The organism is Neobacillus citreus (genome assembly GCF_018343545.2).
Lineage (GTDB): Bacteria > Bacillota > Bacilli > Bacillales > Cytobacillaceae > Neobacillus > Neobacillus citreus.
This window is the reverse complement of the sequence record NZ_JAGYPE020000006.1, coordinates 759-116,101: the sequence shown is the minus strand read 5'-3', so window position 1 is coordinate 116,101 and position 115,343 is coordinate 759. Positions and strand designations below refer to the sequence as shown.

Below are 115,343 nucleotides of genomic sequence, written 5' to 3'. Positions count from 1 at the left end.
GTACAGGTGGCTATACAGCCAAGTCTACCTGGAAATATGACGGCAACCTATTCTACGGTAACAATGTCCCAACCATAGCCACCATCCCTGATGCCAATATGCTCATAGCTAATCCTGAGTTTATCGATCCAGGTAAAGCAACAAGCATAAAGGACCTAGATGGCTACCAATTGAAAAATTATTCGCCGGCAATCAATAGCGGCTCAGTAATCACGAATATTGGCGGTACAGATTTCTGGGGCAATCCGCTTTATTACCAACAGCCGGATCGCGGTGCTTACGAGCAGCAAAGCGATAAAGAAACACCGCCGCCAACAGAGCCGGAAGATCCGCCCGTTTCCAACGATGACCTGAATAATATTGCCTTAGGGAAAATCGCCACGACATCAGGAGGCTTCCTTCAGAACCCGGCGTTTGCAACCGATGGCTTGGCGAACGATACGAACCAATATGCTGGACTTGACAAGGGCGTGCAGTGGCTGCAGCTGGACCTCGGCGGTGAGTACAAAGTCAACCGGGTGAAGCTGTGGCATTATTTCGGCGGTGGACGAACCTATAATGATGTTATTGTCCAGTTTTCCAATACGCCTGATTTCTCAAGCGGAGTCACGACGGTCTTTAATAATGATACCGACAATAGTGCAGGCCAAGGTGCCGGCACGGATCAAGAATATAAGGAAACAGCAGATGGAAAGGAAATCACCTTTGCCCCTGTTGAGGCAAGATATGTTCGTTTCTGGTCGAACGGCAGCAAGACCAATGCATGGAACCATATGGTTGAGGCAAAGGTATATGGAACCAGTTTGACACCCGTGAATGTCGCTCTTGGCAAAGCGCCAACATCAGGCAGCTTTGTGAATAATCCCGAGCGGATTACGGATGGCCGGACAAACGATTCCAATCAGTATACGGGGCTCGCGAAGGGTCTGCAGTGGCTGCAGCTTGACCTAGGGGCAGTTTACAATCTAAGCAGTGTGAAGCTGTGGCATTATTTTGCGGATGGCCGAACCTATAAGGATGTCATTGTTCAGCTGTCCAATACGCCAGATTTTTCAAGTCATGTGACAACTGTGTTTAATAATGATGCCGACAATAGTGCCAGCCAAGGTGTTGGTGCGGATAAAGAGTATAAGGAATCGGCAGACGGAAAGGAGATCACCTTCACACCTGTGAATGCAAGATACGTTCGCTTTTGGTCGAACGGCAGCATCGGAAATGTTTGGAATCATTATGTCGAAGCGGAAGTTTATGGTATCGCAGCTGACCTTGACGTAACACCACCCGTTACAACGGATGATGCCACGGAAGGATGGCATCGTGATGAACAAATAGTAAACCTATCAGCTGCCGATGAAGGCAGTGGGGTAGCGAAAACCTTCTACAGCTTAGATGGCAGCCCATTTGTCGAGGGCACTTCCATCACAATCCATGATGACGGTGTCCACACACTGAAATACTACAGTATCGACCAAGAAGGAAATAAGGAAGACGTCAAAACAACTTTTGTAAAAATTGATCGGACAGCTCCCGAAATTTCCCCAAAAGGATCATTAGATGTATATCAGTTCGAAACAGCAACGATTGATTTCGGAATTGTAGATGAAATAAGCGGAGTCGCCACTTATGAGGTTACGTTAGATGGTATACCTGTACAAAATCCATCCGAGTTTGAACCGTTAACCCTGCAGGCAGGCAAGCACACCATCAAGATCACCGCAGCGGATTACGCTGGAAATGAAGCGTCGAAGGAATTCGCATTGAATATTTTAATCGATGTGGCCCATCTGCCAGATGTTTTGGAAGCCGGCAAATCCCAGATTCATAATCAGGGTATTTATACTAGTTTGCTTGCAAAGGCGAAGCAGGCTGCTAAGAAGCAGGATCAACAAAACGTCTTGGTTTCACTGGAAAATGAGCTGCGAGCGCAATCTGGCAAACACATCGATTCATCGTTTGCTCAATTGCTATTGGATGATATTACTTTTTTAAAAGACTAAAAAAAAAGGAGGCTGCTTATTTTCACGATGTGAGGGGCAGCCTTCTTTCTCAGCTTTAGGAGGGTACTAGTATGGAAATACAATTAATAGGGCTGGAGGAGCAACATGACCTCGCTGCAAAGGAAATTCTATATCTGTTAAACATCCAACAATCCCACTGCGGAATCCCGATTCAAGTGGAAAAGATAGAATCCGGTATTTATGTACAATTTGATGGTCATGAAGGGAAGGTCGCCTATCAAGAGGCACACCAATTCTTCCGTGCACTTGGACTATTAATAGAAGGAATCAAAAAAGGCGAGCCATTCGAAATAACGGAAAAGCCAGTCTATAACAGCCTCGGTGTCATGATAGATTGCTCAAGAAATGCTGTTTTAAAGGTCGAAACCTTTCAAACCGTCATCAAGCATCTTGCCTTAATGGGCTATTCCACAGTGCAATTATATACAGAGGATACCTATGAAATAAAGGACTATCCGTATTTTGGTTACATGCGCGGACGGTATACCGGGGAACAATTGAAGACCATGGATCGGTATGCAAAGATGTTTGGTATTGAGCTTGTTCCTTGTATTCAAACACTGGCTCATCTCGGAACAGCTCTTAAGTGGAATGCTTTTTCCGATATCGTCGATTGCCATGATATTTTACTAATTGATGAAGAAAAAACGTATCAACTGATTGAAGCGATGTTTCGGACCATGTCTGAGAATATCTCCAGCAGAAACATCAATATCGGAATGGATGAAGCCCATATGATGGGGCTTGGTAAATATCTTGATCAGCATGGTTATCAAGACCGCTCAACACTGATGCTGAAGCATTTTAATCGCGTCATGGAAATCGCCCGAAAATACGACTACAAGCCGATGATGTGGAGCGATATGTTTTTCCGGCTGGCAAGTGCAGGTGAGTATTATGACATAGCCAGCCCCATTCGGCAGGATGTGATTGAGATGATTCCCGATGATATATCCCTCGTTTATTGGGATTACTATTCTGTTGACCCGGAGAAATATGATGGTATGTTGAAAAAGCATAAACAGCTTTGTGACAAGATTGTTTTTGCAGGCGGTGCCTGGAAATGGATGGGCTTTTCACCGAATAACCAATTTAGCCGGCATGCCGGGGAGATGGCGCATCAAAGCTGTGTGCGTAACGGAATTAAAGATGTGTTAATCACGGCGTGGGGGGATAACGGTGCTGAAGCTTCCATTTATTCGATCCTTCCGACGTTGCAGCTTTGGGCAGAGCTATGTTATAGGGATCATGTGGAGACAAGCCGCCTTGAGGAACGCTTTGCCACATGTGTTGATGGCCACTATGCTGATTTCATGAATTTAGATAAGACGATGCTCGTGCCTGATAACACTTCACTTGATATTCACTCGATTAATCCGCCGAAATATTTATTATACCAGGATATCTTGTGCGGGTTATTTGATCGACACGTGTGGCCTAATGAGTACGAAGCCCATTTTCACAACTGTACGAAAACCTTTGAGCAATGTATGGGCAGAAACCCAAATTGGGAGGCCGTTTTCCGCACACAATTTACCTTAAGCAGATTACTAGAATTAAAGTGTGAGGCGGGAATTAACCTTCGTAAGGCCTATCACAGCAAAAATCGCGATATTCTAGGCGCCTATTGCTATTCCCTTTTACCTGAGATGAAGAATCGGGCGAAGAATTTCATAGACGCATACCGTACCCAGTGGCTGGCGGAAAATAAAATATTTGGGCTCGATGTATTTGACATTCGAATGGGCGGCCTGCTGCAGCGGATCCAAACCGCTATCGACCGGCTGAATGATTACCTGACGGGTAGAGTAGACCAGTTGGAAGAATTCGAGCAAGAAATTCTCTACTTTGACGGTCGCCATCAGGATGGAGAAACGAAGGCTATCAGCGCAAATTTATGGCACACGATTGCCACACCGTCTGTCATCGCCGGGATTTAAGCGATTCTTCCCCACCACTTATCCTTTAACTCACCAAAAATTGGTGAGTTTTTTTGAATTTAAAAAAGTACAAACATGGAACAAAAAAAGTATCAAAAATACAAAAACAAGAATCATCGCTACATTGTCGAATTGTCTGAAATTAAATATTATTAGGATAGATCATAAATTGTTGGTTTTGGAAACGCATTCAGACTCAATGGTTATGGGAATTTAAAGGTTTTTACAACTAAAAAAATGACAACTTAAAAGGGGGCTATTATGTGAAAAGGAAATTTAAAGCAGTTGGAATTTTACTCATGTTAGTACTGATTTTACAAGTATTTACTGGATGTGCAAAATCTACCGCCGATAATGGCAGTAAGGAAAAGTCAGAGGGAAAGAAAACTGATAAGCAGATTACTTTACGAGTTATGGACTGGGCGGACAGTGAGAAACCCTATCGCGATCAATTTATCAAAGATTTCGAAGCAAGACACCCAGATATTAAGATTGAATACACGCTGCTAACAAGCGATCAATTCCAAAACACGATTACAACTGCCATTAAATCTGGTGATGCTCCGGACTTGTTCCCAATTCCACCGGGCATGAAGCTTAGCACAGCGGTTGCCGGCGACTGGTTTCAGCCGTTAGATAAATATTTAGACGATGAATTTAAGAGCCGTTTCATGGATGGCGTCTTCGTTGAAGGCATCACCATGCAAGATGGGAAAATTTATACGATCCCAGCGAAATTGGATTTATCAAACACCCTTATTTTTTACAATAAGAAGTTATTTAAAGATGCAGGGTTAGATCCAGAGAATCCGCCAAAGACATATAGCGAATTCCGTGCCGCAGCCAAAGCGATTACAAAGGCGGGAGATGGTAAAGCATATGGCATTATCGAAGGAGGCAAAACCATTGTCCGCTGGAAAAATCCAGTGATTGACTGGTCTGCACAAGGTGGTAGTGGATTGAATCCACATTCTCCGCTTTCTTTAGTAACCAACGATGCAAACTATGACTCTAAAGCTGTTTTAGACGTTATGAATCTATTTAAAGGGATGAATGATGACGGAAGCTATCATCCAAAAACAATGAGCATTGCTGCACCTGAAGCACGCGCATTATTCGGTCAAGGACAAGCAGGATTCATTGTCCAAGGTGAATGGTGCATCGGTGTTTGGAAAAAGGACAATCCAGATTTAGACTTTGGAGTGATGGCGCCTCCTGTTCCAGATGACGGTCAAAAAGGCTACTTGCCAAGACCCAACTTGCAGCCATGGCTTGGAATTGCGAAAACAAGCAAACATCCTGAAGCTGCTGCCCAATATTTAAAAGAATATTACAGCAAAGATTATCAGTCTGTATTAGTAAAAGCAGGAGACCGTTTCTCGATCTTAAAAGATGTCAACGAAAGTGCTGCTGAAATTGAACAATTTAAACAATATTACAGTATCGCAATGGAAAGCTCTCGTTTAGCACCAAGCGTTGAAATTAGAAATCCTGAAACAGCTAAGATTTTCGGAAAATATAAAGACCCGCAGCCAGGATTAGGTGATATTCTTCAAGGCGTGATTGCCGGTGCTTTAAAGGATCCGAAAGAGCAGCTTAAGATGTTATCGAAAAATGTAAACACTTCACTTGATCAAGCAATTGATGCTGCAAAAGCTGAAGGTGCAAAAGTAAGTAAAGATGATTTCAATTTCTCTAATTGGAGCCCTAATAAAGATTATACGGCCCAAGACTATGAGGCAATTAGGAAATAGGGAGCTACTATTATGAAGGAGAACATTCGTACATTAAGCACAGACGGTTTGACAGTAAAGCAAAAGACCAAGACGAAAACAAAATCGAGTAATGTAGCTTGGTACTGGGTGTTTTTATTCCCTACGTTAGCATTATTTGCAATGTTCCAAGGCTGGCCAATTTTGGCCAGCTGGTACTATGCTACTCTTGATTGGTCAGGGCTGACACCGGATGCTAAATTTGTCGGTCTGCGGAATTTCATGAATGTCGCCCAGGATCCATATTTCTGGAATGCATTTAAGAATAGCTTTAAATTCATGTTGGGCACAGTACCGTTTCATTTATTGGTCGCTTTGGTGCTCGCCGTTATTTTACATCGCCCTGGACTTAAGGCGGCTAATCTATTCCGTACCTTCATTTTCCTCCCAGTCGTCACGACTACTTCCATTGTCGGGATTATCATGGTATTTATTTGGGGAAGTGATGGGGCAGTCAATGATACATTATTGAAGCTCGGCTTGTTAGAGCGGCCAATCAACTGGTTAGGCGATGCTGATTGGTCAATGTTTACGGTCATTTTAATTTCGGTCTGGAAAAACCTTGGGGTGAACTTAATCTACTGGCTTGCAGGGTTACAGTCGATTTCCAAGGATCTATACGAAGCGGCTGAAGTAGATGGTGCATCAGGGGTAAAGAAATTCTTCTATATTACTGTTCCCCTTTTGATACCAATCGGAACGATCATTCTCTTATTGAATGTCGTTAATTCACTGAAAGCATTCGATTTAATTAAGACGATGACGAACGGTGGGCCGTTCTTCGCCACCGATGTAGTATCAACCTATATTTATCGCTATGCATTTACCAGCGAAATGGGGCTTCCACAATTAGGATATGCATCCGCGGCGGGTCTTTTCTTTGCCGTCACGATTTGTTTACTCGCCATCATCCAATCCATCGTGCAAAAGCGTATCAAAGGTGGTAAGAATTTATGAGAAGTGTAAGAAGATCAACATTTTACATCGGGATGACCGCTTTTTGCTTGATCTGGATCTATCCATTCTTATGGATGGTCTCTGCGTCGTTTAAGACGCAGGGTGAATTTTTTAAGAATGGCCTTTCGCTGATTCCAGAACACTTTACTTTTGAAAATATCATCCGGGCATGGAATGAAGCGAACTTCGAACAGTACTTTTTAAACAGTGTCCTTATTACGGTTGGTACGATTATCATCGTGCTACTCTCAACTGCCACTTGCGGGTATGTACTCGGGCGCTATTCGTTTAGGGGTAAGAAAATTGTTTATGCGCTATTAATTGCTAGTATGTTCGTTCCAACGGAGTTTGCGATTATTCCAATCTACGATTTAATCAAATCATTGGGTCTGATGAATACAAGATTTGGCGTCATCCTCGCAGAGTCTGGCGGCAATCATATTATTTTTATATTGTTATTTGCAACCTTTTTTGCAAAAATTCCAAAGGAACTTGAAGAAGCGGCCCTTATGGACGGAAGCGGCTTTTTCCGAACCTTTTTTACCGTCATGCTCCCACTTGCGAAGCCGGTCATCGGCAGTGTTGTGATTATGCAATTTATCTGGTCCTGGAATTCGTTTTTAATGCCGCTGATTTTGACCCTCAACACTCCGGACGCTCGGCCGCTTTCAGTTGGGTTATATGCCCTTCGCGGTGAGAACATCGTCGACTGGACAGGGATTGCAGCAGGAGGAACGATTGCGATCGTGCCAATTGTGGTCATTTTCCTCTGTTTGCAGCGCTATTTTGTCGATGGTATTGCAGGGTCGGTGAAGGGGTGATTTTTAAACTCCTCGGCTTAAATGAATGGACAGCTCCGGTGCCCAAGCAACGTTATTGTACGCTTGGGCCTTTTTTACAACAACACCGAAGGTAGGTTGAAGACTCTATGAGAATACTTTATTTAGATTTAGACTCGCTCCGCCCCGATCATATTGGTGCGTATGGATATCATCGGGATACAACACCAAATATTGACAAGATCGCAGAAGATGGCGTCATATTCACGAATTATTATTGTACAGATGCCCCTTGCCTGCCGTCACGTTCTGCCTTAATGTCAGGCAGATTCGGAATCCATAATGGCATTGTCGGCCATGGTGGAACATCGGCCGATATGAGACGTGAAGGACCAAGCCGTGACTTCAATGATAAGCTCGTTTATGAGAGTCTGCCGGGGTCACTAAGGCAGATTGGTTATAAAACAACAACGATCAGTACTTTTGCGGAAAGACATTCCGCCTGGACGTTCAATGCCGGATTTAATGAAGTGTTTAATGTTGGGGCGAACGGCCACGAATCGGCGGAGCAGGTGCTCCCGGTAGCACTAAAGTGGCTGGAGGACAACGGCAGTTCAGATAACTGGTTTTTGCATTTGAATTTCTGGGATCCGCATACTCCTTATCGTACACCTGAGGAATTCGGTGAACCGTTTGCGAATGATCCTCTGCCTGAGTGGTTGACGGAAGAGGTATTTCATCAGCACAAGCAAAAGGTGTGTCAGCACAGCATCGATCATATGAATGAACTTGCTAAGACCCATTACTTCAAATGGCCGCGCCATGGGAAGCAAATTGAAAAATACGATGATTTACGATTAATCCTTGATAATTACGATTGTGCGATTCGCTATATGGATGACCATATTGGTCAAGTGCTACGGAAATTAGAGGAGCTCGGTGTGATGGAAGACACAGCGATTCTGGTTACTGCCGATCATGGTGAAAATATGGGTGAATTAGGGATTTACTCTGAGCATGGTACGGCCGATCAAGGGACATGCAGGATTCCAATGATTATTCGCTGGCCTAATGGATTAAAAGGGAAGGTTGATGAGGGCTTGCATTATCATATCGATCTTGCTCCAACCTTTGCTAGTTTGCTAGGAGCGCCGAATCCGCCGTCATGGGATGGACGAAGCTACGCTGAAAGTATTATTAAAGGGGAAGACACAGGGCGGGAATACTTGGTTATGTCTCAATGTGCCCATGTTTGCCAGCGAAGTGTCAGGTTCGAGGATTGGCTCTATATCCGTACTTATCATGATGGACATAACGGGTTCCCAAAGGAAATGCTGTTTAACTTAAAGGATGACCCTTATGAACAGCATAACTTGGCTGAAGAACGCCGTGATATCTGTAAAACGGCCGTTTATTTCCTTAACGAGTGGCATGATGAAATGATGTCGACGATGGACTTTGACGTTGATCCGTTATGGACAGTTATGAAAGAAGGCGGGCCATTGCACGCGAAAGAATTCAAAAGATAATATATTCTGCCCTGATGCTTGGACATCAGGGCTTTCAAAGTTCGTAAGCATCTTAGGGGGGATAGGCTATGAGTACTGGCTGCATGACAACAGCGAACCGCAATATTAGTGTGATGTGGAAGACGGTTTCAGAGGCTTGTAATTTAGCATGTGAGTATTGTTATTACAGTACTTGCGGTGGAAAGCCAGGGAAAAAAATTAATCGCATTGACTCTATTGTGTTGGAAAAATTTATTAAGGAATATATGGAGCGCTCGAACGGGGCTGCCACCTTTGCCTGGCAGGGAGGAGAACCGCTTTTAGCAGGCCTTGATTTTTTCGAGGAAGTCGTCATGCTTCAGGCAAAATATGCGCCAAAAAACACAATGATCAGCAATACGCTGCAGACCAATGGGACCCTTATTAATGATAAATGGGCGGGCTTTTTTAAGAAATATAACTTCCTAATTGGGGTAAGCCTTGATGGGCCAAGTGAGATTCATGATGCTAAAAGGGTCGACTCCGGCGGGCAAGGCAGCTTTGACAGGGTGATGCGGGGGATTGATTATCTTCGCAAGCATCAGGTTGATTTTAACATTCTAACGGTTGTTCATAAGGGGAATGTGATTAAAGCCACTGAGATGATGCGCTTTTTCGAAGCTGAGGAGTTCCACTTTGTCCAGTTTATCCCTTGTATGGACTTTCGTTCTCAGGAAATTAATAAGCCAGGTGTGTATGATATCACCCCGAAGGAATACGGGGATTTTCTGTGTGAGGCGTTTGACTATTGGTACAATAATGGAGAGCCACGGTCATCTATCCGCTTTTTCGATGAAATGCTGAATGTGTATGTGAACCGGGAGCCTGGATTATGTATCCATCGTGCGGCCTGTCCGCAGACGATTATATTAGAGCAAAATGGCGATGCTTTCCCTTGTGACTTTTTCATTCATCCAGATTGGAAGATCGGGAATGTCGGTATTCATTCGATTGATGAGATTTTGGCGCACCCTTTATACGATAAATTTTTGAGAATGAAGCCTAACCTGCCTGAGCCTTGTACAACCTGCGAATGGAAAAAGCTTTGCCATGGAGGCTGCCCGCGGAACCGGAAGTGGGGTCCTGAACCTTCAATATCAGAAGTTGATTATTTCTGCTCCAGCTACAAACAAATATACAGCTACGCCGACGAACGTATGAAACAGCTGGGCGACCGTGTTAGAGCCGCATTGTATGAACAGAATCTGGCACGCTTTTACAACGGAAAGACACCAAGCCGGAACGCTCCATGCCCTTGCGGCAGTGGAAAAAAATTAAAACAATGCTGTGGATGAAGCTGGATTTCTTGTTGCTGCCTAGTAAATGAACAGGGACACGGTTCCTGTCCCAGCGATCCGGTTTACGAATACAGGGTTACGCCAGCGATTCCGGAGAGGATGATGACGAAGATCGGGTGCATTCGTAACTTCACTAAGGCGAATAAGGATAGCCCGAAAATGGCAGCCAGGCTGATTGATCGAAAGGTGATGGACCTTGTGAGCAAATGGTTCGATTGAGCGAAGCGGATGGCTGCAAAAATGATGAGACTGGTAACGATTGGCTTCAATCCGTAGAAGATGGATTTGACAATGGGATGGTCATGTAGTTTGATCAACAAGGCTGCAACGGTGACGACTAGGATCATGGGCGGAAGCATCGTGGCAATAGCTGAGATGATGGCGCCGCTGATTCCCGCAGCCGCATAACCAACAAGGATGGCGCTGTTAGTGGCGATGGGTCCTGGTGACATTCCGGCAACGGCAATCATGTTCGTTAACCGTTCTGCAGACATCCAACCATATTCCGAGACCGCGGCTTCTATGAACGGAATCATCGCATAGCCTCCCCCAAAGGAGATAAAGCCCATAATAAAGAAGGTATGAAATAGTTCCCATAGTACCATGTTGATGTCTCCCTTTCCTTAAACCCCCGTTTGTCGATAGGAACCGGGAGTGCTGGTTGAATCTTTCTGCTGTTGATGTTGTCTTCTTGAGCTAGTGGTGTGGCCCTTGTTCTTCTTGACTGCGTTTGCAGTTACTCCTGCGATTGCTCCCAGCAGGATGGCAAGAACCGGATGGATGAAGAAAAGAGCAAGAACACCGACCAGCATGATGACGATGGTGGTTTTATCGATAAGCGCTGTTTTGGCGACTTTGATGGCAGCGTAGACGATGATTGCGATAATGGTCATTCGAATGGACATAAAGGCCGCCTCTAATTTTGGGTTTTGATGAACCGAATAATAGGAAATTCCTAAAGCAAGCACAATGAAAAACGTCGGAATGGAGACACCGATCATTGCGGCGATGGCGCCTTTTACTCCGGCAAGTCTGTGGCCAATAAAGGTAGCGGAATTAATCGCCACAGCCCCTGGGACGGTTTGGGCTAAGGCAAACACATCAGTAACGTCTTCATTTCCCAACCATTTTCGCTTTTTGACGATTTCTCTTTCGATTAAAGGGATCATGGCAAAGCCTCCGCCAAAGGTTACAGGACTTATTTTGAAAAAAGTCCAAAAGATTTGAAGTAATAACTGTGTCTGACTTTTCATGAATATCCCATCCTTCGTGATTGGATTTGTCAATAATCTAGTACACTTCCATTCTTCAACGTTACCAAATTAAGCCTGGAGGGTAAATTGCAATATTTGAATGGGGTATAACAAAACCGTATAGGCTTATTTAAGTACAGTCTTGTATATAACGCTATTAATTAAAGACGTTCGTTTTGGAGGTTTTATTTGTTGAATATTGAGAGTCTGCAGATGTTTTGTTTGGTCTTGGATGAGGGGAGTATCAGTCAAGCCGCCCGGTTAAGTTATGTGTCGCAGCCCGCGGTGACGAGACAGATTCATCAATTGGAGAATGATTATGGTGCTTTGCTATTTGACCGGACGGATGGAGCGATGAAGGTGACGGAAGCGGGAAAAGCGTTATATCCCTTTGCGAAGGCAATTGTACGTGATTACCGTAATTCCAAAGAAGCAGTGAAGCAGGCAGTGGGTGATTACAATAAAAATCTTGTGGTCGGTGCTTCATTTACTATTGGCGAGTATTTATTGCCAAGCTTGCTTGGGCGGTTTAAGAAGAAATGGCCTGAACTAAATGTAACGTTGATGATTAAAAACACACCTGGTATTTTGGAGGATCTGACTAATGATGTAATCGATATGGCATTGGTTGAAGGGCTTGTTGATAAGCAGGCGTTTTTAGTTGAAAAGTTTGCGGATGATGATCTGATTTTGGTCTGTGCTCCTAATCATGAATGGGGAGACGAGGTGCAAATTGAGGATATCGTCGATGAACAGATGATTTGGCGGGAAGCAGATTCGGGCACGCGGCAGATTGTGAAGAACTCGTTGGAGCAGTTTCATATTTTAGAAAAGATAGAGAGTTATATGGAATTAGGCAGTACACAAGCGATTAAGAGTGCTGTGAGTGCCGGGCTGGGAATAGCGATTTTGCCCAGAATTGCGGTTGCTGCTGAACTGAGGGTTGGGCTACTTCGGGAAGTTACGATTACCGATATGAAAATCATTCGAAACCTCTGGCTCGTCCGGAAAAATCAACGCTTTCACAAAAATAGTGTCACTCAATTTCTTGATTTTATCCGGATTTGAGTGCCTGGTATTTTTACATATGAACATGGGTGGAACATGGGGACGGTTCTTCTGCCTCACAAAGTGAGGCAAAAGAACCGTCCCCGTGCATCACGCAATAAAATACGAAACAACGGAAAGGATTACAGATGTAATCAGCATGGCGATCAGAGGCCGAGCTGCTTTGGTCCGGAGGTCTCGGAGGCTGACGTTTAAACCGAGACCAACCATAGCGGATGTCAAAATAAAGGTGGTTGCTGTTGAAACCCCATCCATAGCTGCCTTTGAAACAGGGATGGATTTGCCAAGGATATAGCTTCCGAACAAGCTCATCAAGATAAAGCCAATCAGAAACCATGGGAACTCAATTTTGGTATCCCCTGCATTTCCGGAACTGCGTTTTTTCATCCAATACATAAGAATAAAGCACAATGGAACGAGCAGGAGTACCCGGCCTAGTTTGGCGAGCAGGGCAATGGCCAGGCCATCTGGACCTGCAGGTGCCCCGGCTAAGGCAACATGGGCAATTTCGTGAAGGCTGATACCGCTCCAGATGCCATAATCAATGGCCGATAACGGGAGAATTGGTCTTAAGATCGTATAGGTTATTGAAAAAATCGTCCCAACCAACGCAATAATTCCTACCCCGATGGCCGTATCTTCGTCCTTTGCCTTGAGAATGGGCGAAACAGCGGCAATCGCGGCAGCCCCGCATACACCGGTACCCACACCAAGCAGAAGTACGAGTGAGGATTCTGCTTTTAGCAATTTTCCTAGCCATACGGTTAACAATATCGCAAAAGCAATGACACCGATATCACGGGCAATTAACCCCAGCCCTTGATGAATGACTACATCTATGTTTAACTTGAGCCCGTATAAAATAATCGCAAAACGTAAAAAGCGTTTGGCAGAAAATTGAATCCCCGCGCGTAGCACTTCCGGATAACCGAAAAATTGCCGGTAGATTACCGCAATCACAATTGCACAGGCAAGCGGTCCGACACGATCAAACCCTGGGACTTTTGCTAACGCAAAACCGAACGCTGCAATGACAATGGTAAAAGCAATTCCTCCCAGCCATAAATAAGCGGAAGGTTTTGTTTCCGGCTTTTTAAGAGGTTGTTCGTTCTGTTCGTCTTGAGGTAAAATTCTTGCACTTTGACTTCCCATTCCAATCACCTCAAATGATTTGATTTTGTAACTTAAGCATACTCGCGATTGGTGTATAAGAAAAATAATGATATATAATAGGGATGATAAGTAAATTTATATACATTGGTTATTTTTGAAAAAGGGGGCAGAGGATGGACCAGCATTTAGAGGTGTTTATGAAAGTGGTGGAGAAGGAGAATTTTTCAAAAGCGGCGGAGGAGCTGCATATGACCCAGCCGGCGGTTAGCCAGTATATTAGAACGCTAGAACAATCGATCGGCACAAGGCTTTTGGAAAGAAGTAATAAGTATGTCCGCCTCAATCAGGCGGGTGATATTGTTTATCACCATGCGAAAGAAATCATCGCCCTTTATACTAAAATGCAGTCCTTGGTCGATGATCTGACCAATAAGGCAAGCGGCCCAATTTCGATTGGGGCGAGCTATACGTTTGGCGAGTACATCCTGCCGCATATTATTGCGAAAATGAAGGAGCAATACCCCGACATTCACCCGTCGATTCGGATTCAAAATACAAAGGAAATCATTGAGCTGGTAAAAAAACATCAATTGGACATTGGCATCATTGAAGGATTTTATGAGGAAAATATCCTAAATTCAAAAGTGGTTTCTAAAGATCGAATGGTCATTGTTGCTTCACCTCGGCATCCTCTTTTAGGCGAAAAAGGGGAAATAAGTCTGGCCAACTTGGAGGAAGAAACATGGATTCTCAGGGAAGAGGGCTCTGGGACCAGAGAGGCTGCGGAAAACCTGTTTCGGAGGTACAAGTTCACCCCGAAAAAAGTCATGGAATTTGGCAGCACCCAACTCATCAAGGAATCGGTTGAAGCAGGACTTGGCATCAGTTTGTTATCCAGCTGGGCGATTAAGAAGGAGCTCACAAACGGCTACATCGGCACCCTTCGAGTAAAGGGACTCCCGTTTAAACGCAACTTCTCCATCCTAACCCACGCCACCTACCAAACAAAAGCATTGCAAACATTCATCGAAACACTAAAAACATACCTAGGCGACCCGAAAAAGAGTAGATTTTAGTGAAGCATGGGGACGGTTCTTCTGCCTCATTTTCGACTTTTTACGATATTAAACAAATGTATAGCATCTTATATATTTCAACTGTCTATGGAATGGGTTTGTTCTAAAGGACGAAAGGGGGAGTGGTTTTTTGTTGAAAATTCTACGTTATGTTTTATCTGGTGTAACTTTGCTTTTTGCTGTTTATGGACTAATCACAAATAATTTTGAGTTAAGTCATATAATGATGTTACTCTTAGGTCTAACCATGTTAGTGATGGGGTTGGAAGAATTTCAAAAAGAGCGAAAAGCAAAAGGATGGTTATTTGTTGTTGTTTTTTTATTTGCAATATATGTATCCATTCAGGGGTTTTTATTAAGCTAAAAGGGGATTGTCTCCAATAATCTTAAATTCGGTTTTGCTAATCTTTTTTCAGAAATTCTTGCTTTTGATAAAATACATTCCCTTTTTGAACAGTTTTAAAATACGACTGGAAAAGTATTCGGTCTTCTACAGCGGAGATCTGTCCCTGTGCTTCCCCCCCAAAAGTGATGCACGAGAACCGTCCCCATGCTTCACTTGACAGAATCTTTAACAAATAGTAATATTTAGTACGTGATTATAGTGATTAGGTGATTTCTTTCAATATAGAACTTTAGCATATGGTTAATAATGATCTATTGGCTTTTATGAAAAAGGAATTCTATAGAAGTAGAAATCAAAAATACTTAATGAATAATATACGATTAAGGTAGACTATTTAAAAGCCCGATTGGGAAGTTAAAGGTAAACCGGCAATCTTCAAAGTTTAATGGTTGTAGTATGACCATTAAGCTTAAAGTTTGCCGGTTTTTTTGTTTTTAAAAAACTAGAAGATTCATATTATCAAAATCTAAGAGGGAGAGAGCGAGGATGTCCAATTATCTGGAGCTAATTTCATTACCAACTGCATTTTTTATCATTCTAGCAGTTGCCATGGTAAGCGCCATTTTCCTGCTATGGGAAAAGGTCCCCGTACATTTTGTTCGATATCATATAGGCATCATTTCGTTGCCGCCAATCGTCGCCATGTGGGGGCTGTTTTCTAGCAAACACGATGGAAGTGTGCTGTATGGACCTTGGCGGTTCGATTCACTATCCTTGCTCCTTGCCCTTTTTGTCCTGACCATTGGTGTGATTGTGCAGCGCTACTCACTACGGTACTTATTCGGTGATCGTGCTTACCGAAAATATTTTACGCTGCTGACACTCACTACGTTTGCTGATACCCTTGTCTGGCTCAGCAATGATCTCCGTATTCTGTTGGTCTGCTGGGGTGTGACCCTTTTAGGCTTGACCCTGCTGATCAGATTAAATAAAGAGTGGCAGGTGGCCAGAAAAGCAGCTGCCTCCTCCGGCCGGATATTTTTACTCAGCTGGTTTATTCTGCTGCTAGCCGTTATCTGGATTTCACAAACGACAGGACACTGGCAGCTATCGGCTATTCTTGAAAAAAATAACCTTGCTCAACTTGCATCGTGGGAGAAGACCTGTATCAGCCTCCTATTGATTGTGGCAATGATCATTCCATCAGCGCAGTTTCCTTTCCAGCGCTGGCTGCTGGACTCAGTCGTGGCGCCGACGCCTGTTTCGGCTGTCATGCATGCCGGCATCGTCAATGCCGGCGGACTGATGTTTACCCGGTTTGCACCGCTCTTTAACGGCGGTGATACAGCCCAGCTAGTTCTGCTTGTTCTGTCCGGCATTTCCGTCCTGCTTGGGACCGGAATCATGCTAGTCCATGTCGACTATAAACGACAGTTGGTCGGCTCGACCATAGCCCAAATGGGATTCATGCTTGTTCAGTGTGCATTAGGCGCGTATTTGGCAGCGATTATTCATGCTGTCTTACATGGATTATTCAAAGCGAGCCTTTTCCTTCAGGCGGGTTCCGCTATCCAGCATCTGGAGACTCATTCCTTCAAAGGCCGTCCGTTTCCCGTTTTGTGGACGATCACCGGAGTGGTTTTAGGTCTCATTTTTTCAATTGGCTATTGGCTGAATTCCGGTGGAGAGGGTTATCACATCATCAGCACCCTCATTTTAGGCTGGTCCGTGATGTTTGCTTGGACCGGACTCGTTGCCTTTGGGTCAGGCCGGATTGGCAAAGTGGCAGGGCTGGTGTTCCTTGCCGGAGCGGTCATCATGTTCAAATTCATCCATACGCTCTTGGACAGTTTGTTACATGAAACGGTTCTGTCTGGTATGCAGCCACCCACACCAACGGTCATCTTGGCCCTGATTATCTTGCTGGGCGGCAGTGCTTATGGATTATGGCTCGTGCGCCATCGTTCCTCAACAGCATTTACGGTTATTTATCTGTGGCTTGTCCATTTGGGTGAGCCTCATAAAGATTTAGTAGAAAGTCATCCAAAATACTTGTCTTATAGGAGGTCATTCAGATGACACCGACATTAGCCAGAACATTAAGTTGGGAAAAGGAACAAGAAAATCTCAGTCTTGATATTCATGATTTAGTAAAATCAGCTAGCGAAGTCATCGCACCGCTAGGCCCAATCAGCAAGTTCGCGGCACGCAGCCCCTGGGCCGGCTTAGAACGGCTATCCTTTGAACAGACAGCACGCCGGTTTAAAGATGTTTCTGATATCGAGATCTTTCCCAATGCTTCTGTATTGAAATCGGCACGGGAACAAGGCGAAATTGATGTGAAATTTTTAAAAGAAGGGCTGCAGCAATGGCTTAAGCAGCACTCTTCTGGACTCCCGCTTAAAGTAGCAGAGGAGTTTTGCCGCTCAGCACTAACAAAGGATCTGCCGTCTTCTGATTTAACGGTCCAACCAGAAGTAAAAAGATTGGCAAAGAAACTTAGTGGCTTTAAGTATCAACTAAAAACAAGACAATCGGTAAAAACCCTTAGTCAGCGTTTCGAACAGATTGGCGGCGAGTCCGTGTTAAGGGATCTCAACCGCCATCTGATTAAGTGGTGTAAATTATTTTTGGATGAGTCCCAGGCTGTCTGGTCGATGCCAAATCGTGAGGAAGGTTTCTACCAGGCATGGCGACGAATGGCTTCCTTAGACCCGGCCTTAACGCTAGAGGAACGTAAGCAAATCAAAAATTTGCCGAAAGAAGCGGGCAATGCTTTAAATGAAGCCTTGTCCCATTTAGGAATCCACCCTTCAGAGTCGCAAGAATACTTGGAAGCTCATTTGCTGGCGCTACCAGGCTGGGCGGGAATGATGCTTTGGCGCTCGCAGCAACATCGTAACGAAAGTTCCTTGCTGATGGACTATTTGGCAGTAAGAATTTCCATGGAGCTAATCTTGATGAAGCCCCATCTTCCTTTGCCCACCCAAGGAACGGAAGAGGGCGTACTCCTGGAATCTCTAATTGCTGCCTGGCTTTATTGGGGGAACTTCTCCATCAAGGCATGGTCACAATTGCCTGCCGCAGAGCAAAAAGCCCGTTTGAACCTTGCTTGGCAATTTGATAACATTGTCCGCAACAGACTTTGGATGGAAGCTTGGGAAAAAACATATGAACAGCATTTGATGGAAAAAATCGCTGTGAAACAGCAGCCGGCCTCCATGCAAAAATCGCCTTCAGTGGCGCAATTTGTTTTTTGCATCGATGTAAGGTCAGAGCCTTTCCGCCGCCAACTCGAACGGACAGAAGGCTTTGAAACCTTTGGGGCAGCTGGATTTTTCGGCTTGCCGATTGAAACCTGCAAACTTGATAGCCATCATAGCCATCCTTCCTTGCCGGTATTGAATAAACCGCAATTCAAGGTAAAAGAATACTTGCCTGAATCGCAATACCAACCATTTCACGAGCGGCAGCAGGCAGTTAATTCACTGCAAGGTACCTTTAAAACCATGAAGCACAACCTGCTTGCTAGCATGTTACTGCCGGAGGTAAGCGGCCCGTGGCTTAGTATGCAGACGCTGACCCGTACTTTTTTACCAAGAAGGGCTGGACGCACGTTCAAGAAACTGCTTGACACCTGGTTCAGGAAACCGGATGTGAAGCTGACGCTTGACCGGATGGAGGACCCTGCTGAAACGGAGATTCCGGTTGGTTTTTCAGAAGAAGAGAAAGTGCAGTATGTGGAGCAGGCGTTGAAAACGATCGGGCTTACCGATCATTTCGCACCACTCGTGGTGATTTGCGGCCACGGAAGCCACAGCACCAATAATCCCTATGCTGCTTCGCTCGATTGCGGGGCGTGCGGCGGGACATCGAGCGCCTTTAATGCGCGGGTGCTGGCAGCGTTGTGCAACCTTCCGAATGTACGGCAGGCCCTCAAGGCAAGGGGGATTTCTATTCCGGAAGAGACCGTTTTCGCGGCGGCCGAGCATGTTACCACACTTGATGAGTTGCATTGGGTTTATCTTCCTCACCTTTCGGGCAAGGCTGAAGATGCGTATACCGGCATCGAAGCGGTCCTGCCAAAGGTGAGTGAGGAGGCTAACGCCGAGCGAATCCGGGAGTTGCCGAGTTTCAAAGACCGCTTGAAAAATCCGAAAGCGGAAGCGGAGCGGTTGGCAGAGGACTGGAGTGAGATCCGTCCGGAATGGGGGCTGGCAGGCAATGCCGCGTTTGTCATCGGAGAACGAAGCTTGACCGAGGCGTGCAATCTTGAGGGAAGAGTGTTTCTCCATAATTATAACTGGAAAAAGGATAAAAACGGTTCGCTGCTGAGCGGTATCATTGCTGGACCGGGAACGGTTTGTCAAATGATTAACCTGCAATATTACGCATCGGCCGTTGCGCCTCATTATTATGGCAGTGGAAATAAAGCGACCCAGACCGTGACGTCCGGAATCGGCGTGATGCAGGGGAACGCCAGCGATTTATTATCCGGACTCCCATGGCAGTCCGTGATGCAATCGGATGACACAGTCTATCATGCGCCTCTAAGGCTGCTGGTGGTAATCCAGGCACCAAAGGAATATGTGGAACGATTGTTGAATCAAGACTGGTCATTTTTTCAAAAAGTCCAAAACGGCTGGCTGCGGCTGGCGTCGATTGATCCGGAAGGAAACTGGAAAAGCTGGTCGTAACGCTGCTTCGGTGTAAAATATTTTTAGACAGCTTTGGTTATAAAGTAATATAGCTATTTATGGTAGAGAAGGGATAAAAGTCGATATGGAGAAATCAAAAGGCGCTATTGAAGCTGAAATTAGTAAAGCATTAACGCAATGGGAGAAAAGCTATCTTGGACGGGGTTCCCTTTCTGTTAAGACTGACATTTTACGGGATATGGTGATTGTTGTATTGAATGGCATCCTAACCCCTGCTGAATATGCCTTATGCAGAGATAAAGAGGGATTGTTATCTATAAAGACGACCCGAAATGGCTTGGTGGAATCAGGTCAAGAGGAGCTAAAGCAAATTATTTTCTCGATAACAGGTCAGGAACTCATCAGTTTCCATACCGACATCAGCACCCAAACCGGCGAACGGGTCATGGTTTTTAAACTATCAGGGAATTTGGAGAAAGAACCATCGTAACAAAGGATTTTGGCTGAATTCAATTCAAAAACGGGGTGAACGTAATGAATATGAACGAAAAGAAAAAAGTGCTGTTTGTGATTGGTATGGAGCAAAGTCCGGAAATTATCATAGAAAAGATGAGCAGTCTTGAGCCGAATAATATCTTAGTCTTGCAATCTTATGGACCCGCCATTGCACCCTTCAGTGATCTCATGCGGGACATCATCCTTGCTGTCTATCGGGAAAATGTTGAAGAAATCTTCGTTACCGTTCCAACAGCTAATCGAAAGAATGCTAGAGAAACACTTAAGAAAATATACGATAATAAAGAATTACAAGAGAAAATTAAAACATTAGATTACCTATTTAAAAATAGCATGCCTGAACACCCAAAGGGCAGCATAAGAGAATGGCTTGAGGGCAACGAATCCTCATCGTCAGCCAACAGTATCCAAAATAATGCTGATGTCATTCGAAACCATCCTCTAATGCCTTCAAATGTAAAAGTTACAGAATTAATTATCGAAACTAAAAACCTAGCAAAAGTGATGCATAGGGACGGTTCTCTTGCCTCAAATTATTGATGCATGGGGACGGTTCTCATGCATCATTTGGAGACTCTATTAACCCCCAAAAAAGGGCTGACTTCTTTTTGTAGTCAGCCCTTTCTTTCCAAGTTCATAATTCCATCCCATTTAATAAATCCCTTAATGCCCGCAGCTCCTCTTTTGAAAGTGTGACGCCTTTTCCCATTTTCATGGTCGGGAGTCTAATCCCGCAAATCGTACTTTGGTTCTTTTCCGTTCGAGTTGATGATATAGATCCTTGCTCCAGCGCTTGGGTAATTCAATAGTTTACTATGTGTATCTTCATGGGCAACAATAAACGGTTGATTTCTAAAAGAGGACTCGGGACAAATAACCAATATCCGTCCAAGAACCGTCCCCATGTTTCACTCTAGGTGGAATTTTTAGATATAATTTATCTAGGGCCCTTTTCCTATAGGGCAAGGACCCATTACATAAGTAGGTTGTACTTAATTGTATTGTAAAGGACTAAAAAGGAAAATGGCGGTGGTGTATAGTATGCTCAGTGAACTTAGCAAAAAAAAGGTTTTTATCGGAAGAAAAAACTATATCGATGAATTTATCGATTTCATAGAAATCAATAATGAGAATAATCCTGACATCAGCTCCACGAACTTGCATTTCTTTGGGGTAGGCGGAATTGGAAAGAGCTCATTAAGAAATCAGTTCTTGAAAATTCTTCAGGAAAGGGAAGAATTTATATGGTCGTTTATCGATTTTGAGATTCTCAAAATGAGGGATATGATTCCGTTCTTAAACAGTTTAACTGCAAATTTGCTAAAGCAATGTGATGGACTAAAATTCCCGTTATTTAATCTGGCTTATGAAGATTATTGCAATAAGACATCTCAACTTTCTAATTTAGGCAAACAGGTAGGTGTAACTTTTTCTGACCTTGCGGATTATGGGTTGGGGCAATTTAACCAAGCGCTCCCAGATATTAATCCTGTTAATGCTCTCCCTAAAGGGCTGCAGTTTCTGACTCAGGGAGGGAAGGTGGTCTCGGAATTCTTTTATAGAAGGAAAGATAAGCTTCATCTATCAGACTTGCTGAAAGAAATGAGCTACGAGGAAATCGAGGAAAGCCTACCATTATTGTGGGCAGATGATTTAAAAGCGTATCTAGAAAAATATGAATTTCGGACACCTGTTATTATACTTGATACCTTGGAGGTACACTCAGAAAACCAAGATTGGCTGATAAAATTAATCAGCTCCCTGCCACAAGTCAACTGGGTTACCTTTAGCCGAAAACCGTTTCCTTTTAATGAGGCGGGGATGGGAAAAATCATAGTTGTTCCATTCGAACTCGAAAATTTAAGTGAAGATGATTGTAATAAATTTTTTCAACAAAATCATATCATGCAGCCTGAAATTAGAAGCATGATTTTTCAAACGACGAAAGGTCATCCGTTTTATCTGGAATTAGCCACGGAAACATTCCACAATATAGGAAACCAGAGGACCCCTGCAGTGGAAGATTTTGAAGGGGACCTTCAAACGACGGTAGACCGATTTATAAATTATTTGAGTGAAGAAAGCAAAGAGCTCGTAGAAATTTTATCCGTTCCGCGATCTTGGACAGAAGATACTTTTCAATTCTTACTAAATAAATATCTAAAAAAGAGAAGGATTAGGAAACAGGCAAGTGACATTTTGAGGTATTCATTCATTACTTATAATCAGAATGAAGGACTTTACACTATGCATGATTTGATGCGGCGAGCATTGAGGTTACGTTTAGAAAAAGAGGATCCTGCATTACTAACAGATGTTCACGAAAGCTTGCTCATATATTTTCATCAAACGCTGGAAGATAGGATGAACAAGATAAACCCTGTAACCGATCTGGATTCTTTTTTAATAAAAGAAATATGTTACCATGGCATCTATTTAAACAAACTTTCCGAGCTTGTTGCGATAGCACAATCCCTGATCTTTTGGTCCATCGAACTTAAACTTGACCCTGGTGAAATGAAGCCTATTTCCTATTTAGGTAATGAATTGTTGAATAAACTGGATGAAAACACGAGGGAACAAATTCTTATAAAAATCGAATTAATAACGGCAATAAATTATGAATTGGCCTTCAGGGGTGAATTTTCTAAATTAGATATTTTTCTTCAAGAACATGAACGACTTAGAGAGAAACTGCAATTAGCGGAATCCTCAGAAGATGAAACAGGTTTATTTCATTACTACATGGTGAAGGCATACTTAAATGCTACGAGGGAAAAATTTGATGAAGCAGATGAATTTCATCGTAAAACCTTTGAGGCAAGTCTACCTTTTTATGGAATTGTTTTGTCGGTTAGAGTGTTGGTCATGCTGGGATTAAGCGACTTAGCTAGAGATGTTTTGGACAGGGTTCGGCCAAACTTTGAAAATGAATATGAAGAATATCCTCTCCGAAAGCAGTTAAGGACTGCACAGCTTTTGGGTGAATACAGTGATACTTTCGTAGAAAATGAGATTAATTATGACGAGGCCATTTATTATAAAACCCAAGCCTTGCAAATTTACGAAAACATCATTGGTCCGAAAAGAACTCCTACTATTTTGGAGTTACGCGATTTAGGGGATCTGTATTTTAAATCAGGCCAACTGGATGCGGCCATTCCTATCTATGAAAGGGTTCTGAAACTGCACCTGGAAAGTGAAGATAAAAGCACCTATCAAATTGCCAGGACACTCTTTGATCTAGGTAATGCCCATTGGAAGAAAAATACCGCTGCCGATGTAAGAAAAGCGAGGGAATATTTTGAACAAGGAATAAAGTTATTAGAGGAATTTGAAGGGGAATTAAGCATTAATGGCTTGCAGCTGTTAGCACTTCTCCATCAAGGGTTGGGTATTTATTATATGGAAATTCATGAGGATAAGCCGGCAAGAGCTTTAAGGCATTTAAAAAAATCTCTGAATGTATATGAGTTTGGCGATAATATCAAACTAATTAATAGCTATTATCATATCGGGAAGATCTATACAAACAACGGCGAATTTGAAAAGGGAGAGGAATGGTTATTAAAAGGAATCCATTCCGTTGTTGAAATTAAAGTGGACGGGGACCAAACGATGGTCTATTACACTCAGAGCGAAGAGGTTATAAGTTTTTTAATTTTCTCCCTTTTATTTTTAAATAATACTCTAACCAATCGTGAAAAGTTTGAAGAAGCTGAACCGATATTATCTTTACTTTTGGAAATTTCCAAGAATGCATCAAAAGACTATGAATATATCACCCCGCTTGTACATCGTCAATTGGCAACCATTAAAAATATGATGCACCAATTTGGTCAATCAGCTTTATATGCCAAAAAAACACTGGCTATCATAGCAGAAATGGATTCACAGGATAACGAGAAATATAGAGATTATATAATAGACTCTTTCATAAATCTGGCCATTGCAAACGAAAACCTTGGAGAATACACCGAAGCCAAAAAAGCATACGAGGAATTAATTCAATTCTTACAATCTTGTTATGGACCTTACCATGTCGAGACTATCATGTATATAGCACTGGCAATAGAATTTTTTAAAGCGGTAAAGTTCAAAAAAGATTACAACAAATATTATCAACAGTTCAGAAAAATAAAACGCAGCGCCCCCTTCTTAGTGAATTACGACATGCTCGAAAAAGGAGGCTGGCATTGGGCTGCGGAATTAAGAAACCGGTAGGGCATGGGTGAGGCATAGGGACGGTTCTCATGCATCATTTGGAGACTCTATTAATCCCTAAAAAAGGGCTGACTCCTTTTTGTAGTCAGCCCTTTCTTTTCAAGTTCATAATCCCATCCCATTTAATAAATCCCTAAATGCCCGTAGCTCCTCTTTTGAAAGTGTGACGCCTTTTCCCATTTTTTCATGACTGGGTGCCCAATCCCGCAAATCATACTTGGGTTCTTTTCCGTTTCAGCTAACCAGATTCAGCTCCTTACTCCATCCCTTAGGTGATTCGGATAATCTTTCAGAAAAAAACCGGTCCGATTGTGAACAGTCCTAGATGAAGGGGATCATTTGTTTTATAAGAACAGTCTCCATTTCTATTTATAGGTACCAATTTAGGCTTAGCTATTAAATCATAGCGGCATTCCTCTGGTGTGTATTTCATTTAAGCTTTTTGAAAAAGATGCACGAGAACCGTCCCCATGCATCTTCCTTAACCAACGTTTAGATCATTTGAACCGTCCCTTAGCATCAAAAAATGATATACTGATCTAATAAATGAATGAGCCTGACTAATTGGAAGATAATCCCTATTTCCAACTTACACAACACGAACAATACATCACTGGAGGAATTCAACATGGATGATGAATGGTACGATGGATATGACGGCGGTGCGTATACCGGCAGCGGTACTAAGGGGTCCAAGAGGAAAACTAGGACTAGGATCCCCAGCCTTAAAAGTTTTATCCCTAAAGGATCTCGCAGGAAGCGGTCCCGAAGAGGCAAGGTAAGTGATCCTGAAACCACAATCGGAATATGGGTAGTTATGACCGCCTTGGGGGCCGCACTATTTCATGCAGAATGGATATTCGGCTTACTATATACACTGTTTGTTATATACACGCTCTTATCGAAGGACCTCTGGCCGATCAAATATGTGTCAGTAATTCTTACAGGAATGGGCATTCTGTTTTTTGTGGCACTCGGTTTAGCTGTATTATTAAATTTAGCGCTTGGCAGTAATATATTAACGGACCCAGCTACACAGGTGGCGTACGGATACATCATTAAAGCGCCGCTATTAAGCTGGTCGATTGTATGGGTAATAGAGAATGGGATGGATTGGATTAAGAAAAGGAAAATGACAAAAGGAAACTTTGTAGAAAAACAGAAGCTCCTTCTATACAGACTGCCTGCACTGTGCCTAGCTTCAACAGTATTGCTAGCATGGTATGTCGTTCATTCACTTTACACACTATACCAATGGGGAATCTGGGGCTTTAACCTCGTTAGCATCATACATTATTGGACAGCCCCATTCATAATTGGAATCACCATACTAGGAAGACTTTCACAGCGTTTCGCAAAGTGAGGCATGGGGACGGTTCTAATGCCTCACTTTTATTTGACTTTAGTAGGATGATGCATAAGGACCGTCCCCATGCATCAAGACATATTCCCGCTATTTCCTTAATATAAATTTAAGTGGTACAGAAATCCGTATAGAAGGGATTTGTCCATTTGAAACGGAAATGGAATATTTGGGTGCGCTATAAAAAGTCGACCTATCGGATTAATTTGCGGGATGGTTTCTATATTTGGGGGCAAATGTTATGGTTGTTGAGCAGGCGAATTTTTCGGGGCTTAAAAAGGGTGCTGCTTAGGTCGAGGAACCTGATTATTGTCTTCGTATGTGCCGTGATCTTTAGCCTTGTCATCATTCCAATAGGTATTATGATGGAAAAATATCATACCTGGTACGATGCCCTATGGGATTTGCGGACGTTTTTCTTTACCTCGATTTTTATCGTTTTCGTGACAACGAATGTGAATGAGGAAAAAAGAAGGAGAGAAGGGCTGAGGAAGCAATTTGAGATTTATAGTGGCTATAGTTTTTATGCAGAATGGTATCTCAACCGTCTTGTTCAGCTTGTGGGAATTCCTTATTCTGAAAAGATTTTTTTGACTGACAGTGACCGGGAGAATTTTCAGAAGGCAGTATCAGAAATTCATCAGGCAGCGGAGTTTGCTTTTGATGGTTTAGATAACAAAAGATATAAAAATCTCTATGTATATTTGATTTCTCTCCATAAAAAACAACTTTCTTACTTGAGAGATGTTTTATATTTTATTAATTCAGCTGATTCGGATTCACTCGAAACGCATAGGGACCAGGCACGACGGTGGATTTTAAGCGGCATCGATATGATTGAAGAGGAAATTCTGCTAATCGAAAATCTCCATGACAACTACACCCCCCAGGACCTCATCCACTTTGTCCAAAACTCACTAACTTACAATCTATATATCATCGCCGAACTAAGAAGACCCTGGAGATGGGACCACCAACGAAACATGGAAATCCGAAAAAAACTCACCACAAACGGCCAACACATCAAAGGAATGTTCGACTCCAATCGATATTGGATGTGACGTGGGACGGTTCTCATGCCTCACCCTATGAAAAAATGAAGCATGAGAACCGTCCCCGTGCCTCACCCCATGAAAAAAATGAAGCACGAGAACCGTCCCCATGCCTCACCCCATGAAGAAAATGAAGCACGAGAACCGTCCCCATGCCTCACCCGTGCCTTATGCCAGGTGGCGTGTCATGAGATCATTGACTTTGGTTTCTACCTGTTGAACGACCTTTTTTTCGAGTTTGGATTGTGGGGTTGGATGGAACCATTGGATTTTTCCGTTTCGGAAAATCCCTTGGTAGGTATGTCCTTTCATTTTTAATGAAAATTGATGGCGTTGGTGGTATTGGTTTTCAAACATTGGTTTAACCTCGAAATTTTGAAACATATGGAACCCTCCTAGAATTTTTCTTCAATTGCTGGATGATTTAATCACTAAATTCCGTGCTTAAAACTTTCCCGCTTACTGCATCTACTTTAACCTCTGCTTCACGATGATCAGCTGTCAATATGTCCACTTCGTAGACGAGCTGCTTGTCCTCATCATCCAATTCTGCTTCCGTAATGGAGCCTTTGATTGTATCCAAGGCTGCTTTCTTGGCGTTTTCTAATGAAATAGTCGGTGTAACACCTTGAAGAGGAGCCTCATTCATATGTTCAGCCTTATTCTCATCCCCAGCCTTATCTTGCAATTCCTGTTCCAATTTCAAGACCTTTCCGGTTTCTGCATTTACTTCCACTTCAAATTCTTCATTTTGCTTTATGATCGTAATTTCATATTTTGTCATGCCGTTATCCTGATCCAGCTCGCACTTTGTTACGAGCCCGCCTTTTGATGCGCCTAAGGCGATTTCTTTTGCTTTTATTTCACTAATTGTCTTTACTGTTTCATTTGTTTGTGCTGCCGTTTGCTGATGATTTGTCAACGCATAAGCACTTGCGCCTAAACCGCCTGTGAGTAAACTACCTGTTAATAGAATGGAAAAGAAGTTCATTCTTGATAACCTCCTTGTTTGTTAGTAACTACATCATAACCAATCAATTTTAAAGAAATTGAAGGAGAAGTTTAAAATTCTCTTAGAAATATCGAAGAATACCTCATGACAGCATTAAACCCCTCCATTTTTTGAAAAAAAAACGTGCAGCATTACGCCGCACGTTTAATCTTCATCCTCTGTTTCAAAAGTAATTGATTCAATTTTTCCCGAATAGGCATTAATGATCACTTCTGCCTTCTTAGATTTCGATTGTTTGATTTCAATCTCGTATACCAGTTCACCATCTTCTTCATCTAATTTCGCCGAAGTGATTGTGCCGCTTACTTTTTCTAATGCTAATGCTTTTGCTTTTTCGATGGCGATGGGGGTTTCTGGAGCAACCCCATTATTGCTAGGTGGGGGTTCCTTCGTTTCTGGCTGCCTGCGATCCGTTGTGTCAGGTGCGCCTTGTTTAGTCATAGAGAGCACTTCCCCCGTTCGGCCATTTACAATGATGTCATATTTAATCTGATCTTTAACAAGAGTCAATTTATAGTTTTCTTGAATCATGCTTATGTTCTGAATCATTCCGCCGTATTTGTTCAAAATCATTTGGCTGACCTTGTCTTCCGAAAGGGAGGGATGGGAACGATTGAACGCCATTGTTGCACCATACCAGCCCAGAGCGCCTATGATAAGGATTAGCAAAATGCCTGTCGCTATTTTTTTCATCCATTCACCTCTTCTGTTGTTGAGACAGTGTATCATAGGTTGTTTAATCCTCTATTAAAGATACCTTAGAATCGTTGGAGAAGTGGAGCGGGAATTTTAACGTAACCGTTGTTCCTTTTCCTTCCTCACTGTCAATGTGAATTTCGCCGTTATGGGCAGCAACAATTTTCTTGGCGATGGGCAAACCTAACCCTGAACCGCCAGTATCACGGCTTCTGGCTTTATCTACTCGGAAAAATCGCTCGTATACACGTGCTAATTCATCTTTTGGAATGCCGATTCCATAATCGGTAATCGCAAGAAGCAAAGAATGGTTGCTTCGAGAAATCGAGATGTCTATCGGTTTTTCGCTGTATTTGATAGCATTGTCGACTAAAATATAGAGCAACTGTTTTATTTTCTTTCCATCAGCCATCATTAATGGATGGTCTGTGTTGAGATGAATTGAAATCTTGCGTTCAAACGCCTGCTGAAGATACTTCGCGGTTTCGCGGCAAATGTCTGCCACATCTATTTTCTCAATTTTTAGTTCCCACTGCGTATCACCCTTTGCTAGTAAAAGCATCTGCCCCGTAAGCTGTTTCATCCGGATTGACTCGGAATGAATGGCATCGATTGCCTCTTCCAAAATATCAGGCCGTTCCATTCCCCAGCGTTTTAACATACTAGCGTAGCTTTCAATCACGGTAAGGGGAGTTTTTAATTCATGAGATGCATCTGAAACGAATTGTTCCTGCTTCTTATAACTTCTCTCTAATAACTCCATCATGTTGTTAAACGTGTTGGCCATTTGGTCGAGCTCATCTTTTGAGGGGCGGTCTCTGCTAATTTTTTTAAACGTTCTTGATTCCTGTATCTCTTCCATTGTCTGAATAAGTGCTTTGATGGGACCAAGGATAATTTGGCTTAGTATGCGGCCGCCAATAATCGTTGGAATTAAAATGACGAGAGACGCGACTACTAAAATTACCTGTAGGATGCTTAGTGAATGTTCGACATCTGTTAAGGGTTCTATTACTTCTAGTGAAACGATATCGCCATGGGTCCAAATCATCGGTGTTTTTCCTACCGCATATAAATGTTGATCCACCCTTTCAACGGCCATATGTTCACCTGCTTTATAGGAATACGGAAGGTCTTGCAGCTTGAAGTTATTTTTCATCACTACCAGAATGGGTTTGCCCTTTGGAGGTAGAATCCGGATCATTCCATTTGGCGGCAAATAAGCGCGTAATAAATTTGCAAAATTAACGGAAGAAGGGTTTGCTTGTTTTACTCCTTCTATTATATTGCTGCTCTCTGTTTGAATTCGTTCAATTGCGTGATCCGTCATTGTTTTTTTAAAAATAAAAAAAATGGAACTATTAGCTAATACCAGAAGAATTAATAGCCAGATGGTAGATGTAAAGATGATTTTCGTTTGAATCTTCATACCTTATTCCTTTAACATATATCCAACACCGCGAATGGTGTGAATATAAGGTTTTGAAAATGGGGCGTCAATCTTTTTGCGTAAATAACGTATGTATACATAGACGACATTGCTGTCACCGTAATAATCAAACCCCCATACATTTGATAACAGTTGATCAAATGTTAGGACTTGGTTTTGATGCTGTACTAAGTATAGAAGTAAATCATATTCAGTCGGTGTTAATTCGATGGACTGGCTGGCACGGACTACTTCCCGTGTTTTTTGATTGATGGTTAAATCTCCTATGCTTAGAGAGGAATCAGCTGGTTCTTCTTGGAGGACTGATTGCCTGAGCCATACACGAATCCGAGCAAGTAATTCTTCAATTCGAAATGGCTTGGTAATATAGTCGTTGGCCCCTAAATCTAATCCGCTCACTTTATCAGGCAAGGCATCGCGGGCAGTTAGTAAAATCACGGGGGTTTGGTCATTGGCAGTGCGGATTCTCCTTAACACTTCAAGGCCGCTTAATTCAGGCAGCATCACATCCAATAACAGCAGGTCCCAATTTTCTTGTTTAAATAATGAATAACCCTCCAACCCCGTGTAGGCAGTACCTGTCTCATACCCTTCATGCTCAAGCTCTAATTGAATCAAGCGTGCAATTTTCCTTTCATCCTCAACAATCAATATCTTCCCTTTACTCATATGGACCTCCTTGGTTTACCTGCCCTATGCAAAATGGAATTTACCACAACTGTAAATAAATATCCAGTAGAGCGTAAAAGTGGTGCATGGGGACGGTTCTCATGCATCAAGTGGGACACGGGGATAGTTCTCATGCATCAAAACACGTTTGCTCCTGAGGACCATCCCCGTGTTTCCTTTGAATCAACCATTTTGAAGCAGAAGAACCGTCCCTTTGCCTCAGAAAGAATGAGGCAGAATAACCGTCCCCATGCATCATCATGCCTTACAAATTCGGCATGGTTTTTCTGGCTCCGAGGATGAGCCAGGTGGAGAGGACGAATGGCATGGTTAGGGCGGGGAGGCCGTAGGGGAGGAGCCATGTGCTGAGTCCTGCTGTAATGGGTACGGTTAGACAGGCGGCAAGGATGCCTGATGGTAGGTTATAACGATTATGCTTCTCATTAAATACACCGGATACGGCAATGATGGTTAGGATGGCGTTGTAGCCGTAGAGTCCTAAGACGATTAAGGAGTGTTCTCCGCCTAGAACATAGGCTATGATGATGGCCGCTGCATTTCCAATCGCTGCGTACATTCCCAGTTTTCTGCTTCCCCAAAAAACAGCAATAAAAACAAGAATACCAGACCATGTATTATTAAGAAAAAACACTTGCCCAATCCCATGGAAAATCCCATCCAATAAATTCACTTTTCCCGCAATATTTAGCTGCCAGTTTGCCAAATCCTGAGGGACTAAGGAAGCGCTTAATGATAAATGTTTTAATTTATAAGCCGCAAGCAGCATTAACCATGTCAGAACAATAAAAGGAAACGTTAAAATAGGTACCTTTGTATTTTTCATAAAATGCATCATTGCGGCCGTCAAAACGGCTGCTACTACAGCACCAGCTAAAGCCACAATCCACATATAAGGCCCCTGTAAGAATAATGCCAAAGCCATTCCCGTTAGGACGGAGTTATACCCTAACAAACCTTGATCGATAGATTCTTTATCGGCGCCCCCCAACATCGCTGTGAATGTCCCAATCATGGCGGACAGCAGTGCAATCACCCCTAAATAAATAGAAGAAATGGCAATGGCAATTAGGATTAGTAATCCGGTGATGGAATTCTCAATCAATATGACCTGAGAGATTCCTTTGAGGGATGCTCTTAGGAAGGGATAAAACTTCCCACCCTTTAAAGATTTTGGTACGTCTGTCTTCATCCTCTTAATCTCCTTTTTTGTAATTTCATAAAAACTGCTAAAAGATATATTTTTTTACATATATAAATTTATTAATATATAAAAATTGATATATGGTAATTATGATGATATAGTATAAATCATTGGGAATCAATCAGATATTTTCATCGTCATGATATTCCTTCATTAACATATATCGTGATGTTCAGGATTCATTGATTTCCGGCGAGTAATGACAGAACTGCCTTTTGGCGGGTTCTGTCATATTATTATGCAAAAAATTAGAGGAGGTATATCTATGAAACTATTACCACGCGAGATCGACAAACTCATGATTGTAGTGGCTGCAGACCTTGCAAAGCGTCGAAAAGACAGAGGATTGAAGCTGAATTACCCAGAAGCAGTCGCTCTTATTACCTATGAAGTTTTAGAAGGTGCACGGGATGGAAAAACAGTTGCCCAATTAATGGAATACGGAACAACCATTTTGTCACGTGAAGATGTGATGGAAGGTATTCCCGAAATGATCCATGATATTCAAGTTGAAGCAACTTTTCCTGACGGAACAAAACTTGTGACTGTACATAGTCCAATTAAATAACAAATGACGGGAGGAGTAATGAAATGATTCCGGGACAATTATTTTTAAAAGAAGAAGAAATTATCTGTAATGCTGATCGAACAGCATCGAAACTAACGGTCATCAATACTGGGGACCGCCCAGTTCAAGTAGGATCGCATTTTCATTTTTTCGAAGTAAATGATGCTTTGAAATTTAATCGGGACGAAGCATTCGGAAAACGGCTGAATATTCCAGCAGGGGCTGCGGTTCGTTTTGAGCCAGGCGACGAAAAAGAAATTGATTTAGTAGACTTTGCTGGAGAGCGCCGTGTATTTGGCTTTAACAATAAGGTCGATGGATCAGTAGAAAAGGGGTGCAGCAAATGAGTTTTAAAATGACAAGAAATCAATATGCTCAAATGTATGGTCCGACTACAGGAGATTCGATTCGTTTAGCAGACACAGACTTAACGATTCAGATTGAGAAAGACTACACCACTTATGGGGATGAAGTCGTATTTGGCGGCGGTAAGGTCATCCGCGACGGAATGGGACAGCATCCACTTGTCACACGAGGCGATGGAATCGCTGATGTCGTTATCACCAATGCGGTTATTTTAGACTATACGGGTATTTACAAAGCCGATATCGGTATCCGTGATGGAAAAATTGCCGGGATTGGTAAAGCGGGTAATCCATTAATTATGAACAACGTGGACATAATCATCGGGGCTGGTACAGAAGTAATTGCTGGTGAAGGGATGATCGTTACTGCCGGCGGGATTGATACCCACGTGCACTTTATTAACCCTGAACAAATCAGAACTGCATTAGCTTCAGGATTAACGACCCTGATTGGTGGAGGAACAGGCCCTGCGGCAGGTTCAAAGGCCACCACTGTAACACCGGGTGAATGGCATATCCACCGGATGCTGGAAGCAGCAGAGGGAATGCCAATTAATGTCGGGTTTACTGGTAAAGGTCAGGCTGCTTCAGAAGAGCCGCTGGCAGAACAGGTACGTGCAGGTGTCATCGGCCTTAAGGTCCATGAAGACTGGGGAGCAACCCCATCCGCGCTTGATAATGCTCTAAAGGTAGCTGAAAAATATGATGTACAGGTTGCCCTTCATGCGGATACGTTAAATGAAGCAGGCTTTATGGAAAATACAATGGCCGCTCTAAAAGATCGGGTCATTCATATGTACCATACAGAAGGGGCTGGCGGCGGACATGCTCCAGACTTAATTAAATCAGCAGGTTATATGAATGTTCTGCCATCATCTACGAACCCAACTTTACCGTATACGGTTAATACAGTAGATGAGCACCTAGATATGTTAATGGTGTGCCACCACTTAAACCCATCGATTCCGGAAGATCTTGCATTTGCAGATTCACGGATTCGCAAAGAAACCATTGCTGCAGAAGATATTCTTCAGGATATGGGTGTATTCAGTATGGTCAGCTCCGATGCTCAGGCAATGGGACGCGTTGGTGAAGTGATTTTACGTACATGGCAGACAGCTGACAAAATGAAGAAACAAAGAGGTATTTTAGAAGGAGACAAGGAGCTTGCCGATAATAATCGTGCAAAGCGCTATGTCGCCAAATATACGATTAACCCAGCCATTACTCATGGTATTTCTGAATACGTAGGCTCAATTGAGGTTGGAAAAATTGCCGACCTAGTCGTTTGGGATCCTGCCTTTTTCGGTGTGAAACCTGAAATGGTGATTAAAAGCGGCTTTGTGGTGGAAGGTTTAATGGGTGATGCAAACGCGTCGATTCCAACACCGCAGCCGGTGATTTACCGTCCGATGTATGCCCAGCTTGGCAAAGCTCTTACAAGCTCTTCCATTACTTTTATTTCGCAGGCAGCATTTGACGATAAGGTCCATGAAAAGCTTGGCTTGCAAAAATTAATTCTTCCTGTTCGGGGAATCCGCAAATTAACGAAAAAAGATATGAAGCTGAATTCTGAAACACCTGAAATTACGGTGGATCCGCAAACGTATGAAGTAAGAGTTAACGGGGAAGTAATTACCTGTGACCCTGTTGATAAGGTACCGATGGGGCAACGATATTTCCTATTTTAGAGGTGAAGGTTTTGATAATCGAACAAATCGTAACGAATATTGAACAAATGGATAAAGAAGAGATAGCGAAACGTCATAAGGAAAAAGTCTACCTCGAAAGTGCCCATTTAGTGAAACGAATTCAGCGCGTCACAACAGATCACGGCACAGAAATCGGCATTCGTTTAAAAGAGCCGCGTGACCTTGTTGCTGGTGATGTTTTATATATGGATGATAAAAACATGATTATTATCGATGTGATATCAGATGATTTATTGATTATTTGCCCGCGCAGCATGAATGAAATGGGAACGATTGCCCATCAATTAGGGAATCGCCACTTGCCAGCCCAATTTGAAGGGGACGAGATGCTTGTTCAGTACGATTATCTTGTAGAAGAATTACTTCAAAATCTGCAGATCCCTTATAAACGGGAGGATCGCAAAGTAAAGCAAGCATTTCGTCATATAGGTCATAGCCATGAATGATCAAATGTTATCCTTATTTCAGCTGTGTGATTCGAATTTTCCGACTGGGGCATTTAGTCACTCGTATGGGCTTGAGAGCTATATTCAAGAAGATAAAGTTCATGATAAAGCCTCATTCTTAGAATGGCTTCATGTGTATGTCAACGAGCAGCTCATCTATTCAGATGGGCTTGCTTCCCGCCTTGTTTATGAGGCATTGGAGAAGGAAGATCTAGAAAAGGTGTGGAAATTGGACCGGATGCTGATGGTGCAAAATTTACCCCGCGAAACGCGGGAAGGAACGCAGCGAATCGGTGACCGAATGTTGAATCTCGTGGAATCACTCTATGATATTCCAATTCTTGCAGTCTATCGAGAGCGAATCAAGAATAAACAATCCTTCGGTCATCCGGCCATTGTTTTTACAATCGTTGGTCATCATCTAGGAGTTCCTAAAAAAACCACCACTATGTATTATTTATATTCTACCGTTTCAAGTCTTGTCCAAAATGCGGTGCGGGCGATTCCGTTAGGGCAAACGGCCGGTCAGAAATCAATCCAGGAGTTTCAAGCAGCATTAATCAACGCTGCCGAAAAAATCCAAAGTTTAGAAGAAGAAGATTTTGGAATTGTCTCTCCTGGACTGGAATTATCTCAAATGAAGCATGAACGAGTAAATATTCGAATATTTATGTCTTAATAGAAAGAGGAAGTGTTAGAAATGGAACCAATTAAAATTGGTGTAGGCGGACCTGTCGGTGCAGGCAAAACGATGTTAGTAGAAAAATTAACCCGTTTTTTAAAAGATGAACTTAGTATGGCAGTTGTCACAAATGATATTTATACAAAAGAAGATGCCCAATTCTTAATGAAAAATGGCGTGCTTCCAGCTGACCGTATTATCGGTGTGGAAACTGGCGGCTGTCCACATACAGCGATTCGTGAAGATGCATCGATGAACTTTGCCGCCATTGATGAATTAAAGGCAAAGCATCCCGATGTGGAACTAATTTTTGTCGAAAGTGGCGGAGATAACCTGGCAGCCACTTTCAGCCCAGAACTCGTTGATTTTTCCATCTATATTATCGATGTTGCACAAGGGGAAAAAATTCCGCGTAAAGGCGGACAAGGTATGATTAAATCGGACTTATTTATTATTAATAAAACAGATTTAGCTCCGTTCGTTGGTGCAAGTCTTGAGGTGATGGCGTCGGACACGAAGGTTTTCCGTGGCAACAAGCCTTTTGTTTTTACTAATTTGAAAGAAAATGACGGTCTTGATCAAGTCATAGACTGGATTAAGAAAAATGCGCTTTTAAAAGGATTGGAGTAAGATGGAGGACTGGACAGGAGTTTTGCGTTTAGGCGCGGAAGCAAAAAACGGGAAGACGATAGCGAAGGATGTTTATTTCCAAGGGGCGTTTAAAGTCATGCGTCCCGTCTATCATGATGATTCCGGCCAGGCCTGCTATTATATTTTAAATCCTGGCGGCGGTTATTTAGACGGCGACCGCTATCAAATGAATATTTCTTTAGAGAAGCAGGCGCAATTAACCTTAACCACACAATCGGCAACCAAAATTTATAAGACACCTCATTCGCATGCCTATCAGGAAGCTGAATTTCATTTAAAAGAAGGGAGTTATCTTGAGTATATTCCGGACCCGCTTATCGGTTATCAACATGCACGTTATAAACAAAAAAACGTGTTTTATATAGAAAAAGGGAGTTCCCTTCTTTACTCCGATATCATTACCCCGGGATGGTCGCCCGATGGAAATCGATTTAGCTATGATTTGCTTCAGCTTATCAATGAAATTTATTTGGACGATGAGCTGGTTGTATTTGATCATATTAAATTAAATCCAGTTTCACAAAACATGGATGGGATCGGTTTGATGGAGGGCTATTCGCATTTAGGATCAATGATCGTGATAGAGGAAAAAACAACTCCTGACCTGCTTGATCGGTTATATCAGGCTTTACCTCACAACCCAGAGGAATATAAACTAGGGATCTCGCAGCTTTCTGTTCCAGGGTTTACCGTTCGGGTATTAGCCAATACCACACAAACTGTTGAAAAAGTATTTTCTGACTTACATTCGATTCTAAGTCAAGAATGGTTTAACAAGAAGCCAAGTTTTTTAAGAAAATATTAATGTTCATAACCCAGCAATTGTTAGGATTGCTGGGTTTTTACTAGAAAGTAGAGGAGAAATCTTATGGATGCTACGTTATTGTCTGTGCTGGCATTGGGCCTGATTTTGGGAATTAAGCACGCCATTGAACCCGATCATGTGATTGCAGTATCAACCATTGCAAGCCAAAGCAAAAAGCTATGGCAGGCTTCTTTAGCTGGAGTATTTTGGGGGATTGGCCACACTGTCACATTATTTATCGTCGGTATTATTGTCATTTTGATGAAGGGTGAAATACCAGAGAAATGGGCCATGTCTTTAGAATTTTTAGTCGGAATTATGCTTGTTTTTCTTGGAATTAAAACCATTATTTCTTTTAAAAATATCCATATACACTCTCATAAACATGATGATGATGTTGAGGAGCATAAGCATGTCCATTCTCATATAAATAGCGGCAAACATAATCACCAGCATAAGCATAAAAAGGTGACGTACTTAGGATCAACGGTAATCGGTTTGGTTCATGGTCTTGCAGGGAGCGGAGCGATGATTCTGCTAACCATGAGTACAGTAAAAAGCGTAGGAGAAGCCGCTGTTTATATCCTCATATTTGGATTAGGAACGGTGATCGGCATGCTTTTCTTTACGACCATAATTGGAATTCCCTTTGTGTTAAGCAAGAAACGTAAGAGCATCAGTGGGTCTTTAGGATTATTTACCGGTGTCATTAGTACTGTTTTTGGTGTATACTATATGTATAATATTGGTGTCAATGAAGGTTTATTTCACCTCTGGATATAAGAATGCTATACTTATAGCACCGTAAACTGCAGCATTTACAGAGGATATTTGGATGCCGTGGTTTAAAGATTGGGGTGATTGCTATCAATACTCTGGGATATGCGATTCTTAGTGTTATCGGCAGAAAGCCTTGTACCGGATACGAATTAGTGAATTATTTAGATCCCATATGGCCGGCCAAACATAGTCAAATTTATCCGCTTCTAACCAAGTTGGAGGATAAGGGACTTCTAGTCCATGAATTTGTCGAACAAATGGGAAGGCCAAATAAAAAGATTTTTTCCATCACAGAAAAGGGCAAAGAGGCGTTAGAAAACTGGATGGTCAAAACACCGTCTGACCCCGTGAATAGAGATGAATTTCTTATCAAGGTCTATTCTTCCTGGGTTGCCGATGAGGAAAAATCGATAAAATTAATCCATGACCGGATGGCAAAATTAGAAGAATCTGTCACCAGACTTTCCGGCAAAATCAAAAAAATAGAAGAGACCCAAGAACTGGAGACCAATTCCAAAAACTTTGGCCGCTACCTCCTATTCCACCGGAAATTCAGACTTGCCCAAGAGGAAAAAGCCTGGTGCCAATGGGTCCTAAACCTGCTCAAAAACAAAAAAATAAACATCCCCCTCCTATCTATGACCTTCGCGGGAAAACTTCTCCAATATGGAATTGGGACAGAGGGACGGTTCTTGTGCTTCATTTTAGGGTGAATACTTGTATAGTGGATTTCTCGAAAAAGCGAACCTCTATTGCTAAAGGAAACTAGCAAGGTGGTTAGCTTTTTTTGTTTTTTTGTAAGAAGGCGAGACGTATGTATAATCTATGAAAAAAATGTCCATCCTTGAAATATAGTATCTTGGGGAAGTTTATGAGATTGGCAGAAATAGAGATATTTTAAAAGGTAGGGGTGGCTATTAATGACAGTAGAAGAATTAAACAAGATTATTGAAGTTAAAAAGATGGATTTAGAAGAATGTGAACAAGAGCTTTATAACCGTTACTATCCTTCCATAGTCAGAGTCGCAATGATGAACTACATATTGGCCTTGAAAGAGCAAATTAAAGAATATGAAGCGTAGGGACGGTTCTCATGCATCATTTTTATTTTGAATTTGGATGGGGAATGATGCAGAAGAACCGTCCTCACGCATCACTAATTATTATGCAGTCTGATTTATAAAAAACCGTACATTTTCGGCTAGTTGGGTGGTTACCCATTCGTTTGTAGCACTTTGTCAAAACTTGTAATATAATAATCTTTGAATATGAAACCGTTTTCAATTATAATAAGAACAGGTGGATGGCGCGTGTGGCCATCATGGTATTGTGCGTAGGGCGGGGCCGATACTGTAAGGCTAGGCATTTAACCAAGAATTAAAATCTTAGGGTAAAATTATTTTTATTTAGATATGGTGTATGTCTAGATTTCCAAATCACGACGAAGAAAGGGGAAGAGACGTGGAAAAAAGTAAAACTTCGTTTGACGACTTTCTAAAAGAAGACCGATTTGAACTTCAATCATATCTCACTTACCTGTTTACCCGTATTTCCGACTATTTTCCGGAACAAACAGAAGAAAACATGATCAATCAATAAAAAATGGAGACAAATAAATGAGCAAAAATAAATAAAGCGGCCAATTTCAGTTAAAATGAAATTGGCCGCTTTTTTGATGCATAGGGACGGTTCTTGTGCATCAAACGCGTCCCTGTGCATCAACAAAATGAGGCATGAGAACCGTCCCCATGCATCATCCTACGAGGCGACGCGCAATATCAGGATGCCGATAAAGGCCAGGATGAGGCCGGTGACTTCGCGTCTGTTCCAGGCTTCTTTGAGGTAGAAGCGGGCGTAAAGAATGACAAAGGCCACGTTCATGGCGACGATGGCGGAGACAATTCCGGTAATCCCATCGCGGAAGGCAGGGAAGATTAAAATCATTCCTAGAGCATTTGTAATCCCCACTCCCATTCCAACACCGAGTGTTTTTTTCACGGTCCAGCTGCCAGCACGCTCCGTTAACCCTGTTTCAACCGCAGCTGCGGCTTCATGTCGGGCCTTGTTTGCTTTGGCGTTGCCGAGTGCCCATGATAGTCCGAACAAGACAGCACCAGTTGCAAACATGACCGTTAAAGCAGGAAACGTTGACGCGCCTGACAAGGTGGCGAGTTTTACGGTTGTGTCGGTAAACCCGAAAAACAGCATCGTCAAGATTCCCCATTGAATCCCCTTTAATTGATTGAGCTTTAAATCCTGTGAATATTTGATTAAAAGCAGACCAACCAAAACGATGAAAAATGCAATGAACTGCCACGTTGAAAGTGCTTCGCGCCAAAGGATGTAAGCAAGAATCACGACTACCAGCGGCGGAAGTCCTGTAAATAATGCGATAATCGAGGCCTTGCCGACGGCATAACCCTTATACATCGAGGCATTTGCGATAAACGAAAATAACCCCAAAAAGAAACCTAACAATGCTTCAATAGTCCACGGCTGCTGGAACAATACATTGCTGGCTAGTGTGATAACAGTTCCAGAAATATAAACGCCTAACAGCATAAGATTACGATCAATCGGCCGCTGCGAGGTCCAATGATAAAGAATCCCCCGCAGCCCAAAACAAGCAGCTGCCAAAACAGCAAAAACAAACCACATAGCAAACTCTCCTAAACTTTAAAAATACACTCCTTCTAGTATACATCAAACGCTTACATGGCGGAGTTTAGTTTTTTTGTCATTTTATGGGGGCTATTTTTAGGTTTGAGGCATGGGGACGGTTCTCGTGCATCAATCCTGAACGGTTTTGGATTGAATGAGGCAGAAGAACCGTCCCCATGCATCTTCCCTTGCATCTTTTCATCCATGGGTGATTTTGGCTAAAGTGAGGCAAGAGAACCGTCCCCATGCATCTTTTTGTCTGATTTTTGAACACTATTTGGAAAAAAGTTATTTTTATGATAGATATAGTAAAATTGTAATAGATTTAGGTTGTGTTCGGGGGAGATTCTTTTGCAGCTTAGGATAAATGACCTGTTAAATAAGCCTGTTATTTTTCGTTATGGTTTTATTATTGTCATGGCAATTAATCTCTTTTTTCACTTACTTAAAATTAGGGAGCAAAATTTATATATTGGTTTTATCCTCGCTGTCGTTTTTTTAGGCATCGGCTATTATCGGCGGTCCACTTTATTCTTAGTTACCTTAACCACGTTGGTGGTTTATAGCAGGTTCCAGCTTGACCTGCAGTCTAACACGTTACTTAGATTCATGATCCTAGAAGTTACTTATCTTATCATTCTATATATTTCGGTTGGATTTATGAAAAAAAGTCAGAAGATAAAGGATGATTATTTAGAATTAATCTCTGCTTTATCCAATGCATTAGATTCAAGGGATACCTATACATCGGGACACTCCCACAATGTTTCGGATTATGCCGTGAAAATTGCTAAGCAGTTGAGATTGTCGAATGAGATGATTGAAACCGTCAGAATAGGAGGATTGCTTCACGATATTGGAAAAATTGGGGTCCCTGAATCCATCCTTTTAAAGCCAGGAAAATTAACGGAGAAGGAATTTTCTTTTATAAAAAAACACCCTATAATAGGCTGCGAAATGATTCAACACGTGAAAGAGTTTCATGAAAAGGGGATAATAGACATCGTTTTGTACCATCATGAAAGATTCGATGGAAAGGGCTATCCCAAGGGACTAAAAGGGGATGAGATCCCATTAACCGCCCGGATTGTCGCTGTTGCAGATACCTTTGATGCTATTATTTCAAAACGTGTTTACAGTCCAGAGGTGCCGCTGGAATTGGCGCTGCTAGAGATTGAAAAAAATAAAGGGAAGCAATTCGACCCTGATATTGCGGATGCTTTTCTAAGCCTATTCCAAAGGAAAAAAGAAGACATCATGATGAAGAGAAACGACCATTTTCCGATCGGCAGCATATTGGCCAAAAAACAAAAGGGCCGTTTCACCAGCACACTTTAAAAACCGTGAGAATAGTCCAAATGAAACTTTCCGAAGGGGTAAGGCATTTTTAAAATGATAAAAAGGATGTTGGTCTTATGGGGATAAAAGGCAGGGTTGTAACGTTCTTGATGGTTTTCATCATTAATTCCTTATATATGTGCTTTTATTTTTATAGGGATGGATATATAAGCTGGTTTGAAATAATCGGATTGCCGATCATGCTTGCGTTTGCATGGTGGTTCGGGAAACAATATGATATTGCCATCTATTATTCAGAAAAGGATATCTTGACGACGCTTTACAATCGAAGATTCGTTGAAAAGTATATTTCCACACAGAAGGGCCAAAACTTTGCTCTTTTGCTGCTGGATGTGAATGATTTTAAGGTGATAAATGATGTTTATGGCCATAAAGCCGGTGATCAATATTTAATGACGATCGCTGCTCAATTAAAGAAAAGTGTAAAGGAAAAGGATATCCTCGCGCGGTGGGGTGGAGATGAATTTTTAATCATTACCCCAGGAACCAGGAAAAAGGAAAATTTGGCTGAAATGATGGACAAGATCCATAAAAATCTAAAAGATGTATCGCCTGTTGAGGTTGAAATCTGCGTATCCATCGGTGCAGCCCTATATCCCAGCGAAGGAAAAACATTTGACGACCTATTGAAATTAGCTGATAAGAACATGTACAGCATGAAGGCGCTTAAGCATGGGTGAGGCATGGGGACGGTTCTCGTGCATCAATTTTATCTACGAAGGATGGGGACGGTTCCGCTGGCGAAAGCCTTAAAGAACCGTCCCCTTGATTTCCCCCAAGTCTTTTACAATTTTTACAAACCCCAAAAGTATTTGTATCCAATAAACTCCAAATACTACCTCCATAAGGAGGCAGTATATGAACTTCGATTATTTTATTATCGCAATGATTTGGATTGTTTCTATTATCACTTTGCTTATAGTCGTGCCGAGGCTAAGAATTCGGGAGTATATGGCAGTTTTTTTCTTTTTTCAGTCATTAACTTGGATTTTTGGCATTGTCCTTACAGCCTTTGGCGCCTTATCATCGGAAGTTCGCCTATTTGAAAAAGCCACCAAAATTAGTTTTACCTCGGAGTTTATGTTCTATCCGACCGTGGCCGTTGTCTTTCATCGCTGGTATCCCGACCAGGGCGGGAAACTAAGAGTAATTCTCCACTACGTTCTTTTCACCGGGGGCATTATTTTATATATGTATTTACTAGCGACGTTTACTAGAATTATGAGGGTCGATGCCCAGCAACTAATTAGATTCTTTTTTAATTTTGTATTTGAATTTTGGGTCTGCAGAAAATATATCGTCTGGCTTACAGGAACCACAAAGCTCCAGGCTCATCATGAAGTGGGAGGATCGGAAGAATGGAAGTGACATTTCTTTATTCCATCTGGTCCATCACCATCTTTTCATTGGTCTTAATCCCTAAAAAACGTTTCAATGAAGCAAGTGTCATTTTTGTTTTTCAGCAGTTAATCACTTGGTCTTTAGGACTTATCGTGGCAGAGTTAAATTGGATCGAATACCCAGTCCGGGAGTTTGCTTCGGTTAACAGAACAAGTTTCACCTTTGAGTTTTGGGTATATCCTCTCATTAGTGTTTTTTATGTCTTGCATTATCCGGTCCATAAAAGTATTTGGAAACGTATCCTTTACACAGCTACGATCACAACCGTGTTAATCATTTCAGAAATCCTGTTTGAAAAATTCACCAACCTAATAAAATACATCCACTGGGAATGGTACGTCTCTTGGATTTCAGTCTACGCCACCCTATACGTAGCTCAACGTTTCCACCGCTGGTTTTTTAAATTTGGGTGAGGCATGGGGACGGTTCTCATGCTTCACTTTTCCCCAGCTTTAGTTGGAGAAGAGGAACGACTTTTTCAAAAAAAAAGGGGTTTCGCCGTAATAATCCAGGCTTACCCCTTTTTTCTGTCTTAAAATAGTTGCCTGATCATGTCCTCCAGCTGTTGATAGGTATTTACTTCGTATTCGGGCTGGATATGAGGATGGGACTTTGCCCGGTTTTTTGTATTCACCCAAATCGCATTCCATTCGGCTTGCACTGCTCCTGCGATATCATTCGCAAATGAGTCGCCAATCATATATGAATGAGTGCTGCCAGTTTTGGTTTTGGCATTAACATAATCGAAATATTCCTTGTCCGGCTTAGCAAACCCAATCTCACTTGAAATAAAGATATGTTCAGACGGGATCCAGTTCCCTATTTCCAAGGCGTTGATTTTTGAACGCTGATGGGCTGACGGACCATTTGTCGTAATAAACAAGGGAATGTTTTTCTTATATAAATACTGCAGAATCCTTTTCATTTCCGGAATAAGAGAAATCTTATATTGGTGTTCCTTATACACCTTTTGAAATTCATCAGCCTCATCATCCGAAATTTTCCTGCCCAAATCATGAAAGGCATGTACCATCCTATATCGATGCATTTGTGCTAAAGTCATTTCCCCCGACTCTGTTTGGGCAAAGACTCTATCACTATACTCTCTGCTTTTCGTAAATAAATCTACTATTGAAAAATCATTAACACCCGGAAATACACAATCAAACGCGATCTGAAAAGGCTCCAACTGGTCATATAAGGTATCATCTAAATCAAAAAAAACTGCTTTCATACCTGACACTCCATAAAATTTATTATCTAATTTTGATTATACATAAAAAGGCATAGGGGACCTGCTCTATTTGTCTCTTATTTAGCGACCTTTGAGTTCTTTTAAACAACTTGTCTAAAAGAACCGTTATAAATTAATGATAAATATTTTTAGTAGATAGAGTTCGGGATAACCAATCATTTCCGATTTCTTGGTTATTGGAAATTAGGCGGTATAATATTCCTATTAAAAGTCAAGTGAAAATGAGGGCTATGATGGAACACGAGAAGAGATTACAAAATATCCAAAGGGGTTTATCGGGCGATGGGAGAATTCCCATGGTGATGGATGCAGGACTGGCTACAGGCAGTCATTCGCTAGCCCAATGGTTGGCTCAGCAATTTAACCATAATTTCGATGAATTTGATAGAGCGATTGACTCTGTCTATAATTCTACTCATGTAGGAGGCTCTTCCTATCACCATCTGCTGGATGGACAGCATTCAGTTTGGGGGGCCTTTCGTGCTGTAAAGGACGTAAAGGCGGACGATTCGTTTCTTACGGAATTTTTACAGGCGGGGGAGCACTTGCTGAGAGACCTTGCTTCTGTCTCCGGATCACTTCCAGTTAAGGTTACTCCCTCGTCCGTTGTGGTGATTTTAATCCCCGTTAAGATTGGAATGGTTGTTCTCGATGTGACAGCCTTCATTACATCCTGGACACTTTGAACTAAGCGGTCGCGTTGGATTATAAATTTCATGTTTAAATCCTCCGTTTTTTCTCCTTAACGTCTGACCAATGGGACAATCTTGCTGGGATTGTCCAGTCGTTTGGTATTTCCAAACCCTTTCTAGCCGATGCCCTAACAGTTAATGCTCCGGAATTGTTGGGCGGCGGAATTGGCTTATTGTCCGCATTATTGGTCGGGAAAAAGCAAGATCCAACAGCAGTTTCTAAACTCTCGGGAGCCTATATTCTTTCGTCAATTGCTAGTGGAAATCCAGTTCTTTTTCCTGTTGCTGCTGGAGGCCTGGTCTATTCGCTTATAAAAAGCGAGAGTAAAAAGGAAACGTTAGTTAAAGGGGGAAAGGGAGCGATTGTATCAGGTGGGGCGATGCTTGTAGGAGGTTTAGTAGGAGCGCCCGTTTGGATTGCTTGCTTGGCATCCGTCGCCGCGTTGATCAGCATCAACTATGCTCTTGAAAATCCCGAAAAGACGTTTACCAGGGTTAAAGAGCTCATTAAGCCTACAGCTTCCATTCTTCGAAAGGTCTCTTTATCAATAGGGTAGGTGATTATGTTGGATTTTATTTTTAAAAAAGAAATCTTAGAATTAGAGGCGTTTCAACCGAGTCTGACAGAAATAAAAAGTGTCGACCCAGCAATGGGAGAGAACATGGAACAATCCTTGAGAGCAGCGGTGAGGGAAAGTCATGAACTCATTCTTAAGGCCAACACACCGGACCAGCTGCATATTGGATTAATCAAGGAGCAATTACATATACAGGCTCAGAGCAGCCAGTATTTAAATATAACTGATGAAATGACCATGAAGAAGAATAACTTGCTTGAATTTATGCCGCAGATTTATAACCAATTCATGAATGAAGTTGAGCAGGAAATGACCCGTTTTTTTCAGGAAAAGAAGATGGAAATGTATCACGAGATTGATCAGGATGGTTCCTGGTATAGCGGCCTTCGGGACACGACAAAGAAAAGCGGCCAGCTTTATAATTTTGCGATTAATAAGATCAATTCGGTTTCAAAGGAGCTTCAAGGTAAAGAAGTTATTGCTGACCAGCATTTAGTGGACACCAAATCGATTGTGGAAAAGGTGCTTGAGAAGCATTTGAGTAATCAGACGGTAACAAATCAGGTTACGCAAATTTTTGAAGCAACTGTCAAAAGGTATAAAGACGCTTGGATGCAGCGGATTGCGGACAACGTCCCGGACATGAAACGGATATCTGCGTTTTCTCTTACCCAGACTTCAAAGGCCAATTTAAAAATCAATTTCCAATACGGGGATGCGGAAAAAGTATTGGCAATGGGGATTGGCTCAGCCGTTTTTGGCACGGTTGGTCTTGCTATGGGCTGGCATACTTTAACATACGCCCTTTTTAACGTGTTTCCGCCTATTGCAATCTTTGCAGCTCTTGCCACTGTTTTGGTGGGTGTCTTAACAAAGGATAGGGCAGTAGAGAAACGAAAGCAAGACATTAACGAGGCGGTAACACGATATCATCATTTCTTTTTGCAGCAGCTGTATGTTCTAAAATTGTCAGAACTTGAGAACAAAAGCATTTCCGAATATATAGAACTCAAAGGCCGCGCAATCGTTGAGGAGACCGTAAAGGAATGGGAAAGAAAATACTTTGGAAAATTGAGGATAGAGCATTTTCGGAAGCTTAACCAGGCGTTTGTCAGACATCTCATGTATGTGAATGAGGCGATGGAATGAGGCATGGGGACGGTTCTCGTGCATCAAAAATAGGGTTTGGCTGCTAAAAAGCCAAACCCTATTTCTGCCTTATTATCCAGCTTCACTAAAATGCCGCCGGATACAAATCTCTATTTATTCCAAATGGAACCCTTTGCTCTCAATAAACTCCCGCATATGTGCCCTCCGCTTATCCTTCATAAAATGGGCCATGGATTCAGTCCAGTTGGTATTTTTGTTATTGGTAGAACGCTGCTGATAATAGGAACTCATGGTTTGATCGAACTCATCGAGTAAACTTTCATATTTTTCCTGGTTATAGACATTTTCATGGAGAATGGCATCTAACGGAAGTCTTGGTTTTACTTCGTTCCTTTCGGCGGGAATGCCTAAGCATAGCCCGAATAGTGGAAACACTTTGTCTGGAAGACCAACTAGCTCACTAATTGGGCCGGGATTATTCCGTACGCCGCCGATATAGCAGCCGCCATAACCAAGTGACTCCGCGGCCGTGATGACATTCTGGGCAATAAGGGCGGTATCAATAGTAGCAACTATAAAATTCTCAAGATTGTCATGTTCAATCACAATTCCGTGTTTCCGGCCGGCGGCTTCCAGGCGTTTTAAATCACCGCAAAATAACAAAAATTCGGAAGCGTCTTTAATATGAGGATTTTTGGCAAGGTCAGCGATTTGATCCCTTTTGTCTTTGTCGGTTATGCGAATGATCGAATACGCTTGGACAAAATGGGAGGAAGCCGCACTAGTCCCCGACCTGAGGATTTCCGACAAATGCTCATTTGGGATTAGGTCCGCCGTATACTTACGAACAGAGACATGACTTTGCATTACTTTAATAGTTTCAGATATCGAATTCTTGTTGATCATCTAAACCTTCCTTTCTTGAGGCGGAGGGACGGTTCTCATGCTTCAATCTTATTAAATTTTGGCGTGGGAGAACCGCCCCTATGTTTTTTGCCTATGCATTGCTAGAGTTTATTATAACTTATTAGAAAAGAAAGATTCTTGTATCACGGGGACGGTTCTCATGCATCATTTCAGCCAGGAGTTCTGCAATTCAAAGCTGAGTACACCATTTTAGTGCATAAGAATTGTCCATGTTCCCTGCCAGCATCCATTTTTGAGGCAAAAGAACCGTCCCCATGCATCATTTATTACATAAATTTCCTAATAACGGCGAATATTAAGTCTATATTACATTTTAGATTTGAATAGGAGCCTTGGAATGATGGAAATTGCCAATATATTAGTGATTATTGAGTTTGCTTTTATCGCGCTTATCCTGCTGGGTGTGGTTGTTTTTATTGGATATTTGTTAATTTTCGACCGGAATCAGAAGCAGCATTCGATTTTGCGGAATTATCCCGCCTTGGGTCGGATTCGTTATTTTTTTGAAAAAATTGGCCCGGAAATGCGGCAGTATTGGTTTAATAGCGATACGGAAGGAAAGCCTTTTTCGCGGGATGATTATGAGCACATTGTCAGGAGCGCGAAGTATAAGCGGGATGTCGTGGGCTTCGGGTCGAGACGCGATTTTGATGAAGAGGGATTTTTTGTCCGCAATTCTATGTTCCCGAAACTAAACGAAGAAATCAAAATGGACCAGGAAACAATGGTTACGACGAAAAAATATATTTTGCTAAATGACCCGCTGTTTACGGACCGGAAGGAAAAATGGGAGGATGACGATGCGCTGGCCAACTTGCTGCATGATGATGATGCGGTCGTGATTGGTCCCAAAACCAGGCACCCTTTCGTTGTCAAAAGCTTAATCGGCATGTCAGCGATGAGTTACGGCGCATTGGGGAAAAACGCCATTACGGCGCTTTCCAAAGGCCTAGCTCTGGCGAAGGGGACCTGGATGAATACCGGCGAAGGCGGCTTGTCCCCATATCATTTGGAGGGCGGCGCCGACATCATTATGCAGATTGGCCCGGCCATGTTCGGGGTTCGCGACGAAAATGGGGAAATGGATTGGGACGAATTAAAGCGAAAAAGTGAGATTCCGCAGGTGAAGGCCTTTGAAATCAAGCTTGCGCAAGGGGCAAAGACCCGCGGCGGGCATATTGACGCAGAAAAGGTCAATCCAGAAATCGCTGCCATTCGTAAGGTCGAGCCCTATAAATCGGTGGACAGCCCGAATCGCTTTAAACAATTTGGCGATATCGCGTCGATGTGTGATTTTATTGAAAAAATTCGCGAGCATACAGGGAAGCCGGTTGGTATGAAGATTGTCATCGGCAGTCCTGATAGTGCGGAGGAACTCGCCAAATATATGAAGGACTCCGGAAAAGGTCCGGACTTCATTACCGTCGATGGCGGCGAGGGCGGAACGGGGGCATCGTATCAGGAGTTAATTGATAGTGTCGGCCTGCCAATTAAATCCGCCCTTCCTATATTGGACTTAACTTTGAAAAAATACGGGGTGCGTGACCGCGTGAAAATCATCGCTGCGGGGAAACTGTTCACGCCAGACCGGATTGCGATTGCCTTGGCGATGGGGGCGGATTTAGTCAACATTGCCCGCGGGTTCATGATTACCGTCGGCTGTATTCAAACACTAAAGTGTCATTCCAACGCCTGTCCGGTGGGGGTCGCCACAACGGACCCTGACCTGCAATATGCACTCGTAGTAGATGAGAAGAAATACCGTGTGGTAAATTACCTTGTCACACTGCGACAAGGACTATTTCGTATCGCCGCAGCGGCCGGATTAGACTCCCCCGTCCACTTCCGCCCAAACCACATCTGCTACAAAGATGACAAAGGAATCGTCGTAACCCTAGAAAACATCCTAAAAGAAATGGAACAGCAGATTGGGTGAGGCATGATGAGGCATGGGGACGGTTCTTGTGCATCATTTTGGGTGTGTGGGCGCGGTGCGTGGAGACGGTTCTCATGCATCATTTTAAGATGTGCAATACGAAGCTTTACGCATGAAAAGGCCCGACTAGCGGATAAGAGCTAGTCGGGCCTTAATGGGTGGAACTACTTCGTTCTTCCATGCCTATTTTCTACATCAGCAGGATAAACCATTTTGAGACATGAGAACCGTCCCCATGCATCACATCACCATGAAGCAAAAGAACCGTCCCCATGCATCGCTTTTTTATACGAATCAGCGACTGTTTGCGGGATGAGGTCCTGTGCCAGTAGGTGGTTAACAGAAGTGTTCATTCTTTCAACCCAGTTTTCTTTTGAGCCGAATAGTGAGACGAGCTTCCCCTCACTGAACAGGGTCATGAAGTCACTTCTCACCATATAGGTTGCGAGCGGGTTGTCGGACAATGGGTGGCGGAGTCCGCCAATGACGTTGCCGTGTGCATCCCTGGCAAATTTCCCTGTAGCGGGGTCGACCTTCAGCCATTTATCCTCAGCAGTCGGGAAGTATTTCTTCGGATCCACATCAGGGTTCGCTTTTTTAGCTACAGCAAAATCATAAAGGTTATCGAGCGCGCCGCTTACAAACATATCGATGTGCAGGTTGCTTTTCAGCGTATTTGGCAGATCGGTTACCGGGTACTTGCGCGGTGCCACCCCGGCTTTTACCAGTGCATCATTATTCTGAATGATCGGCGAGATCGCATCAGAGTGAGGCGCGTTGGCGACTTCGTATTGTCTGAAGATATCATATTGGCTGTTTTGATCTTTTTTATTTTTATAAGAAGGGAATAGCCCTGCACCTTCCTTAAATCCCGATTCTGCCTGGGACATGACCACCATTGTCGGAACACCCATTGCCTTAAAAATGGTTTTTGGAGTATTCTTGTCAGTTAACGACGGCATGATCGCTCCCGAAGGCTGGATGGAGGCAGGTATCGCGCCTACCAAATTATAATAGCCATCAAACAGGTATTGATCCTTTTCAGCATTGTATAAGTATGGCTGGAACACGTTGGTATACGTATTTTCATACATGCCGGACTGGCTTTGCCCGCCAAGGAACACAAAATTAGGCTTCGTGCCAAGGATTTGCCGGCTTTGTTCGTCATCCTTCAAGGCTACCCCAAGCTGCGACAGCATATCCCAGAACAGCCCGTTTTCGTATTGCCCCGCCTTGTCCGCTGTCCAATCAATATCAGCATAACGGGCAGGGTCGAATTTTTTCAATGCCGCAACGTTTACGTCTTTAGACGTTATTCCGATATAACCGTGTCCATTTTGCATGAAGTATTCCCAGCTTCTTCTCCAAGTGTCTTCCATATCAGAATTATTGGAGGCGTTGAGAATATCGATATAAACCGCACCGGAAAAATTCTTCATATCCTGCGGCATGCGCACGATTATTCGGTTCGTGTAATCATATGGCCCGCTCTTGACAGTCGGAACATCGTTACCTTCGACATTGCCTAGCTCATAAATATTAGCCTGACCGGAAAGGAAGAATTCTTTTTCGGTATAATGATAGTCGTTCCAAATATCGACAGCGCCAACGGAATCCAGCATCGAGTTATAAGGGTGGCTCAGCTCGGGATGAACCGCAACATCCGGCTCCACCGTATGGAAGCCAATCTGTTCAGGGTCAAATGGTTTTTCGACAATCTTGCTTGGCTTTGCATCGGCCACCGCATTAATCTTATCCGCATCAGGTCCGCCAAAGCCTTTCTTTTCATTTACATAGTTTACGAGTTTGTCATAGCCTTCTTGTAAAATATATCCTTGATCTAATAGATACTTAGCTTGTGTTAAAAATGGCTTCTTGTAATCTTTTTCAAAATCAGGGTACAGTTTCGCTATTTTGTCGGCAGTGAAGAACACCATGCTTCCGTTTGTTTCAAAAGGAAGGCCGTTTCGGCTTGCAAAATATGTGGCAACCGGATACTCGATGCGCGGATCGCGAATTCCTCCCAAGGCATTGCCGTTTTCATCCGTTTTCGTCGTGTAAAGGGTTTTTCCGCCTTCATTTTTTTTCGAAAAATCAATCCATTTATCGTCTGCAGAAGGGGCAGGAATTCCTTCGGTTACCCACTTATGCATGTTTTCCTGGACCGCATTGACAAAGCTTTGCAGATTCAAGTCGCTTTCATAATGGCCCGGGTCATATTCCTTTGGCGGCCTTCCTTTTCCGTTTCCAAGCTTAATCTCATCGCTAAATGGAATGACGTCGAGCGTCGGGTCTGTATGCGGAGCTCCGGCTACCTCGTAAAATCTGAATTTATTATTTTTTGTAGAAGAGTCCGGCTTTCTTTCGTACTCGGCTTTATCTGACATGCCCGGCAATGATGAAAGGTTGGCGAAGTTGTGTTCAAATTCGGACATGATGACCATATAAGGGACACCAGTATTGGAGTAAGTCGTTTTTGGTTGTGGCCCACCGGAGCTTACATAGGTCGTTCCGGGCCCGACGATATTCATATACCCGTTAAACAATGGTTTTCCATGATTGGAATTCTCAAGTAATTCGTCAAATAATGTAATGTAAGTATTCAAGTATATGCCTGATTGACTTTGTCCTGATAAATAGACATATTGAGGTTTCAGTCCTCCAAGAATGTCACCAGCACTGTCACTGCGCAACTTTGAGCCCAATTGCGACAGCATGTCCCAAATCAGGCCGTTTTCATCCTGGCCGTTTACTTTCCAATTGAGGTCCGCATAGCGCTTGCTGTCGAAATTTTTTAAAGCATTGATGGTGTCTGTTTTGGAAGTAATCCCGATGTAGGCATGACCTTCTTTCATATACCAATCATAGCTTCGGCCCCAGGTATCTTCCAAATCGACGCCGCTTGATGCGTTTAAAATATCGACATAAACGCGGCCAGAGAATTTGGATGGGTCCTTTGGAAATCTTACTAACAGTCTTGTTGTATAATCATGTCCGGACGATTGGATGTATGGAACATCCTGGTTGTCGATGCTGTAAACATTGGCTTTACCTGACATGAAATATTCCTTTTCGTCATAGCCGTAGTCGTTCCAAATATCGACATGGCCGCTTGAACTGTACATGGAGCTGAATGGGTGGCTGATGTTAGTAGGCTGGCTGTGAAAGGTCATTCCCTCCCCATAGGGAATTTCTTTTACTGTAGGAATCTCTTTGATGGCTTTTTTTATTTGTCCTAAATCTTTGTGCGCATTGGCATTTTCTATTGCGGTTGCTGCCGTTTGGCTTCCGCTGCCTGCACTCGCTGCTGTTGCCGAAATGCCGCCGCCCATCGGTGCAAGCAATAACATGGCAGAAAGCATCACAGAAAAAACCTGTTTACTCTTTTTCATAAAAACCCCTCCTTTTTCTATTGTGTAAAAACGCTTACAAAATGTACTGCAATCAATTAAGGGAGAAAACCACCTCCAAGAGGTATTAATATTTGTTTATTAAACTAACTAATAAACTACCTTTTAGTATAAAATCAAAACGTCTATAATTCTATATGTTTTTAGAATATTCATAATAATACAGTAAAATAGTCCTAAGTTGGGGGTGAGGCATGGTGAAGCATAGGGACGGTTCTCGTGCATCAATTTAGTACCATATATTTCACCCAATCCGCACTAAAAAATAGGTGCAGTTTTATCAAGGGAATTCGATTATGATGGAAATGGATGCAAATAAGCCAATTAGGAGGATTTTAGGTGTCGCAAGGATTAATTCATCATATCGAGCTATATGTTTCAAATTTAAAGATTTCGGCTGACTTTTGGGGTTGGTTTTTGGAAGAGTTAGGTTATTGCATGTATCAAAAATGGGATCGGGGCCAGAGCTGGAAATTGGGTGAAACTTATCTTGTTTTTGTGCAGGCAGAGGAAAAATATTTAAATGTAGCATATCACCGATGCCGTGTGGGTCTGAATCATTTGGCCTTTCATGCAAGCTCCCGCCAGCAGGTTGATTAAATAACGAGTAAATTGAAAGATAGAAATGTACCGATTTTATATGGGGAAAAGCATCCCTTTGCCGGCGGAACAGACCATTATGCGGTGTATTTTGAAGACCCGGATCGAATGAAAGTGGAATTGGTGGCACCTTCGCAGGAATGAAAGGTTTTTCAAAATGCCATCGTGGTGTGATTATGTTTTTCTATTCTATTTTGAAGCAGAAGAACCGTCCCCATGCATCAACTATGCCTCCAAATCCTCTCGGGCCTTTCGCGGGGAGTTAGGTTTAAGATGAAGTATCCGACGATAAGAATTAGGATGACCAGTGAGTTGATTAAGGTGTTTAATGCAGAATCGTGCTCCACGATGATGAGCCTGATCATTGCGGTAATGCCAATGTATAGAAAGTATCGAATTGGAAAATGGTATTGTTCTTTGAAGTATTTAACAATCATCGCGATGAACTCAAAATATAAAAAGAAGAGCAGGATATTGGCAAAAAACTGCTGGTGGTCATGGCTGCCATTGTCCACCAACATCCGGCCAAAAATGAGTAATTCTTTCACCAATAATATTGCTAGAATGGTAGCCAGCAAGACAAGCGTCACATTCAAAAATAGTTGCAGAGTACGTGGAAGTATCCGCAATAGAAAATTGAAATTCCTTTTCACTTGTTCCATGCACATCATCCCCTGTAAATTATGAAAGAGGCAGAGGGACGGTTCCCATGCCTCATTTTAGTACGTTGTTTTTTGGTAGCTGTATTGCCTGACCCCTATTTTGAAACGCAAGAACCGTCCCCATGCATCACCTATTTTGAGGCACGAGAACCGTCCCCATGCCTCATCCGTGCATTACTCCAGCTCGAAGGTGTGGCTGAAGTGGGTTTTGCCGTTTTCGTCTTGGATTTCTACTGTTGCTTGTTGTGTTGCTGGGTCGACGCGGAAGACGCCGTAGTTGAAGAAGTTGCCTTCTGCGTATAGTTTTTCAGGTCCGAAGGTTGGGTCCAGTGTGCCTGGATTTATTTTTACTGCGCCGATTGGGCCGCTGATGAGTTCGTTATAATCCGTTTTTCCGTCGTGGTTGGCGTCATATTTGATGACTTCCGCAAAATGGACATCGGTCGTGACGAAAAAGACGTTCTTGATTCCTTTTTCGATAATAAAATCAGAGATTTCCTTGAACTCGTTCTCATAGCCGGTTGGGTCATTCGGGTTAACATTGTCGCCGTTTGCCCATCCGTCCCGAGCCATTGCTTTTCCGGTTGGGATCGAGATTGGCACGGACGTCGCGATTAGTTTCACTTTGGAATCCGACTCAAGAAGCTGCTGCTTCAGCCAATGTAACTGCTCATCGCCAAGCATGGTTTTATCCGCACCATCGGCCTGGGTATTAGGTGAGCGGTATCCCCGGTTATTAAGGATCATCATATCCATCGTGTTTCCCCAAGAATATTTATGATAAAGCTTGTCTGCTTCGCTGCGTTCACCTGAAATCGGCCAGTAATCTTTAAACGCACTTAATCCGGTTGGTGTCAGCGGTTGGGACGGTCCGGAAAAATCGTTCGTTACCTCATGGTCATCCCAAATCGCAAAGGTTCCTGTTTTTTGCAAAAGGCTGCGCAGTCCGGCATCGGTCCGGTTCTCCTTATACTTCGCCCAGAAATCCTGTACGGTTCCAGACGGAGGATTCGGAACGGCTGGTGTTGCATTATCAGCATAAATGGTGTCCCCGCTGAACAGGAAGAAGTCCGGATTTAAAGCTGCCATCGATTTGTACGATTTAAATGGAGGGATCTCTCCTTGGCCGCCCGTATCGCCGCCCCATACCATGGTCAACGGTTTCAAGCTGTTTTCCTCCGGTGCCGTTTTGAAGGAACCGTTCACGCTATATTTGCTGGAAACCGCATGAGCACGGTAATAATAGGTTGTATCTGGCTTCAATCCGTCAATTTTTACATTAACTGTAAAATCATGTGCCACATCAGCCGGGCTTGTTTTTACAATTGTCTCTTTTTTAAAAGTGCTGTCCGTGGAAATTTCAAATTGAACATTTGTTGCCGCGTTAGTGCGTGCCCATAGAATCGCAGATGAATCGGTTACATCCCCGCTCGCCACGCCATGTGAAATAAACGGTTTTTCAACTAAATCGACAAGCAGGTCCGTATTGTTGGTAAACGCACCGTCCACACCCAGGGAAAGCAATGAAACCATATCGTCCTGAGCATTGACGGTCCACGGGTGGATGAGAAGCTGGTTCTGGTGGGCAGCCTCCATCAGCTTCGGAACAACCAGCTCCTTACTTGGGCCGACCCCCGCCGCGTATTCAGAGATTCGCTTCATTTCCTGATGGACATCTTTTCCAGCCAGCATGGCTCCAGTATAAAGCTGGATCAGCTTGACATCAGGGGCAAGTGTTTTTAACTTACGTAGGGAGTCCTCGCTGAACGATTCTAGAAAAAGCATTTCGCTGTCTAGGACATTTGTTTTTTTCAAAACATCAATGACTTTCTCTTCCATTCCAGGGTAAACGTTCGGCGCTTTTGTTTCCATATAAAGGCCAACTTTGCCATTTCCATGCTGCTTGACAAATTCGATGGCTTCCTCAAGGGTCGGGACCTGCTGTCCGATGTACGCTTGTTTCGCCTTGTCCGGGTAAGCTTTGTTAAACCAGGAACCTGCATCGAGACGTTTGATCTCATCGAGGGTAAAATCCTTGACCCGCCATGGGGCGCGGTCCGGATAAAGTTCCTTGGCATTCGTTGTCCGCGCGAGCGTTTCATCATGCATCGCGATCAGCTGACCATCCTTGGTCATTTGTAAGTCGAATTCTACATAATCGGCCTGCATCGTCATCGCCTGCTTGTAGGCTACAAGAGTATGTTCAGGGCCATAGGCAGAGGCCCCGCGGTGGGCAATCACCGCCACATCAGAGGTAAGCGGGCGCAAGGACGATTGCCCATTTTCAGTCGGAGAAATTTCAATAGGCTTGGCCAATGCCGCATAAGGGGCGGCGGCTGTTACCGCCAGAGACAAACAAGCTAATCCAGCTACTAAACTCTTTCTCATCTTTTCCATCATCTCCTGTAAGAATATGTATTCATATACAAAAATACAGGAGAAATATTGAGCCGCTATTAATAGAATTTGAGAATATTGTAAATCGGGCAAAAACAGGTCTTTTGATGCATGGGGACGGTTCTCGTGCATCATTTTGTGTTTGGACGCGGGGACGGTCTCATGCATCATTGCCAGCTACTCTAAACAAAAGAACCGCCAAAATGGTTCACAGTCTTCATTTTTCCGAAATATTCTATAAGGATTAAATCTTTTATAGGGAGTATGTTTATGAGTCCGGATTTCAATCCTTCTAAGCTGCATGTTAACTGCTTGTCTTCCTCACCATCGATGCAGGTTTATGGCCGAAAATACACTTTGACACATTCCGATACAACCGGTGACTTGTTTTTGAGCATTGGCTATCATTATGATTTAAAAGGTATTAACGTTTCCAAGCGTGATGAAGTACTGGCAGAATGGATGACAACAAAGAAGGGAGCGCCTATTTTAAGCGGAAATGTGTATGTGAGTGGAGGGGAATTTGATGAACAAACGGCACAGCGGCGATTCCTGATCTTCCAGCGTGAATTGAACCTTGCCCTATCTGCCATCATCTATGGCGACCAACGTCTTTTCCGTCAGTATCCTGAACTGCTCGATGCAAACATCTTTATACACTTTAACTCAATCTTTCCAGCCTTTAACCAAACCATGTACTATCGTACTCCGCGCTATTATACGTAGGGACGGTTCTCGTGCCTCATTTCAGTCGTTGCCCGCCATTTTCCCCCAACTTAACTATTGGTAATAATCGGATTGATTTGTGTCTTCTAGTACACCATTTTTTGAAACATAAGAACCGTCCCTCTGCCTCACCCTCTGCCTCAAAGCTGACTCAGCACAGGCAATTGTGAGGCAAGAGAACCGTCCCCGTGCTTCAATCTGAGACTATTGATGTATTCCATTATTTTTTTCAAAAAGTTATTATATTTCGTTGTAATGGTTTAATGATGTTATAAAGTCTTGGAGTAGAGGGAAGGTATTTTTGAAATGTCTTTGGATTCTTTGGTATTGGCTTTTTCAACGGCGGACATAGACTATGACATGTTAAAAAATTTAGGAATTTCGATTGGAATTTTGGTTGTATTTATTCTTTTTAGAAACCTGTTTACCAAATATGTGTTTCAGTTGATTGTAAAATTGACCCGCAAAACACCGACTGAATTTTTAACACAAATTTGTTTGAGTTTTGAACGTCCTTTAGGGTGGGCGTTTATTATTGTAGGGTTGTACCTGGCGATGGATTATTTCCCTTTTATGGAGCAGCAAAATGCGTTGTTTATAAAATTTTTGCGTTCGATGATCATTGTTTTAATTACGTGGGGATTGTTTAATTTGTCCTCTCCTAGCACAGGAATTTTGATCAGTGTTAATGAAAAAATGAACAATAAGATTGATTTGATTCTTCTTCCGTTTATTTCAAGGACCATTCGCGTCATTATTATCGCCATTAGTATCAGTATTATCGGTCAAGAATTTAATTATGATGTCAATGGATTGGTTGCAGGCCTTGGCTTAGGGGGACTTGCCTTTGCTTTAGCGGCAAAGGAAGCGGTCGGGAATCTCATTGGCGGGGTCGTGATTGTCACGGAAAAACCATTTTCGATTGGAGATTGGATCAAGACGCCGAGCGTTGAGGGAATCGTCGAAGATATTAATTTTAGAAGCACGAAGGTTCGAACCTTTAGCCAAGCTCTAGTGACGGTTCCAAATGCGACACTCGCGAACGAAGCGATTACGAACTGGAGCCGTATGGGAAAAAGAAAGATCGATTTTCACTTAGGACTTAACTATAAAACCACGAAGGAAGAATTGGAACGAGTAGTAAGGCGGATTGAACAATTGCTAAGGACGCATGAGGAAATCCACCCGGATACCATTATGGTCGCGTTCGACCACTATAACGAGAGCAGTCTCGATGTTCTAATCTACTTTTTCACAAACTCGACCGTTTGGGCAGAACACGTAAAAATCAAACACGAAATCAATCTAGAAATCATGGCGATACTAGAGGAAGAGGCAGTAGAAATAGCCTTCCCAAGCCGAACCCTCTACGTCACTCCCCAAACAAACGAAGTATTCCAAACAATGGGCTCTATTGATTGAGTGATGCATGGGGACGGTTCTCGTGCATCATTTTTTTGGAGCATAGTTGTGTTATTTAAGGGTTTGACAACTATTTTGATGCATAAGAACCGTCCCTCTGCATCATTTTAACGGGACCATCTACTCATTTTTTGTCGTTTGTTATATATTTAAGTAGAAAAAGATGGACGGGAGTCTTTTGGGTGTCGTTCTTCATTTGTAAAAGGCAAATCTATCGAAAGGTAGAGACGCAAAGTCACAGGCCTAAGGCGTATATCGCTATGGCGGCTGGGTTACCAAATGGAGAATCGCGAAAAGGCTCTAGCTTAATAGGGTTTATTTCGAGATTCTTCCTTTAAACAAAACTAGTTTAGGAGGAATTTTTTTATGGAAAAAAGTAATCAGTCATTCAAAAAAGTTCGCAATGCTCTTGCGACAAGTGTCATAGCTGCGGGATTTGTGTTTTCTGGTGGAGTTGGTTCGGCGTTTGCGGAGGAACCCGTGAACACTGCTACACCAACAGAAGATACTGTTCAACAGGATCAGACGGTTCAGGAAGGACAAACTGTTGATGCAACTACTGAATCTGAATCAACCGATGCAGAGGCAACATCTTCGGTGGAATCTGAACCAACAACTACCGTGGATGCTGGGGCTGCAGCCGATACTACTGAAACAACAACCGATGCTACGCAAACAGAGGGTACAACAGAAGTATCAGGTGAAGAACCATCTTTACTACCTGGAGATTTTTTCTATTTTGCAAAAAAATTAATGGAGAATGTTCAATTAGCGTTAACCTTTGATGAAGTAAAAGAGTCAGAGCTGCTGGCTTCTTTCGCGGAGGAACTCATTAAAGAGGCGGAGGCATTGCTAGCTTCTGGCGAAGAGGAATTAGCCAATGACACGCTTCAACAAGCGCTGGAACAACAGGAATTGGCTTTGGCCAAATATCAGCAAGGCGAGGCGGTTGAGGATTCTCAGCCTGGGACGTCCGAAGATGAAACAGCGACTAACGATGAAGGTACAACTGTTGAAGGAGACGAAATGGCAGCACCGGTTGACCCAGTCCGGGCTGCGATTGAGGCTAAGTTTGCTGCTAACTTGTTAGCTTTGCAAACCGCTTTGGAAAAAGTGGACAACCCCCGTGCAAAAGAGGTATTAGCCAAGAACGTCAGCAAAGTCCGAGAAAAGATTGAAAAGAAAATCAGCAAGAAGTTGGCGGAGTTGGAGCTTAAGCAGGAAAACACTGGGGACGACCAAGCCGCAGGCGAAGTGGAAGATGAAACCTCAATGAACAACCTGTAGAAGTAAATATGGAGTCTGCGGAAGATACCGCAAATACGGCAGATGTTGAAAAAGCCACGAATGAGGCTGCCGAGGAAACTGAGCAAAAGCCTCTTGAGAAAGTTAAGGCAGTTGCAAAGACCACTGTAAATCAAGCTAAAGTAGAAGCGCAAAAACTGGCAGAAAGCCAACACGAGGCGGCAGTTAAAATAGAGGAACAAAAACGTGCTGATGCGGCAAAACTAGCAGAGCAAAAACGTGAAGAGGCCGCCAAGCAGGCAGAGCAAGCAAAAGAACAAGCCAAAAAGGCTCTGGAGCAACAACGGGAAAAAGCACAGAAGCAAGCCGAACAAGCCAAAAGCGCCCAAGAAAACTCAAAGAAAACAGATGGTCAGTAAAAAGAATGATGTATAGGGACGGTTCTCATGCATCATTTTTCTTTTTTTTGAGGCATAAGAACCGTTCCCGTGCCTCACCCATGTATCACCATTTTTTGTAATCTATTAAAATATGTGAAATTGAATTATAATTTTACTAAATTAATTCCTTTAAATGGGGATGTTTGCTATTTTCAGCTGGGCTGCCAAGGAGGATAACTGATTGATGAATTTGAATGTGGGCGTTAGTAGGAAAATTCCTGTGCCGCTTGTTTTGCTATGTATATTTTTTGCATTCTTACCCGACTTTTTAGATGACTACGAAACGTTTTACATCGACGACATGGCGTGGTTTGCATTGCTTTTCCCGTGCTTTATCTTTTCCTATTATCTAGGATTATATGGCGGCGTTTTTACTGGAATCATCCTCAATGCCTATCATTTAAGCTGGTTTTTTTATGAAAAAAAGTTCCACAGTGAAGATATGATCGATGAAAGCGCGGCACTGCATATTGGTATCTCTGTCATTACGCTATCCTGCTCAATTGGGGTAGGGGTATTAACGGACAAGCTCCAAAACAAACAGCTAAAAATACAAGAGTTAAATGAAAAACTAATGCAAATGGCTTTATATGATTCGCTGACAGGCCTTCCCAATCGACATTATTTTTTGAGGAAATTAGAGCATTCCTTAAGAAAAAAGAAACAGGCTTGTCTGATGTTTATTGATTTGGATGGCTTTAAAAGGGTGAATGATCAGTATGGCCACGAGGCCGGGGATGAGGTGTTAATAGAAGTTTCTCGAAAACTAAAAGAATTAGAAGATGAAGATGTTTTTGTGAGCCGCCTTGGCGGTGATGAGTTCACAGTGCTGCTTAAAGGCGCAAACACCCATCAAGCGGAGGCTCTAGCAAACCGGATCTTAAAACTTTTGCAGCTAAGCGTCAACGATTGCAGGGTCTCCGCAAGCATCGGCATCGCCATGTGCCAGCCAGACGACACCCCCGCCACCATCCTAAAAAGCGCAGACTCCGCCATGTACAACGCCAAACTCGCCGGCAAAAACGCAGTATATGTGGTTTGAAATAGTGATGCATGGGGACGGTTCTCATGCATCATTTTTTGGACCGTCGCTGATGCATGGGGACGGTTCTCATGCCTCTAATTTTTTGCACCCCCTAAATGGTAAAAAGATGAAAAACTATTTAAAATATTATATGATAGAGCTGTAACCTCAGATAAACCCCCGGAACCAAGCAGAACCTAGGGACGGTTCTCGCGCTTCTTAATCAACCCACTTTTAAACTACTTTTGTATGAATTTTCCCTTAATGATAACCATCTTGGTCTACAAAACTTTTTATTTAATACGGCCTGTTATGCATCTTTTGAGACATAAGAACCGTCCCCATGCTTCACCTTGTTTCCCCATTTAATTTCAAGGTCAGGTGATTGAGATGTCCCGAGCAGCAAGGTTGAAGAGTATGAGCGGTGTTTACCATATTATGTGGAGAGGAGCGAATCGGCAGGAGATTTTCCATGATGATGAGGATTGTAATAGGTTTCTTGATATTTTAGCAAAGTATAAAACGGAATCGGAATTAGAGATATATGCCTGTTGTTTGATGGGCAATCATGTCCATCTCCTTATCCGGGAAGGAAATGAAACCATTTCCAATACGATGAAGCGGATTGGTGTCAGCTATGCCTCGTATTATAACTGGAAGTACGACACGACAGGGCATTTGTTTCAGGGGCGATTCAGAAGTGAAAATGTAGAAGATAGTAGGTATTTACTAACAGTTACTAGGTACATTCATCAAAATCCCGTTAAGGCTGGAATCGCAGACATGCCAAATGCATGGAGATGGAGCAGCTGCTGTGAGTATTATGGCGAATATCGCGATGGTAGAAGGCTGCTTGATGCAAATTTGATTTTCGAAAAAATTTCCCCAGATCAAACCTTTGCGCTAGAAAAATTCAAAGAATATAACGAAAAAATTAACAACGATGAATGCCTGGAAGAGAAAAGAACAAGGCTGCCTGACGAAGAGGCAAGGGTCGAAATTAAGAAACTGCTTGGCCCTGGGGATATCACTCGCGTAAAGGTACTGCCAAAGGCGCAAAGAAAGGAAGTCTTGCAAAAAGTAAAAAATATTAAAGGTATATCCCAACGCCAGACTGCAAGAATTTTAGGGGTATCGCCCAATCTAATATATAGAGCATGAGGCATGGGGACGGTTCTCCTGCCTCTTTTTTGGCGAGAAAGTTGGAACGCAGGGACGGTTCTCTTGTTGCATCCTTCTTCGCTCTTCACTCAAGTTGAAACGCAAGAACCGTCCCCGTGCATCACAACTCCGATTGGTCGACGTTTAATTCTATGAGATTTCCATCCGGGTCGGCGCAGAAGATTTGGGCAAAGCCACTGACGCTGTTGGGCTTTTCTAAAACGTTTACTCCATTCTTTTTTAGCCAAGCTAAAGTTTCTGCATAGTTTTTGACTCGAAGGGCAAAGTGTCCTTCCCTGCTGCTTAAGCTTTTGTCGTGCCGAAGGGTTTGCGAGTGGGGAAGCACGATTAAGTGCAGCTGTTGATTCCCTATACCGTACCAAGCCCCTTCAAAATCAAAAGCAGGCCGGGTAAGTTCTTTTAAACATAGTATCTCACTATAAAATTTCTTAGCCCTGCTTAAGTCTGTAACATTCAAACTTACATGATGCAGCTCAGTGTACTCTATCAACGTTATCAACCCCAATACTAAAATTTCTCGATACATGGAAATATAACATATTTAGCGCGAAGTTTCACGGTTGAGGCAGAGGGACGGTTCTTATGCCTCATTTATTTCTCTATGAAAAAAATTTGGTAACACCAGAATCGTCTTCATGCCTCTCCTTGCTTCAGTCAGTCCCATTTTGATGCACGAGAACCGTCCCCATGCATCACCCATAAATCACAAAATCTCCCCAGTCACCCCATAAATAATATTCCGAGACAGTATAACAGGTTTTGAAGTATGTTCTTGGACAAGTTTTTTCATTTCTTCTGTATACCCCATGCAATCGAGGATGATGGCTTTGATCGGGAATTGGTCAAGCTGCCTTACTGCCTCGATTAATGTCTCCTCCTGATAGGAATAAGGTGAACTAGCAGCGGGAATCGCAAGGAAGTCGGCATCCTTCCATTTATAGATGATTTGGTCCGCTTGTTCAGGGAGGGGAACGACGACTCCTATTAATCCATCATGTAAAAGTCCTTTTGCCACATGGTTGAGCAGATGGTCCGGATAAACGATTGGTACCTTACTTTTAAAAAGCGGAAATTTCCCTGTACAGGCAATAATGATCAAGGATACGTTCGCCGCGTTCAAATCATCGATGAGCTCCTGAACAACAGGGATGATTTTTTCCTTCGCCATCACGGCACTGCCGCCGTCACGCAACCGGGAGATTAACTTCGTCTGCCCATGTTCAGGAGCTAGAGCAAGAATTTCCTCCTCCAACCTGCCGTCAAGCACGCCTTTTTCGATTATCACAGTATCCTCAGGCAAAAAGCCTCTGATGGCAGGAATCATATCGTCTCTTGGCGTTTGACCAATTGTAATCACGCCTATATATCGGCCCATCCTAATGTCCTCCTTTGTATTTTGATGCACGAGAACCGTCCCCATGCCTCCCCATGCCTCACTCCTTACCCATGCTTCACCCCATTAATATACGTGCCAAGCACATTGGCACGGCTGTTGAATGGGTGGTGGGTCCATATGACGAAGTCGGCGTCTTTTCCGGGTTCTAGGGAGCCGACTCGGTTGTCGATGCCCGTTAGTTTGGCCGCTGTGCTTGTGATGCTTCTTAGTGCCGTCACTTCATCGAGCCCATACCTGACTGCCTCTGCTGCACATAGGACTAAATAATGAATCGGGATGAACGGGTGGTCGGTCATGATAGCGAATGGAATTCCTGCTTCATGATACAGCTTTGGTGCTTCCGGTGTGCCGTTTCGGGTTTCGTATTTTGTTGCTGGCAGCATAAATGGCCCCAAGGTCACACTTGCGCCACTTTCTTTGATCGCCTCCAGCATCAGGTGGCCTTCGGTGCAGTGCTCCAGGGAAAGCTTAATCCCGAACTCTTTTGCAATCCGAATCGCTGTTGCGATATCATCAGCCCGGTGGCAGTGCAGATGCATCGGCATTTTTCCTTCCAGCACCTCGATAAAAGGCGCCAGCTCCGTTTGCCCTTCTAAAGCCGCCAGCCGCCCGGCATCAGACAACTCCAGAGCCTGCTGAAAGCCCTGGCGAATCATGTGAGCCACCGCCATTCTTGTTACTGGCGATTTTTTATACGACTGTCCAAACACATTTTTCGGATTTTCTCCTAAAGCACCCTTTAAGCCGCTTTTTTCAACAACAATCATTTCATTAAGGGAGTTTCCGCCCGTCTTTAAAATAGTCCAAACGCCGCCAATCGGGTTGGCGCTGCCGGTACCCGTTTGTATGGTCGTCACGCCGCCTTTTCGCGCCAGCTCGAACGAAAAATGGCGGATATCGATACCGTCAATTGCAGACATCAGCGGGGTAAAAGGACTGGAATACTCGCAGGCATCATTTATTCGTTCATTGATTTCTCCCCAAATTCCGACGTGGGTATGGATATCAATCAGCCCCGGGGTGATGACCAGCCCGTCGACAAAGATAAGCTCCGCATCGGCAGGAATTTCCGTATCCACTCCTGCCTTCACGACCTTCCCGTCCTGCACCCATAGGTCCGCTTTGTGCAATACCGTGTTCTTTTCATCCATCGTATAGATCGTTGCTCCGCGAAATACTGTCAGCATCGGTTGACTCACTCCCATCTATATACTTCTTTTCCTTTAATAAACGTCCTTACAGCTCGAGCTGTTAATTCGAGCGGATGCTCATTCCACAGTACTAGGTCCGCAAACAGCCCTTTATCTACTCTTCCAGTCAAGTGATCAATTTTTAAAAGCTTTGCCGCATCGCGGGTTAAACCGTTCAAAATCACCTGTTCCGGGACACCAGCTTTCAGCGCCAACGCCCCTTCCTTTTGCAGATGGGTCACCGAGCTTACTGGATGGTCAGTGGCAAATGTAAATGGAATTTGTCCGCTATACAGTGCATAGTAAAGGGACGGATTTAAATGCCTTAGCTCGCCTCGTTCCATCGCTTGAAAAACTGGACCTGCAACCACAGAAAAAGACACGTCGCCTGTGGGAAGATTCCACGCCAATGGATATTCCGTTCCGTGAACGAGAACAAACTGAAGCTTGAATTCGCCAGCGATGCGGAAGGCAGTGGCAATGTCATCTGCCCGGTGGGAACGGATGAAAACTGGCACATCCTCCAAAGCACCAAGCGATTGCAGCTTCTTTAAGGCGGTCCTGATTCTTAATGCAATACCCATCCGAGTAAGAGGGGTCTTTGTTTTCTCCCAATAAGCATTTTTCGGAACATCCCCCATGGAAAAACTAAACCCGAAACTCGGGACCACGGCCATCTCATCCACCGTTTTTCCGGTTGTATGAATAACTGCGGTTTTCGCGCCGACAACTGATTCCGGAGAAGACACGATGTGTGCCGTTGTCACCCCAAAGGCCGCCGCGTCTTGAAAAGCCTTGTCAAAGGGGTAAATGCCGTCAATCACATTGAAATCAAATCCGTCTTCCCAATCGGGCTCGTAGCCGTCATGACCTTCCCAGCGGATGCCGACTTCCTTTAAACCGATTTGCGAGCATGTATCAATAAGCCCCGGGGTCAAATAAAGCCCCTCCGCATCCATAATCGAGGATTCAGGTAAATCCAAATCCACAGTAGGGGGGAGGATATCTGATATGTATCCATCTTCAAGCAAGATTGTTTGCCGAGAAAAATCACCGGTGCTATCCTGGTATACTTGAGCGTTTATAATCGCGGTTGCTGCCATAATCACTACCTTCTTTCATATATATAATAGAAGAAAAGTAGAGATGGGCATCTCTACTTTTCTACATGTGCTAAGAAATCTTCAGGTGAGCAAATTATTTTTTCAGCCAGACGTTCGTTCCGTTTGGATTCACAATTTGCAAGGAGTAGTCTGGAGATACATCGAAACCTTGGACAGATTTAGCAATACCTGCAGAGGCATCCACTGTATCAAGCTCAATTCGTGGCACGTCTTTTAAGATAATCTCAAGTGCTTGCTGGTACAGTTTTGCTCTTTCTTTCTGATCAACGGTTTCTGTGACAGCTCTATCGAGAAGCTTGTCCACTTCAGGATTTTCGTAGCCTTTCCCGTTTCCAAGTGCACCGATTTGCTTTGTATGGAACAATTGGAATAGGAAGAAGTAAGGGTCTGGATACCAAGTCCAGCCGCCGATTGACATTGGCGCATTTCCTTTTGCTACTGTATCACTGTATGTTCCCCATTCAACAACTTTCAGTTCAACATCAATATTTAGGTTTTTCTTCATTTGGTTTTGGAAAATCGTACCGTATGGAACACGGGATTCCGCAAGATATAGCTCCGTTTTGAAGCCATCTGGATATCCTGCTTCCGCAAGAAGTTTTTTCGCTTCTTTTGGATCATACGTTGGTGTTAGTTTTTCTAAATCTTTGCTGTAGCCCCAAGATCCTTTAGGAAGTGCCATGAAGGATTTCTCTGCACCGCCCCATTTGTTAACGCCTTTAACAATTTCATCAATATTTGTTGCTTTATAAATCGCTTCACGAACTTTTTTATTAGCAGTTGGACCTTTTTTGTTATTAAGATCTAGGTAGGTTAAAGAAAGCGCAGGTTTTGATAATAGTTCAAGCTTAGAATCTTGCTTCACAAGCTCACGGTTTTGGCCTTTTACGTCCATACCGACATCTATATCACCGGAACGCAAAGAGTTAACCATCATATTTGGATCAGGAATGATTTTGAAAACAACGCTATCTAGATGAGGCTTTTCTCCCCAATATTTATCATGGCGGACCACTTTAATCTGTGAATCCTGATCCCAGCTTTCGATTTTGAAGGGGCCAGTTCCGACTAAATGGCTTCCAAATTGGTCACCCCAGCCTTCAACCTCTTCTTTCGGAACAATGACGTTACCGGCATCTGTTAACATCGGCATTAATGCTGCATTTGGTTCAGTAAGGTAAATAGCTACTTCATTTTCGCCAGTTACTTCCACTTTATCGACACCGCGTAAACGGTTCATCGCAGATTGTTTTGCCGAACGCTCAAGACTGTATTTTACGTCCTCAGCTGTCATTTTCCGGCCATCTTGGAATTTCCCTGGCTGGAAGTAAACATCATCACGTAATTTGAAGGTGTAAACCTTCATGTCGTCGGATACTTTCCATTCTGTGGCAAGAGCCGGAAGAAAGTCAGACAGGTCTTTGTTATAAACGATCAATGTATCGGCAACTGAACGCATTACTTGAGATTCATAGACCCCGGTATATTTAATAGGATCCATTGTTTTGGGGTTTGCCGAAAGACCTACCTTTAATGTCCCGCCATCTTGCGGCTTGCCGGCGGAAGTGGATTCTGTTTTTCCTTCCTTAGAAGATGATGAAGAGGAATTCGAATTCGAACCCGAAGAACAAGCGGTTAATGCCAATACAAGGGAGGCAACAACCAATAACCACCAACGGCTTAAACGTTTACCTTTCATTTTTTCTCCTCCTGTTGATTCACATTGTGAACCATTAATTCTAATATTGAAACTTGAATAAAATTTATCATATAAAAAACAAAGAGTAAATAAGTTTTTAAAATTTTTGTAAAATATTTTACTTTTTGATTATTCCTTATTTACAACTTTTTTTCACGATGATAAACTTATTCGTAATTCACATACTGAATCAGTGTTCCGAATTGTGACACAAAAAGGGAGGTAAGCTTATGGGAAAGTACATTATAAGAAGGCTGTTTGATCTTCTGCCTACTATTGCCGTCGTTGCGGTAATTGTCTTTATTATTACCAGGCTCATTCCTGGGGACCCCGCTGCCGTTATGCTTGGGCCTCAGGCAAGTGTAGAAGATATCCAAGCATTAAGGGACAAGTTGGGATTAAATGATCCATTATATTTACAATTCCTTCATTATATAGGGGATTTGCTTCAGGGGAATTTTGGGGTATCACTTACCTATAATCAACCAATTGTTCAATTAATTCTAGAACGTTTCCCAAATACATTAATTTTAGCCGTAAGTGCTTTGATTATCGCCTTTGCCATCGGTGTTCCGGCGGGAATCATTTCTGCATCCAAACAAAACTCTCTATTAGACTATTCTGTTATGCTCGTTTCTTTAGTTGGCGTGTCCATGCCGATTTTCTGGCTAGGGGTTATGCTAGTGCTTTACTTTAGTGTCAATCTTGGCTGGTTCCCGGCAACTGGAATGGGCTCGATGGAAGACGGGTTAATCCCGTATCTGAAACACCTCGTACTCCCAAGTATTACGCTTGCGACCATTCCGATGGCGACCTTCGCCCGAATCACAAGATCGAGTATGCTAGAAGTCATTTCTCAGGACTATATCAAAACGGCCCGCTCGAAAGGGTTAAGTGAATTCTGGGTTATTTGCAAGCATGCTTTTAAAAATGCCCTTACACCACTGTTAACCGTTCTTGGCATGCAAATTTCAATGATGCTTGGCGGAGCTGTTTTAACGGAAACCATCTTTAGCTGGCCGGGCATGGGAAGGTTAATTGTCGATGCCATTGACAAACGGGATTTTGTCGTTGTTCAGGGAACGGTATTGTTTATTGCTGTGATTTTCGTGCTGGTCAATCTCTTGGTTGACGTGATGTATAAAGTGGTCAACCCACGCGTGAATTATTCTTCAGGTAAGGGAGGGGCGAAATAATGGCTTCTGTTCAAAGCTCAATTTCTAAGGCTGAACCGCAAAACAAGAAGGTTAAAAAAGAAGCAGGCTTATTTAAAAAGCTGATTCGCAACCGGCTTGCAGCGATTGGTTTATCGATTACGGTTATTATGGCGGTTATTGCGATATTTGCACCGCTGATTGCGACACATTCACCTAATGATATGGATGTTGCCAATTCCTTGGCGGTGCCGGGTACTGCTGGTCATATTTTAGGAACGGACAACTATGGACGAGACTTGTTCAGCCGCCTTGTGTATGGGGCGCGGATTTCTTTGATTGTAGGTGTTGCCGCGGTTGTTTTCGGAGCATTTTTTGGAACATTGCTGGGGCTTGTTTCCGGCTACTTCGGCGGACGACTTGATGCGATTATCATGCGGACGATGGACGGCTTGTTTGCTTTCCCGTTCATCTTACTGGCGATTACATTAATGACAGTTTTAGGACAAGGGCTGGTTAACGTTATTATTGCGATTGGTGTTGCCAATATTCCGGGATTTGCCCGAATTGTCCGCGGCCAAGTATTGAGTGTAAAGGAAGAAGAATTTATTGAAGTGACCCGATCATTAGGAGCGACGAACGGAAGAATTATTTTTCAGCATGTCCTGCCGAACTGTATGGCGCCATTGATTGTGTATGGAACGATGAGTGTCGCCGGTGCGATTATTTCGGAAGCGGCATTAAGCTTCCTAGGTTTGGGTGTTCAGCCGCCGACTGCTTCGTGGGGAAGCATTCTGAAAGACGGCAAGGACTTCTTGGTCATGAGTCCGCATATGGCAACATTCTCAGGGCTGTCGATTTTGCTGACAGTTCTTGGCATTAACTTATTTGGTGATGGTTTGAGGGATGCCCTTGATCCAAAAATGAAAGTTTAGAAGATGGGGGGATTGGCATGTCAGATACTTTATTAAAGGTAGAAGATTTGGAAGTGCATTTCCGTTCTTCATCTTCAGTTGTAAAGGCCGTAAATGGGGTCAGTTTTACATTAAATAAGAAGGAAACATTAGGGATTGTCGGCGAGTCAGGTTCTGGGAAAAGTGTAACAGCAACCGCTCTGCTTCGCCTTATTCCAAATCCGCCGGGGAAAATTGCCGGAGGAAAGATTTCGTTTGATGGGAAGGACCTGTTAGCTTTATCGGATAAAGAAATGCGTTCCATCAGGGGAAATGAGATTTCGATGATTTTTCAGGACCCAATGACAAGTTTAAATCCGGTATTTACGGTTGGAAATCAAATTATGGAATCCATCCGAACGCACCAGAAGGTTTCGAAGAAAGAGGCGAAAAAAGCCGCGATTGATATGTTGAAGATGGTGGGGATCCCTGAGGCAGAGAAGCGGATTGAGATGTATCCTCATGAATTTTCCGGGGGGATGCGGCAGCGGGTGATGATTGCCATTGCCTTGGCATGTAACCCGAAGCTGTTGATTGCCGATGAACCGACAACCGCTCTGGATGTGACCGTTCAGGCGCAAATACTGGATTTAATGAGGCATCTGCAGGATACCGTTAACACGTCGATTATCATGATTACCCACGATTTGGGGGTCGTCTGGGAGATGTGTGACAAGGTAATTGTCATGTATGCGGGGAATACGGTCGAATCGGGCAGTGTAAAGGCGATCTTTGATAATCCGTTGCACCCATATACGTGGGGATTGTTAGATTCACAAATTACCAGTGATATCGGAAACGAGGGAAGGCTTTCGGCGATTCCAGGGACGCCGCCTGATTTGCGTCAGGAAATTCCTGGCTGCCATTTTGCGGAGCGTTGTCCATATGCTCAAGATATTTGTTTTTCCAAAAAGCCGGAGCTTATTGAGGTAGAGGAAGGCCATTTTGCCTCCTGTCATTTCCAATTGAAAGATCAGCGTCTGGAAAGAAAGGAGAGGGTGCATCATGGCTGAAGCCATTATTAAGGTAGAAAACTTAAGAAAGCATTTCCCTATTCAGGATCCGCTACCTTTTAAAAAATCAACGCAGAGTGTCAAGGCAGTCGATGGCGTCAGCTTCGATGTATTTCGCGGTGAGACGCTAGGAATTGTCGGTGAATCCGGCTGTGGCAAGTCGACAATGGCCAGGCTCATCAACCAATTAATCCGCCCTACTGAAGGAAAGGTTTTATTTAAAGGGCAGGATCTGGCGGCAATGGGGCCGAAGGAAATCCGCGACTCGCGGAAATCCATTCAAATGGTGTTCCAAAATCCGTATGCTTCCCTGGATCCAAGAAAAACGATTAAGCAGCTCATTGCGGAACCATTGGAAATCCATAAAGTAGGCGATAAAGCGTCACGGTTAGATCGTGTTCGTGAATTGCTCGAGGTTGTCGGCCTTAGCAGCTATCATGCTGACCGTTATCCGCATGAATTCTCGGGCGGCCAGCGGCAGCGGATTAATATCGCCCGCGCCTTAGCGTTAAACCCGGATGTGATTATTTGCGACGAACCGGTATCTGCCTTGGACGTATCCGTGCAGGCCCAGGTTATTAATCTATTAAAAGACCTGCAGAAGAAATTCCAACTTACTTATATCTTTATCTCGCACGATTTAAATGTGGTCCGCTATATGTGTGACCGGATTGCTGTGATGTATTTAGGGAAAATCGTGGAGATTGGTACGTACGAAGAAATCTATCAAAACCCGCTGCACCCTTATACGAGAGCCCTGCTTTCGGCGGTTCCAAAGGAAAGTCCGTATGACAAAAAAGAACGGATTCTATTAAAAGGGGATGTGCCAAGTCCGGTCAATCCACCTTCCGGCTGCCATTTCCACCTAAGATGCCCATATGCGGTAGAAAGCTGCAAGTCAGTTGTTCCAGAGTTGAAACAGAATGGAGACGGGCAGCGGGTGGCGTGCCATCTTTATTAGGAAAGCCATTAACAAGTCTCGAAGGGTGCCTGTAACCGCTCGAAAAATGTCGAATATTAAAAGGCTGGTTTGTTCTTATCTGTACGGACCGCCTTTAAAATATATTAAATCTGGAGGTTTTTTCGATGTCATTAAAACATGTAATGGAGTTAATAGAGGTTTTGGATAGTATTCATGTAACTGGACATGATGTGAAGAATTACCTGGAAGCCATCTCTAATGTTGGAGAAATTACCGTCAAAACGGTTGAAGGCAATCAAGGTTCCACTGACTTTATCAAAATTGTTATTCCGGGTGAAGAAGGCAAGTCGAAAGGCGGAAATGCTCCTACGCTGGGCATTATCGGCCGCTTAGGTGGAGTTGGGGCACGCCCGGAGGTAAAAGGATTCGTATCCGACGGAGACGGAGCTTTATCCTGCGTGGCTGCAGCAGCTAAATTATTGGATATGACAGGGAAGGGCGACCGCCTAAAAGGGGATGTGATCCTCACAACCCATATTTGTCCAACTGCACCAACCTTGCCGCATGATCCTGTGCCGTTCATGAATTCACCGGTTGATATCTTAACGATGAACCAGCATGAAGTGACAGAGGAGATGGACGCCATTCTATCTGTGGACACAACAAAAGGAAATATGATTACCAATCATAAAGGATTTGCCATTACACCGACTGTCAAGGAAGGCTATGTTTTAAAAATCAGCACGGACTTATTGCATATTTATACCCAATCAGCGGGCATTCTGCCAGTAACGCTGCCGATCACTACACAGGACATTACTCCATACGGAAATGGCGTTTATCATGTCAACAGTATTCTCCAGCCGGCAGTCGCGACTAAGAGCCCGGTTGTGGGTGTGGCGATTACGACGGAAACTGCCGTAGCCGGCTGCGGAACAGGCGCAACCCATCCGACCGATGTCGAGCAGGTTGTCCGTTATGTAATTGAAGTAGCCAAGCTTTATGGCGAAAATAAATGTTCTTTCTACGATGCTGAAGAATTTGACCGCTTAGAGCAACTATACGGGAAAATGACTCATCTACAAACAAAAGGAAATCAGGTGACTGCAGGATGACAGACATTACTGCGATAAAACAAAGATTAATCGATGAAGTGGAAGCAAGAAAAGAAGAATTGATTGAGCTTTGCAGCTCGTTGATCAAAATTCCGAGCGAAAATCCGCCCGGAGATTCTACTGAAATCTCTGAGTTTATTGCCAATTACCTTAGTCAATATGGGCTTGATACGGTATGGCACGAATCAAGCGACAAAATGTATAATTTGATTTCCAGCATTGGCGGGGAAGAAGGGAAACACTTAATTTATTGCGGGCACACGGATGTCGTGCCTGCAGGCGATCTATCCAAATGGGATTTCGATCCTTTTTCCGGCGAAGTGAAGGATGGTTGGCTTTTGGGCAGGGGAGCAAGCGACATGAAAGCCGGTCTCGGCGGGATTATTTTTGCCTTCGCCCTATTGAAGCAGTTAGATGTTGAACTTCCTGGAAAACTTACTCTTGCCATCGTTCCTGATGAGGAAACGGGCGGGGAGTTTGGGGTTCCTTGGCTGTTGGAGAAAGGTCTTATTAAAGGGGACGGCGCGTTAATTGCTGAACCATCTTCCCGTTTAAATCCAACCATTGGCCAAAAAGGCTCGTATTGGTTTGAGCTTGAAGTATTTGGCGAACCCGGACACGGAAGCCTTTCACCACTGGCAGGAAATAATGCTATCACCGATGCTATTGCAGCGATTGAAAAAATCAGAACCTTGTGGGATTTGAAAATTACCATTCCTGAAGAGGTTCAAGGTTTAATAGAAGTTTCCAAGAAGTATATGCGTGAGATTGAAAAAGAGCGCGAAAAGTTCCAGCCGGTTTTAGAAAGAATCACGGTTAATATTGGGACCATTCAGGGTGGGACGAAATCCAATGTCATTCCTGAAAGCTGTAAGGTTCAGGTGGATTGCCGCCTGCCGTTTGGGGTAACGCGTGATGAAGTTACAGCCTATTTGAAAAAGAATTTGGATGAACTGGGCATCCGTTATGAAATCCGTCCGTTTGGCTTCCGAAGCCATGCCAATTATACACCTGCTGATGATCCAGTATGTAAGGCAATTGTCGACAACATTAGCTTCGTGACCGAAGAGGAAGCCTACGGTGTGATGCAGTGGGCAAGCAGTGATGCACGTCATTTCAGAGATTACAATATCCCTGTTTTACAATATGGTCCAGCTTATTTACCTACTATCCACGGGTACAATGAGAGGGTTCAAGTAGAAGATATCGTCCGCTGTGCAAAGGTTTATGTCGCGGCAGTGATCGATTTTCTATATCAAAAATAATTCAGATAAAGGCAGCGCCTTACTACACGCTGCCCAGGCTTTTGATGCAGTTACTTCCTCTAAACCCTTTTCTCCCTTTGTGGTTTAGAGGGGGTAACTGCTTATTAATGTCAAAAAGCTTCTTGATTTTTACAGCAATTAATTATGCTATAATAATATCAACTATTTGTATTGGAAAAGGGGGACTACCTTCCTCATGTTAAAAACTTTAAATTTAGCACTACAGGTTCTTATGATGTTTACAAAAGAAAAGCCAGTTTGGGGCGGACGGGAATTGGCTAACGAACTAGGGTTGAATCATACAAATATATACCGGATTCTCGAAACTCTAGAGAAAAATAGATTCGTATCAAAAGATAAAGTGACCAAAAAGTATTCGTTGGGCTATGCCACCTGGGAATTAGGCATGATTATGTATGAAAACTTGAATGTCACGAAATTAATCCGTCCGATTCTAAATCGGTTAAAGGATGAAACTGGAGAATCTATTTTTCTAACCGTCTTGGATGGACATGAAGCGGTTACGCTTGATGTTGTGGAGCCGGAAAATAAAGTGAAGTTTTCCGTTTCAGCAGGAAGCAGGGCACCTTTATATGTCGGCGCTTCCTATCGAACAATTTTGGCCTATTTGCCGAATGAATATCTAGAATCTATTATTGAAAACGGCCTGGTAAAATATACAAAAACGACGATGACAGACCCTGATGAACTTCGAAGAGAGCTAGAAATAATCAGAGAGAAGGGCTGGGGCCAAAGCCAGGGGGAATATACGGCGGAGGTTAGGGCTATTGCCGTTCCGCTATTTGATAGCGAGGAGATTGTTGGTTCAGTTACTGTTTCCGGTCCTATTTTTCGAATGGCCGAAGAAAAAATACAGGAATATCTTCCTCTATTGATGGCGGCGAGAGATGAGATCGGTGACGTTATCAAAAGATATCAATTGAAATTGAGAGTATAGCTTGGAGGGAATGGCATGCAAGCATTAATTGGGGTTGCCACATCAATTCTTACCCATAATTTGAATGTTAAAGAAAACGAGCACATTTTAATTGTGACGGACCCAGAATCGTACGAAATCGCTGATATTTTCTATCAAGCTGGGATTGTGCTAGGGACTGAAACGCAGGTTATCAAGATGAAAACAAGGACGAAGTCCGGCGAAGAACCGCCGCGGGCCGTTGCGGAAGCGATGAAGGCTGTCGAGGTTGTTCTTTGTATTACTCATCATTCGCTGACGCATACCCGCGCAAGAAAAGAAGCCTCTGCACAAGGAGCGCGGGTGGCAACGATGCCTGGAGTCACCATGGATATGCTCCAAGAAGGGGCCATCACGGCCGATTATTCGGAGGTTGAGGAGTTAACCGCCTATTATTGCGAACTTTTAGATAAGGGCGAATTTGTTACGATTGAAAAAGATCATACGAAACTGACATTCTCCATTAAGGAAAGACGGGGAATTCCGAGCACAGGCGTGTTTCGGGAAAAAGGCGAATCCGGCAACCTTCCTTCCGGGGAAAGCTACATAGCGCCTCTTGAGGATTCTGCAAATGGAACGATCATTGTCGACGGTTCCATCGCAGGAATCGGTGTCTTGAAGGAACCTATCACATTAACGCTGGAGCATGGCCGTTTGGTAGATGCCAGCGGCGAAGACGGAAAACGATTGCTGGAAATACTAGGTGATGGAAACGGCCGAATCATCGCCGAATTTGGCATCGGTACCAACAAAAAAGCCCGCCTGACTGGCAACGTCCTAGAAGACGAAAAAGTCTTCGGAACCGTCCACATCGCCTTTGGCAGCAACAAACCATTCGGCGGCACCAACGAAGCCGGCGTCCACATCGACTGCGTTATCAAAAAACCTGCAGTCACAATGACGCATTGGGATGGTTCTCGTGTCTTATTTTGATGCATAAGGACGGTTCTCCTACCTCATTTTTTCTTTACTTCGCCCATTTTGATGCACGAGAACCGTCCCTATGCATCACTTGACGAAAAATAAATTTCGAAATATCATAATAGTATAAACAGTTTTAATAGTGAATGAGAAGCAGTTTCTTAATGGTGAAATTACCCGTTTCATGTAATTTAGGATACCTAGCTTTCCATTGAAAGATAAGGATGGGTTTGTTCTTATTTTTTTATGGGGCTGGGTTTTTTTATTTTCAGTATAAGGAGGGAAAACGCTCAAATGGAGGATAGAAAAATTACGGTTGTTGGTGCGGGAACGATGGGAAGAGGGATTGCTCAATTACTTGCGCAAAATCGTGTAAACGTTCACATGGTGGAACAGAATCAAGGGATTCTGAACGAAGCCATGGATAGAATTAGGGACCAATATGAGATTCTAAGAGAATATGAGTTTATCTCTGAACAAGAAATGAATGAGGCACTTGGCCGGATTTCACTTTCAGACAAACTTCAAGATGCGCAGAACTCCTGGATGGTTATTGAAGCCATTCCGGAAGTCTTGGAATTAAAGCAAACTCTCTTTCAAACGCTGGAAGAGATTTGCGGACCGGCGACAATTTTTGCAACGAATACTTCGGGATTGTCGATTAACCGGATAAGCGAACCTCTAAAACACCGAGACCGCTTCATCGGCACACATTTTTTCATGCCGGCGGCGATTATTCCGTTAGTGGAGATTATTCGCGGGGACAAAACTTCAGATCAAGTCTGTGATGAAGTCATGCAATTTTTCAAAAAAATCCATAAGGAACCTGTCTTAATTCAAAAAGATATCCCTGGTTTCATCGGTAACAGGATTCAGCATGCAATGGCGCGGGAGGCGATTTCACTGCTGGAGGAAGGAATTGCGACAGCGGAGGAAATTGATACCGTTGTCCGCTGGAGTCTTGGGGTCCGGCTTCTATTTACTGGTCCACTCGAGCAGCGAGACCTGAACGGCTTGGACGTCCATCACCACATTGCGTCTTACCTTTATAAGGATTTGGAGAACCGGACCGAACCTTCCAGGCTGCTTTCGGAAAAAGTGCAAAATGGTGAGCTCGGGATCAAATCGGGCAAAGGGTTTTACGATTGGGACAAGGACTCCCAAACTGACGCCATTCAAACGAAAAATGCCCAGTTGCTTCAATTAATGAAATGGCTGAAGAAATAGAGCAGCACGCTCATTTTTAAAAAATAAACTACTAGAGGTGCGTAATTATGAAAACGGTTGATTTATCAGTATTGTTGTACGACGGCTTAGTTTCTTTTCCATCCCATCCAAAAGTAGTGTTCATGGATCATATCACACACGATTTTTCAAAACCAAGATATACGGCTCCTTGTGAAGGCTATGCCAGCAAGATTTTCATGATGTCTGACCATAGCGGGACGCACATGGATGCTCCCTATCATTTTTTCAAAGATGGCTTAACGATCGAGCAGATTCCGATTGATGCAACGATGGGGGACGCCGTTTTAATTGATTGTTCGGATAAAAATCCTTCAGTGCCGGTCACACGGGAAATGGTGGAAGCGGTGGTCGAACGGGACCAACTGGAAATTAAAGAGAATAGTATTGTGCTGTTCCGTTGCTGGAACGGGGAATGGAACGGCGAAGGCTTCCATGAGTGCAAATCCCTTGCTCCTTCTGTCGGGGATTGGGTCGTCGAGAATAAAATTAAAGCAATTGGCCTAGACCTGCCGAATGCCGATATCAATGAAAATATGCAAAGAGATGTCCACCTTGCCCTGCTGAGCAGAAATATTTTAATTATGGAAAATATCGTAAATCTTGATAAGCTTTCGAAAAAGCATTTCTATTTTATTGGAACGCCATTGAATTTAAAGGGGTTAACAGGTTCCCCGATCAGGGCGATTGCGGTTGAAGAGTGGTAATAGGTCCAGTCTTCGGACAAAACCAGTGAGAAATGAAGATGAAATGTCCGAAGGGAAGGCATCTTCGGACAAAACTGGTGAAAAACGAAGCTGGAATGTCCGAAGGAATGGCATCTTCGGACAAAATCGGTGAAAAACGAAGAGGAAATGTCCGTAAAAAGGATTTATAGTCGCTTGCTGACGCACAAAAGCATAATCCAGAAAGGGTGAGGAAAAATGAAAGCAGTTGTCAAAGCAACAAGAGACCATGGCGTAGAAGTAAAAGAAGTGGAAACTCCTAAGCTGAAAGAAAACGAAGTGCTTGTTCAGGTAGAGGCCGTGAGCATTTGCGGGAGTGACCTGCACATGTACGAGGGGATGCGTGCGTATGAGTGGGTTTCGACGCCTGTCATTCTCGGCCATGAATTTGCCGGCCGAGTCGTTGGTGTGAACAATCCAGACCATGAGCACCTGATAAACAGCCGAGTCATCATCAATCCGTATGTGGCCTGCGGAGAGTGTGCGAATTGCCAGCGGGGCAGGACGAACCTTTGTGACCATGGCAAAGGCGCGATGGACAAGGTGCCGGCAAAATCCCTGCAATATGGCTTCCGGCAAAATGGCGGAATGGCGGAATACGCGGCGATTCAGTATAAAAATGTGCTGCCGATTCCGGAAACGATGCCGATTGAAGTCGCCGGCATGCTCGAGGCGCTTGGCATTGGCGTACGTGCGCTTGAGCGCGCCGACATTCTGCCGGGCGACACGGCTGTTGTCATCGGACCGGGTCCTATCGGTCTTTCCCTAATCGCATCCTTATCCAGCCTCGGCTTGAAAAAGCTGATTGTAACAGGCTTGTCTGTCGATGAAGAAAGACTGCAGCTGGCCAAGGAGCTAGGCGCGACGGACATTGTGTATGCCGATCAGGTGAACGATGTGGAGGCCATATCAGAGCTGACAAATGGCCAGGGTGTCGACCATGTGTTTGAAACAAGTGGCTTCCATCAATCGATGGTGTCTGGGGTCAGAATGTGCACAAAAGGCGGCGAACTGTTATTGGTTGGCATCTCCGCCAAGGAAACCGTGCTGCCATCCAACGAAATTGTTCGTGGGGAAGTAACGGTCAAAGGGGTATACGGGGTAACCGAACAAACCTTGAAGCGGACCATCGCCATGGCTTCTTCCGGAAAATTTCCTTATCTGAAGCTGGTTTCCCATGTCCTTCCGCTTGAAAAAGCAGTCGAAGGCTTCGAAGTCGGCGTTCAAAAGCAAGGGGTCAAGGTAATCCTAAAACCATAAAGTGAGGCGTGGGGACGGTTCTCGTGCCTCACTTCCTTCGTTTGCAAAACAGGAACCCCAACCCTCCCCTTGCTCAAAATGATGCAGAAGAACCGTCCCCATGCCTCGTCCCCATGCATCACATTTGGTATAATAAGAGTAAAATTAAGGGAGGGTCCAACTTGAATTCACAACATGAGATGAATACGGTGTTAGTGACTGCCTATGCGAAGGCGCCGACAGGAAGTGCGATGTACGAGATTTATAAGCATGCCGGAATTGTTCTGGAAATTGATCCTACCAACCATTCCATTGTCGATGTTGAGTTCACATTTATTACTGAATTGGCCAAGGACTTTATCAAGCGGCTTGTGATTGGCTACAATTTGTCGAATGGTGTAGACGAGCTTGTCAAACGGATTGAAGAGCATTACTTTGCACCTTCGGTTAATTCCGTGATTGTCGCGTTAAAAGCTGCTCATAAAAGGTATTTTGAAAAAATAAATCAATTGGAAAATAAAAAATAATTTGACAACTAAACGAGAGATATATTATAGTTTTTTTATAAAATAAATACCTTTCGAAAAGCGTCTTCTTAACGATGGAATTACCCATTCCACCTTAAATTAAGAATACCCAGCTTTTCCAAAAGACAATAGGGAAACATGACGTTTTCTTATTCCTTTTGGCATAGCTGGGTATTTTTTATTGGATTTGAGGAGAGCGGCAGCACAGCAAGCACATTCATCCATTATTTGTTAATGAGGAAACCTTTTCGATTCCTTTACAATAAGGATAGAAGCTTTAACGAAGGGGATTTTTTTTCGAATGTAATGAAAGCGTTAACTTAAACTATTTTTCTAAAACAACAAGGGGGCGAAAGCATGGAGAAAATTACTGGTTTTTTCACGAATCTGATGAGGAAGTATCTTCCCGATCCATTTGTGTTTGCGATCGGATTGACCATCCTAACACTAGTTTTGGCGGTTCTTGTCGAAGGACAGGGATTCGTGGCCGCTACAACCAGCTGGGGAGCAGGTTTCTGGAATCTGTTATCTTTTACGACCCAGATGGCTGTCATCCTGGCGATGGGTTATGTGCTGGCGAAGGCGCCGATTATTGACCGTTTCTTAAACAAAATTGTTTCACTCGTTCATACTCCTCGAATGGCCATTATCGTAGCGACATTGGTCGGGGGAATCGGCAGTTACTTAAACTGGGGCTTTGGTTTGGTAATTGGGGGAATCATCGCCAAGAAACTCGCCTTAAAGGTCAAAGGGGTTCACTACCCGCTGATTATCGCAGCAGCGTACAGCGGATTTACGTTATACGGATTAGGTCTTTCCGCTAGTATTCCAGTGTTGATTTCAACACCTGGCCACCCGATGGAAAAAGCAATGGGCGTCGTGCCATTATCAGAAACTATTTTTTCAATACCGATGCTAGTTACCAGCTTGATCGTTATTATCACTCTTCCTTTATTAAACGCTTGGCTGCATCCGAAGAAGAAGGAAAATGTCATTGAAATCAATCCGGAGATTGAGGCGCGTGAACAGGTGGCAGCAGCAACTGCCCTCGGCAATGAAGAAGTGACGTTTGCAACTAAGTTAAACAACAGCCGCTTGCTTTCATTGGCAATTGGAATTATCGGTATCATTTATGTCGTGTCCTTCTTTTCAAAGGGCGGCAAATTAGATTTAAACATGATCAACTTTATTATTCTTTTCCTTGGCATTATCCTATTAGGAACTCCGGCAAACTATGTTTCTAGTTTAAACGACGGAATTAAGACAATTTCCGGCATCATCCTGCAATATCCGTTTTACGCCGGCATCATGGCAATTATGGCGGGGTCCGGTTTGGTAGATACCATCGCCCACTGGTTTGTGCAGTTCTCTTCAGCCCATACACTGCCATTCTGGGGACTGGTCAGCTCGTTCGTGATTAACTTCTTTGCTCCGTCTGCGGGCGGCCACTGGGTCGTTCAAGGACCATTCATGATTGACGCGGCGAAAGAATTGCACGCATCCATTGCCCATACGTCTATGTCCGTCATGCTCGGAAATGCCTGGAACGATTTAGTCCAGCCATTCTGGATCTTGCCGGCGCTGGCATTATCCAACCTTAAATTAAAAGACGTAATGGGCTACACCGTTGTGATGATGTTCTGGGTTGGGATTATCTATTGTGGTGCTGTTCTACTTTGGGGATTCTTGGGATAAAAATAAAATAGTATAATATAATAGAAGAAATCGGGTCACAAGTTGACGGCGATGATGGAAAGTTGAGATCTTCACGGTGAGAACGGCATCCCCGTTTTCACAATAATGAGGGTAGCCCAGCCTTTCCAAAAGAAGTGCACTAGAGTTGCGCTTTCTTTTGGGATGGCTGGGCTTTTTGTTTGGAAAAAGTAATCAATTTTTTACGAGGTGATAATCATGCAAAAACAAATGAAGCCAGAAGCGGCCATTCAAAAAATTCAATCGGGACACACACTGATGGTTGGCGGGTTCGGCCTTGTCGGGGCACCGTTAACATTGATTGACGAACTGACACGCCACGATGTCAATGGGTTGACCGTGATCAGTAATAATCTTGGCGAGGCTGGAAAAGGCCTTGGAATTTTATTGCGCCAGGGAAAAATCAAAAAGGCGATTGGCTCTTATTTTACCAGCAATCGTGAGGTCGGCGATTTTTATAATCAAGGCAAGCTTGAAATTCAATTGATGCCGCAGGGAACGATGTCGGAATCGATTCGTGCAGGCGGTGCCGGGATTGGCGGTTATTTTACAAAAACAAGCGCTGGAACGGAGCTGGCAAAAGGGAAAGAAACGCGGGAAATCAATGGCGAACTGTATGTGCTTGAGTCTCCATTAAAAGCCAATGTCGCGCTTGTCAAAGCGGCCAAAGCTGACACTCTGGGAAACTTGGTTTTTTATAAAACGGCGCGAAATTTCAATCCGTTAATGGCTACGGCAGCGGACTTTGTGATTGCCGAGGTCGATGAGATTGTCGAAGCGGGCGAGCTTTCACCGGAAGAAATCGTCACCCCACATTTATTTGTGGACGCGATTGTCGAAAGCCAATTGATTTTAAGCAAAGAAGGAGTTGTTTCCAAATGACCAACAAAGATATTCAAGAGTTGATTGCCAAGCGCGCAGCAGCCGAACTGAAGCCTAACTCCGTTGTCAATCTTGGTATTGGGATTCCAACGCTTGTCGCGAAATATGTCCAGCCGGGTTCGGTCTATTTCCACACAGAAAATGGGATGCTCGGGGTGGAGGAGCTGACGAGCGAGGAGGATCTTGACCCAAGCTTGGTCAATGCTGGAAAGCTTCCTATTTCAGAGGGTATTGGCGCTTCTTATTTTAATAGCGGCGAGTCATTCGCGATGATTCGCGGCGGGCATGTGAATGTCGCCATCCTTGGCGCGCTTCAGGTCGATCAGGAAGGGTACATTGCCAACTGGGCGATTCCTGGAAAAAACATTATGGGCGTCGGCGGCGCAATGGATCTGTTGAGCGGGGCCGGCAAGGTCATTGTTACGACGAATCATACTTCAAAAAATGGAGAGTCGAAAATTGTGGAGAAGTGTTCGTATCCGATTACGTCGCTTCGGAAGATCGATGTCATCATTACCGAGTTAGCGGTATTTAAGATTGAAGACGGAAGGCTCGTGTTGAAGGAATTAATGCCGGGTGTGAGCTTGGATGAAGTCAGAGAAAAGACCGAGGCGTCTTTTGAAATAAGTGAAGAGATTTTAGCATTACGGTAGGGAGATGGAAAGAATGGATAATCGAGTATTTGTGGTCAGCGCCCAGCGGACGGCGGTAGGAAAAATCGGCGGAACATTGAAGGACCTGCAGCCGGATGAGCTGTTAGTGCCGTTATTTAAGGACTTGCTTTCGAAAAATTTAATTCCGGTTGAGGAAATTGATGAAGTCATTATTGGCCAGGCAAAGCAAAGCCAGGACCAATCCAATATTGCGAGGAAGGCGCTTCTGATGGCGGACTTGCCTGAATCACTGCCTGGCTACACCGTTCATCGCGCCTGCGGTTCCGGCATGCAGGCGATCCATAATGCGTTTATGGCAATCCGCTCCGGCATCGGCCATGCTTACATCGTCGGCGGGGTGGAAAGTATGAGTGCAGCCCCTTATTACATCCGCAATGGCCGCTATGGCTTCCTGTCCGGCAACGCGGAAATTTTGGACCCGAATAAAGAAAGCCAGCCTGGTTCACAGCCTGAGGATAAATATGGCCGGCTGGTGATGGGAATGACGGCTGAGAATCTTGCTGAAGATTATGCCATTTCCCGCGAGGAGCAGGATGTTTTTGCCTATGAAAGCCAGGTAAAAGCGCATGAAGCGATCGAAAGCGGCGCTTTTGAGGATGAAATTGTTCCTGTGACAATTGTTCAGAAAAAGGGTGCGCCGATTGTTTTTTCAGTAGATGAGCATCCACGGAAAACGAGTTTGGAAAAACTGGCTGCACTGAAGCCGGCCTTTAAAAAGGATGGAACGGTGACAGCTGGAAATGCCTCCGGATTAAATGACGGTGCTTCCATGCTGTTGATCGTGTCCGGGGATATGGTCGAAAAATATAATCTTGAGCCGCTAGTTGAAATTACGGCGCTCGGGCTTTCCGGTGTGCAGCCGGACCGGATGGGAATCGGCCCGGTAGAAGCAAGTGAACGAGCTTTAAAAATGGCTGGAATCAGCAAAGACGACCTGGATTTGGTAGAATTAAATGAAGCGTTTGCAGCCCAGTCGCTAGCGTGTCTGAAAGAATTGAAGCTGCCAATGGAAAAGGTAAACGTAAACGGCGGAGCCATCGCCCTTGGCCACCCAATCGGCAACAGCGGCGCCAGAATCTGCGTATCGCTCATCCACGAGATGAAAAAAAGACAAGCAAAATGGGGCCTCGGCACCCTATGCATCGCCGGCGGCCAGGGAATCGCCACCGTTTTCCGGTCAGTATGAGGCATGGGGACGGTTCTCGTGCATCATTTTTTGAGGCATATGTGAAGCATAGGGACGGTTCTCATGCATCACTTTTTGGTTCAGGGTGAGGCATAGGGACGGTTCTTATGCATCATTTTTCATGGTTCATGAGGGGACGGCTCTTAGAAAAATAAATGTTTGGAGATGGTGACATGTCAACAGAATTTAATGGGCTAGAATTTTTTGAAAAGGTTTACGGTCAGGTTCCAGAATGGGTAGCTAAAATGCATCATTTTGCTCCTAAGGCGCTTGAATATTATACAAAATTAAGGGGCGAAATCTTGGTAGACGGAGCCCTTTCCAAAAAAGAGAAGGAATTAATCTTAGTCGGCATCAATGCGGCCCGCCGCTATGAACGCAGCATGATCTACCACACCAAGGGCGCCATCGACTCAGGCGCAACCCTCGAAGAACTTGCAGACATCCTATCCGTCTGCATCATCTCCAGAGGCATCCCAGCCTGGTTCACCGGTGTAAAAGCCCTCGAATACGCGGTTTCTGACCTTGGAGTGATGCAAGGGGACGGTTCTCCTGCCTCAATTTTGGAAGATGAAGAGGTTAGTGCTCTGGCATATTATGAAAAAGAAGCAGGAGGAGAACTTCCTGGCTGGGTGAAGGTTTTACATCAATACAACCCGGCATGTCTAGAAGGATACGCTGACTTAAGAAAAACAGTCCTAAGAGACCATGTTGTCTCCCGGAAATTAAAAGAGCTAGTTCTGGTCGGAATCAACGTCGCGGAAATGTATCCAAAAGGAATTGAACTCCATACCCAGGGAGCAAAAAAGTTCGGAGCAACCGACGCCGAAATCGCCGACGTCTCCCTAGTCGCCCTACTGACTGCAGGCATCCCAGCCTGGTTTGAAGGCAGCGATTTTTTAGAGGTTAAATGATGTGTGGGTGATGCATGGGGACGGTTCTCCTGCCTCATCCCATTTTTAAAAGGCTATTATAAGTTACAGGGGTGTTTTTTTATGAATTTTATCGATGTGAACGGGGTTCGTCTGCATTACCGTTTCGACGGGGCGGAGGAGCTTCCGGTTGTAGTTCTTTCCAACTCGCTAGGAACGGACCTCACCATGTGGGATCCCCAAATAGAAGAGTTAACGAAATATTTCCGTGTGCTGCGTTATGACACACGGGGTCATGGGGCTTCAGATGTCCCTGCTGGTCCCTATTCCATTGATCAGCTTGGCCGGGATGTTGTGGGCCTGTTAGACAGTTTGGGGATTGAGTGTGCCCACTTTGCCGGCGTTTCGATGGGCGGCATGACCGGTATGTGGTTAGGCCTGAATGCTCCCGAGCGCCTTGGGAAACTGGCGCTTTGCAATACAGCTGCCTTTATCGGGCCGCGTGAAATTTGGGATACGAGGATTTCTGCTGTGCAAAACAGCGGGATGGAGCCAATCGCTGAGGGTGTCATAGCGCGTTGGTTTACAGAATCCTACGTGCAGCAAGGGTCGGAGGAAGTGAAGCAGGTTAAAAAGGTGTTTTTGGAAACGTCTGCCGAGGGCTATGCTGCGGCCTGTGCAGCTGTTCGCGACATGGACGAGCGAGACACGGTGAAAAATATTACCGTGCCGACATTGGTCATCTCGAGCAAAGATGACTTGGCAACACCTCCTCGCGACGGCCAATACTTAACCGACCAAATTAATGGTACACGTTATGTTGAACTAGAAGGGTCCCACCTTTCTAATATCGAAACCTCAAAAGAGTTTACAAATGCATTGGTAGATTTTCTGCGAGGGATTGCTTAAATTCTTATAGGAAAAAAAGAGCTTTAAAATCGTATCACAGCCTAAAGCCCAACCAGCAATCGTCCGCTGGTTGGGCCTTTTTGTGCGAAAACCTGCGATGAGGCACGAGAACCGTCCCCATGCATCACGGACCCAATTTAAAAAAGATTGACTATGGTGATACATTCTATTAATATATCCATATACTTAACTGCATAAAAGCGTAAAAGCGTTGAACTATTAAAGCAACTGATATCATCTTTGAAATCAGAGCCTGATAGGGAACTAGGGCCAGCTTCGGCCGTTATCTAAACAAGCGAGCAGAAGGTTAATCTGCTAACTAGGGCGGTACCGTGGAGCTTCCTTCCCTTTTAGGGATGGGGGCTTTTTTTATTCTATTAAATTATCTAAGGAGAAGGTGTACATGAAAAAGGAACTGTCTATAGGGAAGTCGCTCATTCCTATTATTGCTTTGATAGGAGCTGCGGCGCTTTCCATTTTCATTTGGAAAGCGGGGATGCATATTCCGTTAATGATTGGAGTGATTGCAGCAGCAATTGTTTCCATTATGGCCGGGTGGAGCTGGGATGATGTCCAAAAGATGATGGTAAATGGTGTGGCAAGAGCGTTGCCTGCCGTATTTATTTTGCTTATTATCGGGATTATTGTCGGCACATGGATTGCGAGCGGAGTCATTCCAACTATGATTTACTATGGATTATCCATTATTAAACCTGCCATGTTTATACCGATTGTGGCACTGGTTACCGGAATTATCTCTATTACACTAGGAAGCTCTTTTACTTCTATTGCAACAATCGGCCTTGCTTTCATGGCGATTGGAGAAGGTCTTGGTTTCTCTCCAGGGCTTGTAGCAGGAGCAGTGATTTCAGGTGCCTATTTTGGTGATAAATTATCTCCCTTGTCTGATACAACCAACATTGCGCCAGCGATGGCTGAAACCGACTTGTTTAGTCATGTCAAGCACATGCTTTGGGATACGATTCCAGCATTTCTACTTTCCATTCTATTGTATTGGATAGTGGGCCAGTCAGCAGGGATTAATGGCGGGGCAGATACAAAGGTCATTGGTGCAATGAAAACAGGTTTGGATGATGTTTTTGTCATACATCCCTTACTATTATTGATGCCAGTATTAACCATTATTTTAATGGTAAAAAAAACACCTGCCATTCCGGCATTAATGGGTGTCGGTATTTTAGGCGGTGTGCTCGCCATCTTCGTTCAGGGGTCTTCCGTAACTACTGTCATTCAAGTCATGACAAGCGGATTCCATGCAGAGTCTGGAATAAAAGCATTAGATTCCTTGTTAAATAGAGGAGGACTTATGTCGATGCTGGGGACAATTGGCTTGTTAATTTTAGCAACCGCACTTGGGGGAATTTTAGAAGAGACTGGTTCGTTCGAGGTATTAACTAAAAAGATGATGTCAAAAGTTCATTCTACTGGCACCTTAATCAGTACCACCATTCTTTCTACCTTTATAGTCGCATTTGCCAGTGGGGCACAATTTTTAGCCATCATTTTACCAGCAAGAACATTTGTCAAAAACTATAAAAAGATGGGGATTGATACGAAGAACCTTTCTCGCTGTGTAGAAGCTGCAGGAACTGTTGGAATCAACCTTGTTCCGTGGGGGGTACCTGCTGTATTTGCTGCGGGAATACTCGGTGTCAGCCCAGGTGAATTTATTCCGTTTGCGTTCTTTGCCTTCCTTGTCCCACTCATGAATATTTTATTCGGATTTACCGGTTGGACGATTACAAAGAAAAACTATGAAGGCGAAACAAATCACAAAAGGAGTGTTTCACTATGAGTGAGGTCATCTTAAGCGTAATAGGAACTGCTCAAGATGCTGGGCTGCCCCATCCAAATTGTTTTTGTAAAAATTGTTCAGAGGCAATCAGAAACCCGCAGTTTAGACGCCTTGCCGCATCGTTGGCGATTGTCGAACCCAATGAGCAAACATGGCATTTGATTGATGCATCACCTGATCTGAAGGAGCAAATGGCTAGGCTGCAAATGAAATACGATCTGCAAACCAAGCTAATGGATCATATTTTTTTAACTCATGCCCATTTGGGACATTACCCAGGTCTATTATTTTTAGGACGAGAAGCCATTGGCGCAAAGGGAATCCCGGTAATGGCCGGGTCAAAAATGAAGTATTTATTAGAAGAACAGGCTCCATGGAGCCAATTAACCAAGCTTGGCAATATAAGTGTCCAAGAAATCCAGGATAGCCAAGACATTCGGGTTTCTCCTCGTGTTACGGTAACACCTGTTGAAGTACCGCATCGAAATGAATTTTCGGAGACATTTGCTTTTTGGATTAAGGGGCAAAATAAGAAAGTCCTCTACGTTCCAGATATTGATCGCTGGCACGAGTGGGACCATGACATTCATTCCGTTTGCGAGGAAGCAGACATATGTTTACTCGATGGGACCTTTCATTCTAAAAAAGACCTTGAAAATATTGGGCGGGATTATCGCGAAATCCCCCATCCGCTCATGACAGAAACTATGGACCTTCTGCAAGATTTAACAAAAACGACTGAGATTTATTTTACTCATTTAAATCATTCAAATCCGGCAATTGATTCGGAGCAGCAGATTCGGTGCCAAATTGAGGCAAATGGCTTTCATATTGCAGAAGAGGGAATGGAGTTTAGGTTATAATCCTGCTAAGTAATTGGGTTCGGTCATAAATATTAATGAAAGCCAATTCATATGCGAATGGCTTTCATTTTTGCATTTTATACTAATGTTTCTGTTACTTTAAATCGTATTTTTTACACTTTAAAATAAAAACCGTCCGATACTAATGATACTGCTGAGAATTCCCAGCCCTCCTAATGCTCCTTTTCCAACCTTAAGTAAACCTCCGAACATCCCCGGTTGACCTTGACCCGCGTTATTCCACCAGCCCATCGGAACTCTCGGATTACCCCAGCCTGCTGGATAGCCATAATTTCCCCAGCCTGGCGGACGTCCAGGACCTCCCCAACCCATCATTTGCCCTTGAGTGTTCAAACCCGTTTGATTCATCGGAGCCCAACTGGCTGGCTGACCCTGGGTACTTAAACCCGTTTGATTCATGGGGGCCCAACTGGCTGGCTGTCCTTGAGCACCTAAACCTGTTTGATTTATTTTCGCCGCCCAATTAACCGGATGCCCAGGATCATTATTAACCGGACCCCACCAACCTACTGGATTAACTGGACCACTCCAGCCTGCTGGAATTCCAAGACCATTTAATTGGTTAACTTTAGGCATTTGTTCTTGCAGGTGTAATGGTGATACCGAAATTTGGTTATTATATGACTGCCTTTGTCCACTTAATTTCGTATATTTATAATGGTACATCTGCATAACCCCCCCATCTTAAAAACATAATGTTAAGGTTAGGTTATGTAATTTGACTTTTTGTGACTGGTTAAATAACCAAGTGTATAAGCCAAAATAAAAAAGTGCGCCGGGAGGGCTTGCCTAAATTTTTATAGAAAAAAAGAGCTTAAAACGTCGTATAACAATCTATGGCCCAACCAGCAATCGTCCGCTTGTTGGGCTTTTTTCCGTGATAACGCCAATGAGGCAAAAGAACCGTCCCCGTGCCTCACCCAAAGTTAAAAACAGCTTGGTTTCTGACGATTTCTGTGATGTAGTTCATGGTCATTTGCATGGCTTCTTCTGGTGTGTATTGCCTGCGGTTGTTTAGGATGTTGGTGAACATGCCTTGCCAGATGAGGATGGTGATTTCGTTGATGGCATCGATATTTTCCTCTTTGATATAGCCTTCCTTTAGGGCTAATTCCAAGTATGATCTTCCTCGTTTGGACATGTTCCGTTCGAATAGAATCGGTTTTAGCTCCTCCGGGATGGTGATCAGTTCCTCCGGATAAATCTGATAATAACGTTCAAGCAGATTTTCCGGCTGTTCTCCTAGGTCCATGATAAAGACAGCATGAAAGATTTGCGGGTGTTGGAACGAGTGCTTGCAAAAGCATTCCCAGGCCAATAGGTATTTCTCCAGGGGATTATTCCCTTTATCCATATATGTGGACACTTCATCTGTATAGGGCTTTAGAAACTTCATCGCCGCGAAAAAAATTAAATGTGAGATCTCGGAAAAATAATTATAGATGGTGGCACTATTGTAGCCTGCTTTATCGGCCACCTTCCGAATGGTGATCTTATTAATGCCCTCTTCCTCAATAATTTCCGCCGTCGCTTCCACAAAATATTGCCACATACGGCTCATTTGGATTTTCTTCTTCATTGCAGCCAATTCTCCTCATCTATCGTCTTTTTTGAGTATATCAAATTTTTAGAATTTTCATTGAAAAAATTCAGATGGAATAATATAATCTTAATTATAAAGTAATCACGATTATATTTTAACCAATTTTACCACGATAGGGGGTTTTTAGAAACTATTTTACTAGAAATGAAATTTTCACAAAGGAGTGGAAGAATGGGGAAGGTAAAAATTGATCCGATTGTATTTTGGTCTTCATTAATTGTTATTGTTACTGCAACCTTACTACTGGTCTTCAATCGTGAAACGGCGGAACCGTTATTAAACAACATGATGACAGACATTACGTTTAAGCTGGATTGGGCGTTTCAGTTTCTGACCGCAGGATTATTTATCTTGCTAGTTTGGCTGATTTTTGGACGCTATGGAAAAATCAAACTCGGCGAAGGAAAGCCTGAATTCTCCAACTTTAGCTGGGGCGCGATGCTGTTTTGCGCCGGGATGGGTACGAGTATTATGTTCTGGTCGATCATGGAACCGATCTATTATTATACCGGCCCGCCATTCGGCATCAAGGCAAACAGCCCTGAAGCGGCGGAGTGGGCTGTCACCTACGGTTTATTCCATTGGGGGATTTCAGCATGGTCGTTGTATGCGCTTCCAACCGTAACCATTGCTTACTCATTCTTTGTGAAAAAGCAATCCTCTTTAAAAATCAGTACCGCCTGCCGCGGTGTACTTGGGAAGCACGCTGACGGCTTGGTTGGAAAAATTATCGATATCCTGGTGATTTGGAGTCTGGTTGGCGGACTTGGCACTTCCTTAGGACTTGGTGTTCCGATGATTTCTGCAGTCATTGGCGAAATTTTAGGAATGGAACAATCACTTGGATTGAGTATCATCATTATTCTTATTTGGACCGTCATTTATTGTTCCAGCGCCTATCTTGGACTTTATAAGGGCATCCGCAAATTAAGCGACATCAACGTGTATATGGCCTTGGCGCTTGCCTTATTTGTGCTGCTGGTTGGACCTACCTTATTTATTCTATCTTATTTTACAAACAGCTTCGGCCTGATGCTGCAAAATATCGTACGCATGAGCTTTTATACAGACCCAATTAATCAGGGAGGCTTCCCGCAGGGCTGGACCGTCTTTTATTGGGCCTGGTTTGCGGCGACATCGCCATTTATGGGCTTATTCGTGGCCCGAATTTCAAAAGGGAGAACGATCAAGGAATTAATCAGCGCTGTTCTGTTATGGGGCTCGTTAGGAAGCTGGCTGTATTTTGCGGTGTTTGGCGGTTATGCGATGCACCTTCAGCTTAATGATATTGTCCCAATCACGGAAATTCTCGACAAACAGGGTGGCCCTGCTGCGATTGTCGCTGTCTTGAAGTCTCTGCCGCTCAGCACTATTGTCTTGATTTTCTTCGTGGTTCTCGGCTTTATTTTCCTAGCGACTTCATTGGATTCAGCCACTTATATTCTTTCTGCTATTGCCACTAAAGAACTAGTGGGTGAGCAGGAGCCGGCGCGCTGGCACCGTCTGTTATGGGGAGGCATTCTGGCCATTATGGCGGTAGCCTTGTTAATGATTGGCGGGCTGAAGGTCATTCAAACTTCCTCCGTCATTGTGTCCGTTCCGGTTATCATCATTTATCTGTTGCTGACAGTGTCCTTACTCCGGTGGTTAAAGCAAGATTACGGCAGCCCATCTTCAAAAGACCTTGACTTAGAGGAAAAGGCGGGCTAAGTCCTTAAAGAAATGATTGCTAACGCGCAGTGTGCCGCCCTGGCTGCTGCGCTTATCCTTATCAGGCGTTTTTTTGAAAAATTTAGGGAAAAGGTTTTGGAGGTTTTTTCATGGTTTTTAATGTACGTGATTCGAATCTTTCTATTAAAAAAGAATTCCCGCGCAAGGTCCATATAATCGAGCATGTTTGGATTCCGATGTCGGACGGCACGCGCCTTTCTGCAAAAATCTGGCTCCCGGAGGATGCCGAGCAGCAGCCGGTTCCGGCGATTTTGGAGTATATCCCGTACCGGAAAAATGACTTTACGGCACTGCGGGATTCGATCCGCCATCCTTATTTCGCCGGGCACGGATATGCGAGCATTCGAGTCGATATGCGGGGGGCTGGCGATTCGGAAGGGATTCTTTATGATGAATACCTGCCACAGGAGCAGGAGGATGCCCTTGATGTATTAAGCTGGATTGCGGAACAGCCATGGAGTACCGGAGCGGCAGGCATGATTGGTAAGTCGTGGGGTGGCTTTAATGGCCTTCAGGTGGCTGCAAGGCGTCACCCTGCTTTAAAAGCGATTATTACCCTTTGCTCTACGGACGACCGCTACGCCGATGATGTCCATTATATGGGGGGCTGCGTGCTGGCGTCTGATATGCTTTGGTGGGCTTCGACGATGCTTGTTTATAATGGCCGTCCAGCAGATCCGGAAGTGGTCGGGGAAACGTGGCGCTCGAGCTGGCTGGAGCGCCTTGAAAAAACGCCGCCATTTGTCGAGGAGTGGATGAAGCATCAGCGCCGTGATGCCTATTGGAAGCATGGTTCTGTCTGTGAAAATTATGCGGATATCGATATTCCGGTCTTTGCTGTTGGCGGCTGGGCAGACGGTTATACGAATGCCATCCTGAGGCTGCTAGAGGGACTGCCGGGACCACGGAAAGGATTAATCGGCCCGTGGGCGCATGAGTATCCGGAGGTAGCAGTTCCCGGTCCGGCGATTGGCTTTTTACAGGAAGCCTTGCGCTGGTGGGATTATTGGTTAAAGGGAATCGACACCGGCATTATGGAGGAGCCGATGCTGAGGGCATGGATGCAAGAAAGTGTACCGCCGCAAGTAGATTACGAGGAACGTTCTGGCCGGTGGGTGGCCGAAACAGCCTGGCCGTCGCCGGCGATCGAACCTATGGATTTTTGGCTGGATGAAAAAAGAATGTCAGAACTGGTGCCGGGTGAAAAACAGGAAATCCTCGTTTCCAGTGTCCAGCAGCATGGACTTTATTCCGGTGTTTGGTGCCCATTTGGCCAGCCGGGCGACCTTGCATCTGACCAGCGGCTCGAAGATGGGCTTTCGGTTTGTTTCACTACAGAACCCTTGATGGAACCGGTGGAAATCCTCGGTTTTCCGGAGGTGACAGTGGAATTGGCGTCTGACCGGCCGAACGCTTTGCTTGCCGTCCGGCTTTGCGATATTGCGCCAGACGGGGCCTCAACCTTGGTCAGCTGGGGCATGTTGAATTTAACTCATCGGGACAGCAATGAGTTCCCAACTCCGCTTGTTCCAGGTGAGCGTTATACCGTAACCGTCAAGCTCAATGCAATTGGGCATGTGCTGCCTGAAGGACACCGCTGGTCGGTCGCGTTGTCGCCAACCTATTGGCCGCATGCCTGGCCATCGCCGGAACCGGTGACCTTGAAAGTTTTTACCGGTGAAAAAACGCGTGTGACCTTGCCGGTACGGCCGCCGCAGCCGCTAGATCAGGAACTGCCTGAATTTGGTCTTCCGGAAACGGCCGCTGTCGCCGAACGAGAAATCCTTAGGGCCGAGAACCGCACCCGGAAAGTCCACCATGATTTAATTAACGGAGTATGGGTGCTCGATGACTTTTCAGACGAAGGAGCCCGCCGCCTGCCTAGTAATGGTCTCGAATATGGCAGTATTAATCGGAATGTTTACACCATTAAAGAGGGCGACCCGCTGTCGGCCGAGGTTAGCTGCGAATGGACGCTGACGGTGGGCCGCGGAAGCTGGCAGACACGTCTTGAGAGTGTGAGTACCATGAAAGCAGATGCCTCTAAGTTTTATCTCACCAATGAATTGACAGCTTTTGAGGGTGAGGAGCAAGTTTTTTCGAAAAAATTGAATAAGGAAATTCCGCGCGATCTAGTGTGAAATGATATAAATGATCCCCTGGTGAAGACCTAGTCTGCCAGGGGGTTTTTTGAGGGAAAAAGTAGATTTTGGGGGGAGTTTTAATGAAGATAAATAAAAGGATTCAAATTTTTCGAGAGTTTATGGAGCAGAAGGGCGTCAGACTTAGTCTGATTTGGGATCCCGACAATCAATATTATTTAAGCGGGTTTCGAGCGATTATCTATTCGCGTCCCATTGTGACGCTCATCCATGCGGATAAAACTGAACTTATTGTTCCAGGGCTGGAAGAGCTTCATGCCTTAGAAAAGGCGAAAGTTGACAAACTCTATGTTTATTATGAGCAGATTGATATGGCTCACAAGGAGATTTCCTATTTAGAACATTTAACTAGATTGCTAAAAAAATATCCTGCCGGAACAAAACTTGGCGTTGAATTGGGGCTGCTGCCTGCGAGCGTCTATTTATTTTTACAAGAGCAGGGCTTTGAGCTTGTCGACGTTGGTCAAAAAATTATTAACATGAGGGCGATTAAAGATGAACAAGAGATAGAGCTGCTGAAAATTGCCGGCCAGCTGTCCGACTATGCAATCGGCGAATCGCTCAAACATGCACGGGCCGGAATTAGTGAATTGGAATTCGATTCGTATGGTGACAAGTTTTTATTGGAAATTGCCTCAAAGGACTATCCGGAGGAGTTAATTGGCTACGCGAATTGGACCTGTTCCGGAATCAAGCGGAGCGCCATGCCGCACCTTTACTCCAGCACGCGGAAATTTGCCGATGGCGATGTTGTCGTTCACAGCCGTCAGGTGTGGTTTAACGGATACCGAGCCGAAAACGAGCGGACGTTTTTTGTCGGAAAGCCATCTGAAAAACAAAAGGACTTATTGAAATTGGCGATCGAGGCGCAACGGGTCGGCATGGAAATGATTCAGCCGGGAATTACGGCAAAAGAGGTCGATATTGCGTCGTATCAGGTTTTTAAAAAGGCTGGTTACGGAGAATATGTGAATCATCGAATCGGACATGGGTTAGGATTATCGGAACACGAGGAACCGTACTTGCGGTTTGATAATGACTTGGTGCTCGAGGAGGGCATGGTTTACACTATTGAGCCAGGCGTGTATGTGCCGGGCCTTGGGGGCTTTAGGCATTCCGATACGATTATTTTGACCAAGACAGGAAGTTTTTCGATTACCCAATACCCTCGTGAACTAGAATACATGCTTTTTGATTAACAGCTGAGGTGGACGTCATGTCGTCAATTATTCTTACCATCATTGTGATTAACGTTTTATATGTTTCTTTATTTACTTTGAGAGTGATGATTGTCATTAAAGGATACCGGGTTCTAGCCTCAGTGCTGTCGATGGGTGAGGTGTTTGTCTATTTGATGGGACTGACGATTGTCCTTGATAATCTTGATAAACCCATGAACATCGCAGCCTACTGCTTTGGCTGGGGACTAGGTGTGTTTGTCGGCAGTAAAATTGAAGGGTATTTGGCTCTAGGTTACGTCGTGATGGAGGTCATCGTGGAGCCGGTGGACTGTATCCTGCCTGACAAACTCAGGGAACAGGGCTATGGAGTCACTTCTTGGGGGGCCGATGGAAAGGAAGGCAAGCGGCTGGTCATGAAAATCCTGGCCAAACGAAACCGCGAACAAAAACTCAAAAACCTCATCCTATCCCTATCACCAAAAGCCTTCATCATCTCCTACGACCCCACCCACTTTAATGGAGGGTTCTTGCTAAAGAGGCTTGGGTGAAGCATGGGGACGGTTCTCATGCCTCATTTAGAGAAAAGGGGACGGTTCTTTTGCTTCCAAAGTGAAGCAAAAGAACCGTCCCCGTGCTCTATTTCGACGTATTTTCTGATAGGATGGATGATATTTTGATGTAGACTAGTAGGTCTTCTTCGGAAAATTGGTGTAGTTTGTTTAGTATTTTGGTATATTCCGCTTTATCTAATTGGTAATGGAAATCGTAAACCATCTTCCCTTTTTCTGTTAGTTCTAGGATGTATTCTCGTTTATCGATTGGGTTTTTGGATTTTAATACTAGGCCTTTTTTTATTAGTTTATTAACCATTTGAGAGATGGCGCCTTTTGTTTTTTTTGTAAGATTGGCAAGCTCTGAAGCAGTCGTTTGGGTTTTGTTTCCGATTAAATTGATTGTATGTGCTTCGACCATATAAAGCTCATCTTCGGTACCGTACTTTCTAGGTATACTTTCGTAGGAGCTAATTTGTCTGGAAAGGTCATAGACAGATTCCATTAATTCATAAATAATCTCTTCCTTTTTCATTTCTGCTCCTTTTTAAAAATTTAATAGATTCTTATCTTTATTATAGCATAATACTTATTTTTCCAGTCACTTTTATCAGATGGAATAGCCTCCAATATCGATGAGCAGAAAGACCTAACAATTATATTTCGATATAATTATTTTAATTTTCAGAATTTTTATTGACTAAATATAGTATAGTTGCTAAACTATATTTAGATGGTTTAGGTGCTAAACTATCGTTAAAAGGATTTATTTTAAAAGTACTTGTAAGCGTTTTAATTCAAAAGAGGGGGAGTTGATTTCAAGTGAAGTACGATTTTGACCAAATCGTCGACCGCAGAAATACGTATTCCTTGAAATGGGACGGCGGCGATCTAATTAAGGAATTGGGAATTACCCAGAGGTATGATCAAGAAACTTTGCCTTTATTTACGGCGGACATGGATTTTCCAGTTCCTCAGCCTTTACTCGATGCCTTGCATCAAACAGTAGAGCATCGGATATTTGGTTACTCCATTTTTCCAAAGGAGTACTTCGAGGCGATTCAGCATTGGTTTAAAAAGAGACATGACTGGGACATCCAAACCGAAGAAATTGTCTATAGTCCAGGAACAGTCCATGCTTTGAATGTGGCGGTACGAGCTTTTACCGAGCCCGGCGATGGGGTGATCATTCAACGTCCGGTCTATCCGCCGTTTACTGCGGCGATTGAAGGGAACGGACGACAAGTCGTTAATAACGCCCTGATCCGCGAACAGGATGGCTCTTATTCGATTGATTTTGAAGATTTTGAGGCAAAAGCAAAGAATGAAAACACGAAGCTGTTTATCCTCTGCAATCCGCACAATCCGACCGGAGGAATTTTTACACCGGAAGAATTAGCAAGATTAGCAGATATTTGTGAAAAAAATCAGGTTCTTATCATTGCGGATGAAATTCACGGGGACTTAATTCGCCGGAACCAAACCTTTATCCCAATCGCTAAAGCGGCAGCGAACACGCAGCATATTATTACCTGCACGGCCATCAACAAAACCTTCAACGTGGCCGGGCTCCATTGCACCAATGTCATCATTCCGAATCCTGAACTTAGGAACATCTTCAGCCAAGCCATGGGTTTCCAATTACCATCGCCTTTTACCGTATCAGCGTTGATCGCTGTCTACCATAAAGGAGAGGAATGGCTGGAACAGTTGAAGGAGTATTTAGATGAAACGATGGAATATGTACAAGCTTTTTTTGCTGAAAAAATGCCACAAGTGAAGGTACACATTCCGGAAGGAACGTATGTGATGTGGATGGACTTCAGCGCTTATGGAATCACGCCAGAAGAGGTTCATGATCGTATTTACAATAAAGCCAATGTCTTATTGGAAGATGGCAGTATGTTTGGTGAAGAGGGACAAGACTTCCAGCGAATTTGCGTATCTTCTCCAAGACCGATTATTAAGGAAGCGTTGGAACGGATCGAAAAGGAATTTGCCGACCTCGCGTCTCCTAACCATAAAGCAGCTACCATCCGATGACGCAGTAACAATCCCAAAAAAACATATAAGAGGTGAATGAAATGGCTAGTCAAGAATCGAATTTAAAAAAGGTTTTAGGGCTTGGGGATGTAATGAGTATTAGTATCGGGCAAATAATTGGTGCGGGAGTCATGGCCCTTACCGGGATTGCCATTGGGATGACTGGGAGCGGCGTTTCATTAGCCTTTGTCATTTCATCCATCTTTACGATATTTATGGTTATTCCAGTTGCCGTGATGGGTTCTGCGATTCCGACCACTGGGGGATTGTACAGATATACAAGTCGGCTATTGTCTCCAAAAGTCGGGTTCTTTTGGTTAACGTTATTTATTCTTGGACAGCTAACCCTGGCTATGTACGCGATATCCTTTGCGGAATATGTTCAAGGCCTCGTGCCGAACGCACCGCTAAAGCTAATCGCCTTCTTGCTTCTGACTGTGTTTTATATTGCAAATATAGTGGGCGTACACTTCGCAGCCCTTGTTGAAAAATTAATGGTTGTTGTCTTGCTGCTGGCATTAATTGTTTTTGTCGTCTGGGGAATGCCTGAGGTGAATTATGCCGTGTTTAATTCAGGTGAAATGTTCACGGGAGGCTTTGTTGGATTTTTTATGGCGGTAGGATTGTTATCCTTTGCTACCGGCGGTGCGCAGGTCATTGCCGAGCTAGGCGGGGAGATGAAAAATCCGGGGAGAGATATCCCGCTGACAATCATCACAACGACATTGGGTGTCGGAATCTTGTATGCGTTTATGGCGACGATTGCTGCAGGGGTGCTGCCGATTGCCGATGTTGCGAACAAGCCTTTAACAGATGTGGCAAAAACGATTTTACCAAAACCGCTGTTTATATTCTTTATGGTGGGCGGAGCCATGTTTGCCTTAGCGACGACCTTAAATGCGACTCTTTCCTGGGTCACCAAAGGAATTATGATTGCCTGTGAAGACGGCTGGCTGCCAAAATCCTTAGGGCAAGTTAACAAAAAGTTTGGAACACCGCACTGGTTACTTACTTTATTTTACGTGATTGGAACAATTCCTATTTTAACAGGACTTTCTTTAAGTGTTATATCGGCTTTAGGCACTGGAGTATTCTTGCTGGCAAATATGATACCGGTTTTCGCCGCTACCAAGCTGCCTAAAAAACATCCTGAGCTATATCAAGCAGCACCATTTAAACTCCCGCCGCTGGTCTTAAATGCGGTTGTCTATATTGCGATTGCCCTATTATTTTTCCAAGGATATTTACTCATGTCATCATTGTCTATGCCAATCATTATCGGAACGATTGTCTATATAGTAGCTGCTGCAGCTTACGTTATGATAGTAGGTAAAAAAATAACCCACGATTCCGGCCACTTCGGCTTCGGCGGGCATGTAAACACAACTGAAAACCCCAAGGAGAATATAGGAGTCTAAAATGATGCATGGGGACGGTTCTCATGCCTCACTTTGTGAGGCAGAAGAACCGTCCCCGCGCATCCAATGAAATGGAGGTAAAAGATTTGATAGATGAAAGTTTATATAAAAAGTCAAATATTCGTAGGTTGCCGGAATTAGGAAAGCTTGCGCCCGAGACGTTTAAAGCGTTTGTGAAGTTTGACCAATTGGCTTTGGCGCCAGGTGCGATTCCTCAAAAAACAAAAGAACTCATTGCAGTCGCTGTGGCACATGTTACGGGTTGCCCTTATTGCATTGATGGTCATGTTTCGAAGGCAAAAAAACTAGAGGCTTCCAAGGAAGAGATGCTGGAGGCGATTATGGTCGCGACTGCTTTGAAAGCAGGTTCAGCCTTGGCACATGGATTAAATGCCTTGAATGCCTATGATGAGGATGGGGGAGATGAGCTTTACAACCGCTCCAACATGAATCGATTTGGCGAGTTCAAAGAATTAGGGCCAGAATCCTTTCAAGCCTTTGTGAAGTTTGATACGCAAGCCCTGAAAGCCGGGTTATTAAGCCGGAAGGAGAAGGAATTAATTGCTGTTGCTGTCGCCCATGTGACAGGCTGTGCCTACTGTATTGAAACCCATACGAAAAAGGCCAAGCAATTGGATGTTACGAAGGAAGAGCTCGTCGAAGCCATCTTTGTCGCAACCGCATTAAAGGCAGGGTCCGCACTTGCCCATAGTGTGAATGCGCTAAACGCATACGATGAAAATTGAATAGTGAGGCGTGGGGACGGTTCTTTTGCATCATGATGCACAAGAACCGTCCCCATGTTTCAATTTTAGGTTTATAGCAAATAATAGAAATGGTAGTAAAATTGTTTTTCGAAAAGGATTTGAGGGAACGTAATGTTACACACTGTGGTTTCGTATTTAAGATTTGCGCTGCCTTTTCTTTATTTGCTGGGTTCCTGGCGCTGGGGTGATTGGAGGAATTGGAAGGAGTACTATCCAACCATTCTTTTTTTCGTAACCGTGAACTTTTTTATTTCTATTATTATGTATGAATATCCACTATGGACTTATAAAGAATCTTTTTTTATTCCCAACCATACCATTGTTGATTTTATTATTGCTTTTTTGATTTTCCCCCAAATGGCCTTTATATTTCTTTCAAAATACCCTTTTCAGGCAAGCCTGCTTAAACAGATAGGTTATGCATCTATCTGGGTCATTTTTGGTATCGCAATAGAGAGCCTTTTTAAGGCTGCAAACCTAATCTCCTATGATCATGGCTGGAATTTCTGGTGGTCTCTCATAGTCTGGATCTTTATGTTTTTTGGCCTGCGCCTCCACCATACAAGGCCCATATTAGCCTGGTTCCTCTGTTTCGCATGTACCATTTTTTTAATCCTATACTTTCACATACCCATTACGAAATACAAATGATGCATGGAATGATGCATGGGGACGGTTCTCGTGCCTCACTCGAAATGATGCACGAGAACCGTCCCCACGCCTTACCATCTCACTCATTAAACAAACTCTATTACGTCCTCCAAAGGAATCCGTGTGGTTTTGAATGCTGGTGCTGCTGCTTTTCCCAGTGATATTAGAATCATTGGCATGTAGCGGTCGGATACTTGGAACTTGTCCATGAATTTTTGTTTGTCAAAGCCGCCCATTGGGACCGTGTCGTAGCCTTTTGCTTTGGCAGACAGCATTAGCTGCATCGACACTAGGCCTGTATCAAAAGCCGCGATATTTTTGCGAACTTCTTCGGGTAAGTTAGAGTACAAGCTGTTTGAACCAGTAATTAGACGGTGCATGTTGGCTTCATCCATATATCCGGCTTCATTAGCACTTCGGTACACCTTCTCAATATTTCTGTACATTTCCTTATCACCCAAAACCGCAATCACGGCTGAAGAGGTTTCGACCTGCTCTTGATTGTTTGCAATCTGCCGGAGCTCTTTCTTCATTTCTTGGTCCTCAATCACGATAAATCGCCAAGGCTGGAGATTGCTTGAAGAAGGAGCCAGGATAGCCTCATTTAAGATTTCTTCAATTTCCTCGCGGGCTATTTTAAAAGTAGGATCATATTTTCGAACAGAGTGACGTTCTCTGATTACATGGCTAAAACTTTGTGCATTCATAGTTACAGTGGACATTCTTATTGCCTCCTTATTAAAAATAAAACTTACTAAAAGTAAGCTATTTTAGTTCGTGTTTTAGCTTACTATTAGTAAGTAAATGAGTCAAGCAAAAACTATTGTGATATAATGTGAAAATATTGGTGATAAGCAAATGAGGTAAGGAAATGGAAAAATCAAACTGTAGCTGTACTGAACAAGAGATAAGTAAAATCTGCAAGGATTTCCATGGGACGATTGAATTTATCGGAAAACGGTGGATGGGGATTATTATTTATCAATTGCTGAATGGGCCGAAACGTTTTCATGAGCTTGTGGAGAACATTCCTGGCATTTCTGACAGGCTTTTAACCGAACGACTGCGCGATCTTGAAAAAGAAGGACTGATTATCAAAAAGGCTCTTGTCCCTTCGCAAAAGAAAGTAGAATATGAATTAACCCCAGCAGGCAAGCAACTTGAGGCGGTTATCACTTCCATTCTCCACTGGGTTAAAACAAGGCAGAAGTGAGGCATGGGGACGGTTCTTGTGCCTCATTAATGCACAAGAACCGTCCCCCAACTATTTTTCCAAATAAAAAAGGGCAGCAATAACATGCTGCCCGTAGCTTCGGATATCGAGTATTTACAGTTGATTCGAAACTATTGTTAGTAATGCACTAAGGATGATAGTGGCGAAAACAATAGAAGTATATACAAGGTTTTTCTTCATCTTTTTCCTTCTCAGTACTTCCTCCGGCGTAAGCCAGTAACTCTTTGACATCAAAATTCCCCCTATAGCTTTGATGGCAGCTGGCTGGCCTTGCTCCATCACAGAGGCCCCTATAGCTTTGCGTCATCACCTTACAGTGACTTTGCCCTTACATAGATTAAAGGATTTTAAGAAATTTGTCTATATTTGTCGAAAATGAAACATGGGGACGGTTCTCGTGCCTCATTTTCGGCTCGTTTTGATGCACAAGAACCGTCCCCATGCATCCCCCCATGCCTCGTTCTAAAGCTCTCCTATTGTTAATAGAATATATTAATTTGAGGAAGTTGAAAGTGGTGAATGTCGAGGATGAAGGAAACGGCCCATATAGAGATTAGTGGGATGTATTGTGCCGCCTGCGCTGCCAGAATTGAAAAGGTTGTCTCCAAAATAGACGGGGTCGAGGAAGTGCAAGTCAATCTGACAACGGAAAAGGGGCGCGTTACATTCAGCAAGAATCGGACAAGCATTCAAGAAATCATTAATAAAATTATTAAAATTGGCTATGATGCAAAAATCGACCGGCAGAATCATATACAGTCCGAGCTGGAGAAACGGAGAGAAATGACGGTTCTCAAGCGGCATTTCATTGTCTCGGCCTTGCTTACTGTACCTTTAGCGTGGGCGATGTTTGCCCACTTTACATGGGCTTCTTTTATCAACGTGCCAGAGCTGTTTCTCCAGCCCCTCTTCCAATTTGCTTTAACGATTCCGATTCAATTTATCATCGGGTTCAAATTTTACGAACGGGCATGGAAAGCGCTGAAAGGCGGCAGTGCGAATATGGATGTTCTAGTGGTGCTAAGTACGTCGGCGGCTTTTTTTTACAGCCATTATTTAACGTTCACACACTTAGGTAGTTCTGCGTATCCAGTGTTGTATTATGAAACAAGTGCTTTTATCATTACATTCATTTTATTAGGAAAATTTCTTGAAGCCCGAACAAAAATGAGAACCACTCAGGCAATCAAGCAGCTTTATCAATTGCAGACGAAAACGGCCACCTTGTTTTTGAACGGAAAGGAATCTCCATCGCCTGTTGACCGGCTGTCTCCAGGGCAAGTGATTATCGTGAAATCAGGCGAAAAAGTCCCGATAGACGGGGAGGTTGTTGAAGGGAACTCAATGGTTGACGAGTCATTGTTAACTGGGGAAAGCATCCCTGTTGAAAAAAGCAACGGTCATCCTGTCTTTGCCGGGACCATCAATCACAACGGCAATTTAAAAATAAAGGTCACAAAACGGGACTCTGAGACGACCTTATCGCAAATTATTCGAATTGTTGAGGAAGCGCAGGCCTCTAAGGCACCAATTCAGCATATCGCCGATAAAGTGACTGGCATTTTCGTTCCGATTATTATTGTTATTGCGCTGCTTACGTTTGTGCTGTGGTATTGGATTTTTGAGCCAGGGGTTTTAAGCGCGGCGCTCGAAAAGATGATTGCCGTCTTAATTATCGCCTGCCCTTGTGCCTTAGGATTGGCGACGCCTACGTCCGTCATGGTTGGGAGTGGACGTGCCGCCCAGTCGGGGATTCTTTTTAAAGAAGGGAAGTTTCTTGAATTACTAGGGAAGAGCACCACGGTAATCTTGGATAAAACCGGAACGCTCACGAAAGGCGAGCCGCACGTTACGGACGTGTATGTAGAGCATGTTAGCGAGGGAGAGTTCTTTGCCATTATCGGTGCGGTGGAGGGATCTTCGGGGCACCCAATCGCGAAGGCTATCGTAGCAGAAGCCCGAAGAAGGATAGGTAGTATTCCAATTGCAAATGAGGTTGTCGCGATCCCGGGTTATGGAATTAAGGCGTTTGTGAGTGGAAAAGACGTGTTGATTGCGAATCCAAGTTATTTTTTGAAAAATAAACTTTATATTCCGCCTAGAGCGGGTAAAGAAATTGCACGACTTGAACAAGAAAAGAAGACGGTGATGGCGGTTGCGATTCAAAACCGCTTTGCCGGGATGATTGCTGTTGCCGATGAGGTAAAACCAGCCTCGAAAGCGGTGGTATCTGGCTTGAAAGGGATGGGACTGGACGTCATCATGCTGACAGGCGACAACCTTGAGACTGCCAAGGCGGTTGCAAAAAAGACCGGGATTTCAAAGGTGAAAGCGACCGTCACACCACAGCAAAAGGCGGAAATCATCCGAGCATTGCAGAAGCAAGGAAAGAAGGTGGTGATGGTGGGGGATGGGATGAATGATGCCCCAGCCTTGACCGTCGCGGATGTGGGCATCGCCATGGGGACCGGCTCCGACCTTGCCATCGAATCCGGTGACATTACCGTCATCAAAGGAGATTTGAGCAAGGTGGTCGAGGCCATCCAAATCAGCAAAGCCACCATGACCAACATCAAACAAAACTTCCTCTGGGCCTTCCTATACAACATCATCAGCATCCCATTCGCCATGCTCGGCCTTCTAGCCCCCTGGCTCGCCGGCGCCGTCATGGCCTTCAGCTCCGTCTCAGTAGTCCTAAACGCCCTTCGCCTAAACAACAGAATGTGATGCATGGGGACGGTTCTCATGCCTTAATTTCAAAAGCAGCTTGCCTCCGTTGACGGGCAAGCTGCTTTGTTTATTACATTAAAAGGAGGTTATTTTTTATTGACTTGACGTCCGCTTTTTTTCTGGCTTTGTGAACTGGTGCTTCCAATTTGAAATTCATTGCCTAATTCAATATCGTTTCTTTTATCGTGTTTCTCAATTTGTTCTCGCGTTTGATCTCGTTGCATACCCTGATTATTAGACACGGTTCATTCCATCTCGCTTTCCGATTAGTCTTTTTTAAAATCGCAAATAAGGCATGAAAAAAAAGGGGGTACTGAAGCAAATCAGTATCCCTTTTTTGTGGAAACACAGAAGAAATCCTGGGTTGGGTCTGTTCCGAAGACTTTTCTGATCTCACACAACTATTATTATGTACTCATACGCAATTTTATATTAGGTCATGGGGACGGTTCTCGTGCCTCACTTTTAAAAGATGCTTGCTTACATCTTAGGCAGGGTGGTTTTTTTTGCTAAAGGAAAACTCGAAATTTGTTTGAGTATAGAGGAAAAGCATGCTCTATTTCCCAAGCAATTTTCGACGAGTTTTTCCATTGCATTCTAAGAAAAGAGTAATAATAACGGGGTTTTGTCGGAATCCAACCAAACGATTGGTTGAAAAAAGAAAAACGGGAAACCTGTAAAAGTCTCCCGAAAAGATAGGTTAGATTTCATTAGGCAGCTTTATTGAACTTGTCATTTTGATGCACAAGAACCGTCCCCATGCATCACCTATGTATCAATTTGTGGTAAACTATATAATATTTTAAATTTATGTAAGGTGATTGATGTGCTTGGAGTTTAAACAGTTGGAGTGTTTTATTGAGGTTACACGGACGGGGAGTTTTACGACGGCGGCGGAGAATTTGTTTATTACGCAGCCGGCGCTGAGCAGGATTATTAAGTCGTTGGAGGATGAACTGGGGACGCCTCTGTTCATTCGGACGAGGAAAAAGCTGGAGTTGACGGATGCGGGGCGGGTTCTCGTCAAACATGCCGTAAAAGTCGAGGAACAGCTGCAGCTATTGAGCGAAGAGCTTGATACCGTGCTTAAGTTAAAAACGCGGCATGTCCGCATCGGGCTTCCGACGATCACCAATTCGATTTTTTTCTCGCAGCTGATTGCATCGTTCCATCAGGAATATCCAGAGGTGACCTTCCAATTAGAAGAGGATGGGTCGAAACGGATAGAAGAGAAGATTATTAATGGTTTACTCGACTTTGGAGTCGTCGTTCTATCTGAAGAAAATGATCTTCTGGACAAATATATGTTTGTAAAAGAAAAACTGAAACTGGTTGTTCCCCCATCACATCATCTGGCCGGGAAAAAAGAAGTGTCACTGCAGGAACTGAAAGAAGAAAGCTTTATCATGTTTAATAAGGATTTTGAACTGCGAAATCTCGTCATCACGGCCTGTAGGGGAGTTGGATTTCAGCCGACGATTATTTCTGAAACCTCCCAGTTGGACTTTATTCAGGAATTGGTTGCCTACAATATCGGGATTACGTTACTGCCTGAGACTACTTGTTTGGAATTGAAAAATGATTTTAAAACCATTCCCGTCACTAATCCGGTGATTGAATGGAATCTGGCGTTGATTTGGAAAAAGGAGGAGCACCTATCGAAGGTTGCTAAAGAGTTTATCCGCTTTGCGAGGGTAAAACTGGCGAAGGAAAACCCCTCCACTGGCAATTATTAGAAAGCTCCCTCTTGTAAAAGGGGGAGCTTTTTTCGGTTTCGCCTGACAGGAAGCGCCTTCATACGGTTTTGTTATGAACACCATGTTCTATCGGCATTGTATATTAACACAGTGGCAGTATTATAATTGACATATAAAAAATTTAATGTCTAATGAGGCGAACGCTTCAAAGGCATTTTTATATATAGGGTGATGGAAATGCAATCAAAAAAAGTGAAAGAAACACGTGTTGTTCAAACCGACCAAGTGCTCATCAATGATTTGAACAACTACCATACATTATTCGGCGGCGTTCTAATGAAGAAAATGGATGCCTGTGCAGTGCTTTCTGCCCGCAGACATACACGGATTAAGGAATGTGTAACAGCATCAACGGATTCCGTCAATTTCATCGAACCAATTCGCGTCAGTGATTCGGTCTGCATCGAATCCTTTGTCAGCTATACAGGGAAAAAGTCCATGGAGATTTTCTGCAAGGTAGTTGCTGAGGATCTGGAAACAGGAAACCGCAGAATTGCGGCTACGGCGTTCTTTACGTTTGTTCCTTTAGATGAAAATAAACGGCCAATCGAAGTACCAGCGGTGATTCCGGAAACAGAGGAAGAGAAGTTTCTTTTTGAAACAGGCAAAGAACGCGAACAAATCCGCAAGCTGAAAAGGCAGCAAAACAAAGAACTCGTGTCTAAACTTACAGTAGATAAGCCATGGGATTAATACGAATCAAGGGGGAGAAATACATGGTCATCGTTTCAAGCTATAACGAATTGAAAAATGTGCAAACAGCTATCGAAAAATTAAATGCTTCCATATATCAAAAATTTATTAATATTGTTAAACTGACCCGCCAATTTCATTATGGATATCAATATATGGGTTCCTTACTGATGGATGAAGACTCAAGCCATTACGAGCCAGCAACCCAGGATGAATACGTACTATCAGTTTATTATGGTGAAATAGAAAAATTAAAAACAGACAACAAATTCCGTGACCTAAAACAACTGCTAAACAACTACAAACAATTAGGCTACGTAAACATCAGCAAACTTGCATTAGGCGAAAACCCACAAGCACTAGTCGGTCCAACTCTCATCAGATAATGATGCATGGGGACGGTTCTCGTGACTCAAAAATTGAGGCACAAGAACCGTCCCTTTGCTTTACCTGTGCCCCCATTTCTCTCTCCTCTTTTTCAAGCAAAGACAATACCCATTTCTGTTAAGAAAACATGGAAATCGGTCCAACTTCATCTATTTTCGACTAATTATGACAATTTTGGGACGTAAAATGATCCTTTGTGACGATTACTATAGTGGGGCAGTTTTAACCAAATAGAGAGAGAATTGGAGACATGATGATTTTGACGAGAGAAATGGTTGTAAATGGTGAAATGACGCTTAGCAGGAAAGTGACGTACGGAAACGGCAAGAAAATGCAAAGTCTGCCAGTATTCGCTTCAAGGATGGAAAAACGTGAATATTATAAAAGCATCCAGTTTGATATCCGAAATGTGTTAGATGTTAAATGCTTCTTAAGAGACATTCGGGCAAATTGGAATACATATGTTTCGCAGGTTAACGAATGGATTCAAAGCAATGTCGTGAAAAAGCTTGTTGTGACAGGCATTTTTACCGTTGTTTTTGGTTTGTTTACAAGTGCAGCGAATGCCGCATTTATTCAAGAATACACCTATCAGGTTAAATCGGGCGAAAATATTGAAACCATCGCGGCAAAACACGGAGTCACCGCGCAGGAGATATTAGACGCCAATGGGATTACGTCCATTAACGGTAAAAAAATTCTATTGCCAAAAGTGGAAGACAGGACTGTGACCGCCACAACCCTGAATGTCCGTTCCCGGCCGAACACGGATAGCAGCATACTTGGAACCTATAAAAAAGGGGAAGATGTCAAGGTTGCATTTATCGAAAACGGATGGGCGGCTATCTTGATTAACGGACGCGTTTGTTATGTTAGTGCAGCGTACCTTTCGCAAAAACAAGTCATTGCTTCTCAAGCAAAAACGATGTATGTGACCGCCACATCGTTAAGAGTTAGAGAATCTGGTTCCATGAGCGGTGCCGTACTCGGTTCGTTAAAATTTAACGAAGGAGTGTCTGTGATCTCAACCTCATATGGCTGGGCGCAAATTCAATACAATGGCAAAAGTGCGTACGTAAGTGCTGCTTATTTAACTAATAACGCACCTACTTTGGCAAATAATGAGCCTAGTAAACCCAACAGCTCAACGACAAGTACATCTGTGTATGTTATTAAGAGCGGGGATACTTTTACAAAAATCAGTAAAGCGCTTGGGGTCTCAGTTGCAGCCATTCAGGCACTAAACCCAACAGTGGACCCGGTCAAGCTGAAAATTGGCCAAACTATTAACATCCCTAGTGAGGCAACTGCCTCCGCGCCAAGTCAAATTAGCGTAACAGCGCAAATCGGCGGAGTAAACCCAAACGGAGTCTTCCGTTTCAACACCCCTGATGGCCGAACCTACAGTGCAAAAGCATCAGGCAACATGATCAATGAACTTTTTAACCGCCAAGGAAAACAAGTGACCCTAACCCTTGAAGCAAAAAGAGGACAACAAATGACCCTGGTCGCGCTTAGATAAAAATCGGATCCGCGGGGACAGTCCACGTGCCTCACCAGTGGCGTGATGCATGGGGACGGTTCTTGTGCCTCATCCAGAACATCCGCAAAATAAAATAAATATCCCAAGACTCCTTCAGCACAACGCTGGGGGAGTTTTTTTTCTCCTTCAAATAAGTTTTCATTAAAAAATGTTTGTTTGTATCAAAAATTGAAAAAAATCCAATTGTTAGTCAAGTACATCCTATAATTTCCCTCACTTGTTCCTCTTTGATAGTTTTGTTAGATGTTCCTGCAAGAAACCTTATTTTGATGCACCAGAACCGTCCCCATGCCTCATTCCTTCTAGGTCTGAGGTCTTAGTTATAATTACAGCAGCTGCCCGAGGTTAATGGAGGGTTGGAAACTCTATAATAAAAAAGGTAAATACACCCAAATATATCCGAATAAAAAGGGGAAAAGAAGTTATGAAATCGTGGATTAGGTTTTCGTTAAAGAATGCAGGGGTTATTTTTATCGCCATGTTGATGGTGATTGCTGGGGGGATTTATTCCGTCAAAACAATGAAAATGGAGTCGATGCCGAATGTTGACATTCCGTATATTGTCGTTCAGGTTCCATATGTCGGCGCCACCCCGGAGCAAGGATTAGAGGATATCGGCAAGCCGCTCGAAGAAACGCTGTCGGGAATCAAGAAGCTTGATAACTTATATATCGAAGCCCACAGTAATATGGTTGTCGGAATTCTTGAATTTGAGATGAGCAAGGATATGGATGAAGCGGAGAAGGAAGTCACGACCGCAGCCTCAACCATCAAGCTGCCTGCTGGTGCAGAAAAACCGGAGATTCTAAAGGATGGCCCTTCTGCCATGCCTGTCTTTACCTTTGCGCTGTCATCGGAAACTGCTAATCAATCCGACCTGACGCAATATATCAACGAGCGGATCAAGCCGGTCTTGACCGGAATTGATGGAGCCGGGGCTATCGATATTTCGGGCGAGACTGAAAAGGAAGTGGCAATCAAACTCGATCCGGAAAAAATGAAGCAGCAAGGTGTGACCTATGATACGGTCAAGCAAACACTGCAGGCTCACCATTTTTCATTCCCAGCCGGGCAGGTCAATATCAATGACAAAACATTCAACGTGCAGGCTGATTTCAAGCTTGATTCGGTTGAAGATGTAAAAGCGATTCAGATTTTAGCACAAGGGCCAACGGGCGCGGTCGTAAAACTACAGCTGGCCGACATTGCCGATATTTCTTACACAAACAAACAAGAAATGGTGTATACCCGCCTGAATGAAAAGCCTGCGGTCCTCGTGGAAATGAAGGCGCTGCCTGGCGCCAATACCGTTGAAGTCGTTTCGCAAGCAAAGGAAAAGCTGGATGCACTGGATCTTCCAACTGGCTACACCTTAACGAAATTATTTGATACGTCAAAAGAAGTGAAATCATCTGTTGATGGCATGCTTCGCGAGGTATTGCTCGGAACATTGTTCGCCGTAATTGTCACTTTTCTTATCTTACGTAACATCAGGGCAACGCTGGTGGCTGTGCTTTCCATTCCACTGTCCATCTTGGCCTCAATGATTACGCTGAAGTATTTTGACTATAGCTTAAACATGATGACACTCGCCGGAATCGCCGTGGCAGTCGGCCGCGTCATTGATGACTCAATCGTGGTCATCGAAAATGTTTACCGCCGCACGCTAACAAGCCCGAACCGAAATGAAAAGCTTGTGCTGTCAGCGGCAAAGGAAGTGGGCGGAGCCATCACTTCTTCAACGTTGACGACGATTGCCGTCTTTGGCCCGCTTTCCTTTGTACCTGGAATCATTGGCCGCTTCTTTGCCCCGTTCGGCATTACGGTCATTGTGGCACTCGCCTTCTCACTGATCGTGTCGTTAACAGTCGTGCCGCTGTTGGCAAAATTATTTTTACTTGGAATCAAACACAAAGAGGTCAAGGAATCGATTTTTGAAAAAGCCTATCGGCATACGCTAGCCTGGGTGTTGAATAAACGGGCAATCACCATTATTTTGGCTGTGATACTCTTTGCCGGTTCGCTCGTATTGGTTCCACTGATTCCAAAGAACTTCCTGCCGCAGGAAAAAGCCGTATCATACCGTCTGACAGGCGATTTACCGGCTGGAACTTCGCTGGAAAAATCAAACCAGATAGCTGTAAGAATGGAAGAAATCCTAAAGCAGGAAAAACAGGTGAAACATATCCAAACGGTTGTAAATGGAGAATACATTCGCTTATCAATTGATCTAAAGGATAACACGACAAAGAATCAAACAACTGATTTTGAGAAAAATGTCAGAGATGAAGTTGAAAAGCTGAACCCTCAAATGCTTGTAGCGCTTAGCCCTGTTGGCATTGTTGGAACAAGCGGCTTGGCGTTAATGGTTGAAGGCGGGAATGCCGAGGATTTAGAGAAGGCCGGAAACTTGATCACAGAAAAACTGAAAGGTATCGATGGTCTGGAAAATGTCGAATCCAACCTTTCTGGTGTGAAGGAACAGCTGCAGCTGGAAATTGATGATAAAAAAGCCGCTGAAAAAGGGTTAAACCCGATTATGGTCGCGGGCTTCGTAAGAGAGTTGATTTCCGGTGATACGGTCGCCAACATGCAGGTGGAAGGGAAAACGACAAGCATCCAGCTGTCATTGGCAGGGGATTCGTTAGATTCCATTGATAAGATCATGAGCCAAAGCATGACAAATCCGATTGGGCAGCAAGTCACCCTATCCGAAGTGGCAACATTGAAAAAAGCACCAAGTCCGTCGGCATTATACCGGCTAAATCAGCAGCAATATGTGCAGGTGACGGGCCGCATTACCACTGACAATGCTTCGGGTGTGCAGGCTGAGGTGGATAAACGGATGAAAGCATTGGATTTGCCGGAAGGAATCACCTATCATTCCGAAGGCCAGGCGCAAGCGATGAATGAAGGCTTTACGAATATGATGATTGCGATGGCAGTCGCTGTTGTGCTGGTGTTTATTGTGATGCTTGTTGCATTTGGCAACACGTTAATGCCAGTTGCGATTCTCTCGTCGCTGCCATTCTTATTCTCAGGCGGATTACTAGGATTGTATTTGACGAATCAGTCCCTTGGGATGCCGGCGTTAGTAGGGTTTTTAATGTTAATCGGAATCGTGGTCACCAATGCAATTGTGCTGATGGACCGGGTGAAGCAAAATGAACAGAAGGGCATGGAGTTAAAAGCTGCCCTGCTTGAGGCCGGAAAAACCCGTCTTCGTCCCATCCTGATGACGGCACTAGCGACAATCGGCGCCCTATTACCATTAGCCCTATCCGACGAAGGCGGACTCATCTCCAAATCACTCGCCATCGTCGTCATATCCGGACTGCTCACATCCACCCTGCTCACACTCGTCATCGTCCCAACCATGTACCACCTACTAAGTGGTGCACGGGGACGGTTCTTGCGCATCATCGCCAAGGGTGAAAAACGAAACACGGGGACGGTCCTCGCGTTTCATCAGCAAAAACAGTAAAAAAGCCCGACTCCCTATCAAGGGAAACGGACCGTTGCTTTATTGAAGGTGCCAATAAAAAATGCACATGCGGATTGCAACACTCAATCCCATGTGCATTTTTTGTAACATCAAGCTTACAGGTGCTTATTTCTTTTCAACTTTCACTAACCCTTTTCCAAAATTATGCTTATCAAAATAGCAAATGACCGTATCGTGAACTTGAATTCTTTCACCCTCGCTGATTTTATCCGCAGAAAATTCGATTTTCGTCCCGTCGGTACCCTTACCGTAGTATTGCTCACCCTTAATATCGGTAATCTCGTATTCTATAGTAGTGAACCCAGCGGAATCGCTGCTTGCCGTTGGCGTATTGTTCACAGGAGAAGGTGTATTATTTTTCAGCAAAACCAATACCAATAAAACTGATAAAAGAATAACCAAGATAATTAGTCTTTTGAACATATTGCTAACCCCCATATATGTATTTTATGAAATGAAAGGCAAAAGTAATATCCCTCTAAATTCCCTCGGACTTTATACCCATAAAGGGTTGCCGCGATACTTTTTGAGGCACAAGAACCGTCCCCATGCCTCATTTGAAAAAGTAAAAACCTTCAGTTGTGCTTTTTAAAGAAGATTATTCTATAATTGGGTGGGCCGGCAAATAGCGGCTTTCAAAGTATGTTTGGACCAGTCGAGGAAAATAATAGATGATATGGTTTGGTTCGAACAAGTTTGTTTAAGGTGTGTGAAAATAATGTTAGAAGAGATATTGTCGCAAGTCCAAAGTGGGAAATTAACGGTTTCTGAGGCGAAAGAAAAGTTGGCTACCTATGAGAATTTGGGTTTTGCTAAAGTCGACCATCACCGGAAAAATCGGCAGGGGTTCCCGGAAGTGATTTATGGGGAAGGGAAGACGCAAGAGCAGATTCTTTCCATTATCCATGCAATCCGGTCAAAAGATAACGATGTATTAGTGACACGAATTTCAAAAGATAAGGCGGATTATATCCTTCGGGAACATCCGGAATTTATTTATAATGAAACAGCGCAAATTCTCTTTTGGAAAAAGAACACCACTAAAGTGGATGATTATCAAGGCTACATTGCCATTGTTTGCGCAGGCACGTCCGATCTGAAAGTGGCAGAAGAGGCTGCGGTTACGGCCGAAGCACTGGGCAGTAACGTCCGCCGCTTTTATGATGTAGGTGTTGCAGGAATCCACCGCTTATTTGATAATATTGAACAAATCCAACAGGCGACAGTCTCCGTCGTTGTTGCAGGCATGGAAGGGGCACTGCCGAGTGTGGTTGGCGGTCTTGTCTCTCATCCGGTCATCGCCGTTCCGACGAGCATTGGATATGGTGCAAATTTCAACGGTTTGTCCGCCCTGCTGACGATGTTGAATTCCTGCGCCTCAGGTATCAGTGTGGTCAATATTGATAATGGATTTGGTGGAGCATACAACGCTGTCCTGATTGATAACATCGCAAAAAAAGGAGCAAACAAGGGATGAGAACACTTTATATTGACTGCTTTTCAGGGGTCAGCGGGGATATGTTTATCGGCGCCCTCCTGGATGCAGGTGCAGATCCAGCTATTTTAGAAAAAGAATTAAAAAAACTTCATTTTGAAGATGAATATCAATTAACCTGGAAGAAAATCGTGAAGAACGGTATTACTAGTACGAAGTTTGATGTGTTGTTGACACAAGCTGACCATCACCATCATGAGCACGACCACCATCATGAACACGATGATCATCATGAGCACAACCACCATCATGAACACGATCACCATCATGAGCACGATCACCATCATGAGCACGACCACCATCATGAACACGATCATAATCATGAACACGATCATCATCATGAGCACAATCACCATCATGAACACGATCACCATCATGAGCACGATCACCATCATGAGCACGACCACCATCATGAACACGATCATAA

General features: G+C 43.8%; 106 protein-coding genes, 4 pseudogenes and 2 riboswitches (1 of these 112 only partly in view). Of the genes and pseudogenes, 80 read left to right on the top strand and 30 right to left on the bottom strand.

The genetic code is table 11. The features are described from left to right. From KHB02_RS05755 to KHB02_RS05725, 7 genes are all read left to right on the top strand, one after another. Positions 1-1,997 carry the 3' portion of an OmpL47-type beta-barrel domain-containing protein gene (locus KHB02_RS05755; protein WP_213143826.1) on the top strand. The gene continues 1,381 nt to the left of window position 1, outside the view, so the window shows 1,997 of its 3,378 coding nt (coding positions 1,382-3,378); its start codon lies off the left edge, out of view; it ends in the stop codon at positions 1,995-1,997. Between the two features lie 71 nt (positions 1,998-2,068). After that, positions 2,069-3,958, top strand: coding sequence for a family 20 glycosylhydrolase (locus KHB02_RS05750; RefSeq protein ID WP_213143827.1), 1,890 nt, complete (start codon positions 2,069-2,071; stop codon positions 3,956-3,958). Positions 3,959-4,221: 263 nt separating this feature from the next. Then, a complete protein-coding gene (locus KHB02_RS05745; protein ID WP_213143828.1) occupies positions 4,222-5,712 on the top strand; it encodes an ABC transporter substrate-binding protein in 1,491 nt (496 codons plus the stop codon). A gap of 12 nt (positions 5,713-5,724) precedes the next feature. Beyond that, on the top strand, positions 5,725-6,687 hold the full coding sequence (locus KHB02_RS05740) for a carbohydrate ABC transporter permease (protein WP_213143829.1): 963 nt from the start codon (positions 5,725-5,727) through the stop codon (positions 6,685-6,687). Beyond that, complete coding sequence (locus tag KHB02_RS05735; RefSeq protein ID WP_213143830.1) at positions 6,684-7,508, top strand: carbohydrate ABC transporter permease; 825 nt, start codon at positions 6,684-6,686, stop codon at positions 7,506-7,508. Before KHB02_RS05740 ends, KHB02_RS05735 begins: the two co-directional genes overlap by 4 nt. Before the next feature lie 107 nt (positions 7,509-7,615). Then, complete coding sequence (locus KHB02_RS05730) at positions 7,616-8,995, top strand: sulfatase family protein (protein WP_213143831.1); 1,380 nt, start codon at positions 7,616-7,618, stop codon at positions 8,993-8,995. Positions 8,996-9,063: 68 nt separating this feature from the next. Continuing rightward, positions 9,064-10,308, top strand: a complete 1,245-nt coding sequence (locus KHB02_RS05725; protein ID WP_213143832.1) for an anaerobic sulfatase maturase — start codon at positions 9,064-9,066, stop codon at positions 10,306-10,308. A 65-nt stretch (positions 10,309-10,373) separates the two neighbouring features. Here KHB02_RS05725 and KHB02_RS05720 read toward each other — a convergent pair whose 3' ends face one another. Continuing rightward, on the bottom strand, positions 10,374-10,916 hold the full coding sequence (locus KHB02_RS05720) for a chromate transporter (RefSeq protein WP_213143833.1): 543 nt from the start codon (positions 10,914-10,916) through the stop codon (positions 10,374-10,376). Positions 10,917-10,934: 18 nt separating this feature from the next. Further along, positions 10,935-11,564, bottom strand: coding sequence for a chromate transporter (locus KHB02_RS05715; RefSeq protein ID WP_213143834.1), 630 nt, complete (start codon positions 11,562-11,564; stop codon positions 10,935-10,937). Positions 11,565-11,756: 192 nt separating this feature from the next. Here KHB02_RS05715 and KHB02_RS05710 point away from each other — a divergent pair, with 192 nt between their 5' ends. Next, a complete protein-coding gene (locus tag KHB02_RS05710; RefSeq protein WP_213143835.1) occupies positions 11,757-12,632 on the top strand; it encodes a LysR family transcriptional regulator in 876 nt (291 codons plus the stop codon). A gap of 90 nt (positions 12,633-12,722) precedes the next feature. On the opposite strand, the gene KHB02_RS05705 is transcribed toward KHB02_RS05710, so the two are convergent. Then, positions 12,723-13,784, bottom strand: a complete 1,062-nt coding sequence (locus tag KHB02_RS05705; protein WP_213143836.1) for a YeiH family protein — start codon at positions 13,782-13,784, stop codon at positions 12,723-12,725. A 134-nt stretch (positions 13,785-13,918) separates the two neighbouring features. Between KHB02_RS05705 and KHB02_RS05700 the strand changes: the two genes are divergently transcribed. The 6 genes from KHB02_RS05700 (at position 13,919) to KHB02_RS05675 (ending at position 20,881) form a co-directional block, all read left to right on the top strand. After that, complete coding sequence (locus KHB02_RS05700) at positions 13,919-14,821, top strand: LysR family transcriptional regulator (protein WP_213143837.1); 903 nt, start codon at positions 13,919-13,921, stop codon at positions 14,819-14,821. A gap of 130 nt (positions 14,822-14,951) precedes the next feature. Continuing rightward, positions 14,952-15,185 (top strand): DUF3953 domain-containing protein, encoded by a 234-nt coding sequence (locus KHB02_RS05695; protein ID WP_213143838.1) that lies wholly within the window; start codon positions 14,952-14,954, stop codon positions 15,183-15,185. Positions 15,186-15,713: 528 nt separating this feature from the next. Further along, positions 15,714-17,246: an NADH dehydrogenase subunit 5 gene (locus KHB02_RS05690; protein WP_213143839.1), complete on the top strand. Its 1,533-nt coding sequence runs from the start codon at positions 15,714-15,716 to the stop codon at positions 17,244-17,246. Then, positions 17,243-19,864: a DUF2309 domain-containing protein gene (locus tag KHB02_RS05685; protein WP_213143840.1), complete on the top strand. Its 2,622-nt coding sequence runs from the start codon at positions 17,243-17,245 to the stop codon at positions 19,862-19,864. The genes KHB02_RS05690 and KHB02_RS05685 overlap by 4 nt, the downstream gene beginning before the upstream one ends. Before the next feature lie 85 nt (positions 19,865-19,949). Further along, positions 19,950-20,315: a Na-translocating system protein MpsC family protein gene (locus KHB02_RS05680; RefSeq protein WP_213143841.1), complete on the top strand. Its 366-nt coding sequence runs from the start codon at positions 19,950-19,952 to the stop codon at positions 20,313-20,315. Between the two features lie 44 nt (positions 20,316-20,359). Beyond that, positions 20,360-20,881 carry a carbonic anhydrase gene (locus KHB02_RS05675; RefSeq protein WP_213143842.1) on the top strand — a complete coding sequence of 174 codons (522 nt, stop codon included), beginning with the start codon at positions 20,360-20,362 and terminating at the stop codon, positions 20,879-20,881. A gap of 94 nt (positions 20,882-20,975) precedes the next feature. On the opposite strand, the pseudogene KHB02_RS30005 reads toward KHB02_RS05675, so the two are convergent. Continuing rightward, a pseudogene (locus tag KHB02_RS30005) lies at positions 20,976-21,148 on the bottom strand (YdbC family protein). A gap of 234 nt (positions 21,149-21,382) precedes the next feature. Here KHB02_RS30005 and KHB02_RS05670 point away from each other — a divergent pair. Further along, on the top strand, positions 21,383-24,565 hold the full coding sequence (locus KHB02_RS05670; protein WP_213143843.1) for a tetratricopeptide repeat protein: 3,183 nt from the start codon (positions 21,383-21,385) through the stop codon (positions 24,563-24,565). Between the two features lie 105 nt (positions 24,566-24,670). Here KHB02_RS05670 and KHB02_RS05665 read toward each other — a convergent pair. After that, a pseudogene (locus tag KHB02_RS05665) lies at positions 24,671-24,850 on the bottom strand (YdbC family protein); the annotation flags it as partial. Between the two features lie 343 nt (positions 24,851-25,193). Here KHB02_RS05665 and KHB02_RS05660 point away from each other — a divergent pair. Continuing rightward, the gene (locus KHB02_RS05660; RefSeq protein ID WP_213143844.1) at positions 25,194-25,928 is read left to right on the top strand and encodes a hypothetical protein; all 735 of its coding nucleotides are present in this window, start codon (positions 25,194-25,196) and stop codon (positions 25,926-25,928) included. A gap of 149 nt (positions 25,929-26,077) precedes the next feature. Next, the gene (locus KHB02_RS05655; protein WP_213143845.1) at positions 26,078-26,989 is read left to right on the top strand and encodes a hypothetical protein; all 912 of its coding nucleotides are present in this window, start codon (positions 26,078-26,080) and stop codon (positions 26,987-26,989) included. A gap of 159 nt (positions 26,990-27,148) precedes the next feature. Here the strand turns inward: KHB02_RS05655 and KHB02_RS05650 are convergent, their stop codons facing one another. The 6 genes from KHB02_RS05650 to KHB02_RS05625 form a co-directional block, all read right to left on the bottom strand. Beyond that, positions 27,149-27,364, bottom strand: a complete 216-nt coding sequence (locus KHB02_RS05650) for a DUF5342 family protein (RefSeq protein ID WP_213143846.1) — start codon at positions 27,362-27,364, stop codon at positions 27,149-27,151. A gap of 40 nt (positions 27,365-27,404) precedes the next feature. Then, positions 27,405-27,971, bottom strand: a complete 567-nt coding sequence (locus KHB02_RS05645; protein ID WP_213143847.1) for a PepSY domain-containing protein — start codon at positions 27,969-27,971, stop codon at positions 27,405-27,407. A 165-nt stretch (positions 27,972-28,136) separates the two neighbouring features. Beyond that, on the bottom strand, positions 28,137-28,685 hold the full coding sequence (locus KHB02_RS05640) for a PepSY domain-containing protein (protein WP_213143848.1): 549 nt from the start codon (positions 28,683-28,685) through the stop codon (positions 28,137-28,139). A 43-nt stretch (positions 28,686-28,728) separates the two neighbouring features. Next, positions 28,729-30,117, bottom strand: coding sequence for a HAMP domain-containing sensor histidine kinase (locus KHB02_RS05635; RefSeq protein WP_213143849.1), 1,389 nt, complete (start codon positions 30,115-30,117; stop codon positions 28,729-28,731). A 3-nt stretch (positions 30,118-30,120) separates the two neighbouring features. Further along, positions 30,121-30,807: a response regulator transcription factor gene (locus KHB02_RS05630; RefSeq protein WP_213143850.1), complete on the bottom strand. Its 687-nt coding sequence runs from the start codon at positions 30,805-30,807 to the stop codon at positions 30,121-30,123. Between the two features lie 265 nt (positions 30,808-31,072). After that, positions 31,073-32,017: an urea transporter gene (locus KHB02_RS05625; RefSeq protein WP_213143851.1), complete on the bottom strand. Its 945-nt coding sequence runs from the start codon at positions 32,015-32,017 to the stop codon at positions 31,073-31,075. Positions 32,018-32,294: 277 nt separating this feature from the next. Here KHB02_RS05625 and KHB02_RS05620 point away from each other — a divergent pair, with 277 nt between their 5' ends. The 11 genes from KHB02_RS05620 to KHB02_RS05570 all read left to right on the top strand — a co-directional run bounded on the left by KHB02_RS05620 (position 32,295) and on the right by KHB02_RS05570 (position 39,637). Then, complete coding sequence (locus KHB02_RS05620) at positions 32,295-32,597, top strand: urease subunit gamma (RefSeq protein ID WP_213143852.1); 303 nt, start codon at positions 32,295-32,297, stop codon at positions 32,595-32,597. A 23-nt stretch (positions 32,598-32,620) separates the two neighbouring features. After that, the gene (locus tag KHB02_RS05615) at positions 32,621-32,944 is read left to right on the top strand and encodes an urease subunit beta (protein ID WP_213143853.1); all 324 of its coding nucleotides are present in this window, start codon (positions 32,621-32,623) and stop codon (positions 32,942-32,944) included. After that, the gene (gene ureC, locus KHB02_RS05610) at positions 32,941-34,653 is read left to right on the top strand and encodes an urease subunit alpha (protein WP_213143854.1); all 1,713 of its coding nucleotides are present in this window, start codon (positions 32,941-32,943) and stop codon (positions 34,651-34,653) included. Before KHB02_RS05615 ends, ureC begins: the two co-directional genes overlap by 4 nt. A gap of 11 nt (positions 34,654-34,664) precedes the next feature. Further along, on the top strand, positions 34,665-35,120 hold the full coding sequence (gene ureE / locus KHB02_RS05605) for an urease accessory protein UreE (RefSeq protein WP_213143855.1): 456 nt from the start codon (positions 34,665-34,667) through the stop codon (positions 35,118-35,120). Then, complete coding sequence (locus KHB02_RS05600) at positions 35,113-35,799, top strand: urease accessory protein UreF (protein ID WP_213143856.1); 687 nt, start codon at positions 35,113-35,115, stop codon at positions 35,797-35,799. Before ureE ends, KHB02_RS05600 begins: the two co-directional genes overlap by 8 nt. A 21-nt stretch (positions 35,800-35,820) precedes the next feature. Next, positions 35,821-36,432, top strand: a complete 612-nt coding sequence (gene ureG, locus KHB02_RS05595) for an urease accessory protein UreG (RefSeq protein ID WP_213143857.1) — start codon at positions 35,821-35,823, stop codon at positions 36,430-36,432. 1 nt (position 36,433) lies between these two features. After that, positions 36,434-37,258 carry an urease accessory protein UreD gene (locus KHB02_RS05590; RefSeq protein ID WP_213143858.1) on the top strand — a complete coding sequence of 275 codons (825 nt, stop codon included), beginning with the start codon at positions 36,434-36,436 and terminating at the stop codon, positions 37,256-37,258. Positions 37,259-37,321: 63 nt separating this feature from the next. Beyond that, positions 37,322-38,041, top strand: a complete 720-nt coding sequence (locus KHB02_RS05585) for a HoxN/HupN/NixA family nickel/cobalt transporter (protein WP_213143859.1) — start codon at positions 37,322-37,324, stop codon at positions 38,039-38,041. Between the two features lie 74 nt (positions 38,042-38,115). Further along, entirely contained in the window at positions 38,116-38,751 is a 636-nt protein-coding gene (locus KHB02_RS05580; RefSeq protein WP_213143860.1) for a PadR family transcriptional regulator, read from the top strand. A 207-nt stretch (positions 38,752-38,958) separates the two neighbouring features. Beyond that, a complete protein-coding gene (locus tag KHB02_RS05575; protein ID WP_213143861.1) occupies positions 38,959-39,120 on the top strand; it encodes a hypothetical protein in 162 nt (53 codons plus the stop codon). A gap of 379 nt (positions 39,121-39,499) precedes the next feature. Beyond that, a complete protein-coding gene (locus KHB02_RS05570; RefSeq protein ID WP_241113738.1) occupies positions 39,500-39,637 on the top strand; it encodes a hypothetical protein in 138 nt (45 codons plus the stop codon). 159 nt (positions 39,638-39,796) lie between these two features. Here KHB02_RS05570 and KHB02_RS05565 read toward each other — a convergent pair whose 3' ends face one another. After that, on the bottom strand, positions 39,797-40,696 hold the full coding sequence (locus tag KHB02_RS05565; protein WP_213143863.1) for an EamA family transporter: 900 nt from the start codon (positions 40,694-40,696) through the stop codon (positions 39,797-39,799). A gap of 354 nt (positions 40,697-41,050) precedes the next feature. Here KHB02_RS05565 and KHB02_RS05560 point away from each other — a divergent pair, with 354 nt between their 5' ends. The 4 genes from KHB02_RS05560 to KHB02_RS05545 all read left to right on the top strand — a co-directional run bounded on the left by KHB02_RS05560 (position 41,051) and on the right by KHB02_RS05545 (position 43,872). Beyond that, positions 41,051-42,037, top strand: a complete 987-nt coding sequence (locus KHB02_RS05560; RefSeq protein ID WP_241113737.1) for an HD-GYP domain-containing protein — start codon at positions 41,051-41,053, stop codon at positions 42,035-42,037. A gap of 77 nt (positions 42,038-42,114) precedes the next feature. Then, positions 42,115-42,738: a GGDEF domain-containing protein gene (locus tag KHB02_RS05555; RefSeq protein WP_213143864.1), complete on the top strand. Its 624-nt coding sequence runs from the start codon at positions 42,115-42,117 to the stop codon at positions 42,736-42,738. A gap of 178 nt (positions 42,739-42,916) precedes the next feature. Beyond that, a complete protein-coding gene (locus KHB02_RS05550) occupies positions 42,917-43,426 on the top strand; it encodes a CBO0543 family protein (protein WP_213143865.1) in 510 nt (169 codons plus the stop codon). Then, entirely contained in the window at positions 43,417-43,872 is a 456-nt protein-coding gene (locus KHB02_RS05545) for a CBO0543 family protein (RefSeq protein ID WP_213143866.1), read from the top strand. Before KHB02_RS05550 ends, KHB02_RS05545 begins: the two co-directional genes overlap by 10 nt. A 119-nt stretch (positions 43,873-43,991) precedes the next feature. Here KHB02_RS05545 and KHB02_RS05540 read toward each other — a convergent pair whose 3' ends face one another. Both KHB02_RS05540 and KHB02_RS05535 read right to left on the bottom strand, forming a co-directional pair. Then, positions 43,992-44,693: an HAD family hydrolase gene (locus KHB02_RS05540; protein ID WP_213143867.1), complete on the bottom strand. Its 702-nt coding sequence runs from the start codon at positions 44,691-44,693 to the stop codon at positions 43,992-43,994. A gap of 574 nt (positions 44,694-45,267) precedes the next feature. Beyond that, positions 45,268-45,432: pseudogene (locus tag KHB02_RS05535) on the bottom strand (DNA polymerase III subunit beta); the annotation flags it as partial. A gap of 147 nt (positions 45,433-45,579) precedes the next feature. On the opposite strand from KHB02_RS05535, the gene KHB02_RS05530 reads away from it, so the two are divergent. Next, entirely contained in the window at positions 45,580-45,963 is a 384-nt protein-coding gene (locus KHB02_RS05530) for a hypothetical protein (protein ID WP_213143868.1), read from the top strand. Positions 45,964-45,969: 6 nt separating this feature from the next. Beyond that, positions 45,970-47,133 (top strand): hypothetical protein, encoded by a 1,164-nt coding sequence (locus KHB02_RS05525; RefSeq protein ID WP_213143869.1) that lies wholly within the window; start codon positions 45,970-45,972, stop codon positions 47,131-47,133. A 114-nt stretch (positions 47,134-47,247) separates the two neighbouring features. Here the strand turns inward: KHB02_RS05525 and nfsA are convergent, their stop codons facing one another. After that, positions 47,248-47,982 carry an oxygen-insensitive NADPH nitroreductase gene (nfsA, locus tag KHB02_RS05520; RefSeq protein WP_213144468.1) on the bottom strand — a complete coding sequence of 245 codons (735 nt, stop codon included), beginning with the start codon at positions 47,980-47,982 and terminating at the stop codon, positions 47,248-47,250. Positions 47,983-48,361: 379 nt separating this feature from the next. Between nfsA and KHB02_RS05515 the strand changes: the two genes are divergently transcribed. After that, positions 48,362-49,957: an FMN-binding glutamate synthase family protein gene (locus KHB02_RS05515; protein WP_213144469.1), complete on the top strand. Its 1,596-nt coding sequence runs from the start codon at positions 48,362-48,364 to the stop codon at positions 49,955-49,957. Between the two features lie 245 nt (positions 49,958-50,202). Here KHB02_RS05515 and KHB02_RS05510 read toward each other — a convergent pair whose 3' ends face one another. Continuing rightward, entirely contained in the window at positions 50,203-53,349 is a 3,147-nt protein-coding gene (locus tag KHB02_RS05510; protein ID WP_213143870.1) for an alpha/beta hydrolase domain-containing protein, read from the bottom strand. 357 nt (positions 53,350-53,706) lie between these two features. Between KHB02_RS05510 and KHB02_RS05505 the strand changes: the two are divergent. Next, positions 53,707-54,111, top strand: a pseudogene (locus KHB02_RS05505) (VOC family protein). A gap of 77 nt (positions 54,112-54,188) precedes the next feature. Here KHB02_RS05505 and KHB02_RS05500 read toward each other — a convergent pair. Continuing rightward, positions 54,189-54,629 (bottom strand): phosphate-starvation-inducible protein PsiE, encoded by a 441-nt coding sequence (locus tag KHB02_RS05500; RefSeq protein WP_213143871.1) that lies wholly within the window; start codon positions 54,627-54,629, stop codon positions 54,189-54,191. Between the two features lie 174 nt (positions 54,630-54,803). Continuing rightward, on the bottom strand, positions 54,804-57,017 hold the full coding sequence (locus KHB02_RS05495; RefSeq protein ID WP_213144470.1) for a glycerophosphodiester phosphodiesterase family protein: 2,214 nt from the start codon (positions 57,015-57,017) through the stop codon (positions 54,804-54,806). 279 nt (positions 57,018-57,296) lie between these two features. On the opposite strand from KHB02_RS05495, the gene KHB02_RS05490 reads away from it, so the two are divergent. The 6 genes from KHB02_RS05490 (at position 57,297) to KHB02_RS05465 (ending at position 63,044) form a co-directional block, all read left to right on the top strand. After that, positions 57,297-57,752: a staygreen family protein gene (locus tag KHB02_RS05490; RefSeq protein ID WP_241113736.1), complete on the top strand. Its 456-nt coding sequence runs from the start codon at positions 57,297-57,299 to the stop codon at positions 57,750-57,752. A 306-nt stretch (positions 57,753-58,058) separates the two neighbouring features. Further along, a complete protein-coding gene (locus KHB02_RS05485) occupies positions 58,059-59,174 on the top strand; it encodes a mechanosensitive ion channel family protein (protein WP_213143873.1) in 1,116 nt (371 codons plus the stop codon). Positions 59,175-59,368: 194 nt separating this feature from the next. Then, positions 59,369-59,454, top strand: a riboswitch (cyclic di-GMP riboswitch). A gap of 86 nt (positions 59,455-59,540) precedes the next feature. Then, complete coding sequence (locus KHB02_RS05480) at positions 59,541-60,461, top strand: DUF5667 domain-containing protein (protein ID WP_213143874.1); 921 nt, start codon at positions 59,541-59,543, stop codon at positions 60,459-60,461. A gap of 8 nt (positions 60,462-60,469) precedes the next feature. Continuing rightward, the gene (locus KHB02_RS05475) at positions 60,470-60,838 is read left to right on the top strand and encodes a hypothetical protein (protein ID WP_213143875.1); all 369 of its coding nucleotides are present in this window, start codon (positions 60,470-60,472) and stop codon (positions 60,836-60,838) included. A 205-nt stretch (positions 60,839-61,043) separates the two neighbouring features. Then, positions 61,044-61,901 carry a GGDEF domain-containing protein gene (locus KHB02_RS05470; protein WP_241113744.1) on the top strand — a complete coding sequence of 286 codons (858 nt, stop codon included), beginning with the start codon at positions 61,044-61,046 and terminating at the stop codon, positions 61,899-61,901. Between the two features lie 372 nt (positions 61,902-62,273). Further along, a complete protein-coding gene (locus KHB02_RS05465; protein ID WP_213143877.1) occupies positions 62,274-63,044 on the top strand; it encodes a transposase in 771 nt (256 codons plus the stop codon). Positions 63,045-63,165: 121 nt separating this feature from the next. Here the strand turns inward: KHB02_RS05465 and KHB02_RS05460 are convergent, their stop codons facing one another. From KHB02_RS05460 to KHB02_RS05440, 5 genes are all read right to left on the bottom strand, one after another. Beyond that, positions 63,166-63,555: a VOC family protein gene (locus KHB02_RS05460; protein WP_213143878.1), complete on the bottom strand. Its 390-nt coding sequence runs from the start codon at positions 63,553-63,555 to the stop codon at positions 63,166-63,168. A 213-nt stretch (positions 63,556-63,768) separates the two neighbouring features. After that, positions 63,769-64,440 carry an AroM family protein gene (locus KHB02_RS05455; protein WP_213143879.1) on the bottom strand — a complete coding sequence of 224 codons (672 nt, stop codon included), beginning with the start codon at positions 64,438-64,440 and terminating at the stop codon, positions 63,769-63,771. A 65-nt stretch (positions 64,441-64,505) separates the two neighbouring features. Then, on the bottom strand, positions 64,506-65,648 hold the full coding sequence (locus KHB02_RS05450) for an amidohydrolase family protein (RefSeq protein WP_213143880.1): 1,143 nt from the start codon (positions 65,646-65,648) through the stop codon (positions 64,506-64,508). Between the two features lie 8 nt (positions 65,649-65,656). Continuing rightward, complete coding sequence (locus tag KHB02_RS05445; RefSeq protein WP_213143881.1) at positions 65,657-66,754, bottom strand: amidohydrolase family protein; 1,098 nt, start codon at positions 66,752-66,754, stop codon at positions 65,657-65,659. Between the two features lie 94 nt (positions 66,755-66,848). Continuing rightward, positions 66,849-68,474 carry an ABC transporter substrate-binding protein gene (locus tag KHB02_RS05440; protein ID WP_213143882.1) on the bottom strand — a complete coding sequence of 542 codons (1,626 nt, stop codon included), beginning with the start codon at positions 68,472-68,474 and terminating at the stop codon, positions 66,849-66,851. A gap of 230 nt (positions 68,475-68,704) precedes the next feature. Between KHB02_RS05440 and KHB02_RS05435 the strand changes: the two genes are divergently transcribed. The 21 genes from KHB02_RS05435 to KHB02_RS05340 all read left to right on the top strand — a co-directional run bounded on the left by KHB02_RS05435 (position 68,705) and on the right by KHB02_RS05340 (position 89,444). After that, a complete protein-coding gene (locus tag KHB02_RS05435; protein ID WP_213143883.1) occupies positions 68,705-69,670 on the top strand; it encodes an ABC transporter permease in 966 nt (321 codons plus the stop codon). Beyond that, on the top strand, positions 69,670-70,563 hold the full coding sequence (locus tag KHB02_RS05430) for an ABC transporter permease (protein WP_213143884.1): 894 nt from the start codon (positions 69,670-69,672) through the stop codon (positions 70,561-70,563). The genes KHB02_RS05435 and KHB02_RS05430 overlap by 1 nt, the downstream gene beginning before the upstream one ends. 17 nt (positions 70,564-70,580) lie before the next feature. Further along, on the top strand, positions 70,581-71,594 hold the full coding sequence (locus tag KHB02_RS05425) for an ABC transporter ATP-binding protein (RefSeq protein WP_213143885.1): 1,014 nt from the start codon (positions 70,581-70,583) through the stop codon (positions 71,592-71,594). Beyond that, positions 71,587-72,555 (top strand): ABC transporter ATP-binding protein, encoded by a 969-nt coding sequence (locus tag KHB02_RS05420; protein WP_213143886.1) that lies wholly within the window; start codon positions 71,587-71,589, stop codon positions 72,553-72,555. The genes KHB02_RS05425 and KHB02_RS05420 overlap by 8 nt, the downstream gene beginning before the upstream one ends. Positions 72,556-72,680: 125 nt before the next feature. Next, positions 72,681-73,631: a DUF1177 domain-containing protein gene (locus KHB02_RS05415; RefSeq protein ID WP_213143887.1), complete on the top strand. Its 951-nt coding sequence runs from the start codon at positions 72,681-72,683 to the stop codon at positions 73,629-73,631. After that, on the top strand, positions 73,628-74,896 hold the full coding sequence (locus KHB02_RS05410) for a M20 family metallopeptidase (RefSeq protein WP_213143888.1): 1,269 nt from the start codon (positions 73,628-73,630) through the stop codon (positions 74,894-74,896). The genes KHB02_RS05415 and KHB02_RS05410 overlap by 4 nt, the downstream gene beginning before the upstream one ends. Before the next feature lie 196 nt (positions 74,897-75,092). After that, positions 75,093-75,854, top strand: coding sequence for an IclR family transcriptional regulator (locus KHB02_RS05405; protein WP_213143889.1), 762 nt, complete (start codon positions 75,093-75,095; stop codon positions 75,852-75,854). A 15-nt stretch (positions 75,855-75,869) separates the two neighbouring features. Further along, positions 75,870-76,805, top strand: a complete 936-nt coding sequence (locus KHB02_RS05400; RefSeq protein ID WP_213143890.1) for an aminopeptidase — start codon at positions 75,870-75,872, stop codon at positions 76,803-76,805. Between the two features lie 282 nt (positions 76,806-77,087). Next, complete coding sequence (locus KHB02_RS05395) at positions 77,088-78,020, top strand: 3-hydroxyacyl-CoA dehydrogenase NAD-binding domain-containing protein (RefSeq protein WP_213143891.1); 933 nt, start codon at positions 77,088-77,090, stop codon at positions 78,018-78,020. Positions 78,021-78,067: 47 nt separating this feature from the next. Continuing rightward, complete coding sequence (locus KHB02_RS05390; RefSeq protein WP_213143892.1) at positions 78,068-78,745, top strand: cyclase family protein; 678 nt, start codon at positions 78,068-78,070, stop codon at positions 78,743-78,745. Positions 78,746-78,783: 38 nt separating this feature from the next. Further along, the gene (locus KHB02_RS29735; protein ID WP_277398171.1) at positions 78,784-78,915 is read left to right on the top strand and encodes a hypothetical protein; all 132 of its coding nucleotides are present in this window, start codon (positions 78,784-78,786) and stop codon (positions 78,913-78,915) included. A gap of 46 nt (positions 78,916-78,961) precedes the next feature. After that, entirely contained in the window at positions 78,962-80,023 is a 1,062-nt protein-coding gene (locus KHB02_RS05385; protein ID WP_213143893.1) for a zinc-dependent alcohol dehydrogenase, read from the top strand. 161 nt (positions 80,024-80,184) lie between these two features. Beyond that, the gene (locus KHB02_RS05380; RefSeq protein WP_241113735.1) at positions 80,185-80,529 is read left to right on the top strand and encodes a DUF3870 domain-containing protein; all 345 of its coding nucleotides are present in this window, start codon (positions 80,185-80,187) and stop codon (positions 80,527-80,529) included. Between the two features lie 357 nt (positions 80,530-80,886). Further along, a complete protein-coding gene (locus KHB02_RS05375; RefSeq protein WP_213143894.1) occupies positions 80,887-82,224 on the top strand; it encodes a short-chain fatty acid transporter in 1,338 nt (445 codons plus the stop codon). Positions 82,225-82,440: 216 nt separating this feature from the next. Then, entirely contained in the window at positions 82,441-83,124 is a 684-nt protein-coding gene (locus KHB02_RS05370; protein ID WP_213143895.1) for a CoA transferase subunit A, read from the top strand. After that, a complete protein-coding gene (locus KHB02_RS05365; RefSeq protein ID WP_213143896.1) occupies positions 83,121-83,777 on the top strand; it encodes a 3-oxoacid CoA-transferase subunit B in 657 nt (218 codons plus the stop codon). Before KHB02_RS05370 ends, KHB02_RS05365 begins: the two co-directional genes overlap by 4 nt. A gap of 13 nt (positions 83,778-83,790) precedes the next feature. Continuing rightward, a complete protein-coding gene (locus KHB02_RS05360; protein ID WP_213143897.1) occupies positions 83,791-84,984 on the top strand; it encodes a thiolase family protein in 1,194 nt (397 codons plus the stop codon). 173 nt (positions 84,985-85,157) lie between these two features. After that, positions 85,158-85,898, top strand: a complete 741-nt coding sequence (locus KHB02_RS05355) for a carboxymuconolactone decarboxylase family protein (RefSeq protein ID WP_213143898.1) — start codon at positions 85,158-85,160, stop codon at positions 85,896-85,898. A gap of 81 nt (positions 85,899-85,979) precedes the next feature. Next, the gene (gene pcaD, locus KHB02_RS05350) at positions 85,980-86,765 is read left to right on the top strand and encodes a 3-oxoadipate enol-lactonase (protein ID WP_213143899.1); all 786 of its coding nucleotides are present in this window, start codon (positions 85,980-85,982) and stop codon (positions 86,763-86,765) included. 403 nt (positions 86,766-87,168) lie between these two features. Further along, positions 87,169-88,581, top strand: coding sequence for a Na+/H+ antiporter NhaC (gene nhaC, locus KHB02_RS05345; RefSeq protein ID WP_213143900.1), 1,413 nt, complete (start codon positions 87,169-87,171; stop codon positions 88,579-88,581). Beyond that, the gene (locus KHB02_RS05340; RefSeq protein ID WP_213143901.1) at positions 88,578-89,444 is read left to right on the top strand and encodes an MBL fold metallo-hydrolase; all 867 of its coding nucleotides are present in this window, start codon (positions 88,578-88,580) and stop codon (positions 89,442-89,444) included. Before nhaC ends, KHB02_RS05340 begins: the two co-directional genes overlap by 4 nt. Before the next feature lie 120 nt (positions 89,445-89,564). On the opposite strand, the gene KHB02_RS05335 is transcribed toward KHB02_RS05340, so the two are convergent. Both KHB02_RS05335 and KHB02_RS05330 read right to left on the bottom strand, forming a co-directional pair. Further along, a complete protein-coding gene (locus KHB02_RS05335; protein ID WP_213143902.1) occupies positions 89,565-90,131 on the bottom strand; it encodes a hypothetical protein in 567 nt (188 codons plus the stop codon). 250 nt (positions 90,132-90,381) lie between these two features. Then, the gene (locus KHB02_RS05330; RefSeq protein WP_241113734.1) at positions 90,382-91,044 is read right to left on the bottom strand and encodes a TetR/AcrR family transcriptional regulator; all 663 of its coding nucleotides are present in this window, start codon (positions 91,042-91,044) and stop codon (positions 90,382-90,384) included. Between the two features lie 195 nt (positions 91,045-91,239). Here KHB02_RS05330 and KHB02_RS05325 point away from each other — a divergent pair, with 195 nt between their 5' ends. The 4 genes from KHB02_RS05325 (at position 91,240) to KHB02_RS05310 (ending at position 96,690) form a co-directional block, all read left to right on the top strand. Then, a complete protein-coding gene (locus tag KHB02_RS05325) occupies positions 91,240-92,778 on the top strand; it encodes a BCCT family transporter (RefSeq protein WP_213143903.1) in 1,539 nt (512 codons plus the stop codon). A gap of 110 nt (positions 92,779-92,888) precedes the next feature. Beyond that, complete coding sequence (locus KHB02_RS05320) at positions 92,889-94,940, top strand: CocE/NonD family hydrolase (protein ID WP_213143904.1); 2,052 nt, start codon at positions 92,889-92,891, stop codon at positions 94,938-94,940. Positions 94,941-95,023: 83 nt separating this feature from the next. Next, positions 95,024-96,160, top strand: coding sequence for a M24 family metallopeptidase (locus KHB02_RS05315; protein ID WP_213143905.1), 1,137 nt, complete (start codon positions 95,024-95,026; stop codon positions 96,158-96,160). Between the two features lie 17 nt (positions 96,161-96,177). Beyond that, positions 96,178-96,690 carry a DUF2179 domain-containing protein gene (locus KHB02_RS05310; RefSeq protein WP_213143906.1) on the top strand — a complete coding sequence of 171 codons (513 nt, stop codon included), beginning with the start codon at positions 96,178-96,180 and terminating at the stop codon, positions 96,688-96,690. Between the two features lie 88 nt (positions 96,691-96,778). Here KHB02_RS05310 and KHB02_RS05305 read toward each other — a convergent pair whose 3' ends face one another. Beyond that, positions 96,779-97,228 (bottom strand): MarR family winged helix-turn-helix transcriptional regulator, encoded by a 450-nt coding sequence (locus tag KHB02_RS05305; protein WP_213143907.1) that lies wholly within the window; start codon positions 97,226-97,228, stop codon positions 96,779-96,781. A gap of 287 nt (positions 97,229-97,515) precedes the next feature. Between KHB02_RS05305 and KHB02_RS05300 the strand changes: the two genes are divergently transcribed. From KHB02_RS05300 to KHB02_RS30000, 4 genes are all read left to right on the top strand, one after another. Next, positions 97,516-98,736, top strand: a complete 1,221-nt coding sequence (locus tag KHB02_RS05300) for a MalY/PatB family protein (RefSeq protein ID WP_213143908.1) — start codon at positions 97,516-97,518, stop codon at positions 98,734-98,736. Between the two features lie 41 nt (positions 98,737-98,777). Beyond that, positions 98,778-100,154, top strand: a complete 1,377-nt coding sequence (locus tag KHB02_RS05295) for an APC family permease (RefSeq protein ID WP_213143909.1) — start codon at positions 98,778-98,780, stop codon at positions 100,152-100,154. A 71-nt stretch (positions 100,155-100,225) separates the two neighbouring features. Next, positions 100,226-100,900 (top strand): carboxymuconolactone decarboxylase family protein, encoded by a 675-nt coding sequence (locus tag KHB02_RS05290; RefSeq protein ID WP_213144473.1) that lies wholly within the window; start codon positions 100,226-100,228, stop codon positions 100,898-100,900. 132 nt (positions 100,901-101,032) lie between these two features. Then, the gene (locus KHB02_RS30000; RefSeq protein WP_378586214.1) at positions 101,033-101,572 is read left to right on the top strand and encodes a CBO0543 family protein; all 540 of its coding nucleotides are present in this window, start codon (positions 101,033-101,035) and stop codon (positions 101,570-101,572) included. A gap of 86 nt (positions 101,573-101,658) precedes the next feature. Here KHB02_RS30000 and KHB02_RS05285 read toward each other — a convergent pair whose 3' ends face one another. Next, complete coding sequence (locus KHB02_RS05285; RefSeq protein WP_213143910.1) at positions 101,659-102,294, bottom strand: nitroreductase family protein; 636 nt, start codon at positions 102,292-102,294, stop codon at positions 101,659-101,661. 149 nt (positions 102,295-102,443) lie between these two features. On the opposite strand from KHB02_RS05285, the gene KHB02_RS05280 reads away from it, so the two are divergent. Beyond that, positions 102,444-102,785 carry a winged helix-turn-helix transcriptional regulator gene (locus KHB02_RS05280; RefSeq protein WP_213143911.1) on the top strand — a complete coding sequence of 114 codons (342 nt, stop codon included), beginning with the start codon at positions 102,444-102,446 and terminating at the stop codon, positions 102,783-102,785. A gap of 114 nt (positions 102,786-102,899) precedes the next feature. Here KHB02_RS05280 and KHB02_RS05275 read toward each other — a convergent pair whose 3' ends face one another. Next, positions 102,900-103,037, bottom strand: a complete 138-nt coding sequence (locus tag KHB02_RS05275; RefSeq protein WP_213117438.1) for a hypothetical protein — start codon at positions 103,035-103,037, stop codon at positions 102,900-102,902. A 21-nt stretch (positions 103,038-103,058) separates the two neighbouring features. Next, positions 103,059-103,143, bottom strand: a riboswitch (cyclic di-GMP riboswitch). 191 nt (positions 103,144-103,334) lie between these two features. Between KHB02_RS05275 and KHB02_RS05270 the strand changes: the two genes are divergently transcribed. Continuing rightward, positions 103,335-105,533 carry a heavy metal translocating P-type ATPase gene (locus tag KHB02_RS05270; protein ID WP_213143913.1) on the top strand — a complete coding sequence of 733 codons (2,199 nt, stop codon included), beginning with the start codon at positions 103,335-103,337 and terminating at the stop codon, positions 105,531-105,533. Positions 105,534-105,622: 89 nt separating this feature from the next. Here KHB02_RS05270 and KHB02_RS05265 read toward each other — a convergent pair whose 3' ends face one another. Beyond that, the gene (locus tag KHB02_RS05265) at positions 105,623-105,778 is read right to left on the bottom strand and encodes a hypothetical protein (RefSeq protein WP_213144512.1); all 156 of its coding nucleotides are present in this window, start codon (positions 105,776-105,778) and stop codon (positions 105,623-105,625) included. Positions 105,779-106,366: 588 nt separating this feature from the next. Here KHB02_RS05265 and KHB02_RS05260 point away from each other — a divergent pair. From KHB02_RS05260 to KHB02_RS05240, 5 genes are all read left to right on the top strand, one after another. Further along, positions 106,367-107,272: a LysR family transcriptional regulator gene (locus tag KHB02_RS05260; protein WP_213143914.1), complete on the top strand. Its 906-nt coding sequence runs from the start codon at positions 106,367-106,369 to the stop codon at positions 107,270-107,272. 198 nt (positions 107,273-107,470) lie between these two features. Continuing rightward, positions 107,471-107,986 (top strand): acyl-CoA thioesterase, encoded by a 516-nt coding sequence (locus KHB02_RS05255; RefSeq protein ID WP_213144474.1) that lies wholly within the window; start codon positions 107,471-107,473, stop codon positions 107,984-107,986. 23 nt (positions 107,987-108,009) lie between these two features. Next, on the top strand, positions 108,010-108,372 hold the full coding sequence (locus KHB02_RS05250) for a hypothetical protein (RefSeq protein WP_213143915.1): 363 nt from the start codon (positions 108,010-108,012) through the stop codon (positions 108,370-108,372). Between the two features lie 251 nt (positions 108,373-108,623). Next, entirely contained in the window at positions 108,624-109,895 is a 1,272-nt protein-coding gene (locus KHB02_RS05245; protein ID WP_213143916.1) for an SH3 domain-containing protein, read from the top strand. A gap of 445 nt (positions 109,896-110,340) precedes the next feature. Then, the gene (locus tag KHB02_RS05240) at positions 110,341-113,400 is read left to right on the top strand and encodes an efflux RND transporter permease subunit (protein WP_213143917.1); all 3,060 of its coding nucleotides are present in this window, start codon (positions 110,341-110,343) and stop codon (positions 113,398-113,400) included. A gap of 126 nt (positions 113,401-113,526) precedes the next feature. Here KHB02_RS05240 and KHB02_RS05235 read toward each other — a convergent pair whose 3' ends face one another. Beyond that, positions 113,527-113,844, bottom strand: a complete 318-nt coding sequence (locus tag KHB02_RS05235) for a hypothetical protein (RefSeq protein ID WP_213143918.1) — start codon at positions 113,842-113,844, stop codon at positions 113,527-113,529. A gap of 295 nt (positions 113,845-114,139) precedes the next feature. On the opposite strand from KHB02_RS05235, the gene larB reads away from it, so the two are divergent. After that, positions 114,140-114,898 carry a nickel pincer cofactor biosynthesis protein LarB gene (gene larB, locus KHB02_RS05230; RefSeq protein WP_213143919.1) on the top strand — a complete coding sequence of 253 codons (759 nt, stop codon included), beginning with the start codon at positions 114,140-114,142 and terminating at the stop codon, positions 114,896-114,898. Further along, on the top strand, positions 114,895-115,343 hold a 449-nt coding region (gene larC / locus KHB02_RS05225), incomplete at its 3' end, for a nickel insertion protein (RefSeq protein ID WP_241113733.1). The genes larB and larC, both read left to right, overlap by 4 nt.

What these genes read in the sequence shown, in the direction of transcription:
- KHB02_RS05550 (WP_213143865.1), top strand. Translation starts at nt 42,917, where the DNA reads ATGAACTTCGATTATTTTATTATCGCAATGATTTGGATTGTTTCTATT.
- KHB02_RS29735 (WP_277398171.1), top strand. Translation starts at nt 78,784, where the DNA reads ATGAAATGTCCGAAGGGAAGGCATCTTCGGACAAAACTGGTGAAAAAC.
- KHB02_RS05240 (WP_213143917.1), top strand. Translation starts at nt 110,341, where the DNA reads ATGAAATCGTGGATTAGGTTTTCGTTAAAGAATGCAGGGGTTATTTTT.
- KHB02_RS05395 (WP_213143891.1), top strand. Translation starts at nt 77,088, where the DNA reads ATGGAGGATAGAAAAATTACGGTTGTTGGTGCGGGAACGATGGGAAGA.
- larB (WP_213143919.1), top strand. Translation starts at nt 114,140, where the DNA reads ATGTTAGAAGAGATATTGTCGCAAGTCCAAAGTGGGAAATTAACGGTT.
- KHB02_RS05315 (WP_213143905.1), top strand. Translation starts at nt 95,024, where the DNA reads ATGAAGATAAATAAAAGGATTCAAATTTTTCGAGAGTTTATGGAGCAG.
- KHB02_RS05675 (WP_213143842.1), top strand. Translation starts at nt 20,360, where the DNA reads ATGAATATGAACGAAAAGAAAAAAGTGCTGTTTGTGATTGGTATGGAG.
- KHB02_RS05750 (WP_213143827.1), top strand. Translation starts at nt 2,069, where the DNA reads ATGGAAATACAATTAATAGGGCTGGAGGAGCAACATGACCTCGCTGCA.
- KHB02_RS05370 (WP_213143895.1), top strand. Translation starts at nt 82,441, where the DNA reads ATGCAAAAACAAATGAAGCCAGAAGCGGCCATTCAAAAAATTCAATCG.
- KHB02_RS05650 (WP_213143846.1), bottom strand. Translation starts at nt 27,364, where the DNA reads ATGTTTCAAAATTTCGAGGTTAAACCAATGTTTGAAAACCAATACCAC.
- KHB02_RS05365 (WP_213143896.1), top strand. Translation starts at nt 83,121, where the DNA reads ATGACCAACAAAGATATTCAAGAGTTGATTGCCAAGCGCGCAGCAGCC.
- KHB02_RS05295 (WP_213143909.1), top strand. Translation starts at nt 98,778, where the DNA reads ATGGCTAGTCAAGAATCGAATTTAAAAAAGGTTTTAGGGCTTGGGGAT.
- KHB02_RS05465 (WP_213143877.1), top strand. Translation starts at nt 62,274, where the DNA reads ATGTCCCGAGCAGCAAGGTTGAAGAGTATGAGCGGTGTTTACCATATT.
- KHB02_RS05455 (WP_213143879.1), bottom strand. Translation starts at nt 64,440, where the DNA reads ATGGGCCGATATATAGGCGTGATTACAATTGGTCAAACGCCAAGAGAC.
- KHB02_RS05730 (WP_213143831.1), top strand. Translation starts at nt 7,616, where the DNA reads ATGAGAATACTTTATTTAGATTTAGACTCGCTCCGCCCCGATCATATT.
- KHB02_RS05700 (WP_213143837.1), top strand. Translation starts at nt 13,919, where the DNA reads ATGGACCAGCATTTAGAGGTGTTTATGAAAGTGGTGGAGAAGGAGAAT.
- KHB02_RS05575 (WP_213143861.1), top strand. Translation starts at nt 38,959, where the DNA reads ATGACAGTAGAAGAATTAAACAAGATTATTGAAGTTAAAAAGATGGAT.
- KHB02_RS05355 (WP_213143898.1), top strand. Translation starts at nt 85,158, where the DNA reads ATGTCAACAGAATTTAATGGGCTAGAATTTTTTGAAAAGGTTTACGGT.
- KHB02_RS05245 (WP_213143916.1), top strand. Translation starts at nt 108,624, where the DNA reads ATGATGATTTTGACGAGAGAAATGGTTGTAAATGGTGAAATGACGCTT.
- KHB02_RS05255 (WP_213144474.1), top strand. Translation starts at nt 107,471, where the DNA reads ATGCAATCAAAAAAAGTGAAAGAAACACGTGTTGTTCAAACCGACCAA.
- KHB02_RS05375 (WP_213143894.1), top strand. Translation starts at nt 80,887, where the DNA reads ATGGAGAAAATTACTGGTTTTTTCACGAATCTGATGAGGAAGTATCTT.
- KHB02_RS05630 (WP_213143850.1), bottom strand. Translation starts at nt 30,807, where the DNA reads ATGAGTAAAGGGAAGATATTGATTGTTGAGGATGAAAGGAAAATTGCA.
- KHB02_RS05430 (WP_213143884.1), top strand. Translation starts at nt 69,670, where the DNA reads ATGGCTTCTGTTCAAAGCTCAATTTCTAAGGCTGAACCGCAAAACAAG.
- KHB02_RS05290 (WP_213144473.1), top strand. Translation starts at nt 100,226, where the DNA reads ATGGAGGTAAAAGATTTGATAGATGAAAGTTTATATAAAAAGTCAAAT.
- KHB02_RS05510 (WP_213143870.1), bottom strand. Translation starts at nt 53,349, where the DNA reads ATGAAAAAGAGTAAACAGGTTTTTTCTGTGATGCTTTCTGCCATGTTA.
- KHB02_RS05565 (WP_213143863.1), bottom strand. Translation starts at nt 40,696, where the DNA reads ATGTGGTTTGTTTTTGCTGTTTTGGCAGCTGCTTGTTTTGGGCTGCGG.
- KHB02_RS05495 (WP_213144470.1), bottom strand. Translation starts at nt 57,017, where the DNA reads ATGAGAAAGAGTTTAGTAGCTGGATTAGCTTGTTTGTCTCTGGCGGTA.
- KHB02_RS05335 (WP_213143902.1), bottom strand. Translation starts at nt 90,131, where the DNA reads ATGTACCATTATAAATATACGAAATTAAGTGGACAAAGGCAGTCATAT.
- ureC (WP_213143854.1), top strand. Translation starts at nt 32,941, where the DNA reads ATGAGTTTTAAAATGACAAGAAATCAATATGCTCAAATGTATGGTCCG.
- KHB02_RS05490 (WP_241113736.1), top strand. Translation starts at nt 57,297, where the DNA reads ATGAGTCCGGATTTCAATCCTTCTAAGCTGCATGTTAACTGCTTGTCT.
- KHB02_RS05635 (WP_213143849.1), bottom strand. Translation starts at nt 30,117, where the DNA reads ATGAAGATTCAAACGAAAATCATCTTTACATCTACCATCTGGCTATTA.
- KHB02_RS05435 (WP_213143883.1), top strand. Translation starts at nt 68,705, where the DNA reads ATGGGAAAGTACATTATAAGAAGGCTGTTTGATCTTCTGCCTACTATT.
- KHB02_RS05620 (WP_213143852.1), top strand. Translation starts at nt 32,295, where the DNA reads ATGAAACTATTACCACGCGAGATCGACAAACTCATGATTGTAGTGGCT.
- KHB02_RS30000 (WP_378586214.1), top strand. Translation starts at nt 101,033, where the DNA reads ATGTTACACACTGTGGTTTCGTATTTAAGATTTGCGCTGCCTTTTCTT.
- KHB02_RS05555 (WP_213143864.1), top strand. Translation starts at nt 42,115, where the DNA reads ATGGGGATAAAAGGCAGGGTTGTAACGTTCTTGATGGTTTTCATCATT.
- KHB02_RS05440 (WP_213143882.1), bottom strand. Translation starts at nt 68,474, where the DNA reads ATGAAAGGTAAACGTTTAAGCCGTTGGTGGTTATTGGTTGTTGCCTCC.
- KHB02_RS05470 (WP_241113744.1), top strand. Translation starts at nt 61,044, where the DNA reads ATGAATTTGAATGTGGGCGTTAGTAGGAAAATTCCTGTGCCGCTTGTT.
- KHB02_RS05740 (WP_213143829.1), top strand. Translation starts at nt 5,725, where the DNA reads ATGAAGGAGAACATTCGTACATTAAGCACAGACGGTTTGACAGTAAAG.
- KHB02_RS05625 (WP_213143851.1), bottom strand. Translation starts at nt 32,017, where the DNA reads ATGAAGACAGACGTACCAAAATCTTTAAAGGGTGGGAAGTTTTATCCC.
- KHB02_RS05270 (WP_213143913.1), top strand. Translation starts at nt 103,335, where the DNA reads ATGAAGGAAACGGCCCATATAGAGATTAGTGGGATGTATTGTGCCGCC.
- KHB02_RS05500 (WP_213143871.1), bottom strand. Translation starts at nt 54,629, where the DNA reads ATGGAACAAGTGAAAAGGAATTTCAATTTTCTATTGCGGATACTTCCA.
- KHB02_RS05670 (WP_213143843.1), top strand. Translation starts at nt 21,383, where the DNA reads ATGCTCAGTGAACTTAGCAAAAAAAAGGTTTTTATCGGAAGAAAAAAC.
- KHB02_RS05285 (WP_213143910.1), bottom strand. Translation starts at nt 102,294, where the DNA reads ATGTCCACTGTAACTATGAATGCACAAAGTTTTAGCCATGTAATCAGA.
- KHB02_RS05715 (WP_213143834.1), bottom strand. Translation starts at nt 11,564, where the DNA reads ATGAAAAGTCAGACACAGTTATTACTTCAAATCTTTTGGACTTTTTTC.
- KHB02_RS05360 (WP_213143897.1), top strand. Translation starts at nt 83,791, where the DNA reads ATGGATAATCGAGTATTTGTGGTCAGCGCCCAGCGGACGGCGGTAGGA.
- KHB02_RS05615 (WP_213143853.1), top strand. Translation starts at nt 32,621, where the DNA reads ATGATTCCGGGACAATTATTTTTAAAAGAAGAAGAAATTATCTGTAAT.
- KHB02_RS05425 (WP_213143885.1), top strand. Translation starts at nt 70,581, where the DNA reads ATGTCAGATACTTTATTAAAGGTAGAAGATTTGGAAGTGCATTTCCGT.
- KHB02_RS05480 (WP_213143874.1), top strand. Translation starts at nt 59,541, where the DNA reads ATGGAAAAAAGTAATCAGTCATTCAAAAAAGTTCGCAATGCTCTTGCG.
- KHB02_RS05720 (WP_213143833.1), bottom strand. Translation starts at nt 10,916, where the DNA reads ATGGTACTATGGGAACTATTTCATACCTTCTTTATTATGGGCTTTATC.
- KHB02_RS05585 (WP_213143859.1), top strand. Translation starts at nt 37,322, where the DNA reads ATGGATGCTACGTTATTGTCTGTGCTGGCATTGGGCCTGATTTTGGGA.
- KHB02_RS05390 (WP_213143892.1), top strand. Translation starts at nt 78,068, where the DNA reads ATGAAAACGGTTGATTTATCAGTATTGTTGTACGACGGCTTAGTTTCT.
- KHB02_RS05645 (WP_213143847.1), bottom strand. Translation starts at nt 27,971, where the DNA reads ATGAACTTCTTTTCCATTCTATTAACAGGTAGTTTACTCACAGGCGGT.
- KHB02_RS05305 (WP_213143907.1), bottom strand. Translation starts at nt 97,228, where the DNA reads ATGAAAAAGGAAGAGATTATTTATGAATTAATGGAATCTGTCTATGAC.
- KHB02_RS05640 (WP_213143848.1), bottom strand. Translation starts at nt 28,685, where the DNA reads ATGAAAAAAATAGCGACAGGCATTTTGCTAATCCTTATCATAGGCGCT.
- KHB02_RS05590 (WP_213143858.1), top strand. Translation starts at nt 36,434, where the DNA reads ATGGAGGACTGGACAGGAGTTTTGCGTTTAGGCGCGGAAGCAAAAAAC.
- KHB02_RS05680 (WP_213143841.1), top strand. Translation starts at nt 19,950, where the DNA reads ATGGAGAAATCAAAAGGCGCTATTGAAGCTGAAATTAGTAAAGCATTA.
- KHB02_RS05690 (WP_213143839.1), top strand. Translation starts at nt 15,714, where the DNA reads ATGTCCAATTATCTGGAGCTAATTTCATTACCAACTGCATTTTTTATC.
- KHB02_RS05660 (WP_213143844.1), top strand. Translation starts at nt 25,194, where the DNA reads ATGGATGATGAATGGTACGATGGATATGACGGCGGTGCGTATACCGGC.
- KHB02_RS05515 (WP_213144469.1), top strand. Translation starts at nt 48,362, where the DNA reads ATGGAAATTGCCAATATATTAGTGATTATTGAGTTTGCTTTTATCGCG.
- KHB02_RS05600 (WP_213143856.1), top strand. Translation starts at nt 35,113, where the DNA reads ATGAATGATCAAATGTTATCCTTATTTCAGCTGTGTGATTCGAATTTT.
- ureG (WP_213143857.1), top strand. Translation starts at nt 35,821, where the DNA reads ATGGAACCAATTAAAATTGGTGTAGGCGGACCTGTCGGTGCAGGCAAA.
- KHB02_RS05250 (WP_213143915.1), top strand. Translation starts at nt 108,010, where the DNA reads ATGGTCATCGTTTCAAGCTATAACGAATTGAAAAATGTGCAAACAGCT.
- KHB02_RS05410 (WP_213143888.1), top strand. Translation starts at nt 73,628, where the DNA reads ATGACAGACATTACTGCGATAAAACAAAGATTAATCGATGAAGTGGAA.
- KHB02_RS05420 (WP_213143886.1), top strand. Translation starts at nt 71,587, where the DNA reads ATGGCTGAAGCCATTATTAAGGTAGAAAACTTAAGAAAGCATTTCCCT.
- KHB02_RS05685 (WP_213143840.1), top strand. Translation starts at nt 17,243, where the DNA reads ATGACACCGACATTAGCCAGAACATTAAGTTGGGAAAAGGAACAAGAA.
- KHB02_RS05475 (WP_213143875.1), top strand. Translation starts at nt 60,470, where the DNA reads ATGGAGTCTGCGGAAGATACCGCAAATACGGCAGATGTTGAAAAAGCC.
- KHB02_RS05545 (WP_213143866.1), top strand. Translation starts at nt 43,417, where the DNA reads ATGGAAGTGACATTTCTTTATTCCATCTGGTCCATCACCATCTTTTCA.
- KHB02_RS05330 (WP_241113734.1), bottom strand. Translation starts at nt 91,044, where the DNA reads ATGAAGAAGAAAATCCAAATGAGCCGTATGTGGCAATATTTTGTGGAA.
- KHB02_RS05340 (WP_213143901.1), top strand. Translation starts at nt 88,578, where the DNA reads ATGAGTGAGGTCATCTTAAGCGTAATAGGAACTGCTCAAGATGCTGGG.
- KHB02_RS05705 (WP_213143836.1), bottom strand. Translation starts at nt 13,784, where the DNA reads ATGGGAAGTCAAAGTGCAAGAATTTTACCTCAAGACGAACAGAACGAA.
- KHB02_RS05725 (WP_213143832.1), top strand. Translation starts at nt 9,064, where the DNA reads ATGAGTACTGGCTGCATGACAACAGCGAACCGCAATATTAGTGTGATG.
- KHB02_RS05525 (WP_213143869.1), top strand. Translation starts at nt 45,970, where the DNA reads ATGTTGGATTTTATTTTTAAAAAAGAAATCTTAGAATTAGAGGCGTTT.
- KHB02_RS05485 (WP_213143873.1), top strand. Translation starts at nt 58,059, where the DNA reads ATGTCTTTGGATTCTTTGGTATTGGCTTTTTCAACGGCGGACATAGAC.
- KHB02_RS05280 (WP_213143911.1), top strand. Translation starts at nt 102,444, where the DNA reads ATGGAAAAATCAAACTGTAGCTGTACTGAACAAGAGATAAGTAAAATC.
- KHB02_RS05735 (WP_213143830.1), top strand. Translation starts at nt 6,684, where the DNA reads ATGAGAAGTGTAAGAAGATCAACATTTTACATCGGGATGACCGCTTTT.
- KHB02_RS05450 (WP_213143880.1), bottom strand. Translation starts at nt 65,648, where the DNA reads ATGCTGACAGTATTTCGCGGAGCAACGATCTATACGATGGATGAAAAG.
- KHB02_RS05275 (WP_213117438.1), bottom strand. Translation starts at nt 103,037, where the DNA reads ATGTCAAAGAGTTACTGGCTTACGCCGGAGGAAGTACTGAGAAGGAAA.
- pcaD (WP_213143899.1), top strand. Translation starts at nt 85,980, where the DNA reads ATGAATTTTATCGATGTGAACGGGGTTCGTCTGCATTACCGTTTCGAC.
- KHB02_RS05415 (WP_213143887.1), top strand. Translation starts at nt 72,681, where the DNA reads ATGTCATTAAAACATGTAATGGAGTTAATAGAGGTTTTGGATAGTATT.
- KHB02_RS05320 (WP_213143904.1), top strand. Translation starts at nt 92,889, where the DNA reads ATGGTTTTTAATGTACGTGATTCGAATCTTTCTATTAAAAAAGAATTC.
- KHB02_RS05325 (WP_213143903.1), top strand. Translation starts at nt 91,240, where the DNA reads ATGGGGAAGGTAAAAATTGATCCGATTGTATTTTGGTCTTCATTAATT.
- KHB02_RS05405 (WP_213143889.1), top strand. Translation starts at nt 75,093, where the DNA reads ATGTTAAAAACTTTAAATTTAGCACTACAGGTTCTTATGATGTTTACA.
- KHB02_RS05235 (WP_213143918.1), bottom strand. Translation starts at nt 113,844, where the DNA reads ATGTTCAAAAGACTAATTATCTTGGTTATTCTTTTATCAGTTTTATTG.
- KHB02_RS05385 (WP_213143893.1), top strand. Translation starts at nt 78,962, where the DNA reads ATGAAAGCAGTTGTCAAAGCAACAAGAGACCATGGCGTAGAAGTAAAA.
- KHB02_RS05540 (WP_213143867.1), bottom strand. Translation starts at nt 44,693, where the DNA reads ATGAAAGCAGTTTTTTTTGATTTAGATGATACCTTATATGACCAGTTG.
- KHB02_RS05400 (WP_213143890.1), top strand. Translation starts at nt 75,870, where the DNA reads ATGCAAGCATTAATTGGGGTTGCCACATCAATTCTTACCCATAATTTG.
- nhaC (WP_213143900.1), top strand. Translation starts at nt 87,169, where the DNA reads ATGAAAAAGGAACTGTCTATAGGGAAGTCGCTCATTCCTATTATTGCT.
- KHB02_RS05445 (WP_213143881.1), bottom strand. Translation starts at nt 66,754, where the DNA reads ATGGCAGCAACCGCGATTATAAACGCTCAAGTATACCAGGATAGCACC.
- KHB02_RS05310 (WP_213143906.1), top strand. Translation starts at nt 96,178, where the DNA reads ATGTCGTCAATTATTCTTACCATCATTGTGATTAACGTTTTATATGTT.